This is a genomic window from Streptomyces sp. NPDC030862, assembly GCF_055571835.1.
Genome location: NZ_JBVIEN010000014.1, coordinates 1 through 112,545 on the forward strand (window position 1 = coordinate 1; position 112,545 = coordinate 112,545).

General features: G+C 72.0%; 106 protein-coding genes and 2 pseudogenes (1 of these 108 only partly in view). 54 read left to right on the plus strand and 54 right to left on the minus strand.

Going from position 1 to position 112,545, the window contains the following annotated elements; all coding sequences use genetic code 11:
- The first annotated feature begins 141 nt into the window (after positions 1-141).
- Positions 142-339, plus strand: a complete 198-nt coding sequence (locus ACZ42X_RS30380; RefSeq protein WP_468296738.1) for a hypothetical protein — start codon at positions 142-144, stop codon at positions 337-339.
- 231 nt (positions 340-570) lie between these two features.
- Here the strand turns inward: ACZ42X_RS30380 and ACZ42X_RS30385 are convergent, their stop codons facing one another.
- The 3 genes from ACZ42X_RS30385 to ACZ42X_RS30395 all read right to left on the minus strand — a co-directional run bounded on the left by ACZ42X_RS30385 (position 571) and on the right by ACZ42X_RS30395 (position 3,878).
- A complete protein-coding gene (locus tag ACZ42X_RS30385) occupies positions 571-993 on the minus strand; it encodes a DUF3592 domain-containing protein (RefSeq protein WP_468296740.1) in 423 nt (140 codons plus the stop codon).
- 620 nt (positions 994-1,613) lie between these two features.
- Entirely contained in the window at positions 1,614-1,799 is a 186-nt protein-coding gene (locus ACZ42X_RS30390; protein ID WP_468296742.1) for a hypothetical protein, read from the minus strand.
- 927 nt (positions 1,800-2,726) lie between these two features.
- Positions 2,727-3,878 (minus strand): MFS transporter, encoded by a 1,152-nt coding sequence (locus tag ACZ42X_RS30395; protein WP_468297051.1) that lies wholly within the window; start codon positions 3,876-3,878, stop codon positions 2,727-2,729.
- Positions 3,879-4,083: 205 nt separating this feature from the next.
- Here ACZ42X_RS30395 and ACZ42X_RS30400 point away from each other — a divergent pair, with 205 nt between their 5' ends.
- On the plus strand, positions 4,084-5,031 hold the full coding sequence (locus ACZ42X_RS30400; RefSeq protein WP_468296745.1) for a LysR family transcriptional regulator: 948 nt from the start codon (positions 4,084-4,086) through the stop codon (positions 5,029-5,031).
- Positions 5,032-5,223: 192 nt separating this feature from the next.
- Here the strand turns inward: ACZ42X_RS30400 and ACZ42X_RS30405 are convergent, their stop codons facing one another.
- Both ACZ42X_RS30405 and ACZ42X_RS30410 read right to left on the minus strand, forming a co-directional pair.
- Positions 5,224-5,580 carry an NUDIX domain-containing protein gene (locus tag ACZ42X_RS30405; RefSeq protein WP_468296747.1) on the minus strand — a complete coding sequence of 119 codons (357 nt, stop codon included), beginning with the start codon at positions 5,578-5,580 and terminating at the stop codon, positions 5,224-5,226.
- A 671-nt stretch (positions 5,581-6,251) separates the two neighbouring features.
- Positions 6,252-6,488, minus strand: coding sequence for a hypothetical protein (locus tag ACZ42X_RS30410; RefSeq protein ID WP_468296750.1), 237 nt, complete (start codon positions 6,486-6,488; stop codon positions 6,252-6,254).
- Positions 6,489-6,605: 117 nt separating this feature from the next.
- Between ACZ42X_RS30410 and ACZ42X_RS30415 the strand changes: the two genes are divergently transcribed.
- The 3 genes and pseudogenes from ACZ42X_RS30415 (at position 6,606) to ACZ42X_RS30425 (ending at position 10,453) form a co-directional block, all read left to right on the plus strand.
- Positions 6,606-7,175, plus strand: a complete 570-nt coding sequence (locus tag ACZ42X_RS30415) for a TetR/AcrR family transcriptional regulator (RefSeq protein ID WP_468296753.1) — start codon at positions 6,606-6,608, stop codon at positions 7,173-7,175.
- A gap of 64 nt (positions 7,176-7,239) precedes the next feature.
- Positions 7,240-8,418, plus strand: coding sequence for a GDSL-type esterase/lipase family protein (locus tag ACZ42X_RS30420; protein ID WP_468296755.1), 1,179 nt, complete (start codon positions 7,240-7,242; stop codon positions 8,416-8,418).
- Positions 8,419-9,546: 1,128 nt separating this feature from the next.
- A pseudogene (locus ACZ42X_RS30425) lies at positions 9,547-10,453 on the plus strand (IS5 family transposase).
- Between the two features lie 34 nt (positions 10,454-10,487).
- On the opposite strand, the gene ACZ42X_RS30430 reads toward ACZ42X_RS30425, so the two are convergent.
- Positions 10,488-10,703 carry a hypothetical protein gene (locus tag ACZ42X_RS30430; RefSeq protein WP_468296758.1) on the minus strand — a complete coding sequence of 72 codons (216 nt, stop codon included), beginning with the start codon at positions 10,701-10,703 and terminating at the stop codon, positions 10,488-10,490.
- A 111-nt stretch (positions 10,704-10,814) separates the two neighbouring features.
- Between ACZ42X_RS30430 and ACZ42X_RS30435 the strand changes: the two genes are divergently transcribed.
- Positions 10,815-11,408, plus strand: a complete 594-nt coding sequence (locus tag ACZ42X_RS30435; protein ID WP_468296761.1) for a TetR/AcrR family transcriptional regulator — start codon at positions 10,815-10,817, stop codon at positions 11,406-11,408.
- Positions 11,409-11,660: 252 nt separating this feature from the next.
- Here ACZ42X_RS30435 and ACZ42X_RS30440 read toward each other — a convergent pair whose 3' ends face one another.
- Positions 11,661-12,041: a hypothetical protein gene (locus tag ACZ42X_RS30440; protein WP_468296763.1), complete on the minus strand. Its 381-nt coding sequence runs from the start codon at positions 12,039-12,041 to the stop codon at positions 11,661-11,663.
- Between the two features lie 1,274 nt (positions 12,042-13,315).
- Here ACZ42X_RS30440 and ACZ42X_RS30445 point away from each other — a divergent pair.
- Positions 13,316-14,173: a hypothetical protein gene (locus ACZ42X_RS30445; RefSeq protein ID WP_468296765.1), complete on the plus strand. Its 858-nt coding sequence runs from the start codon at positions 13,316-13,318 to the stop codon at positions 14,171-14,173.
- Positions 14,174-14,514: 341 nt separating this feature from the next.
- Here the strand turns inward: ACZ42X_RS30445 and ACZ42X_RS30450 are convergent, their stop codons facing one another.
- The 4 genes from ACZ42X_RS30450 to ACZ42X_RS30465 form a co-directional block, all read right to left on the minus strand.
- Positions 14,515-15,000 (minus strand): hypothetical protein, encoded by a 486-nt coding sequence (locus ACZ42X_RS30450; RefSeq protein ID WP_468296768.1) that lies wholly within the window; start codon positions 14,998-15,000, stop codon positions 14,515-14,517.
- A 32-nt stretch (positions 15,001-15,032) separates the two neighbouring features.
- Complete coding sequence (locus ACZ42X_RS30455) at positions 15,033-15,347, minus strand: hypothetical protein (RefSeq protein WP_468296770.1); 315 nt, start codon at positions 15,345-15,347, stop codon at positions 15,033-15,035.
- Positions 15,348-16,042: 695 nt separating this feature from the next.
- A complete protein-coding gene (locus ACZ42X_RS30460; RefSeq protein WP_468296773.1) occupies positions 16,043-16,648 on the minus strand; it encodes a hypothetical protein in 606 nt (201 codons plus the stop codon).
- A 369-nt stretch (positions 16,649-17,017) separates the two neighbouring features.
- Positions 17,018-17,785 carry an NPP1 family protein gene (locus ACZ42X_RS30465; protein WP_468296776.1) on the minus strand — a complete coding sequence of 256 codons (768 nt, stop codon included), beginning with the start codon at positions 17,783-17,785 and terminating at the stop codon, positions 17,018-17,020.
- A 703-nt stretch (positions 17,786-18,488) separates the two neighbouring features.
- Between ACZ42X_RS30465 and ACZ42X_RS30470 the strand changes: the two genes are divergently transcribed.
- Together ACZ42X_RS30470 and ACZ42X_RS30475 are read left to right on the plus strand one after the other, a co-directional pair.
- Positions 18,489-18,614: a hypothetical protein gene (locus ACZ42X_RS30470; RefSeq protein WP_468296778.1), complete on the plus strand. Its 126-nt coding sequence runs from the start codon at positions 18,489-18,491 to the stop codon at positions 18,612-18,614.
- 80 nt (positions 18,615-18,694) lie between these two features.
- Positions 18,695-18,940 carry a hypothetical protein gene (locus ACZ42X_RS30475; protein ID WP_468296780.1) on the plus strand — a complete coding sequence of 82 codons (246 nt, stop codon included), beginning with the start codon at positions 18,695-18,697 and terminating at the stop codon, positions 18,938-18,940.
- Positions 18,941-18,976: 36 nt separating this feature from the next.
- Here the strand turns inward: ACZ42X_RS30475 and ACZ42X_RS30480 are convergent, their stop codons facing one another.
- From ACZ42X_RS30480 to ACZ42X_RS30510, 7 genes are all read right to left on the minus strand, one after another.
- On the minus strand, positions 18,977-19,273 hold the full coding sequence (locus ACZ42X_RS30480) for a hypothetical protein (protein ID WP_468296783.1): 297 nt from the start codon (positions 19,271-19,273) through the stop codon (positions 18,977-18,979).
- A gap of 343 nt (positions 19,274-19,616) precedes the next feature.
- Positions 19,617-20,288, minus strand: coding sequence for a ribonuclease FAU-1 family protein (locus ACZ42X_RS30485; protein WP_468296785.1), 672 nt, complete (start codon positions 20,286-20,288; stop codon positions 19,617-19,619).
- A 213-nt stretch (positions 20,289-20,501) separates the two neighbouring features.
- Positions 20,502-20,795 (minus strand): hypothetical protein, encoded by a 294-nt coding sequence (locus ACZ42X_RS30490; protein ID WP_468296788.1) that lies wholly within the window; start codon positions 20,793-20,795, stop codon positions 20,502-20,504.
- A gap of 1,441 nt (positions 20,796-22,236) precedes the next feature.
- Positions 22,237-22,623, minus strand: coding sequence for an MmcQ/YjbR family DNA-binding protein (locus ACZ42X_RS30495; RefSeq protein WP_468296791.1), 387 nt, complete (start codon positions 22,621-22,623; stop codon positions 22,237-22,239).
- Positions 22,624-22,662: 39 nt separating this feature from the next.
- A complete protein-coding gene (locus ACZ42X_RS30500) occupies positions 22,663-23,592 on the minus strand; it encodes an SDR family oxidoreductase (RefSeq protein WP_468296794.1) in 930 nt (309 codons plus the stop codon).
- A 103-nt stretch (positions 23,593-23,695) separates the two neighbouring features.
- Positions 23,696-24,082, minus strand: coding sequence for a VOC family protein (locus ACZ42X_RS30505; protein WP_468297054.1), 387 nt, complete (start codon positions 24,080-24,082; stop codon positions 23,696-23,698).
- Between the two features lie 5 nt (positions 24,083-24,087).
- A complete protein-coding gene (locus tag ACZ42X_RS30510; protein WP_468296797.1) occupies positions 24,088-24,441 on the minus strand; it encodes a VOC family protein in 354 nt (117 codons plus the stop codon).
- Positions 24,442-25,452: 1,011 nt separating this feature from the next.
- On the opposite strand from ACZ42X_RS30510, the gene ACZ42X_RS30515 reads away from it, so the two are divergent.
- On the plus strand, positions 25,453-25,869 hold the full coding sequence (locus ACZ42X_RS30515; protein ID WP_468296800.1) for a hypothetical protein: 417 nt from the start codon (positions 25,453-25,455) through the stop codon (positions 25,867-25,869).
- A gap of 44 nt (positions 25,870-25,913) precedes the next feature.
- Here ACZ42X_RS30515 and ACZ42X_RS30520 read toward each other — a convergent pair whose 3' ends face one another.
- Both ACZ42X_RS30520 and ACZ42X_RS30525 read right to left on the minus strand, forming a co-directional pair.
- Positions 25,914-26,789 (minus strand): PaaX family transcriptional regulator C-terminal domain-containing protein, encoded by an 876-nt coding sequence (locus ACZ42X_RS30520; protein WP_468296803.1) that lies wholly within the window; start codon positions 26,787-26,789, stop codon positions 25,914-25,916.
- A 7-nt stretch (positions 26,790-26,796) separates the two neighbouring features.
- Positions 26,797-27,429, minus strand: a complete 633-nt coding sequence (locus ACZ42X_RS30525) for a GNAT family N-acetyltransferase (protein ID WP_468296805.1) — start codon at positions 27,427-27,429, stop codon at positions 26,797-26,799.
- A gap of 115 nt (positions 27,430-27,544) precedes the next feature.
- Between ACZ42X_RS30525 and ACZ42X_RS30530 the strand changes: the two genes are divergently transcribed.
- Entirely contained in the window at positions 27,545-28,609 is a 1,065-nt protein-coding gene (locus ACZ42X_RS30530) for an alpha/beta hydrolase family protein (protein WP_468296808.1), read from the plus strand.
- 552 nt (positions 28,610-29,161) lie between these two features.
- Here the strand turns inward: ACZ42X_RS30530 and ACZ42X_RS30535 are convergent.
- A complete protein-coding gene (locus tag ACZ42X_RS30535) occupies positions 29,162-31,498 on the minus strand; it encodes a helix-turn-helix domain-containing protein (RefSeq protein ID WP_468296810.1) in 2,337 nt (778 codons plus the stop codon).
- Positions 31,499-31,809: 311 nt separating this feature from the next.
- On the opposite strand from ACZ42X_RS30535, the gene ACZ42X_RS30540 reads away from it, so the two are divergent.
- Positions 31,810-33,270 (plus strand): phosphatidylinositol-specific phospholipase C domain-containing protein, encoded by a 1,461-nt coding sequence (locus ACZ42X_RS30540; RefSeq protein WP_468296813.1) that lies wholly within the window; start codon positions 31,810-31,812, stop codon positions 33,268-33,270.
- Between the two features lie 181 nt (positions 33,271-33,451).
- On the opposite strand, the gene ACZ42X_RS30545 is transcribed toward ACZ42X_RS30540, so the two are convergent.
- Positions 33,452-34,345, minus strand: coding sequence for a hypothetical protein (locus tag ACZ42X_RS30545; RefSeq protein WP_468296816.1), 894 nt, complete (start codon positions 34,343-34,345; stop codon positions 33,452-33,454).
- A 117-nt stretch (positions 34,346-34,462) separates the two neighbouring features.
- On the opposite strand from ACZ42X_RS30545, the pseudogene ACZ42X_RS30550 reads away from it, so the two are divergent.
- A pseudogene (locus tag ACZ42X_RS30550) lies at positions 34,463-35,413 on the plus strand (transposase).
- A 661-nt stretch (positions 35,414-36,074) separates the two neighbouring features.
- Complete coding sequence (locus tag ACZ42X_RS30555; protein WP_468296819.1) at positions 36,075-36,638, plus strand: dihydrofolate reductase family protein; 564 nt, start codon at positions 36,075-36,077, stop codon at positions 36,636-36,638.
- 219 nt (positions 36,639-36,857) lie between these two features.
- Here the strand turns inward: ACZ42X_RS30555 and ACZ42X_RS30560 are convergent, their stop codons facing one another.
- The 3 genes from ACZ42X_RS30560 to ACZ42X_RS30570 all read right to left on the minus strand — a co-directional run bounded on the left by ACZ42X_RS30560 (position 36,858) and on the right by ACZ42X_RS30570 (position 40,218).
- The gene (locus ACZ42X_RS30560) at positions 36,858-37,775 is read right to left on the minus strand and encodes a phosphatase domain-containing protein (RefSeq protein WP_468296822.1); all 918 of its coding nucleotides are present in this window, start codon (positions 37,773-37,775) and stop codon (positions 36,858-36,860) included.
- Between the two features lie 6 nt (positions 37,776-37,781).
- On the minus strand, positions 37,782-39,002 hold the full coding sequence (locus tag ACZ42X_RS30565; protein ID WP_468296825.1) for a T4 RnlA family RNA ligase: 1,221 nt from the start codon (positions 39,000-39,002) through the stop codon (positions 37,782-37,784).
- 625 nt (positions 39,003-39,627) lie between these two features.
- Positions 39,628-40,218 (minus strand): TetR/AcrR family transcriptional regulator, encoded by a 591-nt coding sequence (locus ACZ42X_RS30570; protein ID WP_468297057.1) that lies wholly within the window; start codon positions 40,216-40,218, stop codon positions 39,628-39,630.
- A gap of 108 nt (positions 40,219-40,326) precedes the next feature.
- On the opposite strand from ACZ42X_RS30570, the gene ACZ42X_RS30575 reads away from it, so the two are divergent.
- Positions 40,327-41,277, plus strand: coding sequence for a TIGR03620 family F420-dependent LLM class oxidoreductase (locus tag ACZ42X_RS30575; protein WP_468296827.1), 951 nt, complete (start codon positions 40,327-40,329; stop codon positions 41,275-41,277).
- A gap of 619 nt (positions 41,278-41,896) precedes the next feature.
- Complete coding sequence (locus tag ACZ42X_RS30580) at positions 41,897-42,106, plus strand: hypothetical protein (RefSeq protein ID WP_468296830.1); 210 nt, start codon at positions 41,897-41,899, stop codon at positions 42,104-42,106.
- A 240-nt stretch (positions 42,107-42,346) separates the two neighbouring features.
- Here the strand turns inward: ACZ42X_RS30580 and ACZ42X_RS30585 are convergent, their stop codons facing one another.
- On the minus strand, positions 42,347-44,401 hold the full coding sequence (locus ACZ42X_RS30585; RefSeq protein ID WP_468296832.1) for a PA14 domain-containing protein: 2,055 nt from the start codon (positions 44,399-44,401) through the stop codon (positions 42,347-42,349).
- A gap of 447 nt (positions 44,402-44,848) precedes the next feature.
- Entirely contained in the window at positions 44,849-45,025 is a 177-nt protein-coding gene (locus ACZ42X_RS30590) for a hypothetical protein (protein ID WP_468296835.1), read from the minus strand.
- 112 nt (positions 45,026-45,137) lie between these two features.
- On the opposite strand from ACZ42X_RS30590, the gene ACZ42X_RS30595 reads away from it, so the two are divergent.
- From ACZ42X_RS30595 to ACZ42X_RS30620, 6 genes are all read left to right on the plus strand, one after another.
- Positions 45,138-45,878, plus strand: a complete 741-nt coding sequence (locus tag ACZ42X_RS30595) for a class I SAM-dependent methyltransferase (protein ID WP_468296837.1) — start codon at positions 45,138-45,140, stop codon at positions 45,876-45,878.
- A 638-nt stretch (positions 45,879-46,516) separates the two neighbouring features.
- A complete protein-coding gene (locus ACZ42X_RS30600; protein WP_468296840.1) occupies positions 46,517-47,755 on the plus strand; it encodes an aminotransferase class I/II-fold pyridoxal phosphate-dependent enzyme in 1,239 nt (412 codons plus the stop codon).
- Positions 47,756-47,873: 118 nt separating this feature from the next.
- Positions 47,874-48,149, plus strand: coding sequence for an acyl carrier protein (locus tag ACZ42X_RS30605; RefSeq protein WP_468296843.1), 276 nt, complete (start codon positions 47,874-47,876; stop codon positions 48,147-48,149).
- Positions 48,146-49,366 (plus strand): beta-ketoacyl-[acyl-carrier-protein] synthase family protein, encoded by a 1,221-nt coding sequence (locus ACZ42X_RS30610; RefSeq protein ID WP_468296846.1) that lies wholly within the window; start codon positions 48,146-48,148, stop codon positions 49,364-49,366. The genes ACZ42X_RS30605 and ACZ42X_RS30610 overlap by 4 nt, the downstream gene beginning before the upstream one ends.
- A gap of 41 nt (positions 49,367-49,407) precedes the next feature.
- On the plus strand, positions 49,408-50,424 hold the full coding sequence (locus ACZ42X_RS30615) for an NAD-dependent epimerase/dehydratase family protein (RefSeq protein ID WP_468296849.1): 1,017 nt from the start codon (positions 49,408-49,410) through the stop codon (positions 50,422-50,424).
- Between the two features lie 142 nt (positions 50,425-50,566).
- Positions 50,567-52,846 carry an MMPL family transporter gene (locus tag ACZ42X_RS30620; RefSeq protein ID WP_468296852.1) on the plus strand — a complete coding sequence of 760 codons (2,280 nt, stop codon included), beginning with the start codon at positions 50,567-50,569 and terminating at the stop codon, positions 52,844-52,846.
- 35 nt (positions 52,847-52,881) lie between these two features.
- Here ACZ42X_RS30620 and ACZ42X_RS30625 read toward each other — a convergent pair whose 3' ends face one another.
- On the minus strand, positions 52,882-54,024 hold the full coding sequence (locus ACZ42X_RS30625; protein ID WP_468296854.1) for an N-acetyltransferase: 1,143 nt from the start codon (positions 54,022-54,024) through the stop codon (positions 52,882-52,884).
- Between the two features lie 549 nt (positions 54,025-54,573).
- On the minus strand, positions 54,574-55,050 hold the full coding sequence (locus ACZ42X_RS30630; protein WP_468296857.1) for a hypothetical protein: 477 nt from the start codon (positions 55,048-55,050) through the stop codon (positions 54,574-54,576).
- 246 nt (positions 55,051-55,296) lie between these two features.
- Here ACZ42X_RS30630 and ACZ42X_RS30635 point away from each other — a divergent pair, with 246 nt between their 5' ends.
- The 3 genes from ACZ42X_RS30635 (at position 55,297) to ACZ42X_RS30645 (ending at position 57,730) form a co-directional block, all read left to right on the plus strand.
- The gene (locus ACZ42X_RS30635; protein ID WP_468296860.1) at positions 55,297-55,686 is read left to right on the plus strand and encodes a hypothetical protein; all 390 of its coding nucleotides are present in this window, start codon (positions 55,297-55,299) and stop codon (positions 55,684-55,686) included.
- Between the two features lie 201 nt (positions 55,687-55,887).
- Positions 55,888-56,283, plus strand: a complete 396-nt coding sequence (locus ACZ42X_RS30640) for a hypothetical protein (RefSeq protein ID WP_468296863.1) — start codon at positions 55,888-55,890, stop codon at positions 56,281-56,283.
- 874 nt (positions 56,284-57,157) lie between these two features.
- Positions 57,158-57,730, plus strand: a complete 573-nt coding sequence (locus ACZ42X_RS30645) for an antibiotic biosynthesis monooxygenase (protein ID WP_468296865.1) — start codon at positions 57,158-57,160, stop codon at positions 57,728-57,730.
- 114 nt (positions 57,731-57,844) lie between these two features.
- On the opposite strand, the gene ACZ42X_RS30650 is transcribed toward ACZ42X_RS30645, so the two are convergent.
- Complete coding sequence (locus ACZ42X_RS30650; RefSeq protein ID WP_468296868.1) at positions 57,845-58,513, minus strand: DUF4232 domain-containing protein; 669 nt, start codon at positions 58,511-58,513, stop codon at positions 57,845-57,847.
- A 320-nt stretch (positions 58,514-58,833) separates the two neighbouring features.
- On the opposite strand from ACZ42X_RS30650, the gene ACZ42X_RS30655 reads away from it, so the two are divergent.
- Positions 58,834-59,655, plus strand: a complete 822-nt coding sequence (locus ACZ42X_RS30655) for an APH(3'') family aminoglycoside O-phosphotransferase (RefSeq protein ID WP_468296871.1) — start codon at positions 58,834-58,836, stop codon at positions 59,653-59,655.
- A 538-nt stretch (positions 59,656-60,193) separates the two neighbouring features.
- Here the strand turns inward: ACZ42X_RS30655 and ACZ42X_RS30660 are convergent.
- From ACZ42X_RS30660 to ACZ42X_RS30670, 3 genes are all read right to left on the minus strand, one after another.
- Complete coding sequence (locus ACZ42X_RS30660) at positions 60,194-61,318, minus strand: tetratricopeptide repeat protein (protein WP_468296873.1); 1,125 nt, start codon at positions 61,316-61,318, stop codon at positions 60,194-60,196.
- Complete coding sequence (locus ACZ42X_RS30665) at positions 61,315-62,589, minus strand: ATP-binding protein (protein WP_468296876.1); 1,275 nt, start codon at positions 62,587-62,589, stop codon at positions 61,315-61,317. Before ACZ42X_RS30665 ends, ACZ42X_RS30660 begins: the two co-directional genes overlap by 4 nt.
- Before the next feature lie 145 nt (positions 62,590-62,734).
- A complete protein-coding gene (locus ACZ42X_RS30670; protein ID WP_468296880.1) occupies positions 62,735-64,237 on the minus strand; it encodes an aminotransferase-like domain-containing protein in 1,503 nt (500 codons plus the stop codon).
- A gap of 64 nt (positions 64,238-64,301) precedes the next feature.
- Here ACZ42X_RS30670 and ACZ42X_RS30675 point away from each other — a divergent pair, with 64 nt between their 5' ends.
- Positions 64,302-65,507: a trans-sulfuration enzyme family protein gene (locus ACZ42X_RS30675; RefSeq protein ID WP_468296882.1), complete on the plus strand. Its 1,206-nt coding sequence runs from the start codon at positions 64,302-64,304 to the stop codon at positions 65,505-65,507.
- A 265-nt stretch (positions 65,508-65,772) separates the two neighbouring features.
- On the opposite strand, the gene ACZ42X_RS30680 is transcribed toward ACZ42X_RS30675, so the two are convergent.
- Positions 65,773-66,147, minus strand: coding sequence for a MerR family transcriptional regulator (locus tag ACZ42X_RS30680; RefSeq protein ID WP_468296884.1), 375 nt, complete (start codon positions 66,145-66,147; stop codon positions 65,773-65,775).
- Between the two features lie 26 nt (positions 66,148-66,173).
- Positions 66,174-66,941, minus strand: coding sequence for an SDR family NAD(P)-dependent oxidoreductase (locus ACZ42X_RS30685; protein WP_468296887.1), 768 nt, complete (start codon positions 66,939-66,941; stop codon positions 66,174-66,176).
- Positions 66,942-67,137: 196 nt separating this feature from the next.
- Here ACZ42X_RS30685 and ACZ42X_RS30690 point away from each other — a divergent pair, with 196 nt between their 5' ends.
- Complete coding sequence (locus ACZ42X_RS30690; RefSeq protein WP_468296889.1) at positions 67,138-67,602, plus strand: hypothetical protein; 465 nt, start codon at positions 67,138-67,140, stop codon at positions 67,600-67,602.
- Between the two features lie 104 nt (positions 67,603-67,706).
- Here the strand turns inward: ACZ42X_RS30690 and ACZ42X_RS30695 are convergent, their stop codons facing one another.
- Positions 67,707-68,531: a hypothetical protein gene (locus tag ACZ42X_RS30695; protein ID WP_468296892.1), complete on the minus strand. Its 825-nt coding sequence runs from the start codon at positions 68,529-68,531 to the stop codon at positions 67,707-67,709.
- Positions 68,532-68,848: 317 nt separating this feature from the next.
- On the opposite strand from ACZ42X_RS30695, the gene ACZ42X_RS30700 reads away from it, so the two are divergent.
- Both ACZ42X_RS30700 and ACZ42X_RS30705 read left to right on the plus strand, forming a co-directional pair.
- Positions 68,849-70,738 (plus strand): ATP-binding cassette domain-containing protein, encoded by a 1,890-nt coding sequence (locus tag ACZ42X_RS30700; RefSeq protein WP_468296895.1) that lies wholly within the window; start codon positions 68,849-68,851, stop codon positions 70,736-70,738.
- A gap of 177 nt (positions 70,739-70,915) precedes the next feature.
- A complete protein-coding gene (locus tag ACZ42X_RS30705) occupies positions 70,916-72,589 on the plus strand; it encodes a serine/threonine-protein kinase (protein WP_468296898.1) in 1,674 nt (557 codons plus the stop codon).
- Positions 72,590-72,839: 250 nt separating this feature from the next.
- Here the strand turns inward: ACZ42X_RS30705 and ACZ42X_RS30710 are convergent, their stop codons facing one another.
- Positions 72,840-73,460: a hypothetical protein gene (locus ACZ42X_RS30710; protein WP_468296901.1), complete on the minus strand. Its 621-nt coding sequence runs from the start codon at positions 73,458-73,460 to the stop codon at positions 72,840-72,842.
- 447 nt (positions 73,461-73,907) lie between these two features.
- Between ACZ42X_RS30710 and ACZ42X_RS30715 the strand changes: the two genes are divergently transcribed.
- Together ACZ42X_RS30715 and ACZ42X_RS30720 are read left to right on the plus strand one after the other, a co-directional pair.
- Complete coding sequence (locus tag ACZ42X_RS30715; RefSeq protein ID WP_468296903.1) at positions 73,908-74,834, plus strand: NADP-dependent oxidoreductase; 927 nt, start codon at positions 73,908-73,910, stop codon at positions 74,832-74,834.
- Between the two features lie 43 nt (positions 74,835-74,877).
- A complete protein-coding gene (locus ACZ42X_RS30720) occupies positions 74,878-75,816 on the plus strand; it encodes an AraC family transcriptional regulator (RefSeq protein WP_468296906.1) in 939 nt (312 codons plus the stop codon).
- A 22-nt stretch (positions 75,817-75,838) separates the two neighbouring features.
- Here the strand turns inward: ACZ42X_RS30720 and ACZ42X_RS30725 are convergent, their stop codons facing one another.
- Positions 75,839-77,038 (minus strand): hypothetical protein, encoded by a 1,200-nt coding sequence (locus ACZ42X_RS30725; RefSeq protein WP_468296909.1) that lies wholly within the window; start codon positions 77,036-77,038, stop codon positions 75,839-75,841.
- 61 nt (positions 77,039-77,099) lie between these two features.
- The gene (locus tag ACZ42X_RS30730) at positions 77,100-77,495 is read right to left on the minus strand and encodes a GNAT family N-acetyltransferase (RefSeq protein WP_468296912.1); all 396 of its coding nucleotides are present in this window, start codon (positions 77,493-77,495) and stop codon (positions 77,100-77,102) included.
- Between the two features lie 172 nt (positions 77,496-77,667).
- Here ACZ42X_RS30730 and ACZ42X_RS30735 point away from each other — a divergent pair, with 172 nt between their 5' ends.
- Positions 77,668-79,992 carry a hypothetical protein gene (locus tag ACZ42X_RS30735; protein WP_468296914.1) on the plus strand — a complete coding sequence of 775 codons (2,325 nt, stop codon included), beginning with the start codon at positions 77,668-77,670 and terminating at the stop codon, positions 79,990-79,992.
- Positions 79,993-80,001: 9 nt separating this feature from the next.
- Positions 80,002-80,412 (plus strand): hypothetical protein, encoded by a 411-nt coding sequence (locus ACZ42X_RS30740; RefSeq protein ID WP_468296917.1) that lies wholly within the window; start codon positions 80,002-80,004, stop codon positions 80,410-80,412.
- A 35-nt stretch (positions 80,413-80,447) separates the two neighbouring features.
- Here the strand turns inward: ACZ42X_RS30740 and ACZ42X_RS30745 are convergent, their stop codons facing one another.
- Positions 80,448-81,320: a GNAT family N-acetyltransferase gene (locus tag ACZ42X_RS30745; RefSeq protein WP_468296920.1), complete on the minus strand. Its 873-nt coding sequence runs from the start codon at positions 81,318-81,320 to the stop codon at positions 80,448-80,450.
- 79 nt (positions 81,321-81,399) lie between these two features.
- Complete coding sequence (locus ACZ42X_RS30750) at positions 81,400-82,077, minus strand: GbsR/MarR family transcriptional regulator (protein ID WP_468296923.1); 678 nt, start codon at positions 82,075-82,077, stop codon at positions 81,400-81,402.
- A 183-nt stretch (positions 82,078-82,260) separates the two neighbouring features.
- On the opposite strand from ACZ42X_RS30750, the gene ACZ42X_RS30755 reads away from it, so the two are divergent.
- From ACZ42X_RS30755 to ACZ42X_RS30790, 8 genes are all read left to right on the plus strand, one after another.
- A complete protein-coding gene (locus tag ACZ42X_RS30755; protein WP_468296926.1) occupies positions 82,261-83,469 on the plus strand; it encodes a cytochrome P450 in 1,209 nt (402 codons plus the stop codon).
- Complete coding sequence (locus ACZ42X_RS30760; RefSeq protein WP_468296929.1) at positions 83,466-83,702, plus strand: ferredoxin; 237 nt, start codon at positions 83,466-83,468, stop codon at positions 83,700-83,702. Before ACZ42X_RS30755 ends, ACZ42X_RS30760 begins: the two co-directional genes overlap by 4 nt.
- Positions 83,703-83,878: 176 nt before the next feature.
- On the plus strand, positions 83,879-85,441 hold the full coding sequence (locus ACZ42X_RS30765; RefSeq protein WP_468296932.1) for an alpha/beta fold hydrolase: 1,563 nt from the start codon (positions 83,879-83,881) through the stop codon (positions 85,439-85,441).
- Positions 85,442-85,521: 80 nt separating this feature from the next.
- On the plus strand, positions 85,522-86,526 hold the full coding sequence (locus tag ACZ42X_RS30770) for a metallophosphoesterase family protein (RefSeq protein ID WP_468296934.1): 1,005 nt from the start codon (positions 85,522-85,524) through the stop codon (positions 86,524-86,526).
- Positions 86,527-86,581: 55 nt separating this feature from the next.
- The gene (locus tag ACZ42X_RS30775; protein WP_468296937.1) at positions 86,582-86,989 is read left to right on the plus strand and encodes a hypothetical protein; all 408 of its coding nucleotides are present in this window, start codon (positions 86,582-86,584) and stop codon (positions 86,987-86,989) included.
- Between the two features lie 56 nt (positions 86,990-87,045).
- Positions 87,046-87,618, plus strand: coding sequence for a nucleotide triphosphate diphosphatase NUDT15 (locus tag ACZ42X_RS30780; protein ID WP_468296939.1), 573 nt, complete (start codon positions 87,046-87,048; stop codon positions 87,616-87,618).
- Positions 87,615-88,286 (plus strand): HAD family hydrolase, encoded by a 672-nt coding sequence (locus tag ACZ42X_RS30785; protein ID WP_468296942.1) that lies wholly within the window; start codon positions 87,615-87,617, stop codon positions 88,284-88,286. The genes ACZ42X_RS30780 and ACZ42X_RS30785 overlap by 4 nt, the downstream gene beginning before the upstream one ends.
- Positions 88,279-88,980 carry an SMI1/KNR4 family protein gene (locus ACZ42X_RS30790; RefSeq protein ID WP_468296945.1) on the plus strand — a complete coding sequence of 234 codons (702 nt, stop codon included), beginning with the start codon at positions 88,279-88,281 and terminating at the stop codon, positions 88,978-88,980. The genes ACZ42X_RS30785 and ACZ42X_RS30790 overlap by 8 nt, the downstream gene beginning before the upstream one ends.
- A gap of 25 nt (positions 88,981-89,005) precedes the next feature.
- Here the strand turns inward: ACZ42X_RS30790 and ACZ42X_RS30795 are convergent, their stop codons facing one another.
- Positions 89,006-89,926 (minus strand): aminoglycoside phosphotransferase family protein, encoded by a 921-nt coding sequence (locus ACZ42X_RS30795; protein WP_468296948.1) that lies wholly within the window; start codon positions 89,924-89,926, stop codon positions 89,006-89,008.
- 86 nt (positions 89,927-90,012) lie between these two features.
- Positions 90,013-90,405: a hypothetical protein gene (locus tag ACZ42X_RS30800; RefSeq protein ID WP_468296951.1), complete on the minus strand. Its 393-nt coding sequence runs from the start codon at positions 90,403-90,405 to the stop codon at positions 90,013-90,015.
- A 319-nt stretch (positions 90,406-90,724) separates the two neighbouring features.
- Between ACZ42X_RS30800 and ACZ42X_RS30805 the strand changes: the two genes are divergently transcribed.
- On the plus strand, positions 90,725-91,630 hold the full coding sequence (locus ACZ42X_RS30805; protein ID WP_468296954.1) for an SGNH/GDSL hydrolase family protein: 906 nt from the start codon (positions 90,725-90,727) through the stop codon (positions 91,628-91,630).
- Between the two features lie 270 nt (positions 91,631-91,900).
- On the plus strand, positions 91,901-92,953 hold the full coding sequence (locus tag ACZ42X_RS30810; RefSeq protein ID WP_468296957.1) for a glucose 1-dehydrogenase: 1,053 nt from the start codon (positions 91,901-91,903) through the stop codon (positions 92,951-92,953).
- A 66-nt stretch (positions 92,954-93,019) separates the two neighbouring features.
- On the opposite strand, the gene ACZ42X_RS30815 is transcribed toward ACZ42X_RS30810, so the two are convergent.
- On the minus strand, positions 93,020-93,655 hold the full coding sequence (locus tag ACZ42X_RS30815) for a hypothetical protein (RefSeq protein ID WP_468296960.1): 636 nt from the start codon (positions 93,653-93,655) through the stop codon (positions 93,020-93,022).
- Positions 93,652-94,752 carry a DNA polymerase III subunit beta family protein gene (locus ACZ42X_RS30820; RefSeq protein ID WP_468296963.1) on the minus strand — a complete coding sequence of 367 codons (1,101 nt, stop codon included), beginning with the start codon at positions 94,750-94,752 and terminating at the stop codon, positions 93,652-93,654. Before ACZ42X_RS30820 ends, ACZ42X_RS30815 begins: the two co-directional genes overlap by 4 nt.
- 132 nt (positions 94,753-94,884) lie before the next feature.
- Between ACZ42X_RS30820 and ACZ42X_RS30825 the strand changes: the two genes are divergently transcribed.
- From ACZ42X_RS30825 to ACZ42X_RS30835, 3 genes are all read left to right on the plus strand, one after another.
- Positions 94,885-96,147: an MFS transporter gene (locus tag ACZ42X_RS30825; RefSeq protein WP_468296964.1), complete on the plus strand. Its 1,263-nt coding sequence runs from the start codon at positions 94,885-94,887 to the stop codon at positions 96,145-96,147.
- A gap of 82 nt (positions 96,148-96,229) precedes the next feature.
- Entirely contained in the window at positions 96,230-96,436 is a 207-nt protein-coding gene (locus ACZ42X_RS30830; RefSeq protein ID WP_468296967.1) for a hypothetical protein, read from the plus strand.
- Positions 96,437-96,548: 112 nt separating this feature from the next.
- On the plus strand, positions 96,549-97,844 hold the full coding sequence (locus tag ACZ42X_RS30835; RefSeq protein ID WP_468297058.1) for a phytase: 1,296 nt from the start codon (positions 96,549-96,551) through the stop codon (positions 97,842-97,844).
- A gap of 28 nt (positions 97,845-97,872) precedes the next feature.
- Here ACZ42X_RS30835 and ACZ42X_RS30840 read toward each other — a convergent pair whose 3' ends face one another.
- From ACZ42X_RS30840 to ACZ42X_RS30855, 4 genes are all read right to left on the minus strand, one after another.
- A complete protein-coding gene (locus ACZ42X_RS30840; protein WP_468296970.1) occupies positions 97,873-98,313 on the minus strand; it encodes a DUF2267 domain-containing protein in 441 nt (146 codons plus the stop codon).
- 131 nt (positions 98,314-98,444) lie between these two features.
- A complete protein-coding gene (locus ACZ42X_RS30845; RefSeq protein ID WP_468296972.1) occupies positions 98,445-99,425 on the minus strand; it encodes a TIGR03557 family F420-dependent LLM class oxidoreductase in 981 nt (326 codons plus the stop codon).
- Positions 99,426-99,598: 173 nt separating this feature from the next.
- On the minus strand, positions 99,599-99,793 hold the full coding sequence (locus ACZ42X_RS30850) for a hypothetical protein (RefSeq protein ID WP_361424982.1): 195 nt from the start codon (positions 99,791-99,793) through the stop codon (positions 99,599-99,601).
- A 133-nt stretch (positions 99,794-99,926) separates the two neighbouring features.
- On the minus strand, positions 99,927-100,874 hold the full coding sequence (locus ACZ42X_RS30855) for a GNAT family N-acetyltransferase (protein ID WP_468296976.1): 948 nt from the start codon (positions 100,872-100,874) through the stop codon (positions 99,927-99,929).
- Between the two features lie 83 nt (positions 100,875-100,957).
- Between ACZ42X_RS30855 and ACZ42X_RS30860 the strand changes: the two genes are divergently transcribed.
- From ACZ42X_RS30860 to ACZ42X_RS30870, 3 genes are all read left to right on the plus strand, one after another.
- Positions 100,958-101,242 carry a hypothetical protein gene (locus tag ACZ42X_RS30860; protein ID WP_468296979.1) on the plus strand — a complete coding sequence of 95 codons (285 nt, stop codon included), beginning with the start codon at positions 100,958-100,960 and terminating at the stop codon, positions 101,240-101,242.
- 30 nt (positions 101,243-101,272) lie between these two features.
- The gene (locus ACZ42X_RS30865; RefSeq protein WP_468296982.1) at positions 101,273-102,352 is read left to right on the plus strand and encodes a YihY/virulence factor BrkB family protein; all 1,080 of its coding nucleotides are present in this window, start codon (positions 101,273-101,275) and stop codon (positions 102,350-102,352) included.
- 119 nt (positions 102,353-102,471) lie between these two features.
- The gene (locus tag ACZ42X_RS30870) at positions 102,472-102,915 is read left to right on the plus strand and encodes a DUF4383 domain-containing protein (protein WP_468296984.1); all 444 of its coding nucleotides are present in this window, start codon (positions 102,472-102,474) and stop codon (positions 102,913-102,915) included.
- Positions 102,916-102,937: 22 nt separating this feature from the next.
- Here the strand turns inward: ACZ42X_RS30870 and ACZ42X_RS30875 are convergent, their stop codons facing one another.
- Complete coding sequence (locus ACZ42X_RS30875; RefSeq protein ID WP_468296986.1) at positions 102,938-103,939, minus strand: DUF3048 domain-containing protein; 1,002 nt, start codon at positions 103,937-103,939, stop codon at positions 102,938-102,940.
- 143 nt (positions 103,940-104,082) lie between these two features.
- Between ACZ42X_RS30875 and ACZ42X_RS30880 the strand changes: the two genes are divergently transcribed.
- Positions 104,083-104,973: a ribonuclease BN gene (locus ACZ42X_RS30880; protein ID WP_468296989.1), complete on the plus strand. Its 891-nt coding sequence runs from the start codon at positions 104,083-104,085 to the stop codon at positions 104,971-104,973.
- Positions 104,974-105,011: 38 nt separating this feature from the next.
- Here the strand turns inward: ACZ42X_RS30880 and ACZ42X_RS30885 are convergent, their stop codons facing one another.
- The gene (locus ACZ42X_RS30885; RefSeq protein ID WP_468296992.1) at positions 105,012-105,503 is read right to left on the minus strand and encodes a hypothetical protein; all 492 of its coding nucleotides are present in this window, start codon (positions 105,501-105,503) and stop codon (positions 105,012-105,014) included.
- 210 nt (positions 105,504-105,713) lie between these two features.
- Between ACZ42X_RS30885 and ACZ42X_RS30890 the strand changes: the two genes are divergently transcribed.
- Positions 105,714-106,514: a VOC family protein gene (locus tag ACZ42X_RS30890; RefSeq protein WP_361425006.1), complete on the plus strand. Its 801-nt coding sequence runs from the start codon at positions 105,714-105,716 to the stop codon at positions 106,512-106,514.
- A gap of 24 nt (positions 106,515-106,538) precedes the next feature.
- Here the strand turns inward: ACZ42X_RS30890 and ACZ42X_RS30895 are convergent, their stop codons facing one another.
- Together ACZ42X_RS30895 and ACZ42X_RS30900 are read right to left on the minus strand one after the other, a co-directional pair.
- A complete protein-coding gene (locus ACZ42X_RS30895) occupies positions 106,539-107,417 on the minus strand; it encodes a hypothetical protein (protein ID WP_468296995.1) in 879 nt (292 codons plus the stop codon).
- Between the two features lie 137 nt (positions 107,418-107,554).
- Positions 107,555-108,574: an NAD-dependent epimerase/dehydratase family protein gene (locus tag ACZ42X_RS30900; RefSeq protein WP_468297061.1), complete on the minus strand. Its 1,020-nt coding sequence runs from the start codon at positions 108,572-108,574 to the stop codon at positions 107,555-107,557.
- A 493-nt stretch (positions 108,575-109,067) separates the two neighbouring features.
- On the opposite strand from ACZ42X_RS30900, the gene ACZ42X_RS30905 reads away from it, so the two are divergent.
- Positions 109,068-110,573, plus strand: coding sequence for a PP2C family protein-serine/threonine phosphatase (locus ACZ42X_RS30905; protein ID WP_468296998.1), 1,506 nt, complete (start codon positions 109,068-109,070; stop codon positions 110,571-110,573).
- A gap of 163 nt (positions 110,574-110,736) precedes the next feature.
- On the opposite strand, the gene ACZ42X_RS30910 is transcribed toward ACZ42X_RS30905, so the two are convergent.
- Positions 110,737-112,227: a DNA-binding protein NsdB gene (locus ACZ42X_RS30910; RefSeq protein WP_468297001.1), complete on the minus strand. Its 1,491-nt coding sequence runs from the start codon at positions 112,225-112,227 to the stop codon at positions 110,737-110,739.
- Between the two features lie 234 nt (positions 112,228-112,461).
- Between ACZ42X_RS30910 and ACZ42X_RS30915 the strand changes: the two genes are divergently transcribed.
- Positions 112,462-112,545: the 5' end (the start) of an aminoglycoside phosphotransferase family protein gene (locus tag ACZ42X_RS30915; RefSeq protein ID WP_468297003.1), read on the plus strand. It continues 1,035 nt past the right edge of the window; the window shows 84 of its 1,119 coding nt (coding positions 1-84); the start codon lies at positions 112,462-112,464; the stop codon falls past the right edge of the window.

The window sequence follows — 112,545 nt, forward strand, 5'->3', positions numbered from 1 at the left end:
GCAGGTCCTAGTCCGGTGACCGCAATCCTGCCGCGTGCCGCAAGCCGGTGCCCTTCAGCCCCGCGGAAGGCGAGCGCTGCGCCGGCACAGCGGGCCAGCGGGCAGCTCGTACGACGCCAGGACAGCCGGGCCCTGCTCTTGGTGCCGATTCGCGCCGACCAGGCCGGCAGCTCGGTGGCGGCGCAGCCCCTACGCGAGGTGCCCGAGGTCGAGGACGCCCGCCTCACCGAGCAGCGGCCCGGCATCGGCAGGGCAGCAGCGCGGCGCCGGACGGCGAACCCGGACCGACCGCGCCCCTCCGCCGGGCCGGGATTCCTCCTCGTCAGCGGTAGCGGCTGAGGGGCTTGGCCGCGTACGTACCGTCGGGCAGTACGGCGTCGGCCAGCTCGAACCTCTCGCAGCGCCCAGTGAGAAAGGGTGTGAGCGATAACCGTTCCCGTCGGCCGTGCTGAACAATCCGGATCGGAAAGCGGGCCCCGCCGCGGGGGCGTGTTCCGGCTCATGAGGGCACCGCCGACGCCGGCTTCCGCCCGGTCCGCCGGGGGGGGCGCAAGGTTCGCTCCAGGGCGGTCACAGGGTGATCAGCAGGAGGAATCCCGCCAGCGTGCCGGCTGTGAGCACCACCCCTACGGCGGTGAATACCGTGTCGACCGTCGTTGAGTCCCAGCCCTGGATCGCGAAGCGGCGGGGGTCTTTCTCGTCGTATCGGACCGTCACAGACGCACCTACGCCCAGGCCACGGGGGGCGGTGGAGCGGCCGAGCCTGGAGGAGTGCTCACACTCGCGGCCGTCGCGGGTCGTCCAGGCGACGACCGGATGGTGGTACGTGGCTCCGTCGTCGTCTCGCCGGGTTTCGTGACGGACGACTCGCGCCTCTGCGGTGACACCGGTGCGACGAAGCGCACTGGCCAGGTGGAGTCCGTACACGCCGAAGCAGAGGAAGACCACGCCGATGGCCAGGGGTATGAGCAAGAAGAGCCGTTCGCGTTCCATATCGTGTCCGACGCGTAAGTATGGGCATCGGTTGCCGGGCAGGAGGCTACCTTCCCCGGTGACCCGCAAACCGACGTACTCGAGGGTTTTGGAGCGTTCTCAGGCGGCACAGCGGGCGCCGCGGCGAGGCGCAGTGCCAGCACGGGCAGGTGTGGCGGAGCGGCAGGCGTGGAACGGCTTTTCCTCCGAGCCGCCGTGCAGCGTCGCGGGACAGAGGTTTTCTCCCTGCCGGAATGAGTGGCGTGTCGTAGGCAGCGGACCTGGACACGGGGACGGCGGCGCGGGCGCTTGTGACTGTTCGACGTAGTCGGCGGGCGAGATACGCGATCGTCGCAGGCCGCTGGGACAACAAAGCGGCGTGGCGCGCGACGGGGCATACGAGGGTCGGAAAGGAGTCCAGGCCCAGGCAGGGTGGGACGGTCGAACGACGCTCCGACGAGCGCACGATGGCGGCAGTCGGCGGGATGGCGCCTGCACGCGCACAAGGGCTGCTGCTCCAGCACACGGCGAGCCGGACGCGGGCCGCCGGCCGGGCTGCCAGGCTGCCAGGCGGCCAGGCGGCCAGGCGGCCAGGCGGAACGGTAAAGCCGCACGCACACCGGCCGGCTCGCGGGGTGTCGTCACCATGCCACCGGCAGGCGGAGAGGAAAGCGGCGGATGGTGTCCGCGTCCCACCGCACCTCCTCGGCGTCGACAACCAGGCGCAGGGCGGGAAACCGGCTGAGCAGCCCTGTGACCGCGCTCTCCAGCTGGGCCCGGGCCATCGGTGCGACCAGGCAGTAGTGGCCGCCCCAGCCGAACGTCATGTGCGGGCGGGCCGGCCGGTCGACGGACGCACGGCGGAGCGATGGCGGCCCAGCGGGCGCGACGCCGGCGCGCAGGACCTCAGCCAGCGAACGCTCCAGGCACGAAGGCGGCGCGCCGCGGCGGCCCCCGCCACGACGGGCGGCAGCGGTGCAACTCGCGCGCCAAAGCATCCCCGGCACGGGCGTCGGAAGCACCTGCCCGGGCAACGGACAGCAGGCGGCAGGGCGGCCCGAGGCGGCGACACCCGTACGACGCGGCCGGCGCATGAGCCAGCGAGAGGCGGCGCGCGGGGGCCCAGCCGGAGGCGACGCGCGGCAGCCCGGCTCCGGCAGAGCGGCGGACGCGGCAGCGCCGCCTCAGCAGGCGCGGCGCCGAGCCGGCACGCAAGGGCCCAGCCGGCAGCCGCCCGGCCACGCGGCGACCCCGGCCACGCGGCGGCTGCCCGGATCCGGCGGGGGCCGTACGGCGGAGGCGGCTGAGCGACACCCGCCGCTCCCGGCCGAGCGCCGAGCGCCAATCGTGGACCGCGCCGCGGCAACAGGACGACGGCCCAACGGCGGCGGCACAGCCCGAGGCCGCCGAACAGCGGCGCGCGGCCCGGGGCCAGCCAGGCCACCTCCCAGCCGGCGCCACCCCGCACACCGCCCGGCCGGCGCCGGGCAGCTCCAGCCAGACCCGCGGACCGCGCGGCGCGGGTCCGAGGACGCCCGGGCCGGATCCCAGGGCCCGGCCGCGGGCAACGCCCAGCACCGCGGCCTGACCGGGCCGGCGCGCCTCCCTTTACCGGGTCTGCCACCAGTGGAGAAGGAGCAGGAACACCCCGCTGCTGACCGCCTTGACGGTCATACGGGTCGCCTCGTCGGCGGCGGGCGGCAGTTCGGACAAGCAGCCCAGGAGGAGGCGGCGAGCGTCGCGGTACCGGTCGTTCACCCGGCCGGATCGGAGGTGGTGGCGGTCGGCGGGGGCACCGACCCGAGACCCGTCGCCACGAGGGCGCCCAGGGCCAGCACACCGGCCGACCACAACACCGACCGGGTGCCGAGGCCGTCCGCCACCCTGCCGCCCGCGAAGGCGCCGAGAGCGATGGCACCGTTGAACACCCCCACGAGCAGGGCCGTCGCGCCCTCCCTCGCTTCCGGCGCCGCCAGGGCCAGCCACGTCTGGGTGCTCACCGACACACCCCCGTAGGCCAGGCCCCACAGGATGAGCAAGAGGCAGGCGCCCGCCACAGACAGCCCGAGCAGCGGCAGCAGCAGCACGGAGGCGGCCAGGGCGGTGCTGATCACCAGCAGCGGGCCGCGCACCGACCGGCCCACCCGGGCGCCGGCCAGGAAGTTGCCGGCGACTCCGGCGATTCCGTACACCAGCAGCAGCGTCCCGATCAGCGAAGCCCTGACGCCCGAGACCTCCTCGAGGAGCGGCCGCACGTAGGTGTACGCGGCGAAGTGGCCGGTCACGAGGAGGGTCACCACCACGAGCCCGGTCGTCACCTGCGGCTTGCCGAGCAGCCGCAACACGCCGCCCAGCGCGACCGGTTCGTCGGCGGGGAGCGGCGGCAGCGACACGGCCATGGCGGCGGTCACGAGCGCGGCCAGTCCGCCGGTGGCGAGGAACGCCGCGCGCCAGCCGGCGAGTTCGCCGGCGGAGGCCCCGGCCGGCACGCCCACCACGGAGGCGATCGCGATACCACTGAAGATCATGGAGGTCGCGGGTCCGGTGGACGTGGCCGGTACCAGCCGCACTCCGAGTCCGCCGGCGAGCGACCATACGCCTCCCATGGCGACGCCGATCAGTACGCGGGCCACCATCATGACCGCGAAGTCGGGCGACCAGGCCGCGAGCACGTTGGCGGCCGCCAGGAGCGCCATGAGGGAGCACAGGACCACGCGGCGGTCGGTCCGGCCGACCGCCGCGGTGATCAGCGGGGCCGACAGCGCACCGATGAGGCCGGTGACGGTGAGCGTCAGCCCGGCGGTTCCCTCGCTCACGTCCAGTGAGGTGCTGATCGGTGTGAGCAGCCCCACCGGCAGCATCTCGGACGTGACCACGGAGAAGGTGCCGGCCGCAACGGCCGTCACCGCGGGCCAGCCGCCCTTTGCAGAGGCCGAGGGGGCGGGCTTTGGTGCCCGCCGGTTGTCCACGTTCGTCATGGCTCCACACAACTGCGGCCCAGGGAGCGGAACAAGCGCGAACTTCTCATGCTTCCATGAGGTGGACTCATCGATAACGCCGCATACGCCACGCGGTGCCGGATGGAAACGGGCCGGGTGGAGGAGCATTGCCATGACAGTCACGAGCCGCGACAGCACGGGCGGAGGGCGGTCACCGGCGAGCACAGTGGAGATCCGCGAGTTGGAGTGCTTCCTGATCCTCGCGGAGGAGCTGCACTTCGGGCGGACCGGGGAGCGGCTGTACGTGTCCCAGAGCCGGGTCAGCCAGTTGATCCGCGGCCTGGAGCAGCGCATCGGCGGACGGCTGGTGGACCGCACCAGCCGGCGAGTACGGCTGACCGTGCTCGGCGAGGACTTCCTCGTCGCGCTCCGCCCGGCCTACGCCGCGCTGCTCGCCACGGTCGAGGACGCCCGGACGGCGGCGCTCGGCCTCAGCGGGACGCTGCGGCTCGGGTTCCAGGGAAGCGTGGGATACGGATTCATGGAGGTGGTCGGGGAGTTCGAGGAGCGGTATCCCGGCTGTGCCACCCGGATCACCGAGTTGCCGCTGTGCGACCCCTTCGGGCCCGTGCACCGCGACGAGGTCGACGTAGCGGTGGTGCTGCTGCCGGTCGAGGAGCCGGATCTCGTGCTCGGGCCAGTTTTCTCCCGCCAGCCGCAGTGCCTCGCGGTGTCCCGCAGGCACCCGCTGGCCGCCCGGGCCGCCGTGGACGCCGAGGAGCTGGCCGGGACACCGCTGGTGGGTGTGGCCGCTCCCGCGCCGGACTACTGGCGCGAGGCGCAGGCGCCCACCCGTACGCCGTCGGGCTCCGCGGTGCCGCAAGGGCCGGTGGTCGGCACCCTTCAGGAGGGCCTGTCGCTGGTGGCGGCCAACCGGGGTGTGATGCTGCTCTGCCGCCCCACCACCGAGTATCACCACCGCCGGGACGTGGCCTACGTTCCGGTGACCGGACTGCCCGACTCGGCGCTCGGACTGGTCCGGCGCGCCGAGCGCGACAACGCGCGGGTCCGGGCTTTCGCCGAGGCGGTGGCCGCTGCGGACGCGGCGCACCGGCTGTAAGCGTCGGTGGTGGCACCGGCCGCGCGCGGCGGCGCGGTCCGTCCTACGTGGGCGCCGACGCGCGCGGCGGCGGGCTGGGCCGGGGGCGGACGATGACAACGACACCGCCGGGTGAGCTCCGTCCGCGCCCGGCCGGACGGCGGACGCGTGGTTCCCGCACGGCGGCCCCGCGGCCCTCGACCTGGCCGGGCACTACCTGCCGTCCGAGTCCAGCGGGATGGGTGCGGGCCGGATCGCCGCGATCTGGTCCTCGCCCCAGACGCCGCCGTCGAAGACGTGCAGGAGTTCGCCGGGGAACCTCATGGCAGGAAGCGTCTGGCGGCCGGCGAGGGAGACCCAGTCGACAGCCAGCCCGCAGGTGACGGGCGCCGTGACGCCGAGCTCCTCCCGCAGCTCGCGGGCAGCGCCCCGCGCGGGGGACTCGCCCTTGTCGACGGCGCCGCCGCCCGGCAGCAGACGGGTGGGCCGGTAGGTCACGCGCTGAAACAGGACCTGCCCGCGCTTGTTGGTGATCAGTGGTGGAGTTAATTGCCCCAGCGGGCCCGGCACCGGCAAGACACCCCTCGATCTTTACGGAACCAGAGTAGGCAGTCGCCGCTCGCCTTGCGCTGGGCAGAGCCGCCGGTGCGCCTTCCGCCCCATGAAGGGCGGCCCGGAAGTGCACAAGGCCGCCACCACGACGCTGATGGGCTACATCGTGACCGGACAGTAGACGACGGCCTCCGCAGCCGACCGACACCCACAAGAGGCCGTGGAGCCGGGAGGGCCGCCACCCGGGCGGGTAACGGCCCTTGCGCAGGCCGACGGGCCGTTACGGGGGCGGGGATGGACTCCACATCGGCGCCGCCGCAGCCGGCCGCGATGTCCAGCAGCCGCTCCCGCTCCGCCTCATCCACCGCCAGGCCCCACCGCAGCTTCGTCGCAGTCCACTTCGCGCCGTTCCGGCACAACTCCTCCGCCGACGGCGGAAGCCACTGCGCACGGCGGCAAGGACGGCCTCGAACCGCGCGAGAACGCTGCGGCTGGCGGCCGGGGCGACCATGCCGCGCTCGGTCATCATCATCGCGAGCGCCGCGCCGAGCCGAGAGGCTCGTGGCCATCACGCTGTACAGCCGTTCCGGTGCGCCGCTTCGGCTTCGCCGTACGGCCGGCGCATTCTTCGCCGCCTCCGGACGGCGAGCAGGGCCTGGCGCACGCGGCCGACGCCGCTAGCTCGGTCGTCACGCGATCACCGCCCCGGCCACCTCGCCGTCCGGCGGGTGCGCGGCGAGCTCGGGCAGCCAGCCCGTCCGCGGCGCGGCGACGGCCTGCTCGGTGCGTACCGCCTGCTGCTCGCGCAGCTGCGCCAGCCGCGCCGCGAGCAGGTGGTGGTCTCGTAGGGCGCGGCCGGTCTCTTTGATCCTGCGGCCGGTGACCGGCTCGCCGTGCCGCTCGCGCGCCTCCGCGGTCGCCGGCACCTACCACACCGGCCCCCCTTTAGCAGAGTGCGCCAAACCTTAAGGCGATGCATCGTTTGCTATAGGCTATAGGTAAGTGGCTTCTTGCCGTAGGCGTACTGAGAATAGGTGATGGTTGTGGTCCGCGCAGGACTGAGCCCGGAGCGGCTGACGCTCGCCGGCGCGGAACTCGCCGATGAGGCCGGTTTCGACCAGGTGACCCTGTCCGCGCTCGCCCGGGGTTTCGGCGTGAAGCCGGCGAGCCTGTACGCGCATGTGAAGAACTCCCACGACCTCAAGACCCGGATCGCGCTGTTCGCGTTGGAGGAACTCGCCGACCGGGTCGCCGACGCCGTGGCCGGGCGCGCGGGCAAGGACGCCCTGACGGCCTTCGCGAACGCCTACCGGGACTACGCCCGAGCGCACCCCGGCCGATACGAAGCAGCGCGGTACCGGCTCGACCCGCAGACCGCTGCCGCCAGCGCCGGCGTCCGGCACGCGCAGATGACTCGGGCGATCCTTCGCGGCTACGAGCTGGCCGAGCCGGACCAGACGCACGCGGTCCGCATGCTGGGCAGCGTCTTCCACGGCTACGCCTCCCTGGAGGCAGCCGGCGGCTTCGACCACACCGACATCGCCGCGCAGCAGTCCTGGGCCTGGACCCTGGACCGCCTCGACATCGCATTGCGGAGCCGGTCCACCACCTGACCGGTCGCGTCACCCGCGACAGCTTCTCCATACCGACCTGACACCCCGCCCCAGGCTTGAGGCAATGAGCACCGAACAGAACCTGATAAACACCCCCATCACCGCCGACTTCCTGCACGGACACCTCGACGTGGAGGAGACCGCCCACGGCCTGCTGCCGCACCGGCTGCCTGCCTGGGCGCGCCGCCAGATCCCCGACGCCCTGCTGGCCGTGGCCGAGGCTCAACCCTCCGGTGTCCGGCTGGCCTTCCGTACGAGCGCCACCACCATCCACCTGGACACCCTGCCGACCAAACGCGTCTACCGGGGCTACCCGCCCCCGCCGGACGGCGTCTACGACCTCCTGGTCGACGGCCGCCTCACCGCCCAGGCCACCGTGGACGGCGGGAACCTGCGCACCATCACCGACATGCAGACCCAGACCGCGGAATTCACCCCGGGCCCCGCCGGCACCGCCCACTTCACCGACCTCCCCTCCGGCGAGAAGGACATCGAGATCTGGCTCCCGCACACGGAGATCACCGAGGTCATCGCCCTGCGCACCGACGCCCCCGTCGAGCCGGCCCAGAAGACCGGTCGCCGGGTGTGGCTGCATCACGGCAGCTCCATCAGCCACGGATCCAACGCCGTCTTCCCCAGCACCATCTGGCCCGCGCTGGCCGCCTCCGCAGGCGATGTGGAGCTGATCAACCTCGGATTCGGCGGCAGCGCATTGGTCGACCCGTTCACCGCCCGCGCGATACGCGACACCCGTGCAGACCTGATCAGCCTCAAGCTCGGCATCAACGTCGTCAACAGCGACGCCATGCGCCTGCGCGCCTTCGCCCCCGCCGTCCACGGCTTCCTCGACACCATCCGCGAGGGCCACCCCACGATCCCCTTGCTCCTGGTCTCCCCTGTCCTGTGTCCGACCCACGAGAACACCCCAGGACCTCTCATGCCGGACCTCTCCAGTGGAACCCTGAAGTTCAAGGCCACCGGTGATCCGGCCGAGACCGCCGCCGGACGGCTGACGCTCACGATCGTCCGCGACGTCCTGGCCGACATCGTCAAGCAGCGGTCCGCCGAGGACCCCAACCTCCACTACCTCGACGGACTCGACCTCTACGGCGAGAGCGACCACGACGAGTTCCCCCTGCCGGACGCGCTCCACCCCAGCCCCGAAGGACACCGGCGCATCGGCGAGAACTTCGCCAAGCTCGTCTTCGCAAACAACGGGCCCTTCGCCATCACGACTGGCTGACCCGGATAGGTGAAGAGCGGCGACGCGGGAGCGGGACTGACGCACCGGCCCGCACACGCGGCCGCCGCACGATGCCGGTCGACGCGGCCCGAGCCCGCGGCCGTACGACGGACGCGCGGCGGAACGGCAGTCGGCGGCGGGAGAAGTCGGGCAACAGCCCAGCGAGAGACGGCGACCGCACGGCAGGCGCGGCCAGCGGGGCCGGGCGGCAAACGGCTGACAGGGAGCAGCGGAGCGGCAGGGCGCGGGGGGGGCAACGCCCGAACGGCGCCTGGACGACCGGCCCCGACCCCCGGCGACAGGTACCCGCCGAGCGGTGAGCGATCCCCTGGCGGTACTCACCGGACTCGGCGAGATCTGCCGGACCGGACCTCCCCCAGCCCCGGGCCGGCTCAGGTTGGCGTGCGCGCGCCAGCAACGCTCGGTACCGCGCCGCCGGCAGCATCACCTGGGTGCTGCCGCCTGCGTCTGCACCGCGCAGGCCGCATGCAAGGAGGCCACTCCATGACCCTGACCCAGCGCATTACCCAAGCCGCCGGATGAGAGGACCGTAGCCCTGGTGATGTACGGCTACTTCGCCGAGCCCAACGGGGGCACAGGGAGGGGCAGCCCCGCCAGGATGCCGGTAACGCCGTCGAGGCCGGGGATTGGGAGCCTGCCGGCGGGGGCCTGCGGAGCGGCTTGAGCGGGGGCGCCGAGAGCGACTGCGGCAACTGCAACAGCAACAGCAACCGCAGCGGTGGCCAGGATCTTCTACATGCCTAGCGCAACGAGGGCCACCGGCATAGGCCACGTCCCGGTCTGGACCTGCGGCGGGTGTGCTCGTGCGGCGGCGGCCAGATCCGGTAGATGCTGGTCACCGAGCTTGGTGTCGCTGGCGCGGATACAAACACGCGCCCCGCGCCGGAGGCGGTGCGGGGCGCGTGCGCAGTGCGGCGTGTCGCGGTGCGGCCTACCTGATCGACTGGGAGGCGCTCGGCGAGAACGGTCTGGCGGAGCTCGAACGCGTACCGGACAGGGCCCTGACCGGCTGGCGCTGCCGTAGGCCGCGACCAGCGCCTGCGAGGCGGACTAGGGCCTGTACGGCGGATCATGCGACTTTCCGACTGGTCACTCGTTGGTTGGGGCATGGGCCGGGGGGATCTCGAATCGCGAGTGGTCGCTGCTGGAGCCGCATCTGCCACCTTCAGGTGGTCCAGGTGGTCCAGGTGGTCCAGGCGGCCGGTGGAACCATCACCGCACCGTGATCAATGGGATCACGTTCCGGGTCCGGACCGGTGTTCCGTGGCGTGACCTGCCAAAACGCTACGGCTCATGGAAGACCGTCTATGAGCGGCATCGCCGCTGGTCGGCGGACGGCACCTGGGGCCGGCTGCTGCAGGCGGTCCAGGCCGACGCCGACCTCGCCGGCCGGATCGACTGGTCGATGGTCGGCGTCGACTCGACGTCCTGCCGGGCCCACCAGCACGCGGTCGGCGCCCGCAAGGCCAAGCCACGGGTCCCGAAAAAAGGACGACGCCCCGGCACCACCGCCCCGACGAGGGACTCGGTCGGGGCGGTGGTGCCGGGGCGGCCTGACCTCCAAGATCCACCTCGCCGGCGAAGGCGGCTGTCGCCCCATGGCCCTCCTGCTCACGCCGGGTCAGTGGGGCGACACCCCACAGCTGATCGAAGTGCTGGACTGGATCCGGGGGTTCCCCGGCCCCCTGGGCGGACGACCCCGGACACGGCCCGGCCATGTCAGCGGCGACAAGGCATATAGCTCCCGCCGAAACCGCACCTACCTGCGAAGTCGCCACATCCGGCACACCATCCCGGAACCGAAGGACCAGCGGGCCAACCGGCGACGCCGAGGCAGAGAAGGCGGCGGACCCACCGGCTTCGACCGTGACCGCTACCGGCGCCGCAACGAGGTCGAGCAGACCATCAACCGACTCAAGAACTCCCGCGCTGTCGCAACCTGGTACGACAAGAGGGCCTACGTCTTCACGGCACCGTCACCGCAGCAGCCATCCGCTTATGGCTCCGCCCATGATCCGCCGAACAGTCCCTCATCCACTCGCACCGAGTCAGTTGCCAGTCGCCTTACGAGCATCGTGAGCCCGCCCCGCGATGATCGCGCCGATCACGACGGCCAGTACGTACACGGTGATGCTCGCGGCGAAGCCTCCTGGTAGCCAGCCCAGCAGGCCGGCGTTGTCGTGGTCGACGAGCTGGCGAATCGCGCCCTGGGCTCCGATAACGAGCAGCGCCATACCGAGCGCCTGATAGAGGCCGTATTTCATGGGATCCTCTCAGTCTTATTGAGTTTTACCATGCGATTGCACTGTAACCCGACGATGCTCGGTTTTACAATGCGATCGCATGGTGAAGGTAGCGAGGAAGGCGGCGGTACCGTGCCGAAGATCGTGGATCACGAAGCGCGCAGGACGCGCCTCGTCGAGGCCGTCTGGTCACTGGCCGTGCGCGGCGGCCTCGAGCAGGTGTCGCTGCGGAAGGTCGCCGAGGAGGCGGGCGTCTCGATGGGCCAGATCCAGCACTACTACTCCTCGATGCAGGCCCTGATCCGCGACGCCCTCGACCGAGCCGTACGGGCCGTCAACGCCACCATCGAGAACGCGGTCACCGCCGCCGACACGACCAGTCCGGAGGCCGTTCTCCGCGCCTGCCTCTACGCCCTGATCAGCCCGGCCCAGGAGAGTACCCGGCTGATGCGCTTCGCGCTGGCGGCCGCGGGCCGGGCAGTCTCCGATCCGACGATGGCCAAGGTCCTGGCACCGGGCGACGACGAGCTGCTCACCTTCACCGCCGGCCTCATCACGGCAGCCCGGGAGGAGCGGGGCAGCAAGCCGCGCTGCGAGGAACGTACCGACGCCGATATCTGCTGGTCCCTCGCCACCAGCCTCGGCGTGGACATCGCCCTCGGCTACCGCACCCCAGAAGCCGCCGAACGTCTCCTCGACCACCACATCGAGCAGGTCCTTCGCTAGGGCCTATGTAGCGGCCCTTGCCGGCACCCCGCACCCCTGCGCCGGTGGCACCGCCCCATGCCCACCGACAAGATCCGCCGGACAGGCCCTAGCCGGTCGTGGAGGCCGACGCCCTCGATCCGGGTTGATGCCGGGGGGAAGAGCGCGATCACTGGCCCGCAAACAGCCCGCGCTGACCGGTACGGCCTGCCGCCTGGTCCGGGAGTACGAGCGTCCCGGACCGGAGTCGTTGACCGAAGTTCCCTCGTGCGGCTACGGCGCCGGCACGTACGTCACCGTAGCCCCCGGGCAGTGCGCGGCCGCGGTGGCCAGGGCCAGGATCTCGGCTTCGTCCACGGTGAGCTGCCAGCGGGCCTTGGTCGCCGTCCAGTCCGCGAGGTACGCGCAGTGCTGACCGGCGGCCGGCGGCATCCACTCGGCCGGGTCCTGATCCTCCTGCGGGCTCTCGCGGAAGCCGGACGTGCCCCAGAGCCCAGCCGAAGCTGCCTCTACCTCGGCGTGCGCCAGGTGAATGCCGGCCTGCCCAGTGATGGTCTCCTCGCCAATGCCGGTGCTGCGCTCGCCGGTCCCACTGACCACCCGGTTCACGCTGCCGTCCTTGCTGGTGAGCTTCACCTGCTGGGTGTGGGACAAGCTGGTCTTGGCCTTGACGGTGACCGTGGCGCGGCGGGAAGACTGATTTCGGCCGTGTTGTCCTGCTGAGTGATGTAGGCGTCCAACATGGGGTTCCCTCGTGTAGGAGCGGCTGCTCGGTGCGTGATCACCGCGCACGCTAGCCACGCCGGAGCCGGCCCATCGAACCCCAGAGCCGGATTACCGCGTTCGAGTAATGCCGGCTCTCGAACTGCCGATCGCCCCTGAGCCTGCGCGTCAGAGGTTGCGGTTAAGGGCAGCAGGGACTGGCTGACGAAGTTGGGCATAGCCCAGCCGAGAAGGCCGGTGACCGGGCCGAGAAGACCGCCCACGCCCCGCCCAATGCAGCGCCGCGGCAATGGTTGGAGCGGTCGCTGATACCCGGCTCTTCCGACACCCCGCTGGCACCATGGGTGCCTGCAGCACGCCGGGGGGAGGCCGGTGCTTCCGGGGGCCCACAGTGTGCGCTGCGTGGACTGGGAGTTCCTGCCGTCTGCCGAGCGCGAGGCATCGAAAGCCTCCGCGCGAGCCCGGTGCAAGGGCCCGTCCCAGCCTTGTCCCCCTGCTCGACCGACATGCTCTGTCCCATCGTGCGAGTTTCCCGGGGCAGCGCCTTCGGCTCAACCAGAATCTGCCACGCCGGACCTGCGAACGTAACTGGGGACGTTCATCCGTACGCAGTTGGGGATCTCAGGTCGTACGCCGACAGCTCGTCCAGGTCCGGCAGCGGCACAGCAGGCAGGCTGGCCAGATCCGCCTGCGCGGCATGGCACAGCGCGGAGCGGTTGGGTTCACTGCCCGTCGGCCACGCACAGGGGTCAACAGCCGCGCACCGGCCGCCGAGCTCCCCCGCATTGGTGCCCCCTGAGGCATACGCGTGGTGCGGGCCCGACACACAAGAAGCGTGTTTGTCCGAGTTGTCCCTTACGCAGTACTGTCCGGGCGATGCCGAGGAGGTTCCGAATGCGACGAGTGGTCCGCCGTGTGACGCTGGCCGGCCTATTGGTGGCGTGTTGCCTGGCTGTCGCCGCCTGCAACGGAGAGGAGGGTGAAGACGAACCGACTGCGAGCCCATCGCCGGAAGTCACCACCGAGACCACTCCGGAAACCGAACAGCCCACAGACGCACCCCCGCCGGACGTGCCGCCCCCCACAGACGGCGGCGGAGACCCCAACGTGCCTCCCCCTCCCCCTCCACCCACCGGCGAGGTGCCGAAGCCCGACGGCACCGATGGTCCCCCAACTGACGGCATCACCCCAGGCGCCGCCCGGCCGTGAGCAACCCGGCGAGCGAGAGACGGGATTCCGGGCGCGATACCGCCTCCACGGCGATCCTGAAACTTGTCGTCGCGGAGGCGTCCTTCATCGCGGCGCTGATGTTTTACGTGGGACTGATCTACACCAGCCGCTACTACCGCAACTTCCATCTGTCGCCCTCCTCCCTCGGCTTCGGATTCTCCGAATACGTCGTTGAGAGTCTGCAAGTGCTGTCGCGCCCGGTCCTCATCGCTGCTGTCGCTCTGCTTCTGCTCACAAGTGCACCGCACTTCATCAGGCGTCTTCCGGTGTCCAGCCGCCTCAGGCGGGGCGCCGCAGCCGTGTGGGGTGTCGTGGCAAGGCAGTACTGGCTAGTCGTGGCGGCCGGCCTTGTGCTCTTCGTGTTCTGGTCGCGCATCGAGCCGTACTGGGCTGCTCCGGCCACGGTGGCCGCCGGTCTGCTGATGGGGCAGAGCGCGCCCGCGCTGCGTGGCAGGGGGCAGAGGCTGCTGGACAGGGCCGTGCCGCTCTTCGCTGCTCTGGCGTTCCTGCTTCTCGCCATCACCCTGCTTGCGGCACAGCTCGGCGATCGCGAGGCGAAGCAGGCGGCGCGCCATGTCGTCCGCTGGCCCGGGGTCATCCTCTTCAGCACCGAGCCTTTGAGCCTGAGAGGCCCGTCCGGCCTCAGGGCCGAGGACCTAGGCACAGGCATGCATCTGCGCTACCGCTACTCGGGTCTGCGGCTGCTCATCCAGCGCGAAGGCCGCTACTACGTGGTTCCCGTCGGGTGGAATGCGGCGACCGACTCCGTATACATCTTCCGGGAGAACGACACAATGCGGATCGAACTGACGCCGGGCGTCCGGCGGGCCTAGGACCAGCAGGCGACGGCAGCCCTCGCCCAGACCGACAGCTGGATCGCAGTCGAAGAGCGACGCGAGGCGGAACGGCACCGGGGTGCGGACATGCGACCACCTCCGCCCGAGCGATGCCGGGCCCTTGTCCGGCCGGAGCGGGCTGGACAGCGGCGAGAGGGGAGCCGCCTGCCTTTCCCCGCCGTGCTGCTCTCCGGCGCCCAGGCGGGCGGTCTCCCGAGCTGCGATACCCGCGATAGTGCGGTAGCGGGCAGCGGGGTCGTCAGTGGCGAGCGCGTGATGAAGGAGGCGCCGGGCTCGCTGATGGGCAGCGCCGATGAGGAACGCCACCGACCGATCGGTCACCAGCGGTTTGCACAGGCTCGGCCCCAGCCCTTCCACGTCGGCGTGGTGGCGCACGAAGATGTCAGACGCACCGGGTGGTCCTGGTCTTCCGGACAGAAAAACACCCGCAGTTCTCCGTGCCATCCCACCTTGAGCCCTGGGTCGCCGCCGCTGTCCACGGTGAGCAGCAGCTGCATCCGGGCCCCGCATCGGCAGTCGAGGGGCGTGAAGTCGGTGAGGTGCCAGCTGGGCCACCCGCCGGCCTTCCAGCCGGGCAGGCAGCCGAGCACCCGGTGGTAGTCGGTCCCTTGCTCACCGGCCCATGCCTCGATGTGCTCGTACAGCTCCGCCAGCAGCTCGTCCTGACCGGGTAGGTCGAGCACCTCCACGCGGTCGAGCCGGCACGGTGCTGGGAGGTACACGTCGTTGGCGCCCTCGGGTGCGGACGGCCCCTGGGCCAGGGCGCCGGTCTCCGCCGAGTTCCGGTACCGCAGCTCCACCACCGCTGCCCCTCCGGTTCTGAGTTGATCCTGCGTCACCACAGGAGCTGCAGGAGATCGGTCCCGGACGGCCAGTGCAGTGCCGGTGCGCCCCGGGAGTAGAGCAGAAGCACCGGAACCATCGGCAGTCCGTCGCCGGCCACAGGCCGCGGCACGAGCCGGACCCGTTCCCAGGCGACCAGGTCCAGCGATCCGCCGTCCATGATCCGCGACTGGGCCTCGGCTTCCTCGGCGGTCAGCACGTGCGCGTCCCCCGGCCGGTGCCGCTGCCTACGGTTCCGCTGAATGCTCTGCCACACCTCCCGCTTCTGCCACACCTCCCGCTCGGCATCGGTCAGCTTCTCCCGCACGGACAACCAGGTGTGGTTGCCGGCAGCGCGGCCACGGCTCGTCGGCCGGCCACAGGGGCGCCCCGCCCACCGAGCTCTCGTACGGGCCGGGGCTTCCGGTAGAGGGCCTGAGGAGGGGCCCGGGGCGTACGTACGACGCCAAGGAGGGGAACTGGTTCAGGAGTTCGGCAACGGTGACGGTCGGTGCGGTCATCCAAGCCGGCCAGGCCTGTCCGGCGGATCACGGTCGAAGGGGCCGCCGTGATCCGCCGGGCATGGTGGAGGCGCTGGCGCAGGAAGCCGTCGTCGCGGCGTGCACGCTCGCCGACGCCGCCGTCCCGTCGCGGTGGACCGTGAGCGCGGTGGAGGACGTGGCCGCTGCCCTCCAGGTCCTGGCCTGTGCGCTCGCCCAACTGGAGGAGGAGTGCGCGGAGATCCTCGCCGTCGTGCCTGTCGCTGCGGCCGCCGTCGTGGAGCGCTCGGAGCAGACCGGGGCTGGACCCGGCTCGAGGGAGGCTGTCGGCAGCAGGACGGCGACCGGAACGAGTGCGGCGCTGCGCCAGGCGCTCGCTGCGCACGGCCTGACCCGGCACCGTGTCCACCAGCTCGGAGCCGCGCCCGTCACGGTGACGCTGGTGACGTCCGAGGAGCGGGCCCCGGCCGTCCTCCTCATCAGAGGCATCGCTGCATGTTCTGCCTGCCCTACGAGCAGGTGTTCAGCGGTAGGGGCTGAAGTGGCCGAAGCGAGCCAGCAGCCTCCGTGCCGCATCCTCGTTCAGCCCGAGGGCGGCGACGGCCTGATCGACCGTCGTCTCCTGCCGGGCATCGCGGGCCGGCCAGTACCCCAACCGTACGGCGGTCACCTCCAGACGGCGCGCAGCCCGCAGGGCGGCCAAAGGGGACGTTCTCGTCAGCTTCTCGATCTCCTCCTCCAGCTGGGACAGCAAGGAGGTGACCGCCTCCGGCAGGGCCACGGCCGAGGCCTCCACCTCGATGGTGTGCGCATCCCAGTCCATCTGGCACGCGTCTGCCGTGCCCGCTCCTGCCTCCGCCAGCTCCTGCTCGCCGATCTCGTCCCAGTCCAGGGTGTGCTCCGTGCCGGTCCAGCCGCACGAGCACACCGCGCGCAGCCCGGCCGCGCGCGGCCCGTGCGTGATCCGGCCGTCGTAGACGCTCCACTGAGCGACCGACTCCCCACCCCCACCGGAGCCCGTGTCGAAGAGGACGGGTGCCGGGACGGTCCCGTCGGCCAGGAGGACACCCACCGCGCCCTCATGCGAGGCGCCGAACTCGTCGGTCGTCCACGTCTCCCGCTCACCCATGCCGCTCCTCCAGCCGCTTCGCCTGTCCGCCCACGCGCACCCGGTCACGGGATGCCCGAGACGACGATGCCGCATGCCCGGCGGCCGAACCGGCGAAAACACCTATCAGGTGACCCTGTGGACCCCGGCACACGCTGCCGCGCCGGACCTGTGGGCAGTCGGGCTCCCTCGTAAAGGTGCTTGGCGCACAGCCTGAGCAGCACATCGCCAAGCCCGAGTTCGTAGGCCTGGTCGTCACGGCTGTGGACGAGGGCACTGTACGCACCCATGGCTGACTCCAGGAGCAGTGGGTGGCCTCACGCATCACGCCGATGTGTCACAGCTTCCTGGGCGCTGGCCTAACCAGCAGCATGATCGACCGGACAAGTCCTAGGCGTACGGGTCGAAGGGGACGCCGGCCGGCTTGGCCTTCGCCAGGTGGTCGGCGAAGCTGCCGTCCTTCAGTCCGAAGTGGGCGCTGCCGAAGTCCGCCCGGCTGAGCTTCTCGCGGAGGCCGGGCGGGTAGCCGTCCCAGCCGATGAGTGCGGGGAACTGCCAGGTGCCCTGGTGGTTCTCGGGCGGCTCGTCGTTGCCGTTGGCGGCGCGGAAGCAGTGGGTACCGATGCCGTCCTTGTGGTAGACGATCTTCGGGTGGGTGCCGTCCCAGCGGATGGCGTCCCGGCCGTGGACGGTGAAGGAGCCGTGGTTCGAGGTGGAGACATACTGGGCCTGCCCGTTCTGGATCCAGACGACGACGTGCTCCCAGTCGTGGCGGTGGCCGCCGAGACCGCTGCCCCAGACCGCCTGGTCCTTCTCGAAGTAGAGGCCGTAGAGGACCGCGCACCAGCCGTTGTCGCAGAGCGCGCGGGAGTAGCCGTTGGTCTGGGTGAGGTCCCAGGAGTCGCGGCACTGGCTGCTGACCGTGCCGGACGGGTTGAGTCCGGGGTTGAGGGTGCCGTCCGGGCCGATCGCGGCCGTCGGGTAGCAGCCGTCGGTGTCGTAGTCGTAGGCGGGCTGGAAGGTCTGCTCCAGGGCGGACGCGTTCGCGGGAAGCGGGGGCGGCGGTGCGGCGAACGCGTGTCTTGGGAACGCGAGGAGGAGCGCGAGGGCGGCGCCGAGGACGGCGGCCCCCTTCGTGACGCGGCGCGAGGTCTTCAACTCCGGCTCCTTGCGGGGGTCGAGGCGATGGGGTGAGGGGTCGCACCGCGTACGGGACGGTGGACCGGACGATCGCGCGCTGACATGCCCACTCCAAGCCAACCTCAAACGGTCGGCACCCGCCCGACGACTACGAACGTCCCGATCAGGAGTGCCGGGCAACGATCACCGGACGCCCCAGGAAAGGACGGATGACCGTGACGGGACGGAGAGGAGAACCGGGCGTGGAGGGCGCAACCGGGCCGGCTGACGGACCCGCACGGCCGCCCGGGACTGGTCGGCGCGGGCGCGCGGCCGCCGACCGGAGGGACGCGGGCGGTGGCGGGAGCGGGTTCTCATCGGGAGCGCCGCAGTAACCGGCGGGGGCTCTTCCGCCGGATCGCGCCCGACACGCCCGGGCGGATCGGGAGCCTCCTGGAGTCTTCCTCTTCTGGGCCGGGTCCTTCGACGAGCTCCTTGCCCTATGCGCGGCCGTCCTGCGCGCTCGGCTCGCCCTGGCCGCGGCGGTGGTGGCGGTCCTAGCGTGGGGCGTCGCCCTCGAGCCGGTGCTGCTGCCCGCGCGGGCACCCTCCGCCGGGGAGTGGGCGCTCGTGGTCGAGATGGACAAGGACCATGCGCTCAGGTTTCTCGGACGCCTGCCTTCCAGTGCCCGTACGGTCCGCTCGGACGCGGCCGACCGTGCCCGCCTGGAGGGGAGCAGACCATGACCGTCATCGCTGCCGAGACCGGGGAGACTGACGAGGCTGGGGAGAAGCTGGACTGGGACGAACGCTGGGTGAAGGTGCTGGAGCGCATCACCCTCACGCCGCGTTCGCGCTCGCGGTGTTAGGCGGCTTCGGTCTGCTGGCCACGCTGGGGGTTTCCGGCATCTGGTCGGGCTTCCTGCCGTTCCGTACGGATCGGCACCTCGTGATCGACGCCCCAGTGCTGATCGCGTACGGGATCGTCTTCTACGGCGTTCACTGGGGCATGATCCCCACCGTGTACCCGCAGACCGTCTCGTGGTGGATCTGGCACACCGTTCTGGTCACGCTGCTGTGCACGCTCCTGCCGGCCGTGCCCGCCGCGGTCGCAGCCCGGATCGACAGGTTCCCCGATCCGGCCCCGGCGAAGTGGAAGCCGAGCCCTGGCCCGACGGTTACGCGGCCCGGTTGACCGAGGGCAGGCCGAGCGGCGCCAGTGGACTGACGGTCAGGGCGTGTCGCCGGAGTAGTAGAGGCGGCAACTGATGCCGGGGCCGGGCGAGCGGGGCTCGTCGGGGCGCGGGTCGTACAGGGCGCGGCCGCCGGGCCACCGCGACAGCTCGGTGGGAAGGGCGACGCCGTCGTCGACTTCCTCGGTCCGCCAGCCGTGGATGTCCAGCAGCAGGCCGTCCAGCGGACCGCCGACCAGCTCTGCGTAGGTTCGGTGCGACAGCGGGCCGGGATTGGGATGGTCGTGTTCCTGGCCGTAGACCCGGCCGCGCAGCAGCTGCTCATCTCCGTTCATCCGACCAGCCTTCCAGGCACCACTGACAACGCGGTCCGGGCGGCCGGTCCCGGCTGTGAGGCGTTCCTCTTCACCACGGCTACCGGGTGGCCCCGAAGAGCTCGCTCGGCAGTTGTCGGGATGATCCATGATCAAGTTGGTGTGTCGGTCGTGAAGGCGTACACCCTAAGCGGGTCGAGGTGCAGTTCGTGGGGGCCCATGCAGTCAGCGGCAAGAGTGGCCACGAGTGCCCCGCACACGCACGCCATGTTGCGGCCTCGAGTGCCAAGCGGTCCGCAGCACCCGTGATGGATGCCGGGGGACCCGGTCAGCTGCAAGCTGGGCACGTCCTCCGGGTGCACGATCACGGAGTTCTTGGGTCCCGAGCCGTGGGGCGCACCCTTCGTGGCAGGCGCGGTGTGGGCCAGGCCGGCTCCCAGCGCCAGGCCACCCACCGCTCCGCATGCGCGAACAGGCCGGAGCGTTCGGTGAGCATCGCGAGGACCTCGTCGCGGGCCGCGTCCACGGCCTGGTGCTCGGTGTCGGTGACGATGCCGAGCCTCCGCACGTGCGCGTACTCGTCTTCGTCCTTCCACTCCCAGCTGGTCAGGCCGGGGTCGACGACCAGGTCCACGGTGAGGTCGAAGGTGTCGAACCCGTCCGTCGTACGGCGGGTGGGGTGCTCGAAGTTTACGTACCAGTTCCGCAACCCGCCGGCGGTGTAGAAGGCGTTGACGCTGAACCACGCCCCCGGCGGCTTCCACAGCAGCAGCTCGGTCTCCTGCCACACCGCGTCCGCGAGCTCCCACACGCCCCTCGCCATCGCGTCGAACGCCTCCGTCCGCACCGACCGGTCACCCTCGTCACGGGCCTTGACGTACAGGGCCGGCCAGCGGGTCTCCGCTCCCGGCGAGCAGGCGGCCACCAGGGCCTCGCTGGTGTCGGCGACGACGCGCAGCGCGTGCTCGCTCCACACCCGGCCCGTACGGTGCACGTCGCGCCGTACGACCGTCTGGCCCGTCTCGAAGCTGCGCATCACGCCTCCCTCCCAGGTCCCGGCCGGCGTCCGGCCAGGTTTGCCCACCACCTCATCGCGACCCGGCGGTGGCGGGCAAGCCGCCGTCCGGGGCCGGCTTGCCCAGGCTCGCCCTGGGCTTGCCCGCGGCTACCGGCGCCACCCGCGGCGCTTGCGAGGCGTTCGGCTTCGGCCCGAGCGCGCGCCGCGTCCGCGCACGGGCCACACAGGTCGTCACCCGCGCTGCGCCACCCAGACTGGTGGATCAACTGCCAGCGCGCGTCGGTGAACGTGGCTCCGCAGCGCGTGCACACCGGCCGCTGTGCTTCCCGCTCGGCGGCCTCCCGCTCCGCCTTCCGCCGCCGGTACCAGCTCCCACTGCACCGCGCGCAGCCGGTCGGCGTCCGGGGTGTCCAGGGCCTCGCGCGGCGTCTGCCAGTCCTCGCGGCCGAGACCGCGCCACACCGCGCCGGCGGCCCCGGCCGGGTCGGCGGTAATCCGCTCCAGCTCGGTGACGACCACGGGCACCGCCCGGTGGTAATCGACGGCCGTAATGCCTCGCTCCTGCCCGGATAGGCAGTGCCGGCGAAGTACGCGCTGGCGGCGTGCTCCAGGCGCCGCATCTGGCCTTCCGCTGCGCCACCGTCTTTCCCATGAACATGAACGCGACGGGCACGTAGCCCTCCCGGCCCGTCGCCGGGTAGACCCGCGACCAGGCCGCCCTCTCCTTGGTGGGGGCGGCTCGGGTGCCAGGAGGTCGAACCACTCGTGGTAGCGGCGGAGCTTGGCCATCAGTTCGTCGACGGGCTCGTTGACGCGGTCGACCTCCAGGAGCATCGCGGGCACTCCGGCGTCCGGGGCGCGCATCGTCAGGTCGGCGTACTGGGTATAGCCGTAAGGAAGCTTGAGCCCGCTGGAACATGCCGAGGGCCGTGAGCACTTCCTGCCTTCGCACTCCGGTCGGCTTCCATGCCTCTGTCGGCCTAGGAGGGTTGTCGAACACGTCGCGACCCGTTGCCCGCGGAGGCTGACCTGCGGATATGCGTCCTGCGGGCGAAGTGGCCGTGGAGGGGGCGATGGAGGGGCCCGTGGAAGGGACCTGCGGGACCTGGTCCACGTCGTCGAAGGGCCGGCGGTCGAGGGCGGCGCGGTGCTCGTGGGCGGGGTCGGGCGTGAGTTCGGCGGGCACGGTGTCCTCGGCTTTCTCCAGCCTGCGGGCGGGGTCGGAGATCGTCCGGCCCACGCGCGGATCTGCGCACGGGCCGGAGCCACCGTGAGAAGCCACCCCTTCGCCGCGGTCCGACGACCGTCGCCCACAAGTGTCCGTGCTCGCCTTGACTGCCCCTTGACCGGACGGGTTTGTCCGTACTCGACGCCATACCCGTCCGGGCGGGACTCAGCGAGCGGGGCGCGCGCTGGACAGCGAGGAGCCGAGCCGCCAGTCCGAGGGCAACTGCGGCAGAGGCGCGGGCGACGGTCGGCTACCTGCGGCTGCTGGAGACGCTGGACGACACACCGCGCGGCCATGGGGGCCGGCCAGCTCGCCGCGGACCTGGTGCAGCGGATTCCGGCGGAGTAGTGGAGTAGCGGTGTGCCCTGCGAGGGCGGGCCCGCCTCACGCCGTGTCGGGCCCGTCGGGGCTGACGATGGCGCGAGGCATCGGTTCCTACGCACAGCGACGGTGCGGGAGGGCGAGATCTCTCCCCAGCAGGCTCGTCGCGGGCCGGTGCTCGGCATCGCCGGGAGCGATGGCGAGCGTGGTCAAGGGGAAACATCGGAAACTCGTCTCTGGTCAGATGCAGAGTGAGCCTCCGCCAACTTGAAGTCGCACGTCAAAGAGCAGGTGTGCCCGACTGTCGGGGCGGTCGGTCCGCCGGTTTCTGCTCGCTGCGGCCGGGCGGCCTTCCACGTTCCTGTGCATGCCACAACGGTCATCGGTGGGACGGGGACTTCACACCCGTTGACGTCCTCAAGATCCTCGCTGTTCGTGGCGGAGGGTGCGCAGCCGTTCGCGGGTGGCAGTGGGGAGGTCTGCTACCACGCAGTCCCAGGCGTGGTGGAGCATGTCGGTGAGGTCGTCGTCGGGCATCGTGTCGTCGTTCAGGTGCACGGTGAGCCAGTGCCAACGGCGGCCTTGGTACCACGGGCGTACGGCCGCGTGCTGCTCGCACAGGTGCAGGGCGAGCTGGGGTTCGCACTTGACGGTGACCTGGTCGGGGTGGGTCCTGGTCGCTGCCGCGAGCATGGCGAAGATGCTGCCGCCGACCTTGTAGACGGGCCTGTTGGGACCGTACGGCTCCTCCTCCGTCACCTCCGGCAACGCGAGGGCGAGCTCCGCGACGTCCTCGGGAGTCATGGTGATGTCCTTCGTGCGGGCCTGGTTCTCAGGGCCGCTTCAGCGGTAGTCGTCCGGGTTCGGTGCCTGTCCGGTGCGCATGTAGTCCTGGAAGTAGCGGACGGAGTCGGGGGCCGATCCGTCGGCGTCGGTGAAGCCGTACTGCCTGGCCAGTGTGCCGACGGACAGGGAACCGCCGTTGAAGCGGGCCACCTCCGGGTCGGCGGCGAGCGCGGTGACGGCCCGGGCGGTGAAGAGCGGGGTCTCGGAGATGGCGAACGTCGGGTCCACCTTGCAGCCCTCGCGCCAGTTCTCCTCCGTGGTGTGGAACGCCTCGAGCATCGCCTCGGTGCGCATCCAGCCCGGGGCCAGGCCCAGTGCCGTACAGCCGTACTCCTTGATCTCCTCGGACAGCGCCCACGTCATCCGGAACGGCGCGAACTTGGCGAGGTCGAAGGCGAACGGAGCACGGTAGTGGGTGCCGTTGAACTCCTCGGTGCCGTCGGTGAGCTCCACGACCAGGCCGCCGGGCCGGCGGATCAGCAGGGGCAGGAGGGAGTGGCTGGTGACGTAGGAGGTCTCGATGCCGAGCCGCAGCATGCGCAGGCCGTTGTCGAGATCGCAGTCCCACATCTTCTTGCCGCGCTCGACGAGGTGCTCCGCGCCCCAAACGGCGTTGACCAGGATGTCCAGCCGGCCTTGCTCCTGGTCGATGCGCTCGGCCAGCGCCCGCACCTGCTCCGCCTGGAGGTGATCAACCACGACGGGGATGCCCCTGCCGCCGGCGGCGGTGACCAGCTCGGCGGTCTCCTCGACGGTCCCGGCCGGGCGGCCCGATCCGCCCGCCTTGCCGCGGGTGGAGCGGCCGGTCACGTAGACCGTGACACCGGCCCGGCCGAGCTCGACGGCGATCGCCTTCGCCCCGCCGCGGCTCGCCCCGGTGACCAGCGCCACCTTCCCCGCCAGCGCCTTGCCTTCGTCGTGGTTCATGTGGGTCTTTCCTTGTTGGCCAAAGATGGTGAACGGAGTACGGTCCGCGCCCCGGTGTGTCGAACCCCGTTCGTCCGCAGCGGCTGCGCGGACCAGGGGTGTTTCACCCGTTCTTGCCGGCGGCGCTGATGCAGAAGGGCTGGCCGGAGGGGTCGAGCAGTACGGTCCAGTGCTTGCCGCCGGGCTGGTGGGCCGGCTTGGCGGCGCCGAGGCCGACCAGTCGCCGCTCGGCGGCCTCCACGTCGGCGAAGGCCAGGTCGAGGTGGAAGACGAGCTCGTCCTCGGGCCAGTTCGGCGCCTTGAAGGACTCGGCGGTGTAGAAGACGTAGCTGGTCGTGCCATCGCTGATCAGGGCCGCGGTGTCCCCGAAGGTCTGGGTGACCTTCCAGCCCAGGGCGGCGGCGTAGAAGGCGGCAAGTGCCTTGCCGTCGTGCCCCCAGAAGGCCGCACACTTCACCGCACCGGTAGCGGCTGCGTTCTTCTCCGTCATGGCGGTCACCAGGTCTGCTTCTGGGTGACGGCGATGACGTAGCCGTTCGGGTCGGTGAAGTAGAACAGCTTCTGGCCCTGGTGCTCCATGACGTCCTTCTGGACGGTGACCAGGGGACGGATGCGCTCGACGTAGGAGTCGAAGTCGTCCACGGCCTGGTAGAACATGCCGAACGCGCCGACCGGGGTGTCCTTGAGAACGGGCAGCCAGCCGCGCAGGTGCTCGTCCCGGTAGACCATCAGCGCGAACTCGCCGTCGAAGAGCAGGATGCGCAGGTCGTCGTCCGGGGCGTTGCCGGCAGGCAGGGCCGTGAAGCCCAGCCGCTCGTAGAAATCGACGGTCGCCTGGGTGTCGGACACTCCCAGGCACGGAGAGATGGCAGGGGGCTTCATCAGGGATCACTCCTGGAAGAGGGGATGCGGGCAGAAGGTGCCGGAGCTCCTCGGGGGGCACACAGCCCGCCCCGGGAAGTCCAAGCGGAAGCATGTCCTCCATATAGGACAGTGAGCGTCCTGTATGGGCTGAACTGCGGAGTTTTCACACTGGTGAGGGCAGGCTCTGGTCGCGACGTCGGAGGCATTTCCCCCCGCCCGCCCCGGTGCCCGGGGCGACGGCGCGGCCGAGGCGCGCTCGCGTTCCAGCAGCTCGGGGCCCAGGTCTCATCACTCTTGGCGCCGTCGGCGCGGCCGGGTGGACCGCCACGGGTTGAGCCGACCGCCGGATACCGCCGGGAGCGGCGCCGGACCGGCGGCGGCTTCGGCAGCGGGAACAAGGCCACGCGTACTCGGCTCGCGTCGGCGAGCTGCTCCAGGCGACTCGCGTTGCTCCGGCGAGAGGTGCCGTGGGGTCGGTTCGACCATCAGGGCCTCCGTACTTGTGCGGGTCGCTCCCCACGCCCTCACCGTTCTCCGCCGCCCTCAGGGCGAACGCTCGGGCCGCGTCCCGGCCGCTGTCCCTGTGACTTCTCCGTCCGTCCCACCGGCTGGGTCCCGGGCGAGCCGATCGCCTGCGTGCACGCCGACGCCCACGGCCACCTGGTGCGTGGGCGTCGGGGCGCTGTGGCGGTCAGCTCGCCAGCATGGCCTGGAGGTCGTGCAGGGTGAGCTCGTTCGTGCCGCGTTCGGCCGCGCTGCTCTGCGCCCAGGCGACGATCGCCGGGCGCGCCTCCTCGTACGGGGTGCCGGCAGTGCTGGTCCCTCCATCGTTGCGGGCGATCTGGGTGAGGTGGGCGGCCGGGGCGTGCGGGCCGCCGCCTCGGGGTCGTAAAGGACCCGGCGGCAGGCGCAGCCCGATCCTGCGATGGCCGACGGGCTGTCCGTCGGCACCACGAACGTGCAGTGCATCGCGTTCGGCTCGCAGCGCTCCAGCCGGTGATACGGATCCCGAAGTCGGACGAAGTCCTCATCGGTGACAGCGCTGTCGTCGACGCCACCGTCACGACTGCCGGCCGGAATCTGATCGAAGGCCGCGGGGGCAACGACACGTTCTTCGGCGACAACACCGACTTCGACGCCACGGAGACCATCGGCACCGCGGGCGGGAAGGACCAGCTCAAGGCCGGAACGGGGGCGACACGCTCCGGGCGGGCCAGAGCGCGTGGCGGGCGCGCTCGGCGGGCAGCCCCCGTGGCCGCGGGCGTACCGGTGATGCGCTCCAGCACCGGGGCCGTCTGTCCCGGCGCGTGGAAGACCAGTGTGCACGCCAGGGTCTGCTCTATGGCGTCGCTGTCGGCGTACGCCCGAACGCGCACCAGTCGGTGTGCTTCAAAAGCGCACAACGCTGTCTGATGCCTGTCTGCCCGGAAGGGGCTCTCGCGGTGCCTCACCCATTTTCAGTGCGCGGCACCGTCTGCTGCTTCCCGGGTGATGTCGGCGAAGAGACGGAAGAGGGCCGGACGGGCTTCGCCGTGTTCTCGCTGGTGCAGGGCGGCCCAGCAGCGGGCGACGAGCTCCCGGGCCTGGGTGCCGGGCCATGGCTGGGGCAGGAGTTCAGGCGGCAGAAGTGGGTCGGGTTCCATGGCGCGAGTGAGTTCGGCGGCCAGTTCGACCGCGATGGTGAGGAGCGCGGAGGGGGAGAGCCGGTCGGGGCCGGTGAGCACGGCGAGGCGGGGCTGGGTGAGGCGGCTGAGGCGGTGGTAGCGCTCGGCGATCTCCTGCAGGGGCCACAGATGGCGGGCGAGTTCGGCGGGGTCCTGGGTTGCCCCCCGTCGCAGGTCCGTCGTGGTGAGGAGGGTGAGTGCGTCATGGGCGCCGAGGCGGCGGGCCGCTTCTTCGACGTACGGTTCCCAGGTGTTGGCGCAGACGTACAGTCCGCCTTGGAGCGGGGCACCGCCGAGGTGGACGAGGGCCTCGCGCAGGGAGTCGCGGGCCGTGCGCGCCGATTCGGGCACCGCGAAGGCGGCGAGGTGCCAGACACCGTCCCAGGGCGCGAGCCCGGCGTCCTGCTGGAAGGCGTGCCGTAGGAAGTCCGCGTTGGGGGCGAGGGCACGCATGGTGTCCGCGGTGGCGTGCAGCTCCGCCTTGCGGCCTCGACCCTCGTGGGTGAACCGGCCTTCGGCCACGAGGCGTTTGACGCACAGCCGCACCTGCTGGTCACTCATGCCCAGGGTGTTGGCGACGGTGTAGAGCTCGTCCGCGCGGACGGTGCCGTCCTCGCGGATCAGCGCGTGGACGAGCATGCGGGTGGGGATCTCGATGCGTTCGGTCATGGTGTGCTCAGTCCTTTCGGCCCGTTCGCCCGACAGGGCGGTGCATGGTGGTCACCGCTCCGAAGCCCATGAGCCCGCGAAGCCAGGGCGTGTGCTCGGTCCGTACGGCCCTGAAGCCGCGCCGCTCGTACAGGGCCCTGGCGCGCGGGTTGGTGTCGATCACGTCCAGTCGGATCTCCCGGCAGTCCTGCTCAGCCGCGACTGCTGCCACTTCTTCGATGAGCAGGCTCCCGACACCGTGGCCACGTATGCCCGGGTCCACGGCGATGCCGTCCATGACGAGCTGCCCGGGGGCCGGGTGGCGTTCGAACAGGGCGAGGAGCAGGAGCCGGTGCAGTCCCCGCAGGTGCCCGTACGCGCGCAGCACGGCCGCGGCCGAACCCCCGGTGAGGGCCCGCCCGCCGAGCTGGTAGCCGGCGAGGCCGACGAGCTGCCCGTCGAGGAACGCGCACACCGCGCGGTCGGCGTTCAGGTGGGCGGTGAGGAAGGACACCGCCTTGTCCGGCGGGTTCAGGGCGGGGCCGAGTTTGCGGCCGAAGGCGTCCCAATACAGCTCGGCCGCCCGCCGCTCGGCTCCTGCCGGTATGCCCCGCCGGACTGTCACCGGCCCGGCGCCGGTGTCCGTCGCGTTGAATCCCATGCGGTGTCCCCCCTCTTGTCGCTGTAACATCCGCACGAAACTATCACTCAACATACGATCGTTCCAGCAGTGATAGTTTCAGGCCCGGTGAACTGAACAGAGGCGGTCAGATCTCATGTGTCCGAAGATTCACCCCCGACGGCGCGGGCTCCGCATCGCCGTGTGGTCACTCATCCCGGTCCTGCTCGTGGCCGCTGGTCTCGTCGGCGTGGTGCTGTGGCAGAACACCTACGCCATGGAGGAGGAACGGGTCTCGATACGCCACGGCGGCCACACCCTCAACGGAGTACTGGCCACTCCCCGGGACGACAACAAGCAGCACGGCCTGGTCGTGTACATCCACGGTGACGGCCCCGTCAACGCCACCCACGACGACGGTTACAAGCCCATGTGGGAAGCGAACGCCAAGGCCGGCTACGCCTCCCTGTCCTGGGACAAGCCCGGAGTCGCGGGCGCACCCGGCGACTGGCTCGACCAGTCCATGGACGACCGGGCCGACGAGGCCGCCGCCGCCATAGCCTGGGCGCGCGCCCGCCCGGACATCGATGGCGACCGGATCGGGCTCTGGGGCGCCAGTCAGGCGGGCTGGGTCATGCCGAAGATCGCCGCCAAGACGCCCGTGAGCTTCGTCATCGCGATCTCGCCCGCGATCAACTGGCTCCAGCAGGGCCGCTACAACCTTCTCGCCGAGCTGCGTGTCGACGGCGCCTCGGCGGATCGCATCAAGGCCGAGATCACCAGGAGCGAGACGACCCGCCGACTGCTGGAGCGCGACGCAACCTTCGAGGAGTACCTCAGGGCGATGGGCGGCGACGCGGGCGGCATGACCGCCGACCGCTGGGGCTTCATCTCCAAGAACTACACCGCGGACGCCACGCAGGATCTCCGCGCTCTGCGCGGCGTACCCGTATTGCTGACGCTCGCAGGCCACGACATCAACGTAGACACCGCCGACACGGAGCGCGGCTACCGCAGGGCGCTGGACCGAGGCGGTGCTCTGACGGTCAAGCGATATCCGGACGCGGCCCATTCACTGCTCAAACGGTCTATCGAGCAGTCGGACCTCAAGACCACGCTCACCGCGCTCTTCTTGCCCCGTTCGCTCTTCGCGGAGGGATTCCTGGACGACCAACGGCAGTTCCTCAAGGATCTCGGCCGAGGCGGCGACGCCACTCCGTGACACTCAGCCGTTCGGCCAAGTCGCGCGCCGCGTCCGGCCGCAGCGGCGTGCGCGTCCGATTGGCCGGAGGGCCCCGGCTCTGTCGAGGGCGGCCCAGCGCAAGCGTCTGCGGCCGGCGTACGGTGCCGGTGATCGCGCCGATCACCGCCTCGGTGAAGTCCCGGCGGTGCACCTTGTGGAGGGCGCGGGCGCCCCGAAGCGATCGCGGTGCCGCCGCCAAAGACCGCACGCCGCTGGAGCGCCTCGAACGAGGGAGGGGGTGGCCGGGCGGATGGCCTCTCTCACGGCGTGCAACCGGCGTCCGACGGGCTCCACCGAGACCGGTCTACGGTGGCGCATAGGACGACTCTGATCATCGGCGGCAGCGGCTTCCTGGGCACCGAACTGACCCGGCAGGCGACCGCGGCCGACCTCACTACCACCGCCTTGTAAGCCGTCAGGGCCGGAGGGTTGGCCGGCCCGTCGGCCCCACGCCTTGCCCGGGCCCGGGCCGGGGGCGGTGATCCGCGCATGCGGCGGCTCGGCGCCTGACAGCCGCCCGGCCCCCGCGTCTCATTCCGAAACGATCAGTCGGTCCAGTTCCTCAAGCTCCTTGGCTGCTTCGGCATGGCGGGGGTTGTTCAGCCGGACAAGGGCCTCCCGGGCGGTCGTCAGGGCCTCGCGGGCCTCTTCGTGGCGGGCGAGGTGACGGAGCACGATACCGAGGTCGAGCCGGGCGGGTACGCTCCAGGCGGGCATCTGCGCCGCCTCGAAGTGCGTCAGCGCGTAGCGCAGGGGCGCCTCCGCCTCGTTCCACCGGCGCAAGGCGGCCAGGTCGTTGCCGATGTGCTGCGTGGTGGAGGCCAGGTAGAGGCCGATGAGTTCCCGCGGCTTCCCCGGTACACCCGCGCGGCACAGGGCCTCACTGCGTCGGTGAATGGCCAGGGCCTCGTCGGCGCGGCCGGCTTGGCGCAGTTGCAGGCCCAGCAGGTTGAGGGTGCTGAGTTCGGCGAGGCGGCTCTCCGCGCAGGTCCGGTCGCCGAGGTGGTCGGCCGCTTCCCGCAGCCGGGCGATGGACTGGTCGGTCCGCCCGAGCCGGTGGAGTGCCGAGGCCTCGTAGCCCAGTGCCCAGCCCACCTGGAGCTCGTCCCCGGCCTCGCGTGCCGCCCGGAGGGCGGCCCGTGCGGTGGTCAGTGCGGCGGCGTGGTCGTACCGGCACACGTTGTGGGCCCAGGACAGGTAGTTGAGGTGGACGGCTTCGTCGCGCCGGCTGCCGAGCGCGCGGGCGGATTCCACCGCACGGTGGAACACCTCCACCCACTGCTCCCAGTGCGAGGTCCGGTCGGAGAACCAGTGCATCGCCTCGGCGGTGTCGATGACCTGCTGGTGGTGGCCGGCCGCCTGGGCGCGCCCCAGGGACGCGAGCCACTGGGCCCGTTCGGCCTCCAGCCAGACGCCGGCCCGCTCGCGGTCGGCGGGCGCGGTGGCCGGGTCGGGGTCGAGGTGAGGCGGGCTCTGCCGGTCGTCGTCGAAGCGGAGCGCGGCGGCGGTCGCCCGGCGCAGGACCCATGCGGTGGCCCGGTCCCGGGCGGCCGCGATGTCCGCGGCCTCGTCGTCCTCGGCCAGTTGCTCGGCCGCGAACAGGGCGAGGAGGTCGTGGAAGCGGTAGCGGTCGGCGGTGGGGTGCGGCTGGAGCAGCCCGGCGTCGGTCAGTTCCTCCGCGCAGCGGGCGGCCTGGCGTGGCGGCAGGTCGGCGAGCAGGGCGGCGGTCTCGGGGCTGAAGTCGGGGCCGCCGGCGAGCGAGGCACGGCGGAAGACGGTTCGGGCCCTGGGGCTCAGTCGCCGGTACGACAGGGCGAAGGCGGCCCGGATCCTCAGTGAGCCCGCCTCCAGGGTGTCCAGGCGGGTCTCGTGTCCGGCGAGCTGGGTGACGAGCTTGGCGATCCGCTCCCCGGGCCGGGAGGCGAGGCGCTGCCCGGCGATGCGTAGGGCAAGCGGGAGGTGCCCGCACAGCTCTGCGAGGTCGCGGGCGGCCTGGCTCTCCTGCTGGACCCGCCGCGGGCCGATGATGCGGGTGAGCAGTTCGACCGCCTCCTCACGGCGCAGCAGCGCCAGGTGGGTGCGGTGGACGGATTCGAGGCCGGCCAGGGCGTGGCGGCTGGTGACGAGGGTGAGCGAGGCGCTGTGGCCGGGTAGTAAGGGACGGACCTGCCCCTCGTCCGCCGCGTTGTCGAGCAGGAGCAGCACGCGCCGCTCGCGGAGCACGGCGCGCAGCAGGCCCGCGCGGTCGTCCGTGCCGGCCGGTACGGCGCTGCGGGGCACTCCGAGAGCGGACAGCAACCGCGCGAGCGCCTCATGGGGAAGGGTCGGCCGCGGGTCCATGCCGTGGAGGTCGACGGCGAACTGCCCGTCCGGGAAGTGGGGCGCCAGGGTATGGGCCGCGTGTACGGCGAAGGCGGTCTTGCCCAAGCCCGGCTGTCCGCAGATCAGCGCGACCGGCGGGTGGGCGGGGTCGAGGTGTTCGGCGAGCTCCAGCAACCGGGCAAGCGCGGGACCGCGGGCGGTGAAGTCGCCGAGGTCGCGGGGCAGCGCCAGCGTATGGCTCGGACCGGGCTCCCCCGCCGGTGCGCCGGTGCCCGCGGCAACCGGGCGGGGGCGTGGCCGGGGGCGGCCCAGGCTCGCGGCCCGCTCCAGCTCGCGAGCACCGACGGCGTCCAGGCCCAACGCGGCGGCCAGCACCTGCACCGTGCGCCGTTGCGGCCCCCGGACCCGGCCGCGTTCCAGATCCGACAGCGCCCGCACACTCACCCCGGCGGCGTGCGCGAGTTCCTCCTGGCTCAGCCCCGCGTCCTTCCGCAGACCGCGCAGACGCTCGCCGAACCCGCCGGTGGCCGCTGTGCCGGTGCCCATGACCGCGTATCCCGTCAGTCGCGTGGCCCCGGCGGAGCACCGAACCCATCAGGCAGAAGTATGACAAGGCGTTACTTCTGCCGGTGGAATTTCCTGGTGGGCCGGCCCCTCAACCGGTTGAGTCGAGGCGACACGGCCCGCGGCCGGACCGGACCGACCCGGCCGCGGGTCCATCCGTCGACTTCCGCGGAGCTCGCACCCGTGAGTCTCCGCGCCGACCCCTGGGGGAACCTTCCATGCAAACGAACTCCGCGGTGCGCCGCGTGAGGCGCTTGAACTCCGGCGCCGCGACAGCCCGGAACAGTGACGCCGTGCCTCGATCGACGCCTGTCCGCCGGTTCAAGGTCCCGCGACTGCGTCGACTGGCGCTGCCGCTCGTTCCGCTCCTGGTGCTGGCGGCGACCCTGATGTCGCCCACGACCGCGGCGGCGGCGGACGGCGGCAAGTACGGGGACACGCGTTACCACCAGTGGTCATGGGTGACCACGCACAACGCCTACGCCGACGACTGGTCGCAGTTCCCCGTGCCGCCCAACCAGTCACGCTCGATCAAGGAACAGCTCGACGACGGGGTGCGGGGGCTGATGCTCGACACGTACGACCCCAAGGGGACCGGGCCCGTCAAGCTGTGTCACGGCGGCACGGCCTTGTGTTACGAGGACTTCAAGTCCGCGCTCCTCACCGTCGTGAACTTCCTCCAGAAGAACGAGGACGAGGTCGTCACGATCTTCCTGGAGAACTACGCCAGCGAGGCGACACTCACGAAGACGATCGATGACATGCTCAAGGCCAAGAACGCCGGCGGACTGCTCTTCTCGCCCGGCACGCACGACATCTACCAGAAGAACTGGCCCAAGCTGAGGGACATGATCGCCACGGGCCAGCGCCTGGTGGTCTTCCAGAGCAGCTGGGCGGAGAACGTACCGGTCGGTTCCGGGTCGCTCATGTACACCTGGAAGCACACGGTCGAGAACACGTACGACTACGGTGTCAGCGGCCGCCCGGCCGGCTGTGAGTCTCGCAACGACACGCCACTGAACACTCCGCAGATGCCGGGGACGAAACTGACCCCGCTGTTCACGATGAACCAGTTCAACTCCAAGTCGGCGGACCCCGAAGGCGCCGCCCCTGCCAACAACGGGATCGCCCTCAAGAACCGCATCGACAAGCAGTGCCGGCCCGCCGTGGGACGAGCACCGAACTTCGTCGCGGTCGACTTCTACCAGAACAGCAGCAGCACCGGCATCAACCCGTTGTCCGTCGTCGCCGACCTCAACCGTGACGCCTACTACGTCGCCGCGCACCCGGCGGTGTGGACCGTCAACGCCCAGAAGCAGTACGTCAGTGCCTACGCGCCCCACCGGTGCATGGTCCGCGGTGACGAGTTCGACGACGGCACCGGCGGCCTCGTCACCCAGCGCGCCTGCGCGAGCCCCGCGCCCAGCAGCCACCAGTGGACGGCCACCAAGCCGTCCTACGACGACAAGGGCTACTTCTGGATCAAGGCGAGCAACGGCAGCTGCCTCACCGTTCCCTACAACAACGGCACGCCCCCGCCGAACGGGCAGCAGATGTTCTGGTGGCCGTGTGAGACGCGCTGGTTCTCGGGTAGCCAGCTGTGGAACGTCATGCCCGTCAAGGTCGACAGCGGCAGCCAGGCGAACGGCTATTACTTCATCAACCAGTGGACCGGGAAGTGCCTGACCCTGGACCCCGCCACGGTCTCCGCCAAGGGCGGCAAAGTCACCCACGGTGCCTGCCCCACCCGCTGACGGCACGCGGGGCGGGGGCCCACAGGCCCATGCAGGTGCTTACGACTTGGTACGCGATTGAGGTCGGGGCGTGCTGGCCTGGCGGCTTGACTGGTGGGTGATCAACAGGCCGCCTGCCGGTTGCGCATGAGTTCGGTACTGGTCTAGCACCGGGCCGGTCTGCGGGCTGCGTCCCGCGCGTTCACGCGAAGGCGGGTGACAGGCCCAGGCGGCGCAAGGCCACCGCGACGTGGCCCCGCAGGGAGCGGTCCCAGCCCTCAACGGCACCGGAGACCGCGACCGCGTCGGCGTGCACGAGGACGGTCAGTGCCGCGTCGGGCAGTGCCGTCGCCTGTCGGCGGGCCAGGGCGATCGCGGCCGTGACCCGTACCACTTCGTCGGGTGAGGCAAGGCCCGTCGTCAGGGCTCCGAGTTCATCGGAGCCGGGGTGTCCGGGCAGGTGGGCAAGTGCGAGGTTCGCCGACGCCCGCGCGTCGGCGGTGTCGCACGACACGGCGGCGAGCGCGCCCGGCAGTCCGGGCACCGGGGAGAACCAGACCAGCAACGCCGCCGCGAGGGTCACCACGGCGGGGTCGGGATCGTGCAGCCACCTCAGGAAGGAGGCCGTATGACGCCCGGCCGCACGGTAGGCCTCGGCGGCCCAGTGCAGTGCCACGGCGTCGGCCACGTCGGCGACGGCATCGATGTCCGGGTCCTCCTCCTCGAAGAGAACCCGGAGCACCGCATCCTCGTCCGCCGGGCGTACCCGGTCGGCGTCGGCGAAGGCCCGCGTGGGGTTGAAAGGCAGTTCGTCGTCGCGCAGGTTGCCGATGGCGACGGCATGCAGTACGTGAAGGACGGTGTCCCGGTCGGGAGTCGAGGGAGTGTCGACGAGGGCGACGAGCGGAGCCACCACACGCGCGCTGGCTGGCCACCGGGTGCCCTGGTGGTAGACGCTACTGGTGAGGGCCGACGCGGCCGCACGGCGTACGGCCGGGTCGGAGCTGGACAGAGCCGCCAGATGACCCGGGACGTCCGCCGCCCGGCCGTAGGCGTGGTACAGGCCAGCCCAGTCGGTCGACGGTGGAATGCTCACGGATCAAGAACCTAACAACTTGTTACCCGGTGGCGCGGGGCCGGCCGTGACATGACGATGGTCGCGCGGGTTGAGTGCATTGAGTGCATTGTGACGCCCTTCTCCGCCCGCGCGGTCATGTCCCACCCCGCCTTCTGTGGCCCTGACCGTGCACATCTCGGCGATCCGATCGAGGAGTTGGCTGGTACGTGGACGGCGCGGTGCGAAGCCGCGCTCCGGGAACGACGCGGGCGCGAACATCAGCGGGCGGCTGGTGCCGGACCCGATCACCAGCTCGTCTTCGTCGACCGGGTGCTGGTCACCCTGGTCTATCTGCGGCTGCAGCTGCCGCACGCGGCGCTGGCCAAGCTGTCTGGGGTGACCCGGCCCACCGTCACCCGCGCGATCCACGAGATCCGTCCGCTGCTGGCTCGGCGTGGCTTCGCCGCCCCCCAGAAGCCGGGTGTGCGGCTGCGCACCTTGGCCGACGTCTTCGCCTACGCCGAGGCCGAGGGGGTTGGCCTGCGCGTCGACGCCACCGAGGTGCAAGTCCGCCGTCCCCGCGCCGGACGAGCAGGCCGCAAGGCGTTCGTGTCCGGCAAGTAGAAGCAGAACACCGCCAAAACCACCACGATCAGCGACGGCTCCGGGCGGCTGCTGTGGTCCGGGGCCCACCGGCCCGGCCGCATGCACGACCAGACCGCCGTGCGCACCTTGGGCATCGCCGAGCAGTTCCGCCTGCACTCGAGGGTGAAAGCCGAAGTGGACGAGGGCTATCGAGGACTGGCCAACGAGTTCCCCGACCAGGTCAGCGCCCCGCCGAAGAAGCCGAAGGACGACGCCCCGCTCGGAGAGCAGCATGCCGGGCGTGAGCGGCGCCGACGCCAGTCCTCCAGGCGGATCTGCGTGGAGCATGTCATCGGCGAAGAGAAGAAGTGGCGTCCGCTGCAGCGGTACATCGGACGGCGCGAGTACTACCCCGAGACGCACGCCGCCATCGTCGGCTTGGTCTCCGACCGCGCCGCCCGCAGATCTGCCCGGCGCCGCACGAGCACCGAACTGGTGCCCTACCAGCGCACGGCCGGTTGATCGCCACCAGCCAATCCGCCAGACCCCAGACCCAGCACGCCCCGACCTCAATCGCGTACCAAGTCGTTAGGGCCGGGCGGCGGGGCGCTGTCGGACGCGCCCGACTCCCGGGAGACGCCCCAGAGGGCAGCCGCCCTGGTACGACCTGACCGGCGGTTGACGGCCCGAACACCCCGACGCGCGCGTTCTCGCCTCCCATGGTCCGCGACCGGCAGAGGCATGCCCGCGCTCCCGTACTGCAGTCCGGGCTCGTGACCGATGCTGCCCACCGCACCGCCGCGGACGACGACGCGCTGCTGGCGAGGCTGCACGCCCTCGCGTGGGGTGCGGAGGGTGCGCCTCCCTCGCCTGGCTGTCTCCTTCTTGGCGGGCGGCGGCTGCACCATGGAGTGGTAGGTGTGCTCGATGCGACTCCCCGTGACGAGAGGCTGGGCGGATTCGAGAAGCTCTCCTGTCCTGTGCGGCTTTGGCCGCCGACCGAGCGGTGGGTGTGCCTCCGGGAGAGCAGTGCGATGAGGGGATGGTGGCCGCCGTGATTCATGACGGCCACGCGCGTCCTTTCGGTACGTGAGGTGACTCGGCCGGGGGATCCCGCGAGCCGCGACGACTCCTACGCGACCGGCGGTCGTACGGTCGAACCCGTCACCGAGGAGGACTTCTGATGCGCAGCGTGACCTATTCGATGAGCCTCTCACTCGACGGCTACATCGTCGGGCCGGACGGCGACTTCGACTGGACGGCTCCCGACGAGGAGGTCTTCCGCTTCTGGATCGATGAGATCCGACAAGTCGACGTCCACCTCATGGGACGGCGGTTGTACGAGACGATGCTGTACTGGGAGACCGCTGACCAGGATCCATCGCTCGACGACTCGATGCTCGAGTGGGCCGCGCTATGGAAGCCCCTCCCCAAGGTCGTGTTCTCCACCACGCTGTCGGCGGTGCGGGGCAATGCCCGCCTGGCCTCCGGCGGCCTGGCGGAGGAGATCGAGCGGTTGCGGGCCGAGCCGGGGAAGGGCGACATCGCGATCGGCGGCGCGACTCTCGCCGCCGAGGCGGCCGCGTCGGGGCTGATCGACGAGTACCGGGCCGTGGTATACCCGGTGCTGGTGGGCGGTGGCATTCCGTTCTTTCCCCAGCTCGAGCGCCGGGTGGATCTCGAACTCGTCGACACCCGCACCTTCGGCTCGAGAGTCGTCTACCTCCGCTACCGCGTGGCGCGTTAGCGAAAGGGGTTCCCCCTCCACCGCTCCTGCGGATGGCCGGCGGCTTCCCGACAGTCCCTTGCTCAACCGAGGCTCAGGATGCGGCGGCCGGGGAGGGCCGGTAGGGGTGAGCGCGTACAGCTCGGCGGCGTGGACGGCGATGCACGTCGGGACGTGGCGGTGCAGGGCCGGGCCAGCAGGTGCGCGTCACCGTGGCCCCCGGGCAGTCCTCGGCGCCCCTCAGAAGTTGCCGTAGTTGACCTGCCAGGTCGGCAGGCCCATCCGGCGCCACAGCGCCACCACCCGGTCCCTGTCGTCCAGCGAGACGCGAACCGCGTAGCGATGCCTGACGTGCGCGTCGAACAGTTCCGCCTTGACGATGTCGTCGCTGCGGCCGTCGCCGCTCGCGCGCATCCACAGCTCGTCGTACGGGATGCCGTGCCGCGCCAGCCACGCCTCCGTGATCTCCCGGTGGTCCTCGCTGCGCCCCGACAGCAGGACGATCCGGTCGCCCTCGGCGGCGCGGAACGCCCGCAGCACATGCCGGACCGATTCGTTCAGCAGGTCCTCACCGCAGCGCGAGAAGTCGTACGGGCCGCGGTCGCCGCGCAGCGCCAGCGTGCCGTCGATGTCGCACATCACCGCGGGCGGCAGCGCCGGGTCCGCCACGTACGGTGCGCCGGCGGGCCGGTCGCCCATCCACTCGGCGGTGAGCCTCCAGCCGCCCTTGCGGGCCTTGGCGTGTTTGTCGGCGAGGATGCGGATGATCTCTTCGCCGACCGGACGCTCCCGGCCGGCGTCACGCCGTATGCACTCCTCCACCGGCACGTCCGTGAAGTCGTGCACGGCGAACTCCGCGCCGAGTCCGGTCACGGCTGCCTTCAGCCGCCTGGGGATGTGCGGCGTGAGGTGCGTGTTGTCCACGACCACGTCGAAGCCGCCCTCGACCGCCGAGCGGACGGCCGCGTCCTGGATGTCGAGGACGGTCCGCTCGTGGGCGTGGGAGCGGCCGCGTTCGGGTGCCGGGACGTCGAGCATGGTGCGCAGGTCGTCCAGGTTGACCCGGCGCATCCGGCCCTCGGACTCGGTCTGGAGCCGGCGCGCGGCCGTGGTCTTCCCCGAGGCGGGGAGTCCCGTCATGACATGTACTACGGGCACGGTGGTTCAGTTCTCCTCGTCGGTGGTGAAGGGGTCTGCCGTCTCGGGCCGCACGGCACGCCAGCTGAGCAGGTCCGTCGCCCGGCCGTCGAGGCGCAGGAACATGGCGGACCGGATGCCCGGCTCCACCGGCAGCGCCTGCACGGCGCGGGCGAACGCGCCCCGGTCCGCGGCCAGGTGCGCGATGCTCGCGTACGCCTCGTCGATGGCCCGTTCGCGGGCCGCCGCCGCGTCCTCAAGCCGCACGACCAGGGCGCGGACCCAGGCGTCGAACTCGTCCGGCACCTGCTCCAGCAGGGCGTCCAACGGGCGGCCGCCCTGGGAGGAGACTCGCTCGAGTTCCGCCTGCGACAGTCCCAGGCCCTGGGCCAGCCGTTTGGCGGAGGTCCCGGCGAACCGCTGGATGCCGTGGCTGCGCCAGATGTCCCGCTCGGTGACCCCGGTGAGCACCTTGTGCAGCCGTACGTACTCGGCGATCTTGGCCTTGGCCCGGACGCCGGACGCGAAGCGCAGCACGAAGCCCTCGGCGTCGGTGCCCGTCGCCTGCGCGCCGCCGGGCAGCGTGCTGCTCTCCGTCAGCTTGACGAGTTCGTGGAGCGGCATGGCCGGGTGGACGGTGACCACCGAGCCGATGCCCGTCCACTGCTCCGCCGCCTCGGCGAGCGGGAGTTCGACGCCGTCCGGGCCGATGGCCGCGAGCAGGACCAGGTCCCGGCGGTCGCCGTAGTCCACGACGATCCGGTTTTCCGGGTACACGACCTCGGCGAGGTACGTCACCCCGGGGGTGAGGGCGGAGGTGTCCACGCGGTCGAGCCGGCGCTGCGCCCAGGTGGCCTGGGTGCTGATGAAGGAGCCCTTCGACGCGACGCGCCAGCGGCCGGCGTAGTGGAACACCACCCCGAGGCTGCCGTCGACCTTCTCGTACACCTCGAACGGCTCGTCCGGGAGGGCGGGGGCGTACGGCTGGTCCGACTCGTGCTCACCTATGTTGAAGAACTTCGGCAGGGGCAGCGCGACGATCTCGCCGGTGCCGTCGTCGGCGACCAGGCCCCGGCAGCGCATGGTGACCCGGTTCCAGTTCCGCTCGTACTGGCACGTGCGGCTGTACGTGTAGACGGACAGCGGCAGTTCGGGGTGGGGCTTGCGGGTGACGTGCCCGGCGTCGAGCGCGGCCGCCAACTCGTCGGGCGGCAGCAGCTCGTGGAGAGTCAGGGTCGCCTGGCTCATGGGGTTCCTCCTGGATCGCGAGCCCCCATTCTCGCCCGCGCGAGGAGCACCGCGGTACCCAATTACCCCCGGCCCGGCGGCGGCGACCTGCGGGAACGCCCGACGGCACCGGCGTGCGGAGCCTTCGGGTGCGCGTTGATCGCGGCGGCGTAGTCGAAGAGCAGTCCAGCACGCTGTCGCCGAAGCTGTGGTGGCTGTACTTACGAGGGGCGGCATCGGCACACCGCGTTGATACGGGACGGCTGGCGGGACTCCGAGATGTTCAGCATCCTCGAAGCCGATTGGCGTACCGAGTCCCAGCGATAGATGGGGACCTTGCTGGTGGGAGGCCTCGAGGTGCGGCCTCCACGTTTTCGGGCTCCGGGTGGGCGGCGTCCGCGTCACGCGACAGCGGATGGTAGACAGCGGCGAGGGAGCGGTGACGGCCGCGGCGCCGGCCGACGGGACGATGGGCAGGGCAACCAGGCAGCGGTGCGTCGCTCGCCGGCAGGTGGTAGCGCAGCGGCAGCGGGCGCCCAGGCACCGGACCACGGCCGGCAGCCGGGATCCGGGGGCACCAGGGCAGGGACCGCGCCGGGTCGGTCAGCGCCGGGGCCGGGGCCGGGGCCCGAGGGGGGCGCGGAGATCACGTGCTTCGGCGTGGTGCCCCGTACGCAGCGTCAAGCACGAGAGCCAGTAGCCGGTGGGCCTGTTCGGCGTCCTCGTCGCGGGCCGTGGACAGCCCGATCCCGGTGATGAGCTGGACCAGGTCCCCGGCGGTCAGGTCGACACGAGCGGTTCCGTGCTGTTGCGCTCGGGTGAGCAGACCGTCCGCCGCGTTCAGGATCAGCTGATGACAGTCGAGGTCCGGCGCGTCGGACTCGTTGACCATCAGCGCGCTGCCCATGCCGTGGTTGGCACGGGCATGGGCCAGGAACGCACCCAGCCACTGCGCCAGGGCGTCGTCGGGGCAGTCCGAGGTGCGCAGCGTCTCCGCTTGCTCGCACAGGGCCTGAACCCGGTCTGTGAGCACTGCGGTCAACAGGACCTGGCGGTTCGCGAAGTGCCGGTACAGGGTGCCGGGGCCTACCCCGGCCCGGCGGGCGATCTCGTTGAGGGATGCCCCGGGGCCGGCTTCGGTGAACACCTCCTGCGCGGCGGCCACCAGGCGTTCCCGATTGAGGCGCGCGTCCGTGCGCCTCAAAGGCCGCGCGGCATGGGGGTGTTCGGCCGTCATCATCCCGCCTTTCTGCTGCCTCCGGGGATAGCGAAACGGAGAAGTTCTCCGTATCGTAGCGAACCTCAACCGGAGAACCTCTCCGGAACGGCTGACCGAGGAGTGTGCATGACGGACGACCCATCGGCAGGGCTCGGCCAGGTCGGGATCTGGACCTTCGCCTATGAAGCGCAGCCCGCCGGACGCGTGCGGGAATCGGCCGCCGAAATCGAGGAGCTGGGCTACGGAGCCCTCTGGTACGGAGAGGCGTTCGGCCGCGACGCGGTGGGCCAGGCATGGCTGCTGCTGTCGGCGACCCGTCGCATCACCGTGGCATCCGGCATCGCCAACATCGCTTTCCGGGAACCGCTTGCCACGGCCGCCGCGGCGCGCACGCTCGGCGAAGCGTTCCCCGGGCGCTACCTCCTCGGCCTGGGCGGGCACCGCGTCGACGACACCGTGCACGAAGTGGACGGTCACCCTGTACCGACCCGCGGCAGGGCGGTGACCACGATGCGCTCCTATCTGGACGCCATGGACACGGCACCCGCCCACGGTCCGGCACCGGACCCGGCCCCACGCCGCCTACTGGCAGCCCTGGGCCCGAAGATGCTGAAGCTGGCCGCCGAACGCACCTGGGGCGCGCACACGTACTTCGTGCCCGTCGAGCACACCGCACGGGCACGCCAGATCATGGGGCCGGACGCGTTTCTCGGGGTGGAGCAGGCCGTCGTACTCGACCATGACCTCGACCGGGCCCGGGAGGTGGCCACGGCGCATGTCGCCGGTTACCTGGCCATGGCGCCGCACCAGGAGGCGAACGTACGCCGGCTCGGCTTCGGAGACGAGGACATCGTCGGCCGCCCGAGTCGCAGACTGGTGGACGCGATCGTCGCCTACGGAGACACGGAAGGGATCCGCCGCCGCGTTCAGCAGCACCTCCAGGCGGGAGCCGGCCACGTCTGCCTGCAGGTGCTGACCGCTGACCCGACCAGGCTGCCGCGACGGGAATGGCGCGAGCTCGCCCCCGCTCTGGTGCCGCGCCAGAGCCGGGTGTCCGCCCCGAGCCGAACGACCTGACAGGCCAACGCGCAAGGCGGCCGTTCCGCCGCCAACAGGCGCTGCTCGTACGCCGGGAGGGTAGGTGCGCGTGCACGGCGAGGTGGCGGAAGCGGCCGTCGTCGGGAGTGCCGACCGCCGCGGTGGAGCCGAGCCGAACGAGGCCCTGGTCTCCACGGTGATGCCGGTGGCCGTGGCGGCCTGCTTGCGCCGGCGCTTGCGTACCAGCGGCTGCCGGCGGTCACCAGCGGGCGCACAACGCGTCGTCGGTCTTACGTATCCGCGTCCGTGAGGCCGGCGATCTGGTCGGGCCTCGCGCTCGGCACGCTGGTCAACCACCAGACCAAGTCCCCGTTCCTGACAGCCGTGAGCATGTACGGCGCCACGTTCGCGACGGTGCTCGGTGCGCTGACGCTGATGTCGGTCGCGGACGGAAGCCGTCCGCGCCGGACCCTCGTCGCGCTCCAGTGCGTCTCGCTCGTAGGTGTCGCGCACAGGCGGTTCCAGGGGCTGCCGCTCGCTGCCCGGTTCGGTCTGCTCCTTGTGCTGGGGTTCTTCCGGTCCCTGGGCATCGGAACGCGTCTGGGGCTGCTCGCCGAGGTGGTACCGACCTCCGCGTATGCACGGGCACGTTCGCTGAATGAACATCACCTCGGGCGGCATGGCCATCCTCGGCTACGCCATCGGAGCCGTACTTCTGCGGTACCTGAGCGCGCAAGACGTCTTCGTCGTCGCGACAGCCCTGACCAGGCTCGCATTAATCATTGTTGACCGTCTCCCGCGAGGGACGCTCGTTACCCCGAGAGGGGGTCTGGGCACCATCGCCCGTACCGGCACGACACCCGAGTGACCCGCGCCCGTCGGTGTCGCCGGCGAGGGGCTCCTCCAGCCGGTCGTGCCGCCGCTGATGGGGCTGGGCCGTGCGGTCGGTTCGTTCATTGCGCGCCCCCCGCCGGGCGCCGGCTGCGCGGTGCCGCCCGTCACCCCGCGACGTGCCAAGCGGCCGGCTCCGTAAGGGAGGCCGGCCGCTTGGGTCATCCGGCGGCCCTGGAGGGGTATCCACGCCCTTCCAGGGGACTGTCCCAGTCCGTCAGACGCGGTCCTGGACGACGGTGTACCACGGGTAGACGCCCACCAGGCCGCCGTCGGCCCGCACGGCCTCCAGCGTGTAGAAGTACGTCTCGCCCCTGGTCGCGGTGGAGTCCGTGTAGTTGCGCGTCTCCGCGGGCAGCAGCCCGCCGTGCAGGGGCTCGTACGCCTCGGTCTCCGGGTTCCACCGGTTGATCCGGTAGCCGGTGACCGTGCCGCATAGCGCGGTGTTGTCGCACTTCCAGTTGATCGACGGCTCCGGGGAGCCGATCACCGTGGTGTGGGTCGCGGTGCCCACCGGCCAATCCTTGCTCACCGGTACGGACGGGAGCAGGTTGAGCTCAGTGGCCTCGACGATCGTGATCCTCGGGTCGCTCAGCCACAGCGCGTTGCTCCAGCGGTCCTTCGCCACGACCGCGTACACGTTCCACTCGCCGTCCGGCAGGTCGCCGCAGAGGGCCGCGAGCGGGTCGGCCGTGCCCATCCGGCAGTCCGCGGAGATCCACCGGACCGTGCCGTCGTCCTGCCGGACGCCGACCCAGACGCTGTAGCCCGCGAGGTCGTCCTCGGTCGAGGCGGCCCAGCTCACCAGCACGCCGTCCTTGCGCGGGGTGGCCTTCACGCCGGTGACCGGGGCGGGCGCGACGCTGTCAGCGGTGCGGAGGGTGACCGGGGCGGACGGCTCGGACTCGTTGCCGGCCGCGTCGACCGCGGTGACCGCGTAGGTGTAGTACGCGCCCTTGGTCATGCCGCTGTCCCTGCAGTGGCCCTCCATGGGATCGGAGCCCTGCACGATGTAGTAGCTGCAGGTCACGCGGGTGAGCTGGGCGGGGTCGAGCGTGGTGCCCGGCGAGCGGTGGACACGGAAGTGCCCGCCGTTGTCGTGCTCCTGGAAGAAGGTGCCCGGCATGGTCCACTGGATGTGGTTGCCGTCCCGGCGGGCGTCCCCGGTGGTGAGGGTCGGGGCCTGCGGCGGGGTGCGGTCGACGCCGTCGCCGACGGCCGTGGCGGAGAACGCGCCCGCGTTGCCCGCCGCGTCGAACGCGCGGACCTGGTAGTACCGGTTGTTGTTCACCGGCGCGGTCCGGTCCTCGAACACCGCCCCGTCGGCGCTGCCGAGCAGCGTGAACGGGCCGGTGTCCGTGCCGGCCGCGTGGACCTCGTACCGATCGGCGTCGGCGACGTCCTGCCAGCGCAGGGTGTTGGTGGAGGAGGAGTCGCTTCGTACCGTGATCCCCGTCGGCGCCGCCGGGCCCGTACGGTCCACCGTCGCGGCGGTGACGTCGAGGCTGCCGGTGGACTCGCGGCCGGCCTTGTCGACGGCGCGGACCTCGTACAGGAAGGTCTGCCCGGTGGCGGGCGGCGCGTCGACGAAGGAGGGGGAGGTGAGCGGCGAGGCGCCGCTGACGTTCGCCCACTGGGCGGTGCTCAGTCGGCGGTAGACGCGGTAACCGGCGAGGTCCATCTCCTTGTTGGCCGTCCAGCGCAGCGTGGTCTTGGCGGTGTCCCCGCTGTACGCGGCGGTCAGGCCGGTCGGGGCGAGCGGCTTGACCGTGTCGACGCTCGCGTCGGTGCGCGGGGCGTAGGTGAACCCGGCGTAGGCGTAGCCGGTCCAGGCGACGTAGTCCACGCGGATCGTGTGGCGGCCGGCCGGGATGTTCAGGTCCACGGTCTTGCGCGCGGTGGTGGAGACGTCCCGCCACAGGTCGATCTTGCGCACGCCGTCGACGTAGACGCGCATGCCGTCCTGCGTGGCCGCGGCGAGCCGGAAGGGGCCACCGGAGCCGAAGTCCCGGGTGAGGGACCAGCGGATGGAGAAGTTGTCGTTCGGCAGCGTGACGCCGGCCGGGTCACCGGAGCCCATGTTCTCGGCGATGGCCGAGTCACAGGCGGTCACCTTCGGGGTACCGCTTAAGGAAGTGTTGGCGAAGTACTGCGCCGTCCAGACCGGAGAGGCACAGGTCACGGCCGCGGAGGCCGGGACGGCGGTGATCAGGCCGCCGGCGGCGGCGAGGGCGGCCGTCGCGGCCAGCGCGCCCAGCCGCGTACGAGTCATCACAGAGAAAAGGGTTCCTTTCGAACCAAGGCGGATCGCCTGAAACATCAGACGCCTGTGTGACTCGTGAGGCAGTGGCGGGGTTGCCCCAACTCTCGCACATTCTTTCGGGTACGACGTGCGGTGCGGGTGTGGGGCGCACGTCCCGGCCGTTCTGCCGGAGCGGCGCAGCGCCGAGGGCGATCAGCCGCCCGCCGGCGCGCTCGACCGCTCGCGTCTGCGAGGAGCCGATCCTGCAGCAGCGGGCACATGGCGACCGCAGGCTGCGGGGTCTTCAGCACCGACGTCGTGGACGCCGCTGTACGTAGCCGCGTCACCAACAGGAGGGTGCGCGCCGGCTTCGGCCGTGGGGCAAATCGACGCAGAGAGTACGGCGAACCGCGCGCGGCCACACCCCGTGCTCCGGTCGGCTTCGCCGAAGGGGTACGGTCGCGGCTTTGCCCGTGATCACGTTCCGGAGGTGGTGGCACGCGGGTGGGTGACGGCCCACTGCCAGTGGCCGGCCACGGTCCGCTGGGTCTCGCCGGGGGTCGCGCCGGGGCCGGGGGCGTCAGGGTCGTCGGCGGGCCGGGGCGGGACTTCGGAGAGGACCGCGTGCTCGCGTTCGGGGTCGTCCCAGGGCACGGTCGGGAAGATGCAGCCGCGACCCGGCCGAGCCACGGCCGGACCGATACGAGCGCGGGCCAGTTCCCTTATCGCGTTGACCGCCCCCGGCAGACAGTGCTGGAGTCGGCCCGTGGACAGCATCCCCGCCAACCGGCGGCTCTGGAACAAGATCAGCGCCGCCTACCAGCACGAGCACGATCCGCACATCGGCGCCACACCCCGGCTGTGGGGCATGTACTCCATCCCCGACGCACACCTGCACGCCCTGGGCGACGTCACCGGCAAGCGCGTCCTCGAACTCGGCTGCGGCGCCGGCCAGTGGTCCAGGGCGCTCGCCGCCGAGGGCGCCACCGTGGTCGGGCTCGACCTGTCCGAAGCCCAACTCGCCGCAGCGGCCGACGCGATGGGAGCGGCCCGCTACCCGCTCGTGCAAGGCGCCGCCGAACGACTCCCCTTCGCCGCCGACAGCTTCGACCTGGTGTTCTGCGACTTCGGTGGGCTCAGCTGGGCGCCCCCGCACCTGGCCGTCCCGGAGGCCGCACGCGTCTTGGGCCGAGGCGGGCGTCTGGTGTTCAACGTCGCGAGCCCCTGGTTCGAAGCCTGCTACGACGAAGCCGCCAGCCGCGTGACCACGACGCTGCAGCAGGACTACTTCGGGCTGAACACCATCGCCGAAGGCGACGGCGCGACCAGCTATCAGCTCACCTACGGCGGCTGGGTCAAGGTTCTGCGCGGCGCGGGTCTCATCATCGACGACCTCATCGAGCCGCGGCCCGAACTCGGAACGCCCAACGGCTACAACGAAACCGACCCACCCGACTGGGCACACCGCTGGCCGGCGGAACTGCTCTGGGTAACCCACAAACCGTAAGTTCCGCCGAGCCGCGACGTGAAGGCATCCCCTCGCCGGACAGGTCCTGGATTCGATCGGCGGTTGGCTGCCCGGATCAGGGATGCGTTTCTTCGGCCATTCGAGCGACGAGTTGACCCATTGCATAATATTTTTCGCTTTTCCCCGTCCGCAGGAGAGGTGGCGTGCGAGCGGAAGGGCGCTTGGTGAGCAGAAGCGCGAAGGCGGCTTCGTTGCGCCGATGACTCCGGGGGCGGCCGCCTCCTCGGGCATTCCCGCTCCCTGCGGTTCATGACGGATCTGAGGGCGATCGCGGTTCGGCTGAGTGATACAGGTCCCGTCATCAAGAAAAGGCCGGGCCGTTCCCTTTCTTACCGGTCAACGACGCGTCACTGATCCGGCAGGCCGTAGAGCGTCGAGGAACGCACACTCATCCGGTAGCTGGACCCGCCGCGCCCGCAAGCTGCGGCCTCCCTGCGACAACCGGCCGCCCGCGCCGCCGGGCTGCGCTTTCCGGCTGTCGCCGGGTGCAGGCGTTGATGGATTCGGCGGGCGGGTCACCATTGCGCGTTCGTGACACAGAGTAGCGCGTCTGCTACCTTCCGTTATCTATGTGGACCAGGACGGAAAGCCGTACGGAGATGCCTGCTTGGGGCGGCATGCTCCCTCCCATCAGCGAGGACATCGCCGCCTGCGGAAACTCGTATCCCTACTTCCGGGTCTTCGAGAGATGTAACGCTCCTGGTGAAAGCGTCGTTGAGGGCAAGCAGGTGATCAATGCCGCCTCGTCCGACTACCTCGGGCTCGCGTGTGATCCGCGGCTGGGCGAAGCGGCAGCACGGGCCGCCCGCGAACTGGGGACCTCCTGTTCCGGCTCCCCACTGCTCACCGGGACCATGCCGCTCCACGTCGAACTGGAGGCGGAACTCGCCGACTTCCTACGTCGGCCCGCCGTCCTGCTGGCGACCACCGGTTTCCAGGCCAACCTGACGCTGGCCTACCTCTTCGCCCCCGGGCACCTCGTCGTGGCCGACCGGCAGGCGCATGCCTCCCTCGTGGACGCGTTCCGCCTGGGCCGCTCACTCAACCGCACCTTCCGCCACAACGACGCCGAACACCTCGGCTCCCTGCTGGCCGAGGCAGCCGACGAGTGCCGGCCTGCGACGGCCGTCACCGAAGGCGCCTTCTCCCTGGACGGCCGTCTCGCGGCGCTTCCGCACCTCACCGCACAAACCCGCCGTCACGGTGCCTCGCTCATCGTGGACAGCGCCCACGACATCGGCGTGTACGGCACGCACGGGCGGGGCGCGGCCGAGCACTTCGGCTGTGAGGACGCCGTCGACCTCATCACCGGAACGTTCTCCAAGGCATTCGGCTCGATCGGCGGGTTCGTCGCCGGCGACACCGAGACGATCACTGCTTTGCGTCACTACGGCCGCGCCACGGCCTACTCCGCCTCCATGGCGCCGGCCGCCGCCGCAGCGGCGCTCACCGCGGTGCGCGTGATCCGCGCCGAGCCCGAGCGGCGCACCGCCCTGTGGGACGCCGCCCGCCGTCTCCACCAGGGCCTGGCCGAGCAGGGGCGCACCGTCGGGGACACTTTCGGCCCTGCGGTGGCCCTGCCCGCCGGGCCGATGGAACGTGGTACCCGCGTCTGGAAGGGACTGCTGGACGAGGGCGTATTCGCCTCGCTCTTCCTGCCGCCCGCCGTCCCCGGGACCGAGGCCGTCGTGCGACTTTCGGTCAGTGCCGCGCATACGCCGTCACACATCGACCGGATCCTGGACGCCGTGGACCGCCATCTGCGCGCACCCCACCCCGACGACGCGCCGCCGCCCGTTTCGATGCCCCGGCCAACGGCGGGCGCGAGCCCCGGCCCGGCAGCCCCCCTGCCCTGACCACCCGCCGCTCAGCCCCCTTTCCGGGGGGACTGCCGCGCCCGCAATGCCCATCCGCTCCGCTCGCAGGGGCCAGCGCCACGCCGGCCCCTGCTCTTCGGGAAAGACGCGCACGCCTTTGAACCCGTACGACGCCGTCGTCGCCGCTCTCGCCGACATCACGGGCACCGCCCCAGACCGCCTCACCCCCGATACCCGCCTGGTCGATCTCGGGCTGGACTCGCTGCTCGTCGAGGAACTCCTCACCGTCCTTGCCGTGAAGCACAACATCACCGCGGCGGCCGCCGTCGATGCGGCTGACCTCGAGCGCCTCACCACCGTCGCCGACCTGAGGGCCCTGGCCGATACCGGCCGACAGGACCGCGCGGCACAACTCTCCAGCGAGCTGCCGTGACGTCCGACATCGCGATCACCGCTGTCGGCCTCCTCACGCCGGCGGGTATCGGCACACGGGCCACCTGGGAGCGGCTGGGTTCCGGCCAGTCATGCGCAGCTCCCGATCCCGTCCTGGCGGGCCTGCCCGTCGACTTCTCCTGTGCCGTACGGGACTTCGACCCCAAGGCCCACCTGGGGATGGCGCTGGTGCGGCGCACCGATCCGTTCATCCACCTGGCGTTGGTGGCCGCCGGCCAGGCGGCCGAGGAAGCCGGCCTGGTCGGCCAGGTCGACCCGGCCCGTATCGGTGTGATCCTCGGCGTCGGCAGCAACAGCCTGCTGACCTACGTCACCTTGAGCGAACACATCAGCCGGGGCCAGTCGCATCTGGTCTCCCCGCTTTCCGTGCCGCGCAGCGTCCCCAACATGGCCGCCGGCGAGGTCGCCACGCACTTGGACTGCCGCGGCCCGGCTTTCACCGTCGCCAGCGCCTGCGCCTCGGGCCATCACGCCCTTGGCATCGCCCGCGACCTCCTCCGGTCCAACGCGTGCGACGTCGTCCTGGCCGGTGGCGCCGAGTCCGGCCGCTCGCAGATCACCGCCGTCTCCTTCGCCCGGGCCCGGGCGCTGTCACGGCGGGGGCACGACCCGGCCGGTGCCTGCCGCCCCTTCGACCGCGAACGGGACGGCTTCGTCCTGGGAGAGGGCGCCGCCGTCCTGGCACTGGAGCGCCCCGGACACGCCCGGGCGCGCGGCGCCCGCATCCGGGCGCTGCTGGCCGGGTACGGCGCTTCGACAGATGCCTATCACTTCGCCAGCCCGCACCCCGATGGGCGGGGACTGCAGCAGGCCATCACCGCCGCACTCGCCGATGCCCGCCTTGAGGCCAGCGACATCGATCACGTCAGCGCCCACGCCACAGGCACCCCGGTCGGCGACCTCGTCGAGGCCCGCACCCTGCGCCGGGTCTTTTCGTCCGGGCCCCCGCCTGTCACCGCTCTCAAGGGCTCCCTCGGCCACAGCCTGGGGGCCGCGGCCGCCGTCCAGGCCGCCTGCGCGGTGCTGGCCTTGGAACAGCAGGAAATCCCGCCCACGGCCAACCTCGACACGCCCGACCCCGAAGTCGACCTGGACATCGTCACCAAGGCACCTCGCCCGACCCGCATGCGCACCGTTCTCAGCAACGCCTGTGGCTTCGGCGGCATGAACGCCGTCCTGGTTCTGCGTGCCCCCTGAACCGCCCCACACCCCCGACCAGACGCCAAGGAGCCCGGCCCATGGAACTGTCCAGTACGCGCGTGGCAGTGACCGGTGCCACCGGCTTCATCGGCCGCCGCCTGTGCCGGCACATCATCCGCTCCGGTGGCCAGGTCGTCGCCCTCGTGCGTCAGCGCTCCGACCGCGGCGTTCTTGACGGCTGGCCCGTCCGCTTCGCCACGGTCGACTTGGAACAGGGCGACAACCTGGCCCAGGCCCTGAGCGGCGTTGACGCGGTGGTGCATCTGGCCGGCGCCGTACGTGCCAACAGGCGGGCACAGTTCGAGAAGAGCAACGTCCACGCCACCCGCACCCTGTTGCAGACGCTGGCACGCAGCCGTACATCCCCGCGCGTGGTGCTGTGTTCCTCGCTGGCCGCCGCCGGCCCTTCCCGGCTTGACCGCCCCCGCCGTGAAGAGGACGCCGTCACTCCGGTGTCCTGCTACGGGCGCAGCAAACTGGCCGCGGAGCACGTCGCCCGCCACTACGGCGACCACCTGCCGATCGTGATCGTGCGGCCGCCGATCGTCTACGGTCCCGACGACCCGGCGTTCCTTCCCTCCCTGCTGGCCATGGCCAGAAGCGGCCTCGCGCTGCAGCCGGGCAGCGGGGAGAAAAGGTATTCGCTGCTGCACGTCGACGACCTGTGCGAGGGCCTGCTCACGGCCGCGTTCGCGGGGAGCACCGTCCGCCGGGACGACCCGCACAGCGGTCTCTACCAGCTGTCCGACGGGCGCGAGCACGTCTTCGCCGACCTCGTCCACGCGGCGGGAGCCGCCCTGCGCCGCCGTCCGGCACGCCTGCTACAGGTGCCCGCGCCGCTCGTGCGCGCAGCCGGGGCGCTCGCCGAGGCTGCGAGCCTGCCCTTCGGGCACATTCCGCCGCTGAACCGGGACAAGGCGCGCGAGGCGGTATGCCCGGCGTGGACGGCTTCGCCGGAGCGGGCGCGTCGCGAACTGGGCTTCCTGCACCGCATCGAGTTCGAGGTCGGTCTGCACGCCGCCGTCACACAGGCAGGAACCATGAGCTGCCGCTGACCGGACAGCCCCGGCCCTTGGCGGCGACCTTGCACTGCCACGGACTCGCCTCTCCTCTCCTTCTCGTATCCCTTGAGCACCCCGCATGTTGTGGAGATCTCCTGTGAGTAGCGAACCTCCCCCCGATGCGTCACCCAACGGCTTGCACACCTTGGAGGGTGGCCGGCCCCAGGGCCGGCTCGCGGCCCGCGAGGCCGTCCCGGGGGACCCTCCCGCCGGCTGGACGGGGGTGCTCCAGCGGCTCGCGCACCACAGCGTGCGGCATCCCCTCCTGACGCTGGCTGCCTGTGTCCTCACCGTTGTGGCCCTGCTGGGCGCGGCGGCCAGCTGGTCGTCACAGCCCATGTCGACCGGCGGCTACGATGCCACCGGCACGGAGTCGGAGCGCGCGGAATCGGCACTGACCGGCCAGCCCGGCCGCGCCTCCCCCGGGCTGCTGCTGCACCTGCGCGCCGACGGATCGATCGACTCCCCCAGGGCCCGTGCCGACGGCTTGGCGCTGGCCCGGCGCGCGGGCGCCGAGTCCGGGGTCGTACGGGCCGATGCCTACTGGCACACCCGCGCTCCCGCCCTACGCTCCCACGACGGGCGGGCCGCCCTGATCACCATCCACCTGGCGGGTGATGAGGCCCAGCAGACGCGCACCGCAGCCCGGGTCGTACCGCGCCTGACCGGACGACAGGGCTCTTTGGACGTGACGGCGGCGGGATGGGCCTGGGCGCGCGGCCAGGGCGCCGAACAGGGGGCGCGCGACCTCGCGCTCGCCGAGGCCATCGTGGCACCCGTGACCCTCGTCATCCTGTTCATCGCCTTCAAATCCGCGCTCGCGGCCCTCTTCCCGCTGCTCATCGGTGCCCTGACGGTGGCAGGCACTTGGGCCATGCTGCAGTTGCTGAGCCAGGTGATGGAGGTGTCGGCGTACTCCCTCAACATCGCGACAGCGCTCGGCTTCGGCTTCGCCGTCGACTACGCCCTGCTCATCGTCACCCGTTACCGGGAAGAGCGAGGCCGGGGGCTCACCACCCCCGCCGCCGTCATCTCCTCCGCGGGCACGGCCGGGCGCAGCGTCGCCGTCTCCGCGGGCGTGGTCGTCCTGGCCTTCTGTGCCGTATGGGTCATGCCCTTCCCGTGGCTGCGCTCCATGGCCTTGGCAGGCATCACGGTGGTCGTGCTGTCCGTGCTGGCCAGCACCGTCGTACTGCCCGCACTTCTTGCCCTGCTGGGCCACCGGCTGGGCCACCGGGCGGCGACAACGAGCCCCGGCTGGCGACGGGTCGCCCTGTGGGCGACGGGTGCACCATGGCTGGCCGGCATCGCCTGCACGGTGTTGCTGGCCGCCCTCGTCTGGCCCTTCGCACACGCGCGGTGGGGCTTCGCCGACGAGCGAGCCCTGCCCGCCCACATGGATGTCCGGCGCACCGCGGAGACGATCCGCGCCGACTTCCCCACCCACCCCGACCGCGACGTGCTCATCGTCTTCACCACCGCTCCCCGACCCGCGGCGATGGACCGCTATGCGCGGCGCGTCGCAGCGCTCCCGGCCGTCACGCACGTCACCGCCCCCACCGGTAGCTACCAGGACGGCGAACGGCTGGGCCCAGTCGCCGAAACCTCGCCCGCCGACAACACCCGCGCCGGGAGGCCCGTCTTGCTGACCGTCGCCACCCGATCCGCACCCCAGTCCCAGGCGGCCAATGACCTGGTGAACCGCCTACGCAGCCTCCCCGCCCCCGGCGAGCACCTCGTGGGCGGTACACCGGCCCGCCAGGTCGACGCCGAGGACGCCCTGGCACGGCGGGCACCGCTGGCTGGACTCCTCATCGCCGTGACCACATTCGCGCTGCTGTTCCTCTACACGCGATCCGTCCTCATCCCGCTCAAAACGCTGGCCCTGGCCGCACTCAGCCTGACGGCGAGCCTGGGCAGCATGGTGTACATCTTCCAGGACGGCCACCTGCAATGGCTGGTGGGCGACTTCACAGCGACCGGCTGGCTGGACATGACCGTTCCACCCCTGCTGTGCGCCATCGCGTTCGCCCTGACCATCGACTACGAGGTGTTCCTGCTGGCACGCATCAAGGAGCACTACGCCCTCCACCACGATCACGTTCGCGCCGTCGTCTTCGGCGTCGCCCGCACCGGAGGTCTCGTCAGCGTCGCCGCGCTCGTCTTCGCCGTCGCGATGGCCGGCCTGGCCACCTCCGGCGTGGTGACACTGAAGATCGTCGGCGTGGGGCTGGCCCTGGCCGTCCTGGTCGACGCCACGCTCGTCCGCGGCGTCCTGGTACCCGCCTTCATGCGGCTGACGGGAGACGCCAACTGGTGGGCACCGGCCTTCGTAGGCCGCCGTGCAGGGGCGCGGCGGGCGCCCACCCTGCCCGCACCCGCGCGCCCGGAAGAGCACGACATGGCCGACACCTGACCGCCCCGGGCGGCCGCCGTGCGCCCACCCCTTTCTCACCCGGCGCCCACAGACCGCCGGTAGAGACGGTACCGCTTGGTCACCCGCCCCCCGACGCGCGCGGTGGCCGCGTTGACGTGCCGGTTGTCCTCCAGCACCCAGGATGCTTCGCCCCCCGCGTATCCCCGGGCCTGCATGGCTTCGGACAGCGCCAGATACATCAGCAGCTCCAGCCCACGCCCGCGGTACTCTTCGCTGACACCCATGGCGATCAGCCGGGCGCGGGTCACTCGGCGTCGGGCCCGCAGGAACCGGACCAGGCCCACCGGCACGCCACAGGTGAACAAGCGGCCCCGGGCCGCGGTGAACGCCGGCGCGAGGTCGGGCAGGGCAATGGCGAACCCGGCTGGATGGCCCTCCACCTCGCCGATGAAAGCCAGATCCGGCTCGAGCACCTGCTTCAGCCGGCGGGCCAGGATTCCGAACTCGCGCACCCCCATGGGACAAAACCCCCAGTTACCGCCGAGGGAGGCGTTATAGAGGGTGCGGACGAGCTCCGCCTCCTGTTTGAAGCGCCGCATGTCGACACGGCGTACGCTGAGCGCCCGGTGTTCGTTGAGGCGGGCGGCGGCGCGCACCAAGCGTGGCTCCTGATGGAGGGTGGCCGCGATCTCCCAGGCCAGCAGGTCCTTGGCCGGCGTAAAGCCGCACTGTTCCAACAGCCGCGCATAGTACGGCGGCGTGTAGGGCATCATGACGGCCGGCTTCTGGTCGAACCCGTCCACGAGCACGCCGCACTCGTCGTTGGTCGTGAAGGACATCGGTCCCAGCATCGTCGGCCGGCCCTGACCGGCCAGCCAGTCTGCCGCCGCCTGCGTCAGGGCTTGGGTGACAGCGAGGTCATCGACGGTGTCGAAGAACCCGAAGAACCCCTGCGGCTCCCCGTGGTGCTCCTCGAAACGCGGGTCGACGTGTGCGGCGATGCGGCCCACGATCCTGCCCGCACGGCGGGCGAGAAAGAGCCCGGCGCGGCCGCGCGCGAAAAACGGGTTGCGACGCTCACTCAACAGCTCGCGCTGCTCGGACAACAATGGGGGGACCCACAATGGCAGGTCCTTACCAAGCTGGTAGGGCAGCCGCACAAAGGCGGCACGCTCGGCCGACGTACGGACGGGGATAATCTCGACGTGAACGTCCACGGACACAGGCACAGCTTTCTTCTCGGTCGACGACCGCACCGCCCCAGACTGGGCGGCATGGCTGAACCTGTTAACGACGCCGCGCGCACTCGAGCACGCCCACTGACACCCATTTGCCGGGGCCTCCACCCGCCGCATAGGCAGCGTGGGTGTAACGGCCGGCGGTACCCACTCGGCCGTCGCGGGGGCCCCTGCCGAGCCGGTGCGCGGACCTATGTTGTTCGCGGTCTCCGGCAGTGACTAACAGGTGGCCGTTGAGCGTGCGGACAGCCACGGAGCCGGCCACTTCACCTCTTTGAGGAGAGATTGAGGGGCGCTTCGCGCCCGTCCCCCGGCACTGACCGGAATGCACAGTCCATCAGGCACGCGTCTGCCGTGCACGCTCCTGCCTCCGCCAGCTCCTGTATCAGATCACCCCTGTAGACGCAGTCCGCAGGACCGCGTCCAGACCGTCGACGGCGGCGATCCGTGTGCTCGACGGGACGGCCGACGTGCGGGTTCATGGGACGCCATGGACTCCCCGTTGCGCTGCCGCCGCCGACCGCCACGTCATGAAACAGGCCTCGTGGTGACCAGGAGGTAGTCGAAGTACAGCGGGTAACCCTCTTCGTCGGCGGGGTATCCGTAGGAGCTGTTGTTGGCGAAGGACATCTTGAGTTCGGGAAAAGCGTAGGTACCGAAATCATCGTCGTGGGATAGCGAGTGCCCGTTTTCCTTCAGCCGTTCAACCAGCTGTTCACTGGGAATACGAAAGACATCCAATCCGTCAACAGCAACCCGGATATCCGCGTCTTCCTTGCGAAAACGCCACAGCTCCACCCCGATCAGCGTCCCGCCCTCGGGGAATGACAGGACGAACTGGAAGGCGGAGTCGTCGAGGTTGACGACGAACACCCCCGGCGGTCGCTCACGTCCGGGCTGACAGCTGATCCGGCCCAGCCTTTCACCAATCTCCATCGCCTCGTCGAAGGGCATACCGAACCGGAAAGGTCCCACGCCGACGTGCGGCTGAATCTCAACGTCCATGCTTGTTCCACTCACTCCCGTGCTCACTCACCGCAGGTTCACCGCAGCAGCGCGGCCTCGCCGATGCTCCAGCCGCACGCAGTCAGCAAGTTCTATCGCGTCAGCCATCACCGGCCCGCCTCCGCGCAGGGACGGACAGCCCCTCTGAGTCGATGCTGTTCCATGTTGTTCGTCACAAAACGATCGTGGGCACCCTCGTTCTCGTCTCCGCAGGCACCCCTTGGACCACACCACCAGGAGGAACCAGTGTCACACCCGCAACTGCTCACCCCCGAGGAGAAGCTCGCCGACGCGAAGAAGCTGTTGAGCCTCCCGCGTATCGTCGTGATCTGCGGCTCCACCCGCTTCATGACCGACATGAACGAGATCGATCTGCGGGAGACCAAAGCCGGGAAGATCGTCGTCAAACCGGCCTGTGACATGAAGTCGCCGCACGAGCTTTGGTCCGATCCGGTCGAGGCCGAGGCGCTGAAGGTGCGACTCGGTGATCTGCACCGGGCGAAGATCCGGCTCGCTGATGAGGTGCTCGTAGTCGGCGACTACATCGGAGACAGCACCCGAGCCGAAATCGCCTACGCCCGCTCGCTGGGCAAGCCCGTACGGTTCACGCACCCCGAAGTCGACCCTGACGCCTGACCGCCTGCCGCCTCCTCGACAACCAGGGCCGGCAACCCGCCGCCTGACCGTCTCGCGGTGGCTTCGAAGGAGCCGCCGGTGGGAACATCAGGGGACGGCAGTGGGGAACGATCAGTCATGCAAGGCTCCCGGACCGGCCCTTTCCGGGGTGCCGCTGCCCAGGCACGCGACCGTTGAGGGGTGCTGCTAGCTTCAGGCGGCATGCGAACACATGACTACGACCTGGACTTCCGCGACCGGGCCCGGCGGGTGCGGGCGTGGGGCATCGGACTGCTGTCCGCGGCCACGGTGTTGTGGGCGTGGTGCGCCGTACTGCTCATGACACCGTACGAGGCGGACACGGACGCCGGCGACCAGTACCCGGCGGAATGCGAGTCACGCCTGTTCACCGACCGAGCTACCGCCAACGACGGCCTGTACCGCGGAGACTGGTGTCAACACGAGCGGGACTGGCCCGAGGCCCTGGCCGTCCTGGGGCTTTCAGTGCCGGTCTCCCTCGCCGGAGCGATCATGTTCACCAGCGGCAGCGTGAGCTGCCGGATGAGCGCCCACTGCGAAGCGATGCGGCACCTCGACAAGCCCGCCACCACATCCTGAGCCCTGAGGTGCTGAACTTGCTGCCCAGGCATCCTGATGCCGACGATGTGGGCCAGGAAACCATGATCGGCACCTCGCGCCGCAAGGGATACCCGGCACGGGCAGCTTCCCGCCGTGGCCGGCAGATGCCTCAAGGCGCTGCGCGCACTCCAGCCAGCTGTACGCCGATCCCGCGCGGGCAGCCAGGACCGGCCCGGCGGAGGGCGGCACCGTAGAGCCGCCGCTTTGCCAGCGCCCTCGACGTGCCGGCGCCAGCCGGGGCAGGCGGGCGCCGGACTGCCATCAGCCCGGCGCAGAAACCGAGCGTGCGCGACGGCGATCTTGATCGTCACCAGGTCCGGTCGACCATGAACGAGGCAGACCACCGCACAACCGGTGTGGGCCTCGGGCTCACACCGGCTTTCACCACTCACGCTGAGCCCACCACCCGCCCCCCACCTGACCACGGAAATCCTTCGCGTCGGGCACGGCCAGGCGGCCGGCGTAACGACAGGCCGGGACGACGGGAGCGAGCACGGACAACAGCACGGTCCTGCGGCACCTCGCCGCACCGGTCGGCGCCGCCCTCTCCCACGGCCGGCCAACATCGGAGAGCGGACAATTCGCCATCATCCCGACGAATCGCCCTCAACCAGCCCTACGCGCCGACGCCGCTCATCCAGCCGCCTCATGGCCAGGGCATGCGCGCGCTGCCCCTCGCCCCGCGGCGTGGTGGCCCCCGGCCCCGCCGCCGCCCAGGCCGCCGACCGCCTGGGCCGACTGCCGTCGCCTCCCGGAGGCTCCCGGTGACGCGACACACAGGCGGCCGGGCCAGGCGGTGGGGTGACACCGTAAGGTGTCCCTGGGCGCGGCGTGAGACGAGGAGAACCATCGAATGTCTGCGCCGAGCCTTGAGCACGCCGCCGTCCCCGCCGATGCCGGGGAGGTGACCCTGCTGATAGCCCGCGAAGTGGAACCCGGCTACGAAGCCGCCTTCGAGCAGTGGGCACAGGGCATCCTCGACTCCGCGTCCCGCTTCCCAGGGCACCTCGGATACGGGCTGTTCCGCTCCTCCGGAAACGGCGCCCCCTGGTTCCTGGTGCACCGCTTCCGTGACGCGGAGGCATGCCGGGCCTGGCAGGAGTCACCACAACGCGCGGCATGGTTCGCCAACTGCGAGGGACACCACCACACGGAGATCGCCCGGCGCACGCTGACCGGCATGGAAACCTGGTTCGCCAAGCCCGGCTCGACGCGCCCCGCACCCCCGCGCTGGAAAATGGCCATCAGCGCCACCCTCGCGATCTACCCGATCACACTGCTCGGCAGTTACGTCCTCGTGCCGCACCTGACGATGCTGCCCCTGGCGCTCGGCAGCGCCGTCATCGCATGCGTCTACAACGTCCTGATGACCTACGCCGCCATGCCGGCCGTCAGCCGCCTCCTGCGCCGATGGCTCAACGGCTGAAACGCCCCACCACGGTCATGTCCGTCCCCCTTGCAGGTACGACCGCCACAGCGCCGCATGGTCGGCCGCCAACGACGCCAGCCCGCTCGGCGAGCTCCTCGTGCGGTTCGACCGTCACCTTGCGAACATGTACCTCTGGACGGCCTTGAGGTCCTTGTTCCAGAGGGTGACCTGTGGGTTCGTACCGACGTGGAAGAACGTCACCTCGGTGGGCAGCTCGGCGCTGATCGGGTTGCCTGCCTCGGTGTTGGGGACGCGGCCCTGGAAGCCGACGGTCAGCGTCTCGGCGGTGGCCACCTTCTCCTCCACGCGGTACAAGAGCAGGCCCGCGTACGCCTTCTGCTTCGGGCCGATGGTGGCGAGGCCCCGCGTCGGGGACTCCATCGGCACGACGGGTGGCAGGCTGTCGTTCTCGAATGTCACGGTCGGGTGGTGGTACAGCGTGCAGGGCCGGTCGCCGTTGTTGACGGCTGTGAGGAGTAGGTGCCTGAGCTCGTCGCGTGGTTCGGCCGTGGCGGTGATGGTGACGTTCTCGTCGCTGCAGGGGGCGGCGGCGGCCGGCTCAGCGGAGGCGGTGGGCTCCGGCGGAGCAGTGGGCTTGGCGGAAGGGCCCGTGCTGGACTGGCTCGGCTTCGCCGAACCCGTCGCGCTCGGAGTGCCGGACGAAGTGCCGCCGGTGCCAGGATCCGTGCCACCCGGCTCGCAGGCGGTGGTCGACAGAAGCGTGGCGACGGCGACTATCCCGAGCGTGTAGTTCTTCCAGCTCTTGCGGGCGGCGTGCATGGTGATCCCCCGTATGCGATGCCATGAACCGGCCGATGTGACCGACCCTGGAATTCTGCGCGCTCGGCGTCTTCGCGGACCGCGTCCCGTCTGATCGTTACGGACCTAGCACGTGGAGGTCATCCTTCCGTGCAGCCCTTTGGGGGCCGTCTGGCCCGTTGCGCCGTATGCGGGCCCCGGCCCATGGCGGCTTCGCCGTACTGCCGCCCTGCAGTTCTACGGGGCAGCCGCGCGTTCCTGCCGACGGGTCGGCGTCGTACCCGCCGACAGCGGGAAAATTGCGGCCCGGAGCCGGTAGCGGGCTGGTTAAAGTGGCCGCCATGAGCGATCACCACGGGCCTCAAGCCATATCGCCGGCGCTCCTCGGTATCGACGACGGCGGCTGGGTGGCGGTCACCACGGGCGAGTCGGGAGCCGCTGTCTTTCGCAGCGCGGACGCCACCCGGTATGCCAAATGCGTTCGCGCCGCGGATGCTGCCGACCTTGAGGCCGAACGTGACCGGGTCGCATGGCTGAACGGTCAGGGTGTACCCGGCCCCCGAGTGCTCGACTGGCACTCCGGTGACGCGGGCGCCTGCCTGCTGACCAGTGCCGTCTCCGGGGTACCGGCTGATCAGGTGCCCGCTGAGGATCTGCAGGTCGCCTGGGGACGCATCGCGGACGCGGTCCGCCGACTGCACGAGGTGCCGGTGTCGCAGTGCCCATTCCGCCGGGACCTGGACGGCATGGTCGCTGTGGCGCGCGACGTCGTGGCCCGTAACGCCGTCAATCCGGAGTTCCTCCCCGACGAACAGCAGCACACGCCCCCGGCTGAGCTGTTGGACCGCCTCACCCGACAGGTCCCACGGCGACGGGAGCAGGAAGCCGCCGACACGGTCGTCTGCCACGGAGACCTGTGCCTGCCCAACATCATCCTCGATCCGAGGACCTTGGACGTCTCGGGCTTCATCGACATGGGCCGCCTCGGACTGGCCGACCGCTACGCCGACTTGGCGCTGCTGCTCGCCAACGCGCGAGAGACATGGGCGGACGAGGAGCGGGCGCGGGCCGCGGACATGGCGTTCGCCGAGAGGTACGGCATCGTCCTCGACCACGACCGCCTGCGCTTCTACCTCCATCTCGACCCGCTCACCTGGGGCTGACCGATGTCGCGCGAACCATCGGGCCTCCCATAGCCGGATGCCGGATCGATGGGCAGTCCGGGCGGCCTGCCCGCACGGGTGAGTCGCATGGCCGCCGTCCAGCTCATGGGGGACCGTGTTCCGTGGCCTCCTCTGAGGCCCTCGCTGCAGCCCTTGATCGAGGCCCCCTGGGGCCGTCGGGGCGGGCCAGGACAGGTTGTGCCGCACGACTCTCTTCGCGCCGGAGCCGCCGGCTCCTACCAGGTGCCCGTCTCGCTGCGGCGGCTCGGACCGGGCGTCGGCTTCCGGGGCTTCCCGCGAGGGGACCGGGCCGTGCCGACGTCGATCGGCCGTCCGCAGGCGCGCGGTGCCGCAGGCGCGAGGTGGCCCGAACGCGAACCCCTCACGCCTGTCCGTGATGAACTCCCGCACCGGGTCGGCGGGCTCCTTCCGCGAGGAGGAGCGGACGCCGTGCACGGTGGTCGTGGAGCCGGTCATGAATGTCGGAACAGCCGGCTGTACGACGTGCCGGTAGCGGACTGCGCCCGCTCGCTTCGCGTCAGCCGGTCTTCTTCCGGTCGAACCACATCGTCGCCGCCGCAGGGACCAGGCCGGCCCAGAACAGCACGTGCAGGACCGTACGGTCCGTCCAGGGGATCTGGGTGATCAGCAGCGCGCAGAGCATGGCCCACGCCGCCTGGGCCAGGACGATCCGGGGCCACGTGCGGCGCCGTACGAGGGAGCGCAGGTTGACCCGGATACCGGCGCGGAGGCGGCGGTACCGCAGCAGGGCGCCCAGGGCCCAGATGACGGCCATCGGGACGAGGTCCCAGAGCCGCTGGCCGAGCGGCAGGGGCAGCTCGCGCCGGGTCTCGCCCTGGGTGGCGAACAGGTCGATGCCCACGGCGGCGAGGGCCAGGCAGAGCAGGGCCAGCCAGCGGACGCCGCGCAGCAGGCGGTACGAGGCCTCGTCCAGGCCGCGCTGCATCGGCGTCGAGTCGGGGGCGGAGGCCAGGGCGTCGGCGTACAGGGTGGCGGCCTCCGCCGCCTTCACGCCGGGGGCCGCCGCCGTCCTCTGCGTCCACCGTTCCAGGGCTTCCTCGTGCTGCGGGTCGAGGCGGAGGATGGCCTCGTCGAGCTGGTCGGCGGCGTCGCGGTCGCCCGCCAGGTCGGCGATCGACCACGCCACCTCGTAGCCGTACACCTCCTCCGGCCCGAGCCGGATGGCCTCCCGGGCCAGTTCGCCGGACTCCCGTAGGGCGGCCAGGTACGCCTCGCGCGGGATCTCGCCGCCGTTGGCCTGGGCGGCGCGGAACGACTTGATGCGCCAGAGCCAGTTCGCGAGCAACGCGTAGCCATACCAGTAGTCGGGGGCGAGGCGGATCACCTCGCGCAGCACTTCCTCGGTCTCCGGGAAGCGGCGCACTTCCCGGAGGGCGTGCGCGTGCATGACGAGCGCCCCGATGTCCTCGGGGTCCAGCGCCAGCGCCCGCTCCGTCGCCTCCAGGGCCTTGGCGCCGTCCTTCTCGTCGCACAGGTGGCTGCGGGCGAGCTTGACCCAGGCCCGTACGTCCTCCGGGTCCTCCGCGAGCCGGCGGGCCAGCAGTTCCCTGGCCTCGTCGTACCGCTTGAGGTCGATGAGCAGGTCGGCCCGCTCCACGGCGGGGTGTACGGCCGTGGTCACAGCTTGCGCCTCTTCTTCAGGTAGGTGACCAGGTCGTCGTACATGCCGCCCTGGTTGGCGAACATGGCCACGTTCCGCGCGGAGGCGAACCACGGCTCGGCGGACGGGACGACCTCCTTCGCGGCGGTCAGCAGGTCCTTCATGCCGATCATGCGGATGGTTCCGGTGCGCGCGGAGTCCAGCAGCGCCCGCTCAGCGGCCGCCTCGCAGACATGGGCCAGGTCCGCGCCGGACAGGCCGTCGGTGGCCTTGACGAGCTTGCCCAGGTCGATGTTCTCGATGGGTCGGTCCCGCAGGTGGTAGCGGAGGATCGCCTCGCGCGCGGCGGCGTCCGGCGGCAGGACGAGGATCGTCCGGTCCAGGCGGCCGGGGCGGCGGAGGGCGAGGTCAACGTCCCAGGGGACGTTGGTGGCGGCCAGTACGAACACGCCCTCGTTGGCCGCCGAGTCGATGCCGTCGAGTTCGGTGAGCAGCTGGTTCACGGTGTTGCGCATGCCGCTGTGCGCGGTGCGGCTGCGCTTGGCGCCGAGGGCGTCGAGCTCGTCCAGGAAGATCACGCAGGGCGCCTGGCGGCGGGCGGTCTCGAAGACCTCGTGCATGTTGCGCTCGGAGTTGCCCATCCACATGTCGAGCACGTCGTTGATCGACACCGACAGGAACGCGGCGCCGAGTTCGCCGGCGACGGCCCGCGCGATGAACGTCTTGCCGCAGCCGGGCGGCCCGTACAGCAGCAGCCCGCCGCGCAGGCTCTTGCCGTACAGCCTGCGCAGTTCCGGGTTGCGCAGCGGAGCGAGGAAGGCGGCCTCCAGGCGGTCTTTCACGTCCTGCATGCCGCCGACGTCGGCCAGCCGTACGGTGCCGGGCCCCTCCACGTCCCACGCGTCGACGTCCCCGGGGTCGTCCTGCCCGTCCGCGCGGACCGGCGTCTCGACGAAGCGCGGCGGCACGACGTCACCGACCTGCTGCTCGGCGGCCTTCCAGTCGAACCCGGGCCGCCGGTGCGGCGGTTGCAGCGCCGGCGCCGGTGCCGACGGAGCGGCAGGAGCCGCCGGGGCCGGGGCCACCGGGGTGCCCATCGCCCGGGCCATCAGGTCCCGGGCCTGGGCGTCGCCCGGCGCGTGCTGGAGGGCCGCGGCAGCCTCGGCGACGGCTTCGTCTGACCGGCCCGCCTCCAGCAGGAGCTGGGCGAGGTGCAGTCGCAGAGGTACGTCGGTGGGTGCGGCGGCGACGGCGGTACGCAGACTCTGGAGGAGCGGGGAGTCGTCGGGCATGATCCACAGCCTACGCCCGGCGTACGACGGGGGTTCGGGGTGGTGTGCATACGGGCGTGGGCTGGACCGGTTGACCGGCCGACGGACGCGCCGGACGCTCCTGGGACCCTTTCTAAGTGGTGCCGGGGCGGTGGGGCCGGGCCGTTCAGAGGGTGATCGCGTTCAGAGCCGCCGGGGCCGGCGCCGGCCTTGGGCTGCTCGGTGTTGTGGCGTTGGGCGTTGTGGTGTCCGGTGTTGTGGTGTCCGGGGCGTACTCGTGCCAGGCCGTGGCCAAGCGTCGTACCGCCTCCGACAGGACGTCGGGGGCCAGGAGGAAGTGCAGGCGCAGGCGTGCGGTACTGCCGCCGAGCGTGTCCATCGTGGCACCGGGCAGCACTGCCACCCCGTGGCGGAGCGCGACTTGGGTGAAGGCGACGCCGTCGCCGTACGGGAGGTGCACCCAGAGGGTCTGGCCGCCTGTGGCCGGTGGGCAGGTCCAGGACGGCAGCAGGCGGGCCAGTTCGGCCCGGAGGTGGTCGTGGCCGGCGCGCAGGGTCCGTACCCGTGCGGCCGTGAGCGGTTCGTAGGCGTCCAGCAGGCGGGTCGCCGCCAGTTGCGCCGGCACGTCGCTGCCCAGGTCGTGGATGGCCTTGAGCCGGGCCAGCCGGGAGATCAGTGCCGCGGGCCCTCGCACCCAGCCGATGCGCAGCCCGCCCCAGACGACCTTGCTGAGCGACCCGACGCCGATGACCTCGCCGTAGGAGGACAGGGGCGGCGGCGCCGGTGCGGGGTCGAACGCGAGGTCGGCGAGCACCTCGTCGTCGACGAGCGGCACTCCCAGGCTGTTGGCGGCCTCGACGAGGCGGCGCCCGGGCAAGGGCGGCAGCACGGTGCCGGTCGGGTTGTGGAAGCGGGGGATGACGTAGGCGAGGGCGGGGCGGTGGCGGTCCATCACCCTGATCGCCTCTGTCACGTCGATGCCGTCCGGTCCCACGGCCACCGGGTGGGGTATCGCCGCCGCCTCCCTGAGCAGGTCGAGCGCGCCAGGGTACGTCGGCGACTCGATCAGCACCCCGTCGCCGGGTGCGACCAGCAGCCGGATCAGCAGCGCCAGCGCCTGCTGGGCGCCGGTGGTGACCAGGATCTGCTCCGGACCGGTGGGAACACCTCGCCGGGCGTACCGCGCCGCGATCGCCGTCCGCAGTGCCGGCAGCCCGGCCGGGTGGTAGCCCAGGTCGCCGTCGGGCAGGGTCATCGTCCGGTACGCCTGCGTCACTTCGGGCGTCGGGCCCAGCGGTGCCGCGCAGCTCAGCAGGATCACGCCGTCCGGCGCCTCCAGCAGGTGGAGGAAGAGCGGGTTGGACGTCTCGCGCACGCGGGGACTCGGCGGAATCGCGGCCCGCGCGACGCGTGTTCCGCTGCCCTGGCGCCGCACCAGGCGCCCCTCCTGGCGCAAGGTGTCATACGCCGTCACGACCGTGGTCCGGCCGACCGCGAGCGCGGCGGCGAGCCGCCGGTCGGGCGGCAGCAGGGTGCCGGCGGCCAGCAACCCGTCGTCGATCAGCTGCCGGAGGCGGGCGGCGAGGAGGAGGTACAGCGGACCACGGCCGGCCGACCAGCGGCCGAGGCGGGCGACGAGGTCGTCCAGGGGAAGAGGAATTGGTTCCATCGCCGGACCAATCTGACGGGATTGGTCCTGTGGCCGCAAGTGGCTTTCGCCTTCACTGGGTTCCATGAGCCACGACGACACCGCAGCGCTGCGGCCCGAGACCCTCGCCGTTCACCCTCCCGAGGTCCGGGTCACCGGCAGCACGCCCCTGGGCGTCCCCCTCCACCAGGGGCACGTCTTCACCTTCGACACCGCCGACGCGATGGCCGAGGCCTTCCACTCGCCCGACGCCTTCGTCTACAGCCGTCTCGGCAACCCCACCGTCCGCGCCCTGGAGGACGCCGTCGCCCGGCTGGAAGGCGGAGCCGCCGCCCTCTCCTACGCCTCCGGTATGGGCGCCATCAACGGTGTCCTGCTCGGGCTGCTCTCCGCCGGGGACCATGTCATCGCGCAGCGGTGCCTCTACGGCGGTACGTACGCGGTGCTGACCGACCTCGCCGCGCGCTGGGGTGTGGAGGTGACGTACGTCTCCGGGACCGATGCGGAGGAGGTGCGTCAGGCGCTGCGGCCCCGGACACGGCTGCTGTACCTGGAGACCATCGCCAACCCGACCACCCGGGTCGCCGATCTGCCCGCCCTGATCGCGGTCGCTGCCGAGGCGGGCGTGCCCAGCGCCGTGGACAACACCTTCGCCTCGCCGCTGCTGTGCCGGCCGATCGAGTACGGCGCCGACATCGTGATCCACTCGGCGACGAAGTACCTGGCCGGGCATGCGGACGTCCTGGGCGGGATCGCCGTCTTCAAGGACGCCGAGCTGTACGGCCGTATCCGCCACTACGCGATCGAACAGGGCGCCATCACCGATCCGTTCGCCGCGTGGCTGACCCTGCGTGGCCTGCAGACGCTGCCGCTGCGCATGGAGCGGCAGAGTGCGAGCGCCCGTGAGCTGGCCGGCCGGCTCGCCGCGCACCCGGCGGTGGCGGCCGTGCGCCACCCGGCGCTCGCCGACCACCCCGACCACGCGGTCGCGCGGCGGCTGCTGCCGAAGGGCTGCGGCGGGGTGGTCTCCTTCGACCTCGCGGGCGGGCGTGAGGGGGGCCGCACGTTCATCGAGGCGGTGCGCCTGGCCGCCCTGACCGCTTCCCTCGGCGATGTGAAGACCCTGGTGATGCACCCGGCCTCCACCTCCCATCGCCAGCTCGACGCCGCCGCCCTCGACGCGGCCGGCATCGGCCCCGGGATGGTGCGGATGTCCGTCGGGATCGAGCACGTCGAGGACCTGTGGGCGGACCTGGAGCAGGCGCTGGACCGGGTCACGAAGGCAGCCTGAGTACGCCGAGCGCCCGACGTCGTGGGCACCTGCCTCGCACGGTGCGCCGTTGGGCACTCTCTGACGCTGACCGCCTGGGAGGGGGAAGGGGCATCCCGGCCCCGGTCCTGTTCCCCCGTCCTGGTCCTGCTCCCGGTCACGGTCCTGTTCCCCGCCCTGGTCCTGGTCCAGGTCCCGGTCCTGTTCCCCGCCCTGGTCCTGGTCCAGGTCCCGGTCCCGGTCCCGGTCCCGGTCTCGCGGCCGTGGCCGTGGCCGGGACGGCTGATCAGGCCACCCGGTTGACGTGGCCGCCGCCCGCCTGCTCCCGCAGCGCGGCTTGCAGCCGGTCCCGGACCGCGATCTGGGCCGCGATGCGCTCGTTGAGGACCGCCAGCCGGTCCAGCGCCACCTGCAGGCCCTTGTCCGATGGCGGTGCGGCGGTCACATCGCCGTCCAGGCACGGCAGGAACACCCGCACGTCGTCCAGGGTCAGCCCGACCGACAGCAGGTGGCGGATGTTGCGGACCCGTACCGCCGCCCGCTCGTCGTAGACGCGGTAGCCGTTGGAGGCCCGCTCGGAGGAGATCAGCCCCGCCTCTTCGTAGTGCCGCAGCGCACGGGGACTCGACCCCGTTGCCCTGGCCAGAGCACCGATCCGCATCCGTCCCACCTCCTGGACCACTCCTATCACGCCACGACCGCACCGCCGTCGACCGGGAGCACCACTCCGGTGATGAACGACGCGGCCGGCGCGGCAAGTTGGGTGATCGCCCAGGCCACCTCCTCCGGGCGCCCGATCCGGCCCAGGGGGGTGTGCGCCAGCTGCCACTCCCGCACCGCGGCCATCCGCTCAGGCGTCAGCCCTTGGTGCTCGCCGATGGGTGTGTCGATCGCCCCGGGAGCGACCGCCACCACCCGGACTCCGCGCGGCGCCAGCTCGACCGCCCAACTGCGGGTCAGTACCTCCAGAGCCGACTTCGTCGCCGCGTACACCGAGCTGCCGGGCCAAGCCCGCTGCCCCACCGACGTACTGACGTTGACGATGACACCGCGCGATGCCTCCAGAGGCGGCAGCGCGGCCTGGGCGAGAAGTACCGGAGCGATGAGGTTGGTTCCGAGCTGAGCCGTGATCATCGACGGCGACAGTGTGCCGAGGGCGCCGCTGCGCACGATACCGGCGTTGTTGACCAGCACGTCCAGCCGGCCGTAGCGCGCCAGCACGGCGTGGACGATCCGCTCGGGCTCCCCCGCAGCGGTGATGTCGGCGGGCATCGGCACGATCCCCTCGTGCCCTGCCGCCGTCTCCTTGAGCGGTTCGCTCCGCCGGCCTATCGCGACCACGTGGGCGCCCTCGGCGGCGAAGGCCCGGGCGGTCGCCCGGCCGATGCCGGTGCCGGCTCCGGTGACGACGACGATCCTGCTGCTGTGCGGTGCGGTGGTGTCCATGCGGGTCATCGTGCGACCTTGCCGCCAGTGGCAAGGTCAACAGCGCAACTGTTCGACCGTCTCCCGGAATGTCCGCTGCGGGGTTCCGTGAGCACCGGGTGGGCAGTGGCGGGCGTCCCCGGCCCATGCGGAATGCCGCACCGGATCGTGCACTCGGTAACATCACGCCGGGAGGCCGCAGTGAGCCTGGCCAGATGAGGGAGTCATGAGCGAGGACGTGCTGTCGATCATTCCGACCGACCCGCGGTGGCAGCCGGAACGCGATGCGGTTGACCACCTCCTCTCCCTGGTCCGGGAACTGACCCCCGGAGTCGTCGAAGGTGACGTCGACATCGACGTGACGTGGCACGACGAAATCACCGCCGTCGACTGCGGGGGGAACCTGGAGAGGATCGGCTGCCCCCTGTGCCAGGCGTCCATCGACACGGAGTGGTGGGCTGATCTCCTTGAGGCCCACTGCGACGACGGCTTCACGACCCTCGCGATCGAAGCCCCGTGCTGCGGGGGCTCCACCACTCTGGACGCGCTGGATTACGACTGGCCCTGTGGCTTCGCCCGGTTCGAGGTCGCCATCTGGAACCCCGAGTACCCCGCGTTCGGCGAGGAGGAGCTCACGGCGCTCGCGAACCGCCTGGGCCACCCCGTGAAGCAGATCCGGGCCCATATCTGAACGTGACGGCTGCTCAGCGGCCGGCAGGCCCACGGGTCAGCAGGTCCGCGGGTCAGCGGGGCCGCGGGTCAGCGGGGGCGCGGGTCAGCGGGGGCGGCTGGGCCTCAGGGCGCCCACGGCAGTCGGAGTGCTTCGAGCTCGGAGTCGTTCAGCAGCGCCTCGATCAGGGCCGGTGGGCCGGCGACCTTGGTGGCCCACAGGTCGTAGTCGGTGCAGAGGACCCACGAGCGATCGTCCGCCCACAGGTTGGACGGGCTGAAGTCGGCCTCGGGGGCGTCGTACAGCAGCTCCGCGTCGCCGAGGCGCCCCGCACGCACACGCAGGTCGTCGAAATCCGTGGTCCTGAGCATCAGCGGGTTGTAGTAGGCCAGGCAGCGGGTGTCCTGGCCCGCGGGAGCGTGCTCGACGAGAACGCCGATCAGCCGGTTCCACGTCGTGCGGTCCAGGCTTCCCTCGGTGGGCGGGAGGATGCCGAGCGGCCAGCTGTCGTGCTTCTTCGCCGAGGGGAAGCAACGGTGGGAGGGCAGCAGTCCGTCGGGCACGACGGGGTCACCGGTCCGCCGGGCGAGTTCCGCCCAGCGCAGCCGCCGCCAGCCGGGGCCGGGGTGCTCGGCGCGGCCCAGTCCGCCTCCTGTGGCGACGCCCACGTCCGTGAGGTCGACGCCCCCGATTCCGAAGGGCTGGACCTTGCCCTGCGACCTTCGCGCCTGCTGGTGCTCGTGGTACGAGATCTCGGCCGCCCCCTGCCCGTGCCCGCGCTCGTGCTCCTGCTCCCGCTCGTACATGGCGTTGAGCACCCAGCACGCGTCGGGCATCGCCGGCGGCATGAAGCCGGTCACGCCGTCGCCGCACCGTTCGAGCAGCCAGTGGGTCGCGTCGGACGGCGCGAGGGGCCACAGGTCTGACAGCGGGTCGCGGTGCTCGGACATGCGGACATGATGCCCCTTGCGGCCGGCGGCGCTTTCCCGGCCCCCTCTGGCCCCCCTCCGGCTGCCCTCTGACCGACCTCTGACCGACCTCTGACCGCCGCCTGCGGGAGCGTCACCCGGCCGAGCGGCGGCACCCTCGGCGTTTTGGCCACTGCCGTGCCGAGCCGGGCCCTTTGCGCGGTATGGGTCGATGCATCGCACATGCTCCGCCACGCGCTCTATCTCAAGGTTCACGGTCCGTCCGAAACACAGGTGTTCGAAATTGCGGTGGCGTCGTTGAGCCTCACGACCCAGCAGCGACTGACCAGGGAGGCCACTTGACCTCGGCCCCAACCCACGAGAAGCAGGACACCTCACCGCCCTTCCCTCCTCCGGCGGAGATCACCTACAGCGGGCAGTACTCCGTCAACCCGCTCGCCGAGGTCTCCTTCCGGCGCATGTGCGCGCAGATCCCGAACGTGCTGCGCGGGATCGCCCGGCTGTCGTGGAGGGTAGACCGGCGCGCGGTGCGGCTCCTGGTCCTGTGCCAGGCGCTCACCGGCGTTTCGGCCGCCGTCCTGCTGACCGCGACCGCCGAGGCCATGGAACCGATCCTCTCGGACGACGCCGTCACCGACCGGCTCCGCAGCGCCCTGCCCGCACTCGTGGTGGTGGCCCTCGCCGCCGCCCTCGGTCGCGGAGCGGGATCCGCGGCCACCTACGCCGAGCGGCGGATCACACCGCGGCTGACCACGGAGATGGACACCGCCCTGGTCGAAGCGGTGTGCCGGGTGGAGGCCGCCGCCTACGCGGAGGACGGGTTCTCGGACCGGCAGGAGGCCGCCGAGATGGGCGTGATCCGTACGCACGTGATGGTCGGCGACGCCCAGCGGTTCGTATCCGCCCTGATCCGCATGGCCACCGCGGGCGGCGTCCTGTCGGTGCTGAACGTGCTGATGCTGCCGCTGCTGTTGCTCGCCGTCCTCCCGGCCGGCATCGGCGCCGTACTGACCGCCCGGGTGGACTACGAGACCCACTACGCCAACGTGGCCGACCGCAATGTGCGCGGCATGATGCGGTGGTGGTCCACGACCTCGAAGTACGCCGACGAGGTCCGCGCCAACTCGATGACCGACTACCTGGTCTTCTGGTATCGCGCCCTGTCGGACCGGTGCGATCGCCGTACCCTCGCCGCCACGCCGCGTACCCTGCGGATCTCCCTGCTCTCGTCGCTGGCCGGCGGTTTCTTCCTCGTCGTCACCTGGGGAGCGCTGGCCTGGCTCGCCGTGACCGGCCGGATCGAACTCGCCGTCGCCGCCACCGCCGTCGTCGCCGTGCAGACGACGCTCGCCGCCCTGTCGCAGGTCGTCCTCAACGGAGCCGCGGTCTTCCACACCAGCCTGTACCTCGGCGACATGCAGTCCTTCCTCGACGACGCGGCGCGCCGCGCGCCGAGGCGCGGCCCCCGTACCGTGACCGCCCCGGTCGAGGAGATCAAGGTCGACGAAGCCGTCTACCAGTACCCGGGCAAGGACAAGCCCGCCGTCGACGGCGTGTCCCTCACGCTGCGGCGCGGCGAGATCCTGGCCATCGTGGGGGCCAACGGCTCGGGCAAGTCCACCCTGACCCGGCTGCTGACCGGCATCTACCTGCCCGACAAGGGCAAGGTCACCTGGAACGGCACGGCCCTCGCCGACGTCGATCCCGCCACCGTATGGGCGAACACCGGTCTCGTGCCGCAGATCTTCGCCCAGTGGCCGCTCCGCGTCCGGGAGAACGTGACACTCGGCCAGCCCCGCACCCACGGCGACGGTCCCGTGTGGGAGGCCGTCGACGCCGTCGGGCTGCGCGAAGCCGTCGAGGACCTGCCCGCCGGGCTGGACACCCTCCTCGCCCGCGACGTGTTCGGCGGATCGGAGCTCTCCGGCGGCCAGTGGCAGCGCATCGCCTGTTCGAGGGCCCTGTACCGCCGTCCGGGCCTGCTGATCCTCGACGAGCCGACCTCGCAGATGGATCCGCGCGGTGAGCACCAGATCTTCGAGCGGATCAAAGCCATCGCCGCCGAGCGCATCACCATCGTGGTCACCCACCGGCTGGAGAACACGAAGATCGCGGACCACATCGTCGTGATGGAACACGGTCGGATCACCGAACAGGGCCGCTACGACGACCTCGTCCACGCCGGCGGAACCTTCGCCGAGCTTCTGGAGCTGTCGCAGGACCGCTGACCTGCCCGCCCCGGCAGCCGGTCCCGCACCGGGCCGGCTGTACGTCGCCCCGCGGCCGGGGCGGGTGCCGAGCCGCGCCCGTTGGCGTTGAGGCCCTCGCCCCGGTCCGCGGCCGCGGCCGCGGTCGCGGTCGCGGTCGATGCGGCAAGGAGGCGCGTTCGTTGGCATGATGAGGCCATGACGATTCACGGGGGACAGCAGGACCCGACCAGTTACGAGCTCCAGCCGCCGGGACCGGCGGTTTCGCCGGCGCAGCCGCCGTTGCCTCCGCCCGTACCGCCGCAGGTGGCGCCGCGCGTGCAGACGGGGGTGCGGCCGGAGGTGCCGGGGAAGGCCGGCGAGACGGGCGTGCCCGGGCCGGAGGCCGGTGCGGGGCGGCTGGTGGGCGGGCGGTACCGGCTGCTGGAGCGGCTCGGTGCCGGAGGCATGGGGACCGTCTGGCGGGCGCGCGACGAGGTGGTGGACCGCGACGTGGCCGTCAAGGAGCCGCGCCTGCCGGACACGCTGACCGCCGGCGAGCGCCACAACGCGCACCAGCGCATGGAGCGGGAGGCCCGCGCGGCGGCCCGTATCGACCATCCCTCGGTCGTCACCATCCACGACGTCGTCACCGAGGGCGACAGCCCCTGGATCGTGATGGAGCTGGTACGCGGCCGGTCTCTCGCCGACCTGCTCGACGAGGGCACGCTCCCCTCGCCGGAGGCGGCCCGGATCGGTGTCGCGGTGCTCGGCGCGCTCTCCGCCGCCCACGAGGCCGGAGTGCTGCACCGGGACGTGAAGCCCGGCAACGTCATGGTCGGCCGCCACGACAGGGTCGTCCTCACGGACTTCGGCATCGCGCAGGTGGAGGGCGAGCAGAAGCTCACCGAGACCGGCGGCTTCGTCGGCTCCCCCGAGTACGTCGCCCCCGAGCGCGTACTGGGACGCAGGCCGGGGCCCGAGTCGGACCTGTGGTCCCTGGGCGTGATGCTCTACCAGGCCGTCGAGGGCGTTTCGCCGTTCCGCCGCCAGACCACCCCGTCCACTCTCCAGGCGATCCTGCTGGCCGAGTTGCCGCCCACCCAGCACGCCGGGGACCTGGGGGACGTGATCCGCGGACTGCTGCGCAAGGAGCCGGAGGCCCGGCTGTCCGCCACGGAGGCGCTGGCGATGCTGCGTGCCGCCGCGGCGCCCCGCGAGACCCGGCCGGTCCAGGACACCGCCCGCTCCGCCACGGCGCCCCCCGGCTCCGGCGGGCCCGTCGCGGCCGACGACGGCTCGGCGCGCAGGAAGCGTTACGCGCTGGTGGCCGCCGCCGGGGCGGCGGTGCTCGCGCTCGTCACGACGCTGGTGTTCCAGTTCACCGGGGACGAGCTGCCGGAGGGGTGGAAGCGGTACGACGAGTACCGGATGCAGCTCTCCGTCGCGGCGCCCGCGGACTGGAAGATCACCACCGAGGACGCACTGGACAACCAGGCGGGCCCCTACACCGCGACCCGCTACACCTCGCCCTCCGGTGACACGTCGATCCTGGTGGACGAGTTGAAGAACGTCACCGAGACCCCGCTGGCGACCGCGGAACGCTGGAAGCGCGAGTACACCGAGGCCACTCCGCCGCAGGGCGGTCAGCCGGCCGTGGCGGCCGCGAAGCCGGACAACCACCAGGGCCGGGACGCCGCGCTCTTCACCACCACCCACAGCGTGGACGCCGAGGGCACACCCCGCCGTCTGAACAAGACGCTCGTCGTGGTCACCTCCCGCCAGGAGCGGCTCACCCTCACGGTCTCCCTGCCCGCCGGCAAGGAAGCGGAGAAGAAGGCCGACGAGCTCCTGGGCAAGGCGCGGTCGGAGTTCGAGATCCGCGACCTGTGACGGACGCCCGGCGGGCCGTCCTCCCCCTCCACGCGGAGGGGGAGGCGGCGCCGGTACCGGACGATCACCGGTTGCGCGCCGCCTGACCAGCTGCACCGCCCTGCCGGGCCGACGATCACTGGAACCGGGGGAAGTGTGCCCGAGCAAGCCGTGTCCGGTGTGGACTCCCACGACGCGCTCAGCGGGTACGTACGCGAATGGAACAGCGAGGAGGGGTGGAGCAGGCCGAACAGGACGCGGCGAGGCGCTGTCAGATCTTGCCCATGTGCTCCACGGTGCGGTGCCCCAGGTGCCGCCTGAACGTCGCGTAGAAGTCGGTGGACAGCGGCGGCCAGCCCCAGAAGTCGAAGGCGAGGGCGCCCACCGCGAAACCGGATTCCCACTGCCACTCGGTGACCGGCACCGAGGCACCGCAGGCAGCACAGGGGGCGCTCCCCTCCCCCGTTTCCTTCCAGGTGGCGATGGCGGCCTTGAACGGCTGCCACACCTTTTCGTCCGCCTCGAACTCCTCGGGGTAGTCGATGAACACGGTCCTGCCGCCGCACCGCGGGCAGACGGCGTACTCCGCCTCGTCCAGGCCCTGGCCACCGACGTGGTAGTCGCGCCCGACGATGACGGCGACCGGGCCCGGCAGCCAGGACGGGTCCGATGAGTCTGCGACGGCCCGCGCCCAGTTGGGGCCCGGCACGTAGCCCTGGTCCACGGTCATGCTGTACACCCCGGTGCTGGACAGTTCCCGCGTGATGAGTCCCTCGGTGACCATCCAGGCGACCATCCGCTCCGCGAGCGGCCCGGCCTCCTCGCCGGTCACCTCGACGTCGACGATCCGCTCGAAGAAGTCGCCCATCGTCTCCACCTCCCGCCACGTCACCGTGCACCGTGCCCGCCGAGGAATACTGCCAGTCCGACGTCTCCGGCCGCTTCGCCGGGACCGGCCGGAGTCCGGGCACCAGGTGGTCCTCACCCCCGCGGCGTGCCCGCTCGACGAGCGCGTCGCCGCGGAGCAGCCAGCCGGCGCACGCGTCGGCGAGGCCGTCGTGGACCTCGCGGCCGTCGTGGACCTCGGAGCCGGTCGCGGTGCACCACGCCTCGCGGTAGGCGTGCTCAGCCCGTTCCAGCAGGGGCGGCCCGTGGAGGGTGCTACGGCGCGTGAGGAAGTCGGCATCGGATGGCCGGGACACCCGCTCGGCGAGACGCTGGGACATCTACGGGAGACAGCGGAACATTCACCCGCTCATTGGATCTCCCTAGAGTCGAGGCATCGAGAAGCGGCCGGACAACCTGCCGCTCCAGCAGTCGACTTGAAGGAGCACCCGTCATGCGCGCTGTCGTCCAGAAGACTTTCGGCGGACCCGAGGTACTGGAGGTCGTGGAGACCGAACGCCCCGCTCCCCTCGGCGCCGAGGTGCTGATCCGCGTGCACGCCAGCGGCGTCAATCCGGTGGACGCGGCCGTGCGCTCCGGGGCCTTGCCGCTGCTCGGCGAGCCGCCGTTCGGGGTCGGGTGGGACGTCTCCGGTGTCGTCGAGGAAGTGGGGCCGGGGGCGCGGTTCAAGCCGGGTGACGAGGTGTTCGGCATGCCGTTCTTCCCCCGGGCCGCCACCGGGTACGCCGAGTACGTCGCCGTTCCCTCCCGTCAGGTGGCGCGCAAGCCGGCCGGTCTCGACCATGTGCAGGCCGCCGCCCTGCCCCTGGCGGGACTGACGGCCTGGCAGGGCCTGGTCGACGCCGCGCGGCTGCAGGCGGGTCAGCGGGTGCTGATCCACCGGGCGGCGGGCGGCGTGGGGCACCTGGCCGTGCAGATCGCCAAGGCCCGGGGCGCGCACGTGATCGCCCTGGCGAGCGAGCCGAAGCACGCGTTCGTACGCTCCCTCGGTGCCGACGAGGTGCTCGACTACCGCACCACCGACTACGCCGAGGCCGTCCGGGACGTCGACGTCGTCTTCGACTCCAGCTCCGAGGGCACCCGTTCCCTCGAAGTCCTGCGCCCCGGGGGCACCCTCGTCAGCATCATGGAGCACTGGAACCGGGAACTCGCCGCGCGGATCGAGGCGGCCGGGCGTCGCTTCGCCGGTGTCTCCGTCGAACCCGACTACGCCTCCCTGGAGGCCATGGCCGCGCTCGTCGACTCCGGGCGCCTCCGCCCCCACATCGCCGAGACCTTCCCGCTCGAAGAGGCGGCCAAGGCCCATGAACTGGTCGGCTCGGGGCGGGTGCAGGGCAAGGTCGTCCTGACCATAGCCTGAGCCCGGCAGGGAAGAGGGAAGAGAGACGCGGAGGTGCGGTGCGATGGACGTGCTGACGGAGGCCCTGAACTCGATGAAGACCCAGGTCCCCACCTCCGTACGGACCGAGGGCCGGGCGCCGTGGGGCCTGCGCCTGCCCCCGGCGGCGGGCGCAGGATTCCACGTGGTCCTGCGCGGGACGTGCTGGCTGGTCCCCATGGACGACACGGTGCGCCTGGAGCCGTTCGTCCTGAACCCCGGCGACGTGGTGTTCCTGCGCAACGGCCCCGGGCACGCGCTCGCCGACCATCCCTCCACCCCCGCCCATGAGGAACGCCCCGACCAGTTCCACCCCGACGGGCCCATCGGTACCGTCACCGTCGGCGGTGACGGCCCCCGTACGACCCTGCTGTGCGGGAACTACCACCTCGACCAGGCCCGTCCCCATCCGCTGGTCCGCCAGCTCCCCGAGGTCGTGCACCTCTCCACCGGGCCCGGCCACCACCCCGAACTCAGCGCGGCCGTCGGCCTCCTCGCCGCCGAGCTGGAGAACCCGCGCATCGGCTCCGCCGGCATCGTGCCCGCGCTGATCGAATCGCTGCTGCTCTACATCCTGCGCGCCTGGTTCGAGTCCCAGCCCGCGGCCACGGCCACGGGCTGGGCGGCGGCCCTCACCGACCCGGCCGTCGCCCCGGCGCTCGCGTCCCTCCACGAGAAGCCCGACGCCCAGTGGACCGTCGAGTCCCTCGCCCGTTCCGCGGGCCTGTCCCGGGCCGCCTTCGCCCGCCGGTTCACCGCACTCGTGGGCGAGCCGCCCATGACGTACCTGACGCGCTGGCGGATGACCACGGCCGCCACCCTCCTGCGCGAGTCGGAGGTGCCTCTGACGACCGTGGCCGCCCGCACCGGATACAGCTCCGAGTACGCCTTCGCGAAGGCCTTCAAGCGCGAGTACGGGCTGGCGCCGGGTGGCTACCGCCGCCAGTCCCGCAGCGCCGCCTAGGGCGGGTCGTCGGGCGAGCCTGCTACCGCGGTGGGGGCGCCGGGGTGTGCAAGGCCTCGACCCTGCGCCGCAGCAGCTGCAGGGCGCCGCGCTGCCGCCCCGGGACCCGGCTGCGCAGTCTGACGAGGGCGGGGGCCAGCGCACGGGCGGCCTGGGCGTCGCGGAGCTGTTCCCACTGGTGGTGGGCGCGGTCGACGGCGCCTTCCACGTCCGGGTGGTCCGGGGCCTGTTGGCGCTGGAGGCGGGCCTCGGCGGCGGCGATCCACAGCTCGCAGCTTCGCGCCGCGTCGTGGGCGAGGCGGGCGAGGTCGGCGCGGACCTCCAGCCAGTGGATGACCTGCGGCGAGCCGGGCCCGTACGCCTGCAGGGCCTCGTGCTCGCACGCCTGAGCGGCGGCTTGGGCCTCTCCGTGGCGTCCGGCCTTCGCGGCGCCGAGGATCGCGGGCAGCGGGTCCGGCGTACCGCCGGGTGCGGGCGGTACGGGCGGTACGGGCGTCACGTGCGCTACCGGGGCTGCAGGGGCTGCCGCTTGCGGGGACACAGCGGGCCCCTGCGCCGTCCCGGCGCCCGACGGGAGCTCGGCGGCGAACAGCAGGCCGCCCTCGGCACCGGCCTGCACCGCGGCCTGGGCGTGCAGGTCGGCGAGGGACGGGCGTGCTCCGCTGCGCCAGATCGACGTACAGGCTCTCAGGTAGTCGGGCGTCGCGAGCGTACGACGGTCCGGAGGTGGCGCGACGCGCCCGTAGACCCGTATCCCGTAGCCGAGCGCCAGCTCGGACGGCCGCGCCGCCAGCCGCTCCCACACCGCCGTGTCGGCGACCAGGTCCACGACCACCACGGTGGTGCCGGGGCGGCGGAGCTTGAGCTCGCCGGCGATCCAGTGCCAGGGCAGTGCGGTGTAGCGCAGGGTGGAGGGTGTCGTACGGGCGAGCGCGAAGTGCGGCAGACGCTGCTTGTGGTCCAGGTGGAGCTGGCCGGTGATGTAGAGCGCCAGCGGCCCGGGTGAGGCCACGGCGGCGCGCAGACGGGTCAGCACCGCCTGCGGTTCGAGTGGGTCGGCGAGTTCGACGAGCGTCGCCGCGGCCGTTCCCGTCAGCGCGGCCGGAGGTACCGCCGCGAGAGCCGGCAGTACGCTCACCGCGTCGATCAGACGTCCCTTGCCGACGGGTGAGGCCGCGAGGACGAGCGCCGTCCCTGCCCCATCGTGCCCATTGATCACCACGTCAGCACCGTATCGGCTCCGCTCGGAGGAACAGCAACCGGAGGGCCGGGGCCCACCGCGCTCATAGGGCGATCAGTCCCGCTCGCGTCTCCGTGAAGCCGCAGGCGTCGAAGTAGAACGGACGCAGGTGCTCCTCGAAGTCGACGTGCAGCCACGCGCACTTCGCGGCACGGGCTCCTTCGGCCGCGGCCGCGACGAGCGCGGCTCCGACCCCCCTCGACCGGAACTGCCGGGCGACGACCGTGTCCAGCAGGAAGGCGTGGACCCCGCCGTCCCAGGCGACGTTGACGAAGCCGATCAGAGCGCCGTCCTCCCGTGCGCAGACCCAGCCGAGGCTGTGGCGCTGGAGTCGGTCCCGCCATTCGGTCCGTGCGACGGGGTGGCCGAAACCGTCGGCGTGCAGTGCGTTGAGGGCGGTGTTGTCGACGTCGCCCCGCCACTCGTACGTGATCGTCACGCCCCGATCGTACGTCTGTGCCTGCCGCGCGACGCGCCGTACTCGTCACGGGAGTTGTCGCGCATTCGGCTGACACCCGGCCGCCCGCTTCCTAGAGTACGGAGTCTCGGATCTGGCGGGGGTGGGTGCCGTGGGACGTGCGGGTGACAGAGGGAGGATCGTCTTCCTCTGCGTGTTTCTGATAGTCCTGGGCGGCCCTTGGACGCGTGAGGCGCTCGTCGCGTCGTGGCCGGAGAACCACGTGCTCTCGCTGGTCCACCAGGCACTGTTCGTCCCTCAGTGGGACCTGTCGCCGGAAACCGACCCCGTGGCCCGCGAGGTGGGCTGGCCGGCCAACCTGGGGACCGTGACGCTGCTGGCCGGGGTCGTCCTCGTCGTTCCCCGGCTGGTCGGCCGAGCTCCCGCGACGGGCGTACGGTGGGCCGCCGCGCTGGGGGCGGGGGTGCTCCTCTCGGTCCTGAGCATGGTGGTGTCCTGGACCGTGGTCGCGAACGCCGGGCCCGGCGTGTTCCTCGCCTACGGCCGGGACGCCGACGGCATCCTCGTCACCTTCCTCGTCGACGGTCTGGTCTTCGGCGTACTGCTGGGCCTCCTGATCGCGTTCCTGTACGCGGGTACGTACACGGCTGCGCAGGCCCGGGGCCGTACGGCATCACGTATCCGCGCACCGCGCGCACTCCGTGAACGGAGCACCGCCATGACGCACGTATCCCCGGACGTCCCCGATGCCGTCGCGACCGGCGCCGGGCCGAGGGACGCCACGCGCTACCTGTGTGCCGCCGCGTACACGGACCCGGCCTTCGCCCGCCGTGTGGTGGAGGACGTGCTGGGGGACGGGCTCGGCGCGATCGCCGTGTCGCCCGGGGTCGATCTGGTGCCGGTCGCCCGGCACAGCCTCACCGCCCGGCGGCTGCGCCGGCAGCGGGACCGCGAGCTGACCGTGGCCTTCGGTGTCATCGCGCTGTTCGGTCCTCTGTGGTTGCTCTTCGCACGGGTGGCCTTCGGGGCCCTGGGGTCGGCGTCCCGGCCGCGGGCACGGCAGCATGCGGTACGCGGACGGGAACTGCCGTACGCGTCCGGCGCCGTGTGGCGGCTCGCCGGCACGGCGGTCGCCCTCCTCCTGGTGGGCGTGCTGGTGGGTACGTGGTTGTCGTCCCTGCCGCTCCCCGGCCTGGTGAAGTGGCTCGTCGGCGGCTACTCGTGGGGCATCCCGTCGCTCGTCGCCGTCATCGTGGGCGGCGTACTCGCGCTGCGTACCGTCACCGCCGAGGAGGCGGACGTCGACGCGCGGCTGCGTGGTGCGCTGCGGCGTGACGCCTTCGACCCGGAGGCCCTGCCGCGACCGGGGGCGGTGGAGCCGTGGGCGGCGGAGCGGATCGCGGCGGTGGCCGAGGCCCAGCGCGGCAACGTCACGTGCTACAGCGGCTTCTCGCCGTTCATCGGGTACGGCAGGCAGGAGTCGCAGTGGACCTTGTCCCTGCCGCTGCTGCCGGCCGAGCCCGCGCCCGGAGCGGGACGCGACGAACCGCCGGCGGCCGTCGCCGACTTCACCGCCTGGGACGTGGTGGAGCGGCTGCGTCACCGGCTGCGCGAGGCGGCGGGCGGCCTGCCCGTCGTCCCCGGCCCGGCCCGGCGGCACGACGACCGGGGGCCGGGCGCCCTCACGCACGACGCGCGCCTCGCGGGGCTCGCCGTGGAGGACCGGGTGTTCGTCAGTGGGCGGGAACTCACCGAGGACGGGCCCTTCCTGCCCGACCCGCTGCGCGCGCCCGTCACCCGGCTTCCCGCCGAGGAGCTGGAGCGCATCGCCACGCACCCCGAGGGGGTGGCCCGCCACTGCCTGGCGGCGCACCTCCCCCTGTGGGGCGGCGAGGTCGTGCCCAGCCACTTCCTGCACGTGGCGGTGGTGGGCAGGACGCTCCACCTGCGCTGCGAGCGCTTCGTCCTCGGGCCCGTACGGCGCGATCTGCACGCGGTCGACGTGCTTCTGCGCAGCCCCGACGACGCGCGTCTGGCGCTGGCGGTCAAGGCGCTGGGGCGTACCGGCCCGGCGCTGTGGGGCGCGCCCCGGTCCTGGCTGGCGGACGTCCTCGCGGAGCGCCGCCGGGCCCGCCGACTGCTTCACGAGCAGATGGCGGCGGACGACGACCCCGCTTACGACCGGGGCGCCCGCGTGAGCGTCCGCGAGGAGGTGCAGGGCCCGGAGTACTTCCACCACTTCCAGTTCGGTGACGCGCAGCGCGTGCTGAACGCGCTGGACCGGCATGCCCTCGCGGCCGTCCGGGACTTCCTGGACGAACACGGCGTGGACACGGCCGACTTCCGTACCCAGACGCAGACGATCCTCAACCACGGTGTCCTGCAGACGGGCGGCGTCAGCGTGGTGGGAAACCAGGCCGTGGGCCCGGGCGCCCAGGCGACCGCCGAGTCGGCCACGGCCACAGCCGCACCTACGGCCGGGAACCCGGCGCGGTCCGGCGGCCCCGCCCAGCGATAGGAGAGGCACGTGTCCGGTCAAGCCCCCCAGTCCCCCTCCCCCGACGAGCCGTCCCGCGTGCTCAACTTCGGTGTGCAGCAGTACGGCGGTCAGAGCCAGGTCGCCAACCAGGCGGTGGGCCCGCACGCGCGGGCCGTCGCCGGGCACGTCTCCATCCAGCCGCCCGGAACGGACCAGCGCGCCCAGGTGGACGCCCTGCTGCTGCTCGTCGAACGCCTGCTGGACGAGCACAGGGCCGCCCTGCCGGACCAGGAGTCGCCCCGGGCCGAGCTGCGCAGACTGCGCGAGGAGCTCGACGAGGACGCCCCCGAGCCCGGGGTCGTACGGCGGGCACTGGAACGGCTCGCGCTCTTCGCCCAGCCCGCGGCTCCCCTGGCGGCGGCCGTCACCGAACTCACCCGGGCGTTCCAGTCGTTCTGAGCCCGACCGGCCGGTTCGGTCGGCTTTCGGTCGGCTCAGGTGAAGTCGTACACGGTCCAGTCGGTGACCGGGAGGTACCCGAGGCGCTGGTAGAGGGCGTTGCTGGTGGGGTTGGCCGCGTTCGTGAACAGCACGACCTCCTCGGCGCCCGCGGCCAGCGCGGCCCGGCTCACCTCGACCGTCACGGCGCCCGCGTAGCCGCGGCCGCGCAGGTGGGCCGGGGTGTAGACGGGGTCGACCTGGATCATGCCGGCGACCATCGGGTTGGCGCCCGCCATGGAGACGGGCGTGCCGTCCGGGGTCTCCCAGAACGTGTAGCGCTTGTCGGCGAAGCGCGTGCCGGCCCAGGAGGCGGCGTCGATCGAGACGTCCTCTCCGACGTCCGCGGCGAACTCGGCGCACCAGCGCATGAGCCGGTCATGGTCGCGCTCCCCCGCAAGCCGGCCCCGGCCCGCCGGAAACGGCGTGGGCGGGGTGAGCGTGCCGAGCCGGTACAGGCACAACCGGACGCGCGGAACCGGCTCCGCTCCTGTGTGCCGCCGCCAGGCCTCCGCGAAGGCCGTCGCGGTGCCGTCGTCCGCGCTGACGTAGGGCAGGGAGTGCCCGAGGGCGGCCAGGTGGGCGGCGAGGCCGTCGGCCTGCTCGGGGGTGAGGGGGGTGAGGCCCAGGCCGCGGGCGGGAAGGCGGTGAAGGGTCGCGAGGACCTCGCCCGTCCGCTCGAGGTGGCCGAAGAGGGTGGCTTGCGCACCGTGGGCGTCCGCACCGTGGGCGTCCGCACCGCGGGCGCGCAGCCTCGCGATCACGGTCAGCGGCATGATGTGCGGGACGGGGCGCGAGCGCAGGAATGCCCCGGCGTGGGCGAGGAATGCGTCGACGTCTTCGGTGAGGTGCCAGTGATCCGGGCGCATGCCGCATGATCCCCGCCGGGGCCGGATGAGGGCAAGGCGCGGGCGAGGCACACCACGGCCTCGGGCCATCGCGGAGCCATCACACCAGAAGGGCGCGCCACCGGTCGGCCGAGTCCTGCATGTCGAGGACGACCCGCTCCAGGAACCTCCCGCCCTTGGACAGCCGCCGTCCCACGGGCTCGTCGGGGCCGAGCGTCTCCGCCGCAGCCATCGCGGCCTGGGCCACCTGGAGCGTCTGGCGCGCGCTGACCTCGATGGAGTGGTACCAGGCCTCGTCGTCGACCACGTAGACGTCGCGCCGCCGCCGCGGATCGCGCTCGCGCCGGACGAAGCCGTGCTGGACCAGGAAGTTGACGGCCACGGAGACGGAGGCCGGGCTGACGCCCAGTCTGCGGGTCAGTTCGGCCGCGGTGCGTCTGCCGTCCTCGGACAGGAGCAGGTCGACGTGCACGCGCGCCGTCATCCTCGACATGCCCGACCTGACCGCCAGTTGGATGATCTCCTCTTCCATCGGGCCGCCGCCCCGCGGGCGGGCCGCCCGCGCGAGTGCCGGCGTGCCGCGCCGCGCCCGCCGGGCCGTGGCCCGCTGGGCGTGCTGGGGCCGGTAGTCGCCGGGGCCGCCGTTGCGTCCGATCTCCCGGCTGATCGTCGAGGCGGAGCGGTCGAGCCGCCTGGCGATCTCGGCGTACGAGAGTCCGTCGGCGAGTCCGGCCGCGATGCGCTGGCGGTCCTGCTGGGTCAGTCGTCCTCCTGGCATGTCGCGAGTATCGCCTTCACCGAGCGTCCATTGCAACGTGGCGTTGCATTCGACGCCAGCACCTTGCATCAATTTGCCTGTGCTGACCTGGAGTTATGCTCACTGGCCGATTGACGGTCACACGAAGGCGCCATAGCTTTCAGGCAACACCAAACACGTCATATCGCGACTTGAGGAATGGCCATGGATGAGTCCCTCCACACCGTCACGACCCTGCCGACGGCGCGTCCCCCCGGCTGCCCCTTCGACCCGCCCGCGGAGCTGACCGACGCTCACCGGCACGGCTCCATCAGCCGCTACACCCACCCCGGCCCCGCCGCGAAACCCGGCTGGGTGATCACCGGTTACGACCTGGTCAGGCAGGTCCTGGCCGACTCGCGGTTCAGCTCGCGCAAGGAGCTCATGAACGTCGTCGACTTCGAGCTTCCTCCGGCGCCGCCGGGCGAGTTCCTCCTCATGGACGAGCCCCGGCACGGGCGCTACCGCAAGCCGCTGGTGGGCAAGTTCACCGTACGGCGGATGCGCCTGCTTACCGAGCGCATCGAGCAGATCACCGCCGAATGCCTGGACGCCATGGCCGAGACCGGGCCGCCGACGGACCTGGTGACCGCGTTCGCCAAGCCCATCCCCACCATGGTGATCTGCGATCTCCTGGGGGTCCCGTACGAGGACCGGGGTTCGTTCCAGGAGCAGATCGACACGTTCATGGGCGGGGAGGCGAGCGACGAGGAGCTGATAGCGGCCTACACCGCGACACAGGAGTACCTGGCGGAGCTGGTGGCCGCCAAGCGGGCGCACCCCACCGACGACGTGCTCAGCGAACTCACCGGGACCGACCTGACCGATGAGGAGCTGAAGGGAATCAGCCTGATCCTGCTGGCGGCCGGGTTCGACACCACCGCGAACATGCTGGCGCTCGGCACGTTCGCGTTGCTGCAGAACCCGGAGCAACTGGCCGCGCTGCGCGACGATCCCGCGCTCACCGACGGGGCCGTGGAAGAACTGCTGCGGTACCTGAGCGTCGCCAAGACGTTCATGAGGACGGCGCTGGAGGACGTCGAGCTGGGCGGCCACACCATTGAGGCCGGCACGACGGTGGTCCTGTCGTTGCACGCCGCCAACCGCGACCCGCAGCGCTTCACCGATCCGCATGTGCTCGACCTCCACAGGCCGTACGGCGGGCATGTGGCCTTCAGTCACGGCATCCACCAGTGCCTCGGGCAGCAGTTGGCCCGCGTCGAGATGCGGGTCGCGTTCCGCGCGCTGGTCGACCGCTTCCCGACGCTGCGCCTGGCCGTACCAGCCGACGAGGTGGTCCTGCGCCCCCAGACGGCGGACATCGCCGGGGTGAAGAGCCTTCCGGTCACCTGGGACGAGGAGGGGTCGCGGTGAGTCCGGCGGCGCACGTGCGCGTCGACCGTGAGCGCTGCATCGGCGCGGGGATGTGCGTGCTGACCGCCCCCGAGGTCTTCGACCAGGATCCCGACGACGGCCTCGTCATCCTGCTGGACGCCGAGCCGCCCACCGCCCACCGCGCGGCGGCGCGGATGGCCGCCGGTCTCTGCCCCGCCAGGGCGCTCGCGTTCCACGAGCCGGAGTCCAAAGGCCGCGGGACGGCGCGGTGACCATCGGCGTGTGCGGTCGTTCACCAGCGCGCAGGCCCCACACCGACCGGACACGCGTGCACGCACGTACGCACGTACGCACTGATGACGGATGCCGCCCCATGCCCCTGCCCCTGTCCCTGCAGCCGCCTCGCGCGGGCTCCCCGTCTCACCGACGACGCCGCCGCCGTTGCGCGGTGGCCGTGGCCGTGGCCGTCGCCCTCGGGCTGGCCTGGTCCGCGACGCCGCCTGCGGCGCCCCGGGCCACCGCCCGGGCGGTCGTTCCGCTGCCGCCCGTGCAACGCATCGCGACCGAGCCCGGGGTGACCCTCGACGCCATGGTGTACGCCCCGGCCCACACCGTACGAGCCCGGGGGGCGCGGCCGCCGCTGTTGGTGATGCCCGGGACGTGGATCGCCGGCAGGCTCCCCTACCTCCTTGAGGCCCGCCACTACGCCGACGCCGGGTATCTCGTGGTGGCGTACTCCCCACGGGGGTGGGGCGCGTCCACCGGCACCATCGACACGGCAGGGCCCCGCGATGTCCGCGATCTGTCGGCCGTCATCGACTGGGCCGTACGCAGTCAGGCGGTCGACCCCGAGCGCATCGGCGTCCTCGGCTACTCCTACGGAGCGGGGATCGGCCTCCTGGGTGCCGCCGCCGATCCGCGGATCGACGCGGTGGCCGCGATCGGTGGCTGGGCGGACCTGGAGGAGGCACTGCTCGGGCGAACGACGGAGGAACGGGCCAAGGTCGCCATCCTTGCGGCCTCCGCCCGCCTGCTGGGGCGTCCGTCGCCCGAGCTGACGGCGTACGCACGGGAGGCGCTCACCGGGTCCGCCACCGCGGCCATGCGGGCGTGGGCGCAGGAGCGGTCACCGCGGCACCACCTGAAGGCGCTCAACGCGCACCGCCCCGCGGTCTTCCTGGTGCACAACTGGGGGGACATGCTCGTCGCCCCTCCCGCCCAGATGGTCCGCTTCTTCACTTCCCTGCAAGGCCCCAAACACCTGGAGCTGCGGCCGGGCGACCATGTCGAACCGCTGGTGTACTGCGGCCTCAATCTCCGGCTCGCCCCGTGCCGGCGCGCGCAGCGATGGCTCGACACCTACGTCCGGGACCAGAAGGCCACCGCTCGCGAACCCCGGCCGCTGCTCGTACGGCCCCGCCTCGGGCACGGCGACGAGGGCTACGCCGACTGGCAGGCCATGACCGGTCGGCGGCCGGCCCTGCGGCCGCTGGTGCCGCGTACCGCCGTCGTCCGCACGGGCGTGCTCACCGGTGCGGAAGCGGGCCTGCCGGGCCTGTCCCCCACCCTGGACAAGCACGGCCTGCCGCAGCCGGTCGTCATGCCGCTGCTGCCGGGCGCGGGCGCGGCCGTCTGGGACCTGCTCCCCGGCCGGCCCACCCCCCTGGCGGTACGCGGGACGCCCTCGCTGACCCTGTCGGTCACACCCGGCGCTGCCCGGGGAACGCTGTTCGCCTACCTCTACGAGGTGGAACCTCTCGGGATCGGGCGGCTGATCAGCCACGTACCGTTCACCTTCCGCGACCGCGTCCCCGGGGTGCCGTTCACCGTGGAGTTGGAGATGGGGGCGACGGCGTACGACGTTCCCGCCGGCAACCGGCTCAGTCTGGTGGTCGACACCACGGACCCCCTCTACCGGCAGCACAACCCGCCGGGCGCCCGCATGTCCCTGACCCCGTCGCACCTGACGCTTCCGCTGCGGGCCGGTGCTCCGGCGCTCGGGCACCGTTAGCCGATGAGTGCGCCACGGGAGCCGTCTCGGCGCGCAAAACCCTTTGTTCGCCGCACCGCCGCCTCCCTAGCATCGTCCGCATGCGGCGTACGGTCATCATCGGCGACATCCACGGCTGCTTCGACGAGTTGCTCGAACTGCTCGACGAGGTCGACATCCAGCCGGACGACCTGCTGGTCAGCGTCGGTGATCTGGTCGACCGCGGTCCGGCGCCCGGTGCGGTGGTCAGGCTTTTCCGTGAGCGCCCGAACTCGGTCGTGGTGATGGGCAACCATGAGCGCAAGCACGTACGCGGCATCCTCTCCTACGCGCAGGAGATCACGCGCTTGCAACTGGGCGACCAGTACGCCGAAACGGTCGACTGGATGCGCACTCTGCCGTACTACTTCGAGAACGAGCACGTCCGTGTCGTCCACGCCGCGATGCTGTCCGGCATTCCTCTGGCCGACCAGCGGGAGGAGATCCTCTGTGGCTCGACGAGGGGTGAACGCGAGCTCACGGCGCTGTTCCCGGACGGCTCGTGGCACGAGCACTACACCGATGCCAAGCCGGTGGTGTTCGGCCATCACGTCACCGGCCGGGAACCGCTGATTCGCGACGGCAGGATCTTCGGTCTCGACACCGGTGCCTGCCACGGCTGGAACCTGACCGCCCTGTGTCTCCCGGGCTTCACGGTCCACTCGGTGCAGGCGCGAGCGGACCACTGGTCGGCGGTCAAGCGCCAGTGGCAGTTGCCCGTTCTGAAGGCCAGGCCCTGGCACGACGCCACCTGGCGGGAGCTGGCTGAGGCGGCAGAGCGGTTCTCCTCCACCTCCGACCCAGCGGTATACCGGTGGCTGGAGGCACTCCGGGGGTGGGCCGCGGGTCTGCAGGCGACGTTCCCCACCCTGGTCGCCGCAGCGCATCGAGTCGCCGACGGGCTCACCCCGGACGCGATGCGCCGGCATCCTGCTGCGAAGGTTCTCTTCCAAGCCCGTAACGGCCGCCTCGACCAGACCAGTCTGGCCAGGCAGTGCCCGACACCGGGCCGGACGATCGAACTGGCAGCCGCGCTGGGGCTGGTACTGGACGGCCTGCCCGACTGAACCCACCCGGTACGCGACCCCCCAGTGATCCGGACGAGGGTGCGATGATGCGGTCGTGGTGACAGAGGACGAGTGGGCGGAGATACGGCGGGGCCTGCGCTTCGGTCAGGTCTTCGAGGGCACGGTGGTGAGGGTGCCCCAGCCCGGCGCGATCGGGATCTTCGTGGACATCGGCCTGGGCGTCGGAGGCTTCGTCGACTTCGTGTTGCTGCCGGAGAAGAGTGAGCACTGGCCGGCGGAGGGGACCGTCACCACGTTCCAAATCTGGTGGGCCGACGACCGTCGGCAGGTCCGGCTGAAGCCGTCCGATCCCCGGTACCTGCGACGGGACTTCGCGGAGTTCGTCGCCCGCTTCCGCCCCGGTTGGCCGTCCGACATCGGACGCCCCATACCCGAGCCCCGGTCTCCGAGCCTCGATGAGCTGCGGGACGTACTGCGGCAGAGCCCGGAGCCGGGCCTTTAGTAGGTTGAGGGGCCACCCCATGACGAGGGTGGCTCAGCGGGCACATGAGGGGAACGATGGGGCGCACAGGGCGCGTGGGCGGAGGCGGTTCGGGTGAGGTGCGCCGCGACGGATCCGCGGCGGTGACGGGCGCCTCCGCGCAGCCTCCCCGGCCGGTCGTCGGGGTCGGAGCCGTACTGCTGCGGCCCGACGGCGCCGTGCTGATCGGGCACCGGATCAAGCAGGGCGAGCCCGCCTCGTGGTGTCTGCCCGGAGGTCACGTGGAGGCCGGGGAGAGCTTCGAGCAGGCCGCCCTCCGGGAGACCGTCGAGGAGAGCGGCATCACGGGGGCGGGCGGCGCGCGGGTGTTCGCCATGGCCCTGCACACCGAGGGCGACCGCGTCCACATGACGGCGGGTGTGCTGGCCCGGGTCGCGGGCGAGGACGCCGTCGCCTCCGTATGCGAGCCGGAGGTCTTGGACCGGTGGGTCTGGGCCCGGCCCGAGGATCTGCCCGCGCCGCTGTTCCCGCCGAGCGCGGCGCTGCTCGCCGCCTGGCTGAACCGGCCCCCCCCGGACGGCTGGGCCCTGTACCCGGCGGCCGCGCAGGCCGCCCCGGACGGCCCGGGCGGCCCGGGGGCGGGGCGTTGAGCCGCCTGCACGTGTTCGACATGGACGGCACCCTGCTGCGCGGCACCACCGCCAGCCTGGAGATCGCCCGCCGCCTGGGCTGCCTGCCGGAGCTGGTCCGGCTGGAGGCGGCCTTCGCGGCGGGAGCCGTGGACACGCGCGGGTTCGCGTCCGAACTGTGCGTGCTGTGGCGGGAGCTGGCCGCCGAGACGGTGGCGGACGTGTTCGCCGGCGCTCCCTGGATCGGCGGGCTGGCGGAGGTGGTCGCGGACATCCACGAGCGCGGTGAGCACAGTGCCGTCATCACCATGTCCCCCGACTTCTTCGCCGGCCGCCTGACGGCGCTCGGCGTGGACGAGGTCGTCGCCTCCGGTTTCCCGCCGCTGCCGTTGCGCGCGGCACCCGACCCGGCGCGGATCCTCACCCCCGCCGACAAGGTCCTCGTCATGGACCGCATCCGTACGGCGCTCGGGCTCGACCGCGACTCCTGCGTCGCGTACGGCGACTCGGGCTCCGACATACCCCTGTTCCGCGAGCTCACCCACACCGTGGCCGTCAACGCCGACGGCGCCCTGCGCCGTCTCGCCCACTACCGGTACGACGGTGACGACCTGCGCGAGGCGTACCGCACCGCCAGGAGCGCCATCGGGCGTTGTCAGTGCGTGGCCGTAGGGTGCGGGCATGACTGAGACGTTCGACATCCACGCCGGGCTGACCGGTGCGCTGCGCGACCCTGCGGAGGCCTGGCCGTTCATCGCCGGCTTCGCCGCGTACTGGCAGCAGCCGCTGCGCCCCGGCGACGGCTGGAGCCCGGCGGAGGTGGCGGCCGCCGAGCAGCGCCTGGGCCTGGGCCTGCGCCTGCCGGCGGCGCTCCGGGAGACGTACCTGCGTTTCGGGCGTCGCGGGGACCTCACCAGCAACCACGACACGCTGCTGGCACCCGAGGAGTTGTACGTCGCCGACGGCGCGCTCGTGTACCGGGTGGAGAACCAGGGCGCTGCCTGCTGGGGCGTCCTCCTGGACGAGCTCGACGGCGACGACCCCGGCACGGTGATCCGGGCCGACCTGGCGGACGCGTCGCGGGAGCGCTGGGAGCCCTGGGATTTCAGCCTGACCGCCGCGTGCGTCGAGATGGTCATGGCGGAAGTGGTCCTGTTCCCGGACGGGTTCTCCGACTACCTGGAGCCCGCGGAGCAGGACAGCGAGGAGGTGGAGCGGCAGTTCCGAGAACTGCCGCCCGTGGGTCGCGGGACGCGCTGGTTCGTCGGCGAGGACGTCCTGATACGGGAGGTCGAGGGCTCCTTCCTGTATGCCCGGGCGCGTACGGAGGCGGCGCTGGAGGGGCTGCGGGAGGCAGTCCCGGGAGACTGGCTGGAGGGGTGAGGAGAGGTCCCCGGCGGGAGCGCGATCACACGGGCGACACCCCGGCGCGCTCCTGATCGGCAAGGACCTCATGGATGACGTGCCGTGCGATCGCCGCCATGGCCGGGTTCGTGTCCCGGTAGTACCGCAGCTCGAGGAGCGCGGTGGACAGCGCCCAGCCGCGCCCCCGGGCCCAGGAGGCGTCGTCGGCCCGGACGGCGTCCCGGAACGTGCCGCGGGCCTCGGCCGGCAGGACGTACCAGGCGGCGATCAGGTCGACGGCGGGATCCCCGAGGCCCAGGCACCCGAAGTCGATGACGGCGCTGAGCCGGCCGTCGACGGTCAGCAGGTTGCCCGGCTGGAGGTCGGCGTGGATCCAGACCGGCGGGCCGGACCGGGCGGGGGCGCGTAGAGCCGCGTCCCATACGCCGGTCGCGCCGTGCGCCGCGTCGGGGCCCAGGGTTCCGTGCAGGTGCGCGATCGCAGCGCGGGTCTCGGTGTCCCTCGCGGCCAGCGGTTCGCTGCGGTACGAGGCGGGGCCGCCGACGGTGTCGAGGCCGTGCAGCACGGCGGCGAACTCCGCCAGGTCGCGGGCGAAGGCGTCCGGTGCGGCGAGCCGCCCGGGGGCGGGGTTCTCGCCGTCGAGCCAGCGGTAGACGGACCACGGCCACGGATAGCCCTCGGCGGGGCGCCCCTTGCCCAGCGGTACGGGGATGGGTACGGGGAGCTCCGGGCCCAGCCGCGGCAGCCACGTGTGCTCCCTCGCCACATCACCGGCCGCCCCCGCCGTGCGCGGCAGCCGGACGACCATGTCCTCGCCCAGCCGGTACATGGCGTTGGACGTACCCGCCGAGGCGACCGGCGCGACCGGCAGCCCTGCCCACTGCGGAAACCGCGCGGTGATCAGCCGGTGTACGAGCGCCTCGTCGGTGCCGGGCTCGTCCGCGTGCATCGTCGCGGCACACATGGGTTCCTCCAGGGGTGGGTGCGGGGGTGAGGTGCGGGGGTGGGGCAGCCGGGGCCGGGTTTCTCGGGCCCTCGGCCTCTCGGGCACTAGAAGAGGCCGACTCTGCTCGGCGGAATGAAGACATGAGCGGCCCGGTGCTCGGCGGCGACCAACTCGTAACCGGTCGTGCCCTTCCGGGCGAGCCATCGCTGGTGATCGGCGCAGCGCGCGCAGCCACCGAGCCAGTCGGGCAGCAACTCCCGGTGTGCGGTCGCCAGATGGTGTGCGAGACGGATCTGTGAACCCGGGCCGCTGTCGAACGGGTCGTAGTCCACGCCGGGTTCCACGGTGAGGCTGAGGATGTCGATCTCCGCCAGGGTGCGTTTCATCGCTCCGTAGATGCGGACACAGTCCGCGCACTCGAACATCCAGGCGGGAGGCAGGGGCCACTCGTCATCGGGATCGATGTCGTCATCGGGATGGACGTCGTCGGTGCTCATACCCGTCACCGTAGGAGCTGACGGCCGCGGGGTGGGGCCGCTTGCCGATGTTCGAGCGCCGCATCGGAGAGCTCACCGACGAGGGCCTCGGGCAGACAAGTATCCGATTGAACCACTTCCTGCGAGATCCCTTGACGGGCCGTCACTCCGACCTCATATTACGTGCCAGTACAACTGATCAGTAACTGCGCGCGCAGTGCCCTCGCGGTGTCATGGGGCAGGCGGACGGGCCCGCCTCGCCTCCATGACGCCGTGCGCCTCGCCGAACCGTCCCGACCGCCAACGGCAGGCGCTCCCTCCCCACTTGAGAGGCACCGTCATGCGATCAGTTCCGTCGAGCCGCCGTACCCGCACCCCCGGCCGTACCGGCACCCGGGCCGTCCTCACCCTCACGGCCACCGTGGCCGCGCTCGCCACCGCGGCCGGGGCCGGCGCGAGCCCCGCCGCCGCCGAGGAGGCCGCGGTCAACCGCTATGTCGCCCTGGGCGATTCGTACGCCTCGGGAGCCGGCGTACCGGACCAGACCGACTCCACCTGCACGCGCTCCAGCCGCAACTACCCCGCGCTGCTGAACGCCGCGCTGACGCCCGCCGCCCACAAGGACGTCACTTGCGGCGGTGCCACCACCGTGCACCTGACTTCGGCGCAGCACGCCTCCGCACCCCCGCAGTTCGACGCGCTCAGCGCCGACACCGACCTGGTCACCCTCACCGTGGGCGGCAACGACATCGGCTTCGCCAACATCATCGTCCGCTGCGTGAGCTTGGGCCTGTTCAACATGTCGGGCTCCCCCTGCAAGACCAGCTACACCTGGACCGGAACCGACCGACTGGCCCAGACCATCAACGCCACCGCCCCCAAGATCGCCGCCGCCATCCAGGGCATCCGCGAGCGCTCCCCGCAGGCGAGGATCCTGATCACGGGCTACCCCGCGATCCTGCCGGACGACGGCACCAACTGCCCGTCGGTGGTCTCCATCGCCAAGGGCGACGCCCCGTGGCTGCGCGACACCCACAAGCGCCTCAACAGCATGATCGCCGCGCAGGCCGCCGCGCACGGCGCGGTCTACGTCGACACGTACACCAAGTCCATAGGCCATGACGCGTGCAAGCCGGCCGGGACCCGCTGGATGGAGCCGCTCAACACGAACGCCGCCGCTCCGTTCCACCCCAACGCCGCCGGTGAGCAGGCCATGGCCGACGCGGTTCTCGCCGCCGTCGACTGATCCCCCCGGCTCCACGGCTTCCGCCGGCTCGCGCAGTCCCGGTGAGCCGGCGGATCGGCGGGCCGGCGGGCCGGCGGGCCGGCGGGCCGGCGGGCCGGCGGGCCGGCGGATGACGGGTGACGGGTAGCGGGGGCGTATCCGACGCGCCCTGCGGTCCGTTTCGGCTGTTTGGCACCCTTTGGTCGGGTACCCGCGATAGGCCGGGCGTGGTGCAGCTGCCGCGTGCGCCCGGCCGCTGCCCCCGAGTTCCGCACGCCCAGGGAGAAGCCGATGCGCGCAGTCACCGTCCGTCCCTCGTCCACCCGGTCCCTGGAGGTGAGGGACGTCCCCGAGCCGGTGCCGGGCCGTGGCGAGCTGCTGGTGCAGGGGCTGGCGATGGGGGTCTGCGGCACGGACAAGGAGATCCTGGCCGGCGCGTACGGGTGGGCTCCACCGGGCGAGGAGCGGCTGGTGCTGGGGCACGAGTCGCTGGGGCGGGTACGCGAGGCTCCGCCGGGCAGCGGGTTCGAGGCGGGCGACCTGGTGGTCGGCGTGGTGCGCCGCCCCGACCCGGAGCCGTGCGGGGCCTGCGCCCACGGCGAGTTCGACATGTGCCGCAACGGCCGCTACACCGAGCGCGGCATCAAGGAGCGCCACGGGTACGGCAGCGAGTCCTGGACCGTGGAGAGCGACTACGCGGTCAGGCTCGACCCCGGCCTGGAGGAGGTCGGCGTGCTGCTGGAGCCGACCACCGTGGTCGCCAAGGCGTGGGAGCAGGTGGAGCGCGTGGGCGGCCGGGCGTGGTTCGAACCGCGGCGCGCCCTGGTGACGGGGGCCGGGCCGATCGGACTGCTGGCCGCGCTCCTCGGCGTACAGCGCGGACTGGAGGTACACGTCCTCGACCGGGTGACGTCCGGGCCGAAGCCGGACCTGGTGGCCGGGCTCGGGGCGACGTACCACAGCGAGGACATCGACCGGGTGACCTCCTCCGTACGTCCCGACGTGGTGATCGAGGCGACCGGGGCCGGGCACCTGGTCTTCGACGCGATGGCCGGGACGGCCACGTACGGCATCGTGTGCCTGACGGGCGTGTCGCCCCAGGGGCGGCAGTTGTCCGTCGACGCGGGCGCCATCAACCGGGAGCTGGTGCTGGAGAACGACGTGGTCGTGGGCTCCGTCAACGCCAACCTGCGCCATTACCGCCACGCCGCCGACGCACTCGCCAAGGCGGACCGGGGCTGGCTGGAGCGCACGATCACCCGGCGGGTGCCGCTGGAGCGGGCCGAGGAGGCGTTCGCCGCGCAGGACGACGACATCAAGGTCGTCATCGACCTGACGGGCTGAGCCCCTTCCCGCCCTGGGCGCCGGGCCGGGCCGTGGGCCGGGCGGTGGGCCGGTCGGCCGTCGGTCTCAGACCGGCAGTGCGGCGAGGGCCTGGGCCAGCAGGTGCTGTTCGTCGTGCGGCAGCCAGCGGCCGGCCTGGACCATGCGCAGCGCCGTGGCCAGCCGTGTCCGGTCCTCGGGGGTGCCGAGGTCGCCGAGGTGGGGCGGGAGGACCAGCGCCAGGGCCTTGAGGTCGCCGCGGGTACACCAGCGGGAGATGAGGTCCGGCAGGGGGCCGTCGGCGGCGGTGTCCGGGGGGCGCAGGCCGGCGGCGGCCGCGTAGCGGATCGCGTCGGCGTACGGACCGGGCGGCAGGTCGCCGAGGTGTGCGGCGGCGCGCTCGTAGTGCCGGCGGGCCCGGTCGGGGTGGTGGAGGTCCCGGTGGGCCTTGGCCATGTTCAGGTGGAGGGAGGCGTAGAAGCCCTTGACGCGGTCGTCTGCCACCCGGTCGGCGCGGTCGAGGCACTCCTGGTTCCAGTGCAGCGTCTCCTCGGGCGTCGGCTGATGGCGGGCCAGGTAGTGGGCGGCGACGCAGGCCTCGTAGTCGTCGGCGGCGCTCTGCCACGCGCGCCGGAACAGGGCGAGCGCGTCGCTCTCCCGGCCCTCGGCCTCGGCCCGCATGCCCTGGGCGCACAACTGGACGACGGGGTTCTCGGCGTTCACGCCGCCTCCTCTCTGACGGGCATCACAAGCGTGGTGAAGCTTCCCTGGTCGGCGGAGCGGACCACGACCGGCTCCGAGGGTGAGGTGACCTCCAGGAGCACGTCGGGGCCGACCCCGGCGTCGAGCGCCGCGAGCAGCACCTCGGGGTCGAAGGAGACGCGCGGCGGCTCCCCGGTGCGGATGGCGCGCTGGGGTACGGGTGCCGCGCCGGGGCGGGACAGCAGGAGGTGCTGGTCCTCGGTGGACAGCGTGACGGGGCCGCCTTCCCCGGTGGTGGCGAGTTCCGCGCGCAGGGCGGTCCGGTCCGCGATGATCCGGGTCCGGGGCGTCGGCAGCCCGTCCAGGACCAGGCGGTAGTCGGGGAAGGTCCCGCCGACGGGCGTCACGGCCCGGGTGTGGCCGTCGCCCGTGAGGCGTGCGCCGCCTCCGCCGTCGGCCTCGATCACGATCTCGGACCGGCGTACGGCCCAGGACGCCAGCTCCCTCATGTCGCGGGCGTCGATCAGGAGGTGCCGGGGCCCGCCCTCGATCGCGAGCGGCCGCAGCGTCCGGACGGCCAGCCGGTAGCGGTCCGTGGCCACCAGCCGTACCTCCTGGCCGTCGAGTTCGACGAGGACGCAGCCGAGGGCGGGGAACTCCTCGCGCAGGGCCGCGCCGGCGACGGCGGGCGCCACCTGCCGTACCGCGCTGGCCAGTTCCGCTCCCCCGATACGCGCCCGGGTCCGCGTGCCGGCGGCGCTGTCCCCCGGGCCGCCGAGAACCTCCCCGATCACCGACCGGGCCGCGTCGGCCGCCTCCCGCGCCTTCCGCGCATGCGCCTCGAGCACCGCGCGCGCCTCCTCCGGAGGGCCGTCGAGCACCAGCGAGGCGTCGGTGAGCGGTACCCCGGCCTCCCGCAGGCGCCGCATCAGCGACGCGCGGGGCTCCTGGCCGGGCGCGTAGTAGCGGTAACCCGTCACCTCGTCGACCCGGGCCGGGCGCAGTACGCCGCAGTCGTCGTAGAACCGCAGCGCGCTCGGTGCGAGTCCCACTCTGCGCGCGAAGGCGCCGATGCTCAGCAGGCCGTCGTTGTCGTCGGAACCGTCGTTGTCGTCCATGCCTGCGAGTGTGGGCGTTCAAGCGGCTTGAAGGTCAAACCCTATGCTGCTGCCCATGCCGATGCGCAGATGCACGCACCACGCACATGGTTCCGCGCCCGTACGCCTCTCCGGCCGCGCGGCGGACCGGCCGTGACCGCGGCACCCACCGCCGTACGCCGCCGGATACTGGCCGACCTGACCCCCCTGCGGTCCTCGGCGCACTTCCGGCGTCTGTGGTTCGGCAACACCGTCTCCTGGGTCGGTCAGGGCATGACGACCCTGGCGATCTCCCTCCAGGTGTACGACATCACCGGCTCCACCTTCTCGGTCGGCCTGGTCGGCCTGTTCTCCCTCGTACCGCTGCTGTTCTTCGGCCTGTACGGCGGCGCCGCCGCCGACACGATGGACCGGCGCAAGCTCGGACTCGGCAGCGCCACCGGCTCGGCCGTGCTGTCCGCGGCACTCACCGCAGCCACGCTCGCCGGGTTCCACCACGTCTGGTTCCTGTACGGGATCGTCGCGCTGCAAGCGGTCTGCCAGGCGCTGAACGGGCCCGCCCGCAGCTCCATGATCCCGAGGCTGCTGCCGCCCGAGCAGCTGCCGGCCGCCAACGCGCTCAGCTCGATGACGATGACGTCCGGCACACTGGTCGGGCCCATGCTGGGCGGCTTCATCGTCGGCCTGTGGGGGTACGAGGCCGCTTACCTGGTGGACACCGTCACCTTCGGCGCCGCCCTGTACGCGATGTGGCGACTGCCCGCCATGCTCCCGGACCGGAAGGGCGGCGAGGACGGCGCCCGACGGGCCTCCGTCCTCGACGGGCTCCGCTTCCTCGGTACCCGGCCCAACCTGCGGATGACGTTCTTCTCGGACCTCTGCGCGATGATCCTCGCCCACCCCCGGGCCCTGCTGCCGGCCGTCGCCGTCCTCTGGTACGGCGGTGACGCGCGCACCACCGGGCTGCTCGTGGCCGCGCCCGCGTTCGGGGCGCTTCTCGGCGGGGTGTTCTCGGGGTGGCAGGGCCGGATCCGGCGGCACGGGCTCGCGGTGCTCCTCGCGGTGGCCTCGTGGGGGACGGCCGTCGCGGTCTTCGGGCTGACGCGCGAGCTGTGGCTGGGCGTGCTCTTCCTCGCGCTCGCCGGGTTCTCGGACACGGTCAGCATGGTCTTCCGCAACACCATGCTCCAGGCGGCGGTGCCCGACGACATGCGCGGGCGTCTGCAGGGCGTGTTCCTCGTCGTCGTCGCGGGCGGCCCGCGGCTCGGTGACTTCGTCGCGGGGTCGGTGGCCGACCTGACCACACCCGCGCTCGCCGTGACGGGCGGCGGCGTCGCCTGCGTGGTGGCGGTGGGGCTGCTGGCGCTGCGCTGGCGCGGGTTCGCGCGGTACGACGCGCGCGATCCGGCGCCGTGAGACCGGCCGCGGCACCACCAGCACATCCGTACGAGGGCGGGTCGGTCGTGACGCCGGGCGGGGTTTCGCGGTTGAACAGGGCATGAAGAAGCGCAGCATGCTCGCCGTCGCGTCCCTCGCCGTCGGAGCGGCGGTCGCCGCCCTCAGCCCCGCTCCCTCCGCCCAAGCCGCGCCCGGCGGCGGCGGGTTGAGTACCCCGGACCTCCTCGGCCCGCTGGAGTCGGCCACCACGAGCCTCGACGGCGAGGCGGCGCCGGGAGAGGCCGAGGGCGACGCGCCGGACGCGTAGGTTCACGCGCCGTACACCTCCTTCACGGGCGGAAGACGAGCCGGCGACGCGGGGGCCGACCATGCTCCCGGCCGAAGGTGTCATGTCCCCGGCATGAAGGAGTCCATGCGTGATCAGGGTCCGTCGTACCCACCCGGCCGTCCTCGCATCGGTCGCCACGCTCGCGGCGCTGGCGTCGCTGGCCGCCACCGCCGCGCCCGCGCAGGCGGGCGGTGGCGGCGCCGAGGCGCTGCCGTCCGTCACCCCCAGGGCGGAGACGCCCACCCTGTACGACGACGAAGCGGGCGGCAACGCCGACGCGGACGACCCCGCCATCTGGCGCAACGCCGCCGATCCCGGCCGCAGCCTGGTCATCGGCACCGCCAAGGAGGGCGGCCTGCGGGTCTACGACCTCGACGCCCGCCCCGTGCAGTCCCTCGCGACACCGCCCGGCGGCCGGTTCAACAACGTCGACCTCGTCCACGGCCTGCGGCTGCCCACCGGGCGCGCCGACGTCGCCGTCACCACCGACCGCGGCAACGACCGGCTGCGCGTCTACCGCATCCGGCCCGGTGCGCCCGGCGGTCCGCTCGTCGACGTCACCGACCCCGCCGCGCCGCCCGTCTTCTCCGCCGACGAGAGCGAGATCGAGGAGCAGCGGACCGCGTACGGCCTGGCCACCTGGACCGACCGCGCGACCGGCCGCTCGTACGCCCTCGTCAGCCGCCGCGAGCGCACGAGCATCGCGCTCCTGGAGCTGACGGCCGGCGCCGACGGCACGGTGGGCTACCGCAAGGTCCGGACCGTGGACCTGCCCTCCGCCTTCCGGCTCCCCGACGGGTCGACCTGGTCCCCGTGCGCCGAGCCGGGCGAACTGCCTCAGGTCGAGGGCATGGTGGTCGACCCGGCCAACGGCGTGCTGTACGCCGGTCAGGAGGACGTCGGCATCTGGCGCCTGAGCGCCGACCTCACCACGGCGCCGCGGCTGATCGACCGCGTACGCGAGTACGGCGTGCCGGCGGTATACGACGAGCCGAGCGACGAGTGCGTGGCGGGGGCCGATCCCGGGTTCGGCGGCTCGCGGCTGTCGGCCGATGTCGAGGGACTGACCCTGCTCACCGAGCCGGACGGCGACGGCTACCTCCTCGCCTCCAGCCAGGGCGACGACACCTTCGCCCTCTACGACCGTGAGGTGGCGGACGCCAACGAGTACGAAGGCGGCTTCCGCGTCACGGCCGCGTCCTCCGTCCTGGACGGGTCGGAGGAGTGCGACGGCGCCGCCGTGCTCAACGCCCCGCTGGGCACGCGGTACCCGCGCGGGCTCCTCGTCGTCCAGGACGGGCACGACACCCCGGGCGACGGCGACCGCGCGGCCACCGGCTTCACGTTCGTGGACCTCGGTGACGTGCTGGACGCCGTGGAGGACTGACCGGCCCGGCCCGTCCCCTTGCCCGCTCTCAGGCGGCCTGGGGACGGGTCAGCTGCGCCTGGCCGAACAGCAGGGCGTAACCGTCGGGGAGCCGTGTCAGCAGGCGGTCGAGGAGTTCCGGGCCGACGAGGCGGGCGACGGCGCGGAGCACCGAGCCGGTGTCCCAGCGGGCGGCGCCCAGGCCGGCGCCGGTGCGGGCGGCGATCTGCTGGACGAAACCGAATCCGGACACGGCCGTGGTCGCGGGGATCTGTGAGGCGAACTCGCGCGCCGCTTCGGCGGGGAGCCGCTGCGCGAGCTCCACTCTCTCGTCTCCGGTCACCTGGCGGCCGAGCTCCGCCAGCACGCTGCGCGTGATGGCGTCCGCCTGCGCCCGTGTGGCGTACAGGCCGTTGCGCTTCACGAGGTCGACCAACTCGTCGTACGACAGGGGCGCGTTGGACCGCGGGGCCGGGACCGTGGTGAGCATGGCTGTGCGAGTCGCCTTTCTCGTCTTCCTCACTGCGTGGGATGCCCTACGGCTTTCTATATAGCTCGCCCACCAGAAAGTTGACAACCCTCGACTCACCGTCGACGTGCAGGCCCCGCATCAGGCCGCGTTCAGCCGGCTTCCCCGTCGGCCTTCAGCTGACGCATCCGCAGATCGAGTTCGCTGCGGTAGAAGTCGATGAAACCGTCCGGGTCGGGGCCCGCGTTCTGCATGACCAGGCGGTCGAAGCCCGCGTCGACGAAACCCTGCGCCACCTCCACGTAGCGCTCGGGGTCGCTTCCGCAGGCGAACTGGCCGAGGATGTCCTCCTCGCGCACGGTCGTCGTGGCGGCGTCGAAGTTGACGGGGTTGGGCAGCTCGCTCATCACCTTCCACCCCGTCACCGCCCACCGGGAGGTCTCCAGCGCGGCGCGGGCCGCGGTGTGCTCGTCGGGGGCCCACGCCATCGGGACCTCCGCGTACCGCGGGCCGCTGCCGCCCGCCTCACGGTACTGGCGGACGATGTCGGCCTTGGGTTCGGTGGCGAAGAGGCCGTCCCCGAGTTCGGCGGCGATCCGGGTGGAGGCCGCGCCGCTCGCGGCGACGGCGATGAGGGGCGGCTCGGCGGGCAGGTCGAAGACGCGGGCGTCGGCGAGGCGCAGGTGCTTGCCCTCGTACGAGCGGTAGCCGCCGCGCCACAGCAGGCGGATGATCTCCAGGGCCTCGCGGAGCAGCTCGTGGCGGGTGCTGACGGCGTCGGGGAAGCCGGTGCCGACGACGTGCTCGTTGAGCCGCTCACCGGAGCCGACGCCGAGGACGAAGCGGCCCTCCGACAGGACCGCGAGGGTCGCGGCCGCCTGCGCGATGATCGCGGGGTGGTAGCGCACGGTCGGGCAGGTGACACCGGTCGCCAGCCCGATCCGGCTGGTCCGGGCCGCGATGGCGCCCAGCACCGTCCAGGCGAACGGCGAGTGCCCCTGGTTGTCCAGCCAGGGATGGAAGTGGTCGCTGATCTCGACGAAGTCGAACCCCGCCTCCTCCGCCAGGACCGCCTGCCTGACCAGTTCACCGGGTCCGAAGGACTCTGCCGCGAGCTTGTAACCGATCTCCATGGGGCTGAGGGGTACCCCGCCGGGCACGGCCGTAACAGGACGGGGAGCCCGAACGGGTGAGGGCGGGGCGGAGCGCGGTCGGGGCGGGGGTGAGGGCGGTCCGCACCGTTGTGCAGCCCGCCGGGACCTCCGTACGCCGAGGGTCGGCCCGCCGGCCGTCAGCCCGTCGCGCGTCAGCCCGTCGGCGCGGGCGGGAAGGGCATGCGGGGCGTGTACGCCTGGCGCCCGCCCAGCCCGCTGAAGTCCATCGCGCGGCCCACCTGCGTGAGGGTCTCCTCGGCGACGCGGCGGACGTCGGTGGGGACGTCTCCTCTTTCCGCTATCAGCCTGTCGTAGATCGGGGCATCGCCCAGTACAGCGGAGTCCATGTCGAAATACCTTTCCGGTAAAGCGTGTTGGTCGCTCGTCGCTCGCCCCGCCTCTGGGGTAAGCCGGGCACGAGTGTACGGGCCCATGATCCGCCGTGTGGGGCGTGCGGCCGCCTCGGGGGCCTCTTCCCGATCAGGCCGCCACGGGAAGCGCCACCTCCCAGGTGTCGACGGCGTACTCCCTCCGCATCCCGTGCGCCTCGTAGAGCCGCAGGGCGCCCGTCGTGTTGAGCGTGTCCACGCCCAGGCCCAGCGTCCGGCGGCCCAGGGCCGCGTACGCGCCGAAGGCGTGCCGCAGGAGGTGGCCGCCGAGGCCCCGGCCGCGTGCGTCCTCGCGGACGCCGAGGTTGCTCACCCAGGCCATGGACTCGCGGTCGTTGCGGCTGACGAGGACGGCGGTGTCGCCGGCGCCCTCCAGGGCGGCGATCCAGACGAGTGACCAGTCGCACTGCGCGGCGTCCATGTCGTGGCGCCACTGCTCGTACGTACGGCTCCGGTGGTCGAAGTGCCCGGCGAACGTCTCCTCGACGAGGGCGTGGGCGCGGCGGCGGTCAGCCTCGTCGGTGCAGTCGCGCAGCGACACCCCGGCGGGCGGCTCGGGCACCGGGTCGCCCTGCGGCGAGATGGCCCGGCTCATGACGTGGTAGCGCCGCACCCGCCGCCAGCCCCGGGCGTCGAGGAGGGCGGTGTCGGTGGTGGGCTCGTGGTTGAGGTGGAGGTGGACGACCGCCCGGTGCGCTCCGCTGCGGGCCGCCCGCGTGCGGGCCCGCCCCTCGGCCAGCTCCAGCAGCCGTTCGCCGGCGGCCTGGTGCGCGGGCAGGACGTAGTGGTCGATGTCCACGCGCTCGGCCCTCGTGGCGGGCAGCACGAGCGCGTAGGCGACGAGCCGGCCGCCCTCGAAGGCGAGCCACGAGTCCTCGGCGAGGTCGACGTCGGGGTGCGCGAGGTCGGCCTCGACGCTGTGCAGCTCGGTGTCGGGCGCGCCCGTCTCGATCGTGTCGACGGCGTTGAGCAGCTCGCATATCAGCGGCGCGTCGTCCGTCCGGGCGGCCCGGACGGTCCATGGGGGTGCTGGGTGCATCGGATCACTGTCGGCGCCCGGCGTCACGGCGCGCAAACCGTTTTACGGGTGCCGGAAGGGGCCGCCGGGAGAACACTGGCTCCATGAACGACGTTCTGCGTGACTTCCTGTCGACCCTCACCTCCGCCAGCCGGGCGCGCGTCCAGCGGGAACCGGAGGAGCGGCAGCAGCAGCTCGCCGAGCGGTGGCGGGAGCGCCTCTCCGGGGGCGGCCGGTCGCCCGAGCGGCCGGGGGACGGCTTCCTCGTCCCCGACATGTCCGAGGCCGAGCGGGAGGCCGAGTACGTGGCCGCCACCCTGGAGCCCCTGGAGAGCGGGGGGACCGGCGACGGCACCGGGGAAGACCCGGACCCGTCCCGGGAGGGTTGAACCACCGTCCGAGCGGTTACTCGCGGATCCATGGCACGGATGACGAAACGGCAGCACAGGAACGAGCCGGAGCCTCCCGTCACCGGCCCCGGCCAGGGCGGCGGCGGCCACCGCGACACGCACCGCGACGACCGCCCCGGGCCCGACCCCGAGGTCGAGGACAGGGCACCCGACCAGCCCACCGACATGCCCAAACGGTCCTGGGGGGCCGTGCTGCGGCGGACGCTCGCGGAGTTCAAGGACGACGAGCTCGCCGACCGGGCCGCGGCCCTGACGTACTACGGGGTGCTCTCGCTCTTCCCGGCCCTGCTGGTCCTCGTCTCCCTGCTGGGCCTCGCGGGCGACTCGGTCACCCGGTCGGTGCTGGACAACCTCCAGAAGTTCGCGCCCGGCGCGGCGCGGGACGTCATCACCAACGCGGTGCAGCAGCTGCAGGGCTCGGCGGGGGTCGGCTCGGTCATGGCCGTGGTCGGTCTGCTGGCCGCGGTGTGGTCGGCCTCCGGTTACATCGCGGCGTTCATCCGCGCCTCCAACGCGGTGTACGACATGCCCGAGGGCCGCCCGGTGTGGAAGGTGATGCCGCTGCGGCTGGCGCTCACCGTCACGCTGATGGTCCTGGCGCTGGTCAGCGCGCTGATCGTGGTCTTCACGGGCACGCTCGCCCGGCAGGCGGGTACGGCGCTGGGTCTCGGTGACACCGCGATGACCGTCTGGTCCATCGCGAAGTGGCCGGTCCTGGTCCTCCTTGTCACCATCATGATCGCGATCCTGTACTGGGCCGCGCCCAACGCCCGGGGCCGCGGCTTCCGCTGGATCACCCCGGGAAGCCTGGTCGCGCTGCTCATCTGGATGGTGGCCTCCGGCGGCTTCGCCCTGTACGTGGCGAACTTCGGCTCGTACAACAAGACCTACGGCACCCTCGCCGGCGTGATCATCTTCCTGGTCTGGCTGTGGATCACGAACCTGGCGGTCCTGCTGGGCCTGGAGTTCGACGCGGAGCTGGCCCGGCAGCGCGCCATCGACGGCGGCCATCCGGAGGACGAGGAGCCGTACGTGGAGCCGCGCGACACCAGCAAGTGGACCGACGAGGACCGCCGCCGCATGGAGTGACCCCGCCCGGACGAGACGGGCGGGGTCTCTGGGCACATGGTGCCGATCCGGGGGTACCCGGGCGCTGCGGGCCCGTACGGCGGGCCCGAGGCACCGCCCCGGAAAGGGAGGCTTCCGTCATGACCAGCGCACCCCGTATGACCTCCACGCCCCGCAGTCCCGTGCAGCAGGCAGCGCTCCTGGTGGGGGTGGTCTTCCTCCTGGTGGCGGTACTGGGCTTCATCCCGGGCATCACCACCGACTACGGCTCGATGGAGTTCGCGGAGCACCACTCCGAGGCCAAGCTGCTGGGCGTCTTCCAGGTGTCGATCCTGCACAACCTCGTGCACCTGCTGTTCGGCATCGCGGGCCTCGTCATGGCGCGGTCCGTGTCCGGCGCCCGGTCGTTCCTCATCGGCGGCGGGGTCGTCTACCTGGCGCTGTGGCTGTACGGGCTGTTCATCGACCACGACAGCGGCGCCAACTTCGTCCCCGTCAACACGGCCGACAACTGGCTGCACTTCGCCCTGGGAGCCCTGATGGTCCTCCTGGGCGTGGTACTGACCCGGCGTCGCCGCGCCTAGGGCCTGATCCGAAGGACACGCCCTAGCGGGCGGTAAGCAGAACCCACACCTGACCGGGCGCGAAGTTCAGCCGCTGCCCGGCGGGCGTGGTGAAGGTGGTGCCGCTCTCGGCCGCGGGCCGGCTCCACCGGGCGTCGTGGGCGCGGCCGTCGCGTAGGACGAGCGCGCTGCCGGAGCCGACGGTCTCGGTGTACGGCGAGACGCTGCCGGACCGGTCGCGGAACTTCGAGGGGCGTACCTCCACGTCCTGCACCACGACGGTGGGGGCGCCCATCCGGCCGCCGTCCGTGGTCCGGGCGGGCGTCCCGTCCATCGCCACCTGCCAGCGCTTGCCGCTCTCCGACCAGGTGAAGGTGTAGCGCGCCGCCGGGTAGCGGACCGTGTGCTCGTTGACCTGTCGGCCGCCCGCCGGGGCGGCGCCGAAGCGGAACCCGATGTCGCGCGCCTTGTCGGCCTGCGGCGCGGCGGCCAGGGCCCGGTCGGGGCGCAGGTAGAGGTTGTACGGCGCCGGGCGGTCGCCGCCACGGGAGTAGGCGCCCGGCGCGTCCGACGGGGTGAGCGGGAAGAGGGGCGCGGCGTCGATGAGGGGCCGGAGCTTCGACTGCGCGCCGGAGTACGCCAGCGCGGGGCGGCCGAACTGCCGCAGCAGCTCCAGGTCCGACTCGCGCGCGCTGCGCACCGGCCCGACCGTCGGGGGCTGCCTGGAGGAGAAGACGGCGAGGATGCGGCTCTGCCCGGCCTCGACCTGTTCGACGTAGACGATGTCCGCGGCGCCGAGTCCGGTGTGCGGGCGCGCCGGGGGCACATTGTCGATCTTGACGGCGAGCACCGGCGTACCGGAGCGGGCCGGGAGCCCGGTGAAGGGTGAGACGCCGGCCGGGGCGGAAGCGGGCGGCGTGGACGGCTTCGGGGATTCCCGCCGGGGCTCGGAGGAGGAGCAGCCGTAGAGTCCGGCGGCCACGGCGGCGCACACCGCCACGGCCATCCCTGCCGCTGCTGGTCCCGGTTTCCGCTTCGTACCCATCGGCCCAGCTCCCTGCCCACCCTCAGTGCACCACGAAAAGGGCCGCTGGGACAGAGGCGGCGGGAGTATCCGCGCAAGCGTCCATTCGGGGCCTCCTCCGCGACCGGCCGTAGCGGCGGGCGCCGTCGGGGTATGCGACTTCCATGCCCGAGAAGTCTTCCGGTGCCGAGGGCCGGCGGTGGTGGGCCGGCCGGCTGGACCGGCTCGGCCGGCTGTACGGCGCCTTCCACGGCTCGGCCGCCGGGCGCGGATGGCGGCGGGGCAACGAGCTGGAGCTGATGCACCGGTCCATGGGGTTCGCGGCGCTCGGGCTGCTGACCCTGGTGCCGCTGCTCATCGTGGTCGCGGCGGCCGATCCGGCGAACGGGCAGGGCTTCGCCGACTGGGTCTCGGACGGCCTCGGCGTGTCGACCCCGGCGGACATGGAGGTGCGGCGGCTGTTCGCGACGCCGGGGAGGGCGCTGGAGTCGACGACCGGCTTCGGTATCGCGGCGCTGGCCGTCTTCGGGGTGACCTTCGGCGGTGTCGTGCAGACCGGGTACGAGAAGGTGTGGGAGCTGCCCGCCGCGCGCTGGCACACCATGTGGCGGCACGGCGTGTGGCTCGCCGTCCTCATCGGCTACCTGCTGCTCTCCGCGCACGTGGCGACGCGGCCGACCGACGCGGGCGACCTGACGTGGCGCGCCACGGTGGCCGTGGTCAGCGGGGTGCTGTTCTTCTGGTGGTCGCAGCGGCTGCTGCTGGGCGGGCGGCTGCCCTGGCGGGCGCTGCTGCCGGGTGCGGTGGCGACCGTGATCGGACTGGCGGGGCTGCGGGGCTTCTCGCGGCTGGTGTTCTCCCCGCTGATCGCCTCGAACACGGTGGCGTACGGCCCCGTCGGCACCATGCTGGTCGTCCAGTCCTGGCTCGTGGGGGTCGGCTTCGTGGTCTTCGGCGGTTCGCTGGTGGGGCGCCTGCTGTACGAGGAGCGCTGGCACCTGGAGCGGACCGCGCGACGGTGGCGGGACCGCCTCCGGGCGCGGCGGAGGCCGTAGCCCGCCGCCGCGGGCCCGGGGTGTCGCTCAGCCGGCGGTCAGATCAGCCCGGTGCTGGAGAGGTAGTACGCGACCAGGGCCGCCACACAGGCCAGGACCACCCAGGAGCGCAGGCTCGTGTGCCGCTGCCGCCGCTGCGCGCGTCGCCGCATGCGTGCCTCCCGGCGCTCGTGCGCACGCTCCCGCCTGCCCGGCTTGCGGTCGCGGCCGGGGCCGAAGCGGGCGGTCCGGGGGGCGGCGTCGGCGGCGGTGTCGGCGAGCAGGCGGCGGCAGGCCGCGGCGAGCTCCGCCGTGGAGGCGGAGAGCGGCATGACCACTTCGGAGCGCGCCGGGGCGGTGGTGCCGCCGTCCAGGAGGCGGCCGGCCCGCAGCAGCACCTCGTCGCGGCCGCCGGCCGGGGCGAGGCTGATCCAGCGCTCGACGTGCTCGCCGCGGATGACCACTCCCCCGGCGCGGTCCCGGTAGACGGTGTGCTCGCGCCACAGCACCGCGGCCAACTCCCCGGCTCTCTCCCTCAGCTGCGTGCTCATACCCCACCCCTTCACCGAACGTCTGATCGAACCACCGCACTTTAGCGTCAGGTACACACCAAGTGACTCTCGGGGCCAGCGGCGGAATCGGACGCGTGGAGCGCGGGTGGGCGGGCAGGCAAACAGCCGGGCGAAACAGGACCGCCCTTGTAAACAGTGCAAGGATGGACATCCGGGCAGAGCGGCATGGTGACACAGGGCGGTTTGCACATGAATACGAAACCGACAGCGACCAAGGGCGTGACCTCCAGTGAGGCCGTGTACGGCGCCCCGTGCTGGGTCAGCCTGATGACCCACGACCTGAGCGCCGCGCAGAAGTTCTACAGCGCCGTGCTCGGGTGGACGTACCGCCCCGCACGGCTCGGCGAGGAGTTCAGCGTCGCGCTCGCCAACGGCAAACCGGTGGCCGGAATGGGTGCCCTGGCCAGCGCTCTGCAGATGGCCGTCGCCTGGACCCCGTACTTCGCCGTCCAGAACGCCGACGAGACGGCGTCCCGCATCAGGGAGCGCAGCGCCACCGTCGCCGTCGGGCCGGTGTCCTTCGCGATGGGGCGCGGCGCCCTCGCGGCCGACCGGGACGGTGCGGTGTTCGGCATCTGGGAGGGCCGGCTCCTGTCGGGCTGGGAGAACTGGCGGGACGCGGCCCCCGCCTGGGTGAAGCTGCAGACCCGCGACGCCTTCGAGGCGGCGATCTTCTACGGGGAGATCCTCGACTGGGCGAGCGGGCGCCCCGGCTGCTGCGACGTCGAGTACGAGCAGGACGAGGTCGTGCTGCGCAGCGGCGGCCGCGTCGTCGCCCGGCTCAGCTCCGGGGCGCTGGAGGCCGCGCCGGACCCGTCGATCCGCCCGCGCTGGCAGGTCTACTTCCCCGTGCCGGACGTCGACGCCTGCGTACGGGCGACACAGGAGCACGGCGGCTCCGTCATCCACCACGAGCCCGGCGTGGAGGCCACCCTGCGCGACCCGGACGGGGGCCTGTTCGTCGTCACCACCCAGACGCTGGCGGAGTGAGCCGGGCCGCCCGCGGGCGCCCTTCTACGCGCCCGCGGGCATCCTGCGGAGCTGCTCCAGCAGCAGGCCGCGTTCCGCCTCCTCCCGGGCGAGGACGGCCGCCAGGACCTCGTCGTCACGGCGGCGGGTGATGGCCTCCCGTACGAGTCCGGCGAGGACGTCCGGCGGAATGGCCTCCGCCTGGGTGGGAGCGGCTCCGGCGCGCAGAGGGGCGGGCGGCAGGCGCAGCTCGGCGATCTGCGCCTCGGTGACGGCCAGGCGTTCGAACTCCACGCGTACGTCGGGGGCGTCGAGCTCGGCGAAGGCCTTGACGTCCTCCGCGAGGGCGGTGAAGAGGTGCTGCCGCCCGGGGTCCCAGTCGCCGACCACCAGGACGCACACGGCGCCGTGCCCGCCGGTCGCCGCCCGGCGTGCCGCGGCGCGCCTGCCGGACAGGGAGGTGAGCGCCCCGCCCGCGTACACGGGCACGCCCCACGGGTCGGTGACGGCCGCCAGCTGCGGCGCCAGGCCCGTCGGCTCGCACCACACTTCGAGGCGGGCCTCCTGACCGGCCTGCCGGTCGAGCCGGTAGGCGCGGGCGGCGTCGGTGACGGCGCGCCGGAAGCCGGCGGGACCGTCGAACGTCCGCGGTTCGGCGGCGGGGTCGGCGTCGTCGCGGATCGCGAGCCAGGAGATGCGGCCGGCGCGGCGGGCCATGCCGAGCATGTCGGCCAGTCTTCTGTACGTGCGCTCCTGCTTGGCGAGCGCGCCGTCGGCGACCGTCGCGTACCAGATCTGCCGCATGGTCAGCGGCAGTTGTGCGGCGTAGCGGCCGAGGATCATCTCCACCTCGGCGAGCAACTGCTCCGTCGCCGGGCGCGGTTGCCAGCCGGGCTGGTAGCCGCGAGGGCGTCTGTCCGGCACGGTGGCCCCTTTCGACCCGACACCTGTCTCCTTAGGGCTTGCCCACGGAGGCAGGCGCCGTCACCCGTGCGGAGGGTGCGGATCGGGTCACATCCGGCGACGCGGCGCACCGGGCCGGCTGCGCGGGGGCGCGTACGTCAGCCGACCTTGCGGCCCGCGAGCGGCGCGGTGTCCTGGCCGGCGCCGCTCCGCATGCCGCGCAGCAGCTCCTCCAGCGCGTCGAGCGCGGTGCGCTGCGGGTGCCAGCCGAGCTCGACCCGGGCCCGGGTGCAGTCCATCAGCGGCAGGCGCAGCACCGCGTCGAAGAGCTGCGGCGAGGCGGGCACCAGCCGCAGGTTCCAGGCGGCGGCCAGCGCGGCGCGGACGGCCGGGCGGGGCACCCGGACGAGCCGGGCGCCGAGCAGGTCGGCGAGCTCCTCGGCGCCGACGGGGGGCTCGGCGGCGATGTTGAAGGCGCCGCCGACCTCGTGGCTGAGCGCGAGGCGGTACGCCTGTGCCGCGTCGTCGGTGTGCAGGGCCTGGAACCGCAGGCCGGGGATGTCCGGCACGAAGGGGACCGCCCCCGGGCGGGCCAGTGTCCCCGGCAGGAAGCGCCCGGCGAAGATCCGGCGCTGCTCGCTCGCCGACTCCTCCTTGAACAGGAACGCCGGGCGCATCCGCACCACCCTGACGCCGGGGTTGCGGACCTCGAAGGAGTCCAGCACCCGCTCCAGGTACGCCTTCTCACGGCAGTACGCGGCCTCCGGCCAGCCGTGTGTCGGCCACGACTCGCCGACGGCCCGGTCCTTCGGGCCCGGAGAGTAGGCGCCGACGGAGGAGGCGTGGACCAGGACGGGCACGCCGGCGGAGGCGACGTCCCGGAAGACCTGGAGACTGCCGAGGACGTTGGTGCGCCAGGTCCGGACGGGATCGTGGGTCGGCTGGAACGCCCAGGCCAGGTGGATCACGGCGTCGGCGCCCTCGAAGTGCCTGACGAGGTCGGTGTCCTCGGCCAGGTCCACGGCGGCCCAGTCGGTCTTCGGCGGCGACCAGCCGGGCAGCCTGCGCGCCAGGCCCAGTACGGATGCGATCTGCGGGTCGTCGGCCAGCGCCGCCACCACGCTGGTGCCGACGTTGCCGGTGGCTCCGGTGACGACGACCCTCTTGCCGGCTTCCATGCTCACGGTCCTGCCCTCCGACGGATCGTACAGATGTACGGATGTACGGATCGACGTTCCCCGGCACCGCGCCGGGACGCTCCGGGTACCCGCTGGGCGGCCGTCCACGTGCCCGGGGGTGCACCGAGGGCACCATCGTCAACCTCGTGATCATGGCGCTCACCCGTCCGAGCAGGGTGGAAAACGCCGTCCGCGAGCGGGTCGAGGGCGGCCTGCCGCAGGTCGGGGACGTGACGGAAACCCACGCGGTTCCGTCGGCCGCGGACGCCGGTGCGCGGGGGCGCGACCCCTGCCGTAACAGGGCGGAAGGACTCCGATACGGCGCGTTCAGGCCGGAGTTGGCCGGTAATAGCCGAGCCTTTGGCATATGCCAGAAGCACCACCATATCGAGTGTTGCCAAACCCCTTACAGGCCATCGCGCCCTGTGCAACAGTCGTAACCGGTCCTTATATTTCAGACCCTGGCCACACCGCGCCCGTATCGGAGTACGACATGCCGTCCCATCTGTTCGCGGACCGTGCCGCCGGGCAGCCGCCCGAGCGCGGCACGGTGGACGCGCTGATCTCGCAGACCCGCCGACTGCGGGGAGACGTCGACGCCGTACGCCGGGACGCCGTCGCGGACGAGGACGATCCGCAGGGCCGCTGGCAGCGCGCACTGTGCGACCTCGCCGTCCACCAACTCGACGACCTGGGCGCGCAGTTGGGCCAGCTGAAGGAAGGGCTGGGCGAGGACCGCGCCCTCGGCTCCCGGTCCGCCGGCGCCGGGTCCGCCACGGAGTCCCTCGACGAAGGCACCGAGGACGGAGAATCCGCCGAGGAGGCCCTCGCGGACGCGCCGCCGCGCACCGGCGCGCTGCTCAGCCGGGTCGGCAGCGCCCAGTGGAACCTCCTCACCGACGAAGTGACCTGGTCCGACGAGCTGTTCCAGATCTTCGGCCGCTCGCCCGAGGCGGGCCCGATGTCGTTGGACGAGCTGCCGTCCATGGTGTTCGCCGAGGACCAGGCGGCGCTGACCGCGATGGTGACGGGCTGCCTGATCGACGGCAAGCCGATCGACGGCGAGTTCCGGATCGTCCGCGCCGACGGCCGGGTGCGCACCCTCCACATGATGGGCGAGCCGGTCCTCGACGCGGACGGCTGCACGGCGTCGATGTGGGCCGTTTTACGGGACGTCAGCGAACTGCGCCGCAGTGAGCGGGTGGTCCGCGAATCACGCGAGTCGCTCCGCCGCCGCCAGGACATCGAACAGACCGAGCACCGGGTGGCGGTGGAGCTCCAGGAGGCGGTCCTGCCGCCGTGGCGCGGCCCGCTGCGCCTCCCCCACGGCGGGCCCGCGGCCCTCGACCTGGCCGGGCACTACCTGCCGTCCGGGTCCAGTGCGCTGATCGGCGGCGACTGGTACGACGCGCTGGAGCTGCCGGACGGGGACACGCTGCTGTCCGTCGGCGACCTCACCGGGCACGGCGTGTCGGCGACGTCCTCGATGGCGATGCTGCTGGGCGCGCTGCGCGGCATGGCGGTGGCCGGGATCCGGCCCGGGCCGCTGATGGGCCACCTCAACCAGCTGCTGGACGCGTCGGCGCACACGGCGCTGGGCAGCGCCGTGTGCTGCCGCTACAGCCCGGCGACCGGGACGCTGACCTGGGCGCAGGCGGGACACCCCGCCCCGCTGCTGTTCCGCGGTGGGACGGGGCGTGCGCTGACGCGCCCGGACGGCGTGCTCCTCGGGGCCACGCCGCAGACGGCGTACGAGCAGACCGAGGTGCGGCTGCTCCCCGGCGACCTGCTGGTCCTGCACACGGACGGGCTCACGCGCGGCACGGGTGCGGACCCCTTCGGTACGGAGGGGACGGACCGGCTGCTGCGGCTGGCACCGCTGTTCGCCCGGGCGCGCGATGCGCAGGAGTGCGTGCGGATGGTGGTGGACGAGTTCGGCGCCTGCCCGCGTGAGGACGACGCGTGTGTCATGGTCGCCAGGGTCGGCGACCCGTCATAGGGCGTCGGAGGACGCCGCAGGGCGACGGACGACGCCGGTACGGGGCTGTCGGAAGAGTCGGTTACGGAACTGAACGGAAACGGGCCGGGACGGGCGGGACGGACTTCGCGGACCAGGCCGTAGGGCGTCGGCTGTCCGCCGACGGACGCGGCCGGCGGATGCGCTAGATGTCGGTGTTCCGCTGCTTCTGCGTGGTCTTGGGCATCGCCACCTCGATCTCCTCGCGCAGGTCCTCGATCTTCGAGTAGTCCGCGTACTTCCCGGTGAGCCGGTACATCTCCCGGAGCCGGTCCCACGTGCGCTGCGAGGAGGTCTCCCCCATCGACATCAGGGCGAGGCGCGCGTAGCGGTCGGCCTGTTCGGGGTCGTCGGCGATGAAGCACGCCGACGCCATGGACAGGTAGTCGAAGATCTTCGAGCGCTGCCGTCCGTCGACGCGCAGGGCGAGCGCCTTCTGCGCGAAGTGCTGGGCCTGCTTCGCGGCCCCCGGTTCGTGCTCGGCGAGGGTGCGGTAGGCGAGGGCCTGCATCCCGTACAGGTCCTCCTTCTTGAAGGTCTGCATCCAGCTCGGCGGCGGCACGTCGCTGCGGTCGGAGACGAAGAGCTCCTCCGCCTCGCCGAGGGTGCGGCGCATCGCCTGGCCGTGGCCCATCGCCGCCTGCGCCCACGCCTCGATGGTGTGCAGCATGGCGTGCGTGCGGGGCAGCATCTCGGGGCCCGAGCCGGCGCGGGCGAGCTTCATCAGGTCCAGGGCCTCGTCGGGACGGCCGAGGTGGACCATCTGGCGGGCGGCGCGGGAGAGCGCCTCGCCGGCGCGCGGCAGGTCGCCGCCCTCGCGGGCGGCGTGCGCGGCGATGACGAAGTACTTCTGCGCGGTGGGTTCGAGGCCCACGTCGTGGGACATCCAGCCGGCCAGGACGGCGAGGTTGGCGGCGACGGCCCACAGCCGCCGCTGGATGTGCGGGGGGTGGTGGTAGGCGAGCATGCCGCCCACCTCGTTGAGCTGGCCGACGACCGCCTTGCGCTGGAGCCCGCCGCCACGGGCGGCGTCCCAGGCGCGGAACACCTCGACGGAGCGCTCCAGCGCCTCGATCTCCTGGGACCCGATGGGCGCGGCCTCGTAGCGGTCGAACCCGGCCGGGTCGGCGTGCAGGGGGTCGTCGAGGTGCGGGGCGTCCGCGCCGCGTGCGGGATCGGTGCGGAACCAGTCGTGCATGGCGCTGGTCAGTACGGAGCCTGCGGTGAGCGCGGCACCCGCGCCCACCAAGCCGCGTCGGTTGAGCATGAGGTCCATTCCCGTGAATTCGGTGAGGACCGCAGCCGTACGCTCGGGCGCCCAGGGCAGCCCGTCAGGGTTGTCGGTGTTCCTGACGTCCCGCCGTTTCCCGGCGCGCCCGTGTCGTACGAACCCGAGGTCCTCGATGGTCACGACACGGCCGAGTCGCTCGGTGAACAGGGCTGCCAGCACCCGGGGCACGGGATCGCGCGGGGTCTCCCCCATGTCGATCCAGCGCCGGACCCGCGACGTGTCGGTCGCCAGCTGCGGGTGGCCCATGGCCGCCGCCTGCCGGTTCACGAGCCGTGCGAGCTCCCCTTTGGACCAGCCGGCGAGGCCGAACAGGTCTGCAAGGCGGGTGTTGGGTTCTCCGGTCACGTCAAGCCCCCAGGTTCTCGGCTGAGTTGACAGTAGCCCGGTGTCATAGGGCTGGCGACTATTCGCCAGGCTTCGCCAGGGTCCGCCAGATGGTGTGCCACCCGCGCGCGGGTGTCAGGTAGGAAAGCGCCACCCCGCTCCGGTAACCGGCCCTCATTCCCCAGGGTGCGGGCCGGTTGCCGGGACGGGGCAGCGTACGTAACTCGTCGGCACACGAAGGGATCTGTCTCGCCCATGTACACAGCATCGTCCTCCGTGTCCGCCCCGCCCCGGCCTGCGCGTACCCTCCCGGCCGGCAGCGGGCCGTATCCGGATCCA

Excerpts from the sequence above, each read along its gene's own strand:
- ACZ42X_RS30385 (WP_468296740.1), bottom strand. The coding sequence starts at position 993 with ATGGAACGCGAACGGCTCTTCTTGCTCATACCCCTGGCCATCGGCGTG.
- ACZ42X_RS30390 (WP_468296742.1), bottom strand. The coding sequence starts at position 1,799 with ATGACGTTCGGCTGGGGCGGCCACTACTGCCTGGTCGCACCGATGGCC.
- ACZ42X_RS30400 (WP_468296745.1), top strand. The coding sequence starts at position 4,084 with ATGACAGTCACGAGCCGCGACAGCACGGGCGGAGGGCGGTCACCGGCG.
- ACZ42X_RS30420 (WP_468296755.1), top strand. The coding sequence starts at position 7,240 with ATGAGCACCGAACAGAACCTGATAAACACCCCCATCACCGCCGACTTC.
- ACZ42X_RS30430 (WP_468296758.1), bottom strand. The coding sequence starts at position 10,703 with ATGAAATACGGCCTCTATCAGGCGCTCGGTATGGCGCTGCTCGTTATC.
- ACZ42X_RS30460 (WP_468296773.1), bottom strand. The coding sequence starts at position 16,648 with ATGGGTGAGCGGGAGACGTGGACGACCGACGAGTTCGGCGCCTCGCAT.
- ACZ42X_RS30470 (WP_468296778.1), top strand. The coding sequence starts at position 18,489 with ATGACCGTCATCGCTGCCGAGACCGGGGAGACTGACGAGGCTGGGGAG.
- ACZ42X_RS30480 (WP_468296783.1), bottom strand. The coding sequence starts at position 19,273 with ATGAACGGAGATGAGCAGCTGCTGCGCGGCCGGGTCTACGGCCAGGAA.
- ACZ42X_RS30485 (WP_468296785.1), bottom strand. The coding sequence starts at position 20,288 with ATGCGCAGCTTCGAGACGGGCCAGACGGTCGTACGGCGCGACGTGCAC.
- ACZ42X_RS30495 (WP_468296791.1), bottom strand. The coding sequence starts at position 22,623 with ATGACTCCCGAGGACGTCGCGGAGCTCGCCCTCGCGTTGCCGGAGGTG.
- ACZ42X_RS30500 (WP_468296794.1), bottom strand. The coding sequence starts at position 23,592 with ATGAACCACGACGAAGGCAAGGCGCTGGCGGGGAAGGTGGCGCTGGTC.
- ACZ42X_RS30505 (WP_468297054.1), bottom strand. The coding sequence starts at position 24,082 with ATGACGGAGAAGAACGCAGCCGCTACCGGTGCGGTGAAGTGTGCGGCC.
- ACZ42X_RS30520 (WP_468296803.1), bottom strand. The coding sequence starts at position 26,789 with ATGACCGAACGCATCGAGATCCCCACCCGCATGCTCGTCCACGCGCTG.
- ACZ42X_RS30525 (WP_468296805.1), bottom strand. The coding sequence starts at position 27,429 with ATGGGATTCAACGCGACGGACACCGGCGCCGGGCCGGTGACAGTCCGG.
- ACZ42X_RS30530 (WP_468296808.1), top strand. The coding sequence starts at position 27,545 with ATGTGTCCGAAGATTCACCCCCGACGGCGCGGGCTCCGCATCGCCGTG.
- ACZ42X_RS30535 (WP_468296810.1), bottom strand. The coding sequence starts at position 31,498 with ATGGGCACCGGCACAGCGGCCACCGGCGGGTTCGGCGAGCGTCTGCGC.
- ACZ42X_RS30555 (WP_468296819.1), top strand. The coding sequence starts at position 36,075 with ATGCGCAGCGTGACCTATTCGATGAGCCTCTCACTCGACGGCTACATC.
- ACZ42X_RS30565 (WP_468296825.1), bottom strand. The coding sequence starts at position 39,002 with ATGAGCCAGGCGACCCTGACTCTCCACGAGCTGCTGCCGCCCGACGAG.
- ACZ42X_RS30570 (WP_468297057.1), bottom strand. The coding sequence starts at position 40,218 with ATGACGGCCGAACACCCCCATGCCGCGCGGCCTTTGAGGCGCACGGAC.
- ACZ42X_RS30575 (WP_468296827.1), top strand. The coding sequence starts at position 40,327 with ATGACGGACGACCCATCGGCAGGGCTCGGCCAGGTCGGGATCTGGACC.
- ACZ42X_RS30580 (WP_468296830.1), top strand. The coding sequence starts at position 41,897 with ATGAACATCACCTCGGGCGGCATGGCCATCCTCGGCTACGCCATCGGA.
- ACZ42X_RS30585 (WP_468296832.1), bottom strand. The coding sequence starts at position 44,401 with ATGACTCGTACGCGGCTGGGCGCGCTGGCCGCGACGGCCGCCCTCGCC.
- ACZ42X_RS30600 (WP_468296840.1), top strand. The coding sequence starts at position 46,517 with ATGCTCCCTCCCATCAGCGAGGACATCGCCGCCTGCGGAAACTCGTAT.
- ACZ42X_RS30615 (WP_468296849.1), top strand. The coding sequence starts at position 49,408 with ATGGAACTGTCCAGTACGCGCGTGGCAGTGACCGGTGCCACCGGCTTC.
- ACZ42X_RS30630 (WP_468296857.1), bottom strand. The coding sequence starts at position 55,050 with ATGGACGTTGAGATTCAGCCGCACGTCGGCGTGGGACCTTTCCGGTTC.
- ACZ42X_RS30640 (WP_468296863.1), top strand. The coding sequence starts at position 55,888 with ATGCGAACACATGACTACGACCTGGACTTCCGCGACCGGGCCCGGCGG.
- ACZ42X_RS30645 (WP_468296865.1), top strand. The coding sequence starts at position 57,158 with ATGTCTGCGCCGAGCCTTGAGCACGCCGCCGTCCCCGCCGATGCCGGG.
- ACZ42X_RS30650 (WP_468296868.1), bottom strand. The coding sequence starts at position 58,513 with ATGCACGCCGCCCGCAAGAGCTGGAAGAACTACACGCTCGGGATAGTC.
- ACZ42X_RS30655 (WP_468296871.1), top strand. The coding sequence starts at position 58,834 with ATGAGCGATCACCACGGGCCTCAAGCCATATCGCCGGCGCTCCTCGGT.
- ACZ42X_RS30665 (WP_468296876.1), bottom strand. The coding sequence starts at position 62,589 with ATGCCCGACGACTCCCCGCTCCTCCAGAGTCTGCGTACCGCCGTCGCC.
- ACZ42X_RS30670 (WP_468296880.1), bottom strand. The coding sequence starts at position 64,237 with ATGGAACCAATTCCTCTTCCCCTGGACGACCTCGTCGCCCGCCTCGGC.
- ACZ42X_RS30675 (WP_468296882.1), top strand. The coding sequence starts at position 64,302 with ATGAGCCACGACGACACCGCAGCGCTGCGGCCCGAGACCCTCGCCGTT.
- ACZ42X_RS30680 (WP_468296884.1), bottom strand. The coding sequence starts at position 66,147 with ATGCGGATCGGTGCTCTGGCCAGGGCAACGGGGTCGAGTCCCCGTGCG.
- ACZ42X_RS30685 (WP_468296887.1), bottom strand. The coding sequence starts at position 66,941 with ATGACCCGCATGGACACCACCGCACCGCACAGCAGCAGGATCGTCGTC.
- ACZ42X_RS30690 (WP_468296889.1), top strand. The coding sequence starts at position 67,138 with ATGAGCGAGGACGTGCTGTCGATCATTCCGACCGACCCGCGGTGGCAG.
- ACZ42X_RS30695 (WP_468296892.1), bottom strand. The coding sequence starts at position 68,531 with ATGTCCGAGCACCGCGACCCGCTGTCAGACCTGTGGCCCCTCGCGCCG.
- ACZ42X_RS30705 (WP_468296898.1), top strand. The coding sequence starts at position 70,916 with ATGACGATTCACGGGGGACAGCAGGACCCGACCAGTTACGAGCTCCAG.
- ACZ42X_RS30715 (WP_468296903.1), top strand. The coding sequence starts at position 73,908 with ATGCGCGCTGTCGTCCAGAAGACTTTCGGCGGACCCGAGGTACTGGAG.
- ACZ42X_RS30720 (WP_468296906.1), top strand. The coding sequence starts at position 74,878 with ATGGACGTGCTGACGGAGGCCCTGAACTCGATGAAGACCCAGGTCCCC.
- ACZ42X_RS30745 (WP_468296920.1), bottom strand. The coding sequence starts at position 81,320 with ATGCGCCCGGATCACTGGCACCTCACCGAAGACGTCGACGCATTCCTC.
- ACZ42X_RS30750 (WP_468296923.1), bottom strand. The coding sequence starts at position 82,077 with ATGCCAGGAGGACGACTGACCCAGCAGGACCGCCAGCGCATCGCGGCC.
- ACZ42X_RS30755 (WP_468296926.1), top strand. The coding sequence starts at position 82,261 with ATGGATGAGTCCCTCCACACCGTCACGACCCTGCCGACGGCGCGTCCC.
- ACZ42X_RS30770 (WP_468296934.1), top strand. The coding sequence starts at position 85,522 with ATGCGGCGTACGGTCATCATCGGCGACATCCACGGCTGCTTCGACGAG.
- ACZ42X_RS30780 (WP_468296939.1), top strand. The coding sequence starts at position 87,046 with ATGGGGCGCACAGGGCGCGTGGGCGGAGGCGGTTCGGGTGAGGTGCGC.
- ACZ42X_RS30790 (WP_468296945.1), top strand. The coding sequence starts at position 88,279 with ATGACTGAGACGTTCGACATCCACGCCGGGCTGACCGGTGCGCTGCGC.
- ACZ42X_RS30795 (WP_468296948.1), bottom strand. The coding sequence starts at position 89,926 with ATGTGTGCCGCGACGATGCACGCGGACGAGCCCGGCACCGACGAGGCG.
- ACZ42X_RS30800 (WP_468296951.1), bottom strand. The coding sequence starts at position 90,405 with ATGAGCACCGACGACGTCCATCCCGATGACGACATCGATCCCGATGAC.
- ACZ42X_RS30805 (WP_468296954.1), top strand. The coding sequence starts at position 90,725 with ATGCGATCAGTTCCGTCGAGCCGCCGTACCCGCACCCCCGGCCGTACC.
- ACZ42X_RS30810 (WP_468296957.1), top strand. The coding sequence starts at position 91,901 with ATGCGCGCAGTCACCGTCCGTCCCTCGTCCACCCGGTCCCTGGAGGTG.
- ACZ42X_RS30820 (WP_468296963.1), bottom strand. The coding sequence starts at position 94,752 with ATGGACGACAACGACGGTTCCGACGACAACGACGGCCTGCTGAGCATC.
- ACZ42X_RS30830 (WP_468296967.1), top strand. The coding sequence starts at position 96,230 with ATGAAGAAGCGCAGCATGCTCGCCGTCGCGTCCCTCGCCGTCGGAGCG.
- ACZ42X_RS30840 (WP_468296970.1), bottom strand. The coding sequence starts at position 98,313 with ATGCTCACCACGGTCCCGGCCCCGCGGTCCAACGCGCCCCTGTCGTAC.
- ACZ42X_RS30845 (WP_468296972.1), bottom strand. The coding sequence starts at position 99,425 with ATGGAGATCGGTTACAAGCTCGCGGCAGAGTCCTTCGGACCCGGTGAA.
- ACZ42X_RS30850 (WP_361424982.1), bottom strand. The coding sequence starts at position 99,793 with ATGGACTCCGCTGTACTGGGCGATGCCCCGATCTACGACAGGCTGATA.
- ACZ42X_RS30855 (WP_468296976.1), bottom strand. The coding sequence starts at position 100,874 with ATGCACCCAGCACCCCCATGGACCGTCCGGGCCGCCCGGACGGACGAC.
- ACZ42X_RS30860 (WP_468296979.1), top strand. The coding sequence starts at position 100,958 with ATGAACGACGTTCTGCGTGACTTCCTGTCGACCCTCACCTCCGCCAGC.
- ACZ42X_RS30865 (WP_468296982.1), top strand. The coding sequence starts at position 101,273 with ATGGCACGGATGACGAAACGGCAGCACAGGAACGAGCCGGAGCCTCCC.
- ACZ42X_RS30870 (WP_468296984.1), top strand. The coding sequence starts at position 102,472 with ATGACCAGCGCACCCCGTATGACCTCCACGCCCCGCAGTCCCGTGCAG.
- ACZ42X_RS30875 (WP_468296986.1), bottom strand. The coding sequence starts at position 103,939 with ATGGGTACGAAGCGGAAACCGGGACCAGCAGCGGCAGGGATGGCCGTG.
- ACZ42X_RS30880 (WP_468296989.1), top strand. The coding sequence starts at position 104,083 with ATGCCCGAGAAGTCTTCCGGTGCCGAGGGCCGGCGGTGGTGGGCCGGC.
- ACZ42X_RS30885 (WP_468296992.1), bottom strand. The coding sequence starts at position 105,503 with ATGAGCACGCAGCTGAGGGAGAGAGCCGGGGAGTTGGCCGCGGTGCTG.
- ACZ42X_RS30890 (WP_361425006.1), top strand. The coding sequence starts at position 105,714 with ATGAATACGAAACCGACAGCGACCAAGGGCGTGACCTCCAGTGAGGCC.
- ACZ42X_RS30900 (WP_468297061.1), bottom strand. The coding sequence starts at position 108,574 with ATGGAAGCCGGCAAGAGGGTCGTCGTCACCGGAGCCACCGGCAACGTC.
- ACZ42X_RS30905 (WP_468296998.1), top strand. The coding sequence starts at position 109,068 with ATGCCGTCCCATCTGTTCGCGGACCGTGCCGCCGGGCAGCCGCCCGAG.